General features: G+C 63.3%; 101 protein-coding genes and 3 pseudogenes (1 of these 104 cut by a window edge). 58 read left to right on the top strand and 46 right to left on the bottom strand.

Translation table 11 applies throughout. From position 1 onward, the window contains the following. The 5 genes from NKH49_RS08075 to NKH49_RS08055 form a co-directional block, all read right to left on the bottom strand. On the bottom strand, positions 1 to 386 hold a 386-nt coding region (locus tag NKH49_RS08075), incomplete at its 3' end, for a transposase (RefSeq protein WP_352925863.1). Between the two features lie 88 nt (positions 387 to 474). Further along, positions 475 to 1,569 (bottom strand): tetratricopeptide repeat protein, encoded by a 1,095-nt coding sequence (locus NKH49_RS08070; protein ID WP_352925861.1) that lies wholly within the window; start codon positions 1,567 to 1,569, stop codon positions 475 to 477. Next, positions 1,566 to 2,480 (bottom strand): non-homologous end joining protein Ku, encoded by a 915-nt coding sequence (gene ku, locus NKH49_RS08065; RefSeq protein WP_352773121.1) that lies wholly within the window; start codon positions 2,478 to 2,480, stop codon positions 1,566 to 1,568. Before ku ends, NKH49_RS08070 begins: the two co-directional genes overlap by 4 nt. Positions 2,481 to 2,698: 218 nt before the next feature. Further along, positions 2,699 to 5,197, bottom strand: a complete 2,499-nt coding sequence (gene ligD, locus NKH49_RS08060) for a DNA ligase D (RefSeq protein WP_352501210.1) — start codon at positions 5,195 to 5,197, stop codon at positions 2,699 to 2,701. An 87-nt stretch (positions 5,198 to 5,284) separates the two neighbouring features. Further along, on the bottom strand, positions 5,285 to 5,509 hold the full coding sequence (locus NKH49_RS08055) for a hypothetical protein (RefSeq protein ID WP_352472112.1): 225 nt from the start codon (positions 5,507 to 5,509) through the stop codon (positions 5,285 to 5,287). 317 nt (positions 5,510 to 5,826) lie between these two features. Here NKH49_RS08055 and NKH49_RS08050 point away from each other — a divergent pair, with 317 nt between their 5' ends. The 5 genes from NKH49_RS08050 (at position 5,827) to NKH49_RS08030 (ending at position 10,778) form a co-directional block, all read left to right on the top strand. Next, positions 5,827 to 6,777 (top strand): substrate-binding domain-containing protein, encoded by a 951-nt coding sequence (locus tag NKH49_RS08050; RefSeq protein WP_352925879.1) that lies wholly within the window; start codon positions 5,827 to 5,829, stop codon positions 6,775 to 6,777. A gap of 221 nt (positions 6,778 to 6,998) precedes the next feature. Continuing rightward, positions 6,999 to 8,567: a sugar ABC transporter ATP-binding protein gene (locus tag NKH49_RS08045; protein WP_502907850.1), complete on the top strand. Its 1,569-nt coding sequence runs from the start codon at positions 6,999 to 7,001 to the stop codon at positions 8,565 to 8,567. Then, positions 8,564 to 9,580 (top strand): ABC transporter permease, encoded by a 1,017-nt coding sequence (locus NKH49_RS08040; RefSeq protein WP_352816977.1) that lies wholly within the window; start codon positions 8,564 to 8,566, stop codon positions 9,578 to 9,580. The genes NKH49_RS08045 and NKH49_RS08040 overlap by 4 nt, the downstream gene beginning before the upstream one ends. A gap of 241 nt (positions 9,581 to 9,821) precedes the next feature. Continuing rightward, positions 9,822 to 10,190: an endonuclease domain-containing protein gene (locus NKH49_RS08035; RefSeq protein ID WP_352472114.1), complete on the top strand. Its 369-nt coding sequence runs from the start codon at positions 9,822 to 9,824 to the stop codon at positions 10,188 to 10,190. Between the two features lie 90 nt (positions 10,191 to 10,280). Continuing rightward, positions 10,281 to 10,778, top strand: coding sequence for a GNAT family N-acetyltransferase (locus NKH49_RS08030; RefSeq protein ID WP_352925856.1), 498 nt, complete (start codon positions 10,281 to 10,283; stop codon positions 10,776 to 10,778). 179 nt (positions 10,779 to 10,957) lie between these two features. Here NKH49_RS08030 and NKH49_RS34910 read toward each other — a convergent pair whose 3' ends face one another. The 4 genes from NKH49_RS34910 to NKH49_RS08010 form a co-directional block, all read right to left on the bottom strand. After that, positions 10,958 to 11,587 (bottom strand): DUF982 domain-containing protein, encoded by a 630-nt coding sequence (locus NKH49_RS34910; protein WP_502907849.1) that lies wholly within the window; start codon positions 11,585 to 11,587, stop codon positions 10,958 to 10,960. Beyond that, positions 11,584 to 11,799 (bottom strand): hypothetical protein, encoded by a 216-nt coding sequence (locus NKH49_RS08020; RefSeq protein WP_254819654.1) that lies wholly within the window; start codon positions 11,797 to 11,799, stop codon positions 11,584 to 11,586. Before NKH49_RS08020 ends, NKH49_RS34910 begins: the two co-directional genes overlap by 4 nt. Before the next feature lie 103 nt (positions 11,800 to 11,902). Beyond that, the gene (gene groL / locus NKH49_RS08015) at positions 11,903 to 13,534 is read right to left on the bottom strand and encodes a chaperonin GroEL (RefSeq protein WP_352472117.1); all 1,632 of its coding nucleotides are present in this window, start codon (positions 13,532 to 13,534) and stop codon (positions 11,903 to 11,905) included. 57 nt (positions 13,535 to 13,591) lie between these two features. Further along, positions 13,592 to 13,906, bottom strand: a complete 315-nt coding sequence (locus NKH49_RS08010) for a co-chaperone GroES (RefSeq protein WP_352925854.1) — start codon at positions 13,904 to 13,906, stop codon at positions 13,592 to 13,594. 339 nt (positions 13,907 to 14,245) lie between these two features. On the opposite strand from NKH49_RS08010, the gene NKH49_RS08005 reads away from it, so the two are divergent. After that, entirely contained in the window at positions 14,246 to 14,515 is a 270-nt protein-coding gene (locus tag NKH49_RS08005) for an usg protein (protein WP_352457304.1), read from the top strand. A gap of 114 nt (positions 14,516 to 14,629) precedes the next feature. Here NKH49_RS08005 and NKH49_RS08000 read toward each other — a convergent pair whose 3' ends face one another. Further along, positions 14,630 to 14,893, bottom strand: a complete 264-nt coding sequence (locus NKH49_RS08000) for a DUF982 domain-containing protein (RefSeq protein ID WP_352501214.1) — start codon at positions 14,891 to 14,893, stop codon at positions 14,630 to 14,632. Between the two features lie 137 nt (positions 14,894 to 15,030). After that, on the bottom strand, positions 15,031 to 15,243 hold the full coding sequence (locus tag NKH49_RS07995; RefSeq protein WP_245274651.1) for a hypothetical protein: 213 nt from the start codon (positions 15,241 to 15,243) through the stop codon (positions 15,031 to 15,033). 344 nt (positions 15,244 to 15,587) lie between these two features. Here NKH49_RS07995 and NKH49_RS07990 point away from each other — a divergent pair, with 344 nt between their 5' ends. From NKH49_RS07990 to NKH49_RS07950, 9 genes are all read left to right on the top strand, one after another. Further along, the gene (locus NKH49_RS07990) at positions 15,588 to 16,064 is read left to right on the top strand and encodes an Hsp20 family protein (protein WP_352453511.1); all 477 of its coding nucleotides are present in this window, start codon (positions 15,588 to 15,590) and stop codon (positions 16,062 to 16,064) included. 29 nt (positions 16,065 to 16,093) lie between these two features. Beyond that, positions 16,094 to 16,615, top strand: a complete 522-nt coding sequence (locus NKH49_RS07985; RefSeq protein ID WP_352472123.1) for an Hsp20/alpha crystallin family protein — start codon at positions 16,094 to 16,096, stop codon at positions 16,613 to 16,615. Positions 16,616 to 16,678: 63 nt separating this feature from the next. Then, the gene (locus NKH49_RS07980) at positions 16,679 to 17,356 is read left to right on the top strand and encodes a hypothetical protein (RefSeq protein WP_352775650.1); all 678 of its coding nucleotides are present in this window, start codon (positions 16,679 to 16,681) and stop codon (positions 17,354 to 17,356) included. A gap of 109 nt (positions 17,357 to 17,465) precedes the next feature. Beyond that, positions 17,466 to 18,068, top strand: coding sequence for a CDP-alcohol phosphatidyltransferase family protein (locus NKH49_RS07975; RefSeq protein WP_352925852.1), 603 nt, complete (start codon positions 17,466 to 17,468; stop codon positions 18,066 to 18,068). A 26-nt stretch (positions 18,069 to 18,094) separates the two neighbouring features. Further along, on the top strand, positions 18,095 to 19,882 hold the full coding sequence (locus NKH49_RS07970; protein WP_352925850.1) for a bifunctional alpha/beta hydrolase/class I SAM-dependent methyltransferase: 1,788 nt from the start codon (positions 18,095 to 18,097) through the stop codon (positions 19,880 to 19,882). Between the two features lie 2 nt (positions 19,883 to 19,884). Continuing rightward, entirely contained in the window at positions 19,885 to 21,228 is a 1,344-nt protein-coding gene (locus NKH49_RS07965; protein ID WP_352925848.1) for a phosphatase PAP2/dual specificity phosphatase family protein, read from the top strand. Beyond that, the gene (locus NKH49_RS07960; protein ID WP_352501219.1) at positions 21,225 to 21,653 is read left to right on the top strand and encodes a hypothetical protein; all 429 of its coding nucleotides are present in this window, start codon (positions 21,225 to 21,227) and stop codon (positions 21,651 to 21,653) included. Before NKH49_RS07965 ends, NKH49_RS07960 begins: the two co-directional genes overlap by 4 nt. Positions 21,654 to 21,661: 8 nt before the next feature. Beyond that, complete coding sequence (locus NKH49_RS07955; RefSeq protein ID WP_352925846.1) at positions 21,662 to 22,324, top strand: lysophospholipid acyltransferase family protein; 663 nt, start codon at positions 21,662 to 21,664, stop codon at positions 22,322 to 22,324. A 22-nt stretch (positions 22,325 to 22,346) separates the two neighbouring features. Continuing rightward, positions 22,347 to 23,282, top strand: a complete 936-nt coding sequence (locus NKH49_RS07950; protein WP_023675663.1) for a phosphatidate cytidylyltransferase — start codon at positions 22,347 to 22,349, stop codon at positions 23,280 to 23,282. Positions 23,283 to 23,406: 124 nt separating this feature from the next. On the opposite strand, the gene NKH49_RS07945 is transcribed toward NKH49_RS07950, so the two are convergent. Next, positions 23,407 to 25,404: an AI-2E family transporter gene (locus NKH49_RS07945; protein ID WP_352925844.1), complete on the bottom strand. Its 1,998-nt coding sequence runs from the start codon at positions 25,402 to 25,404 to the stop codon at positions 23,407 to 23,409. Positions 25,405 to 25,664: 260 nt separating this feature from the next. On the opposite strand from NKH49_RS07945, the gene NKH49_RS07940 reads away from it, so the two are divergent. The 3 genes from NKH49_RS07940 to NKH49_RS07930 all read left to right on the top strand — a co-directional run bounded on the left by NKH49_RS07940 (position 25,665) and on the right by NKH49_RS07930 (position 28,649). Then, positions 25,665 to 25,952 (top strand): hypothetical protein, encoded by a 288-nt coding sequence (locus tag NKH49_RS07940; protein WP_352501220.1) that lies wholly within the window; start codon positions 25,665 to 25,667, stop codon positions 25,950 to 25,952. Between the two features lie 312 nt (positions 25,953 to 26,264). Next, positions 26,265 to 26,486 (top strand): alkylphosphonate utilization protein, encoded by a 222-nt coding sequence (locus tag NKH49_RS07935; RefSeq protein WP_023675660.1) that lies wholly within the window; start codon positions 26,265 to 26,267, stop codon positions 26,484 to 26,486. Positions 26,487 to 26,678: 192 nt separating this feature from the next. Further along, positions 26,679 to 28,649, top strand: a complete 1,971-nt coding sequence (locus tag NKH49_RS07930) for an acyltransferase family protein (protein WP_352925842.1) — start codon at positions 26,679 to 26,681, stop codon at positions 28,647 to 28,649. Between the two features lie 255 nt (positions 28,650 to 28,904). Here the strand turns inward: NKH49_RS07930 and NKH49_RS07925 are convergent, their stop codons facing one another. Further along, positions 28,905 to 29,084, bottom strand: a complete 180-nt coding sequence (locus NKH49_RS07925; protein ID WP_502907848.1) for a hypothetical protein — start codon at positions 29,082 to 29,084, stop codon at positions 28,905 to 28,907. 298 nt (positions 29,085 to 29,382) lie between these two features. Here NKH49_RS07925 and NKH49_RS07920 point away from each other — a divergent pair, with 298 nt between their 5' ends. Together NKH49_RS07920 and NKH49_RS07915 are read left to right on the top strand one after the other, a co-directional pair. Then, positions 29,383 to 29,700, top strand: coding sequence for a hypothetical protein (locus tag NKH49_RS07920; protein WP_352501222.1), 318 nt, complete (start codon positions 29,383 to 29,385; stop codon positions 29,698 to 29,700). 223 nt (positions 29,701 to 29,923) lie between these two features. Further along, positions 29,924 to 30,232, top strand: coding sequence for a hypothetical protein (locus tag NKH49_RS07915; protein ID WP_292664589.1), 309 nt, complete (start codon positions 29,924 to 29,926; stop codon positions 30,230 to 30,232). Between the two features lie 44 nt (positions 30,233 to 30,276). Here the strand turns inward: NKH49_RS07915 and NKH49_RS07910 are convergent, their stop codons facing one another. The 3 genes from NKH49_RS07910 to NKH49_RS07900 all read right to left on the bottom strand — a co-directional run bounded on the left by NKH49_RS07910 (position 30,277) and on the right by NKH49_RS07900 (position 32,040). Further along, positions 30,277 to 30,882, bottom strand: a complete 606-nt coding sequence (locus NKH49_RS07910) for a DUF6456 domain-containing protein (protein ID WP_352834145.1) — start codon at positions 30,880 to 30,882, stop codon at positions 30,277 to 30,279. 65 nt (positions 30,883 to 30,947) lie between these two features. Beyond that, the gene (locus NKH49_RS07905; protein WP_352925838.1) at positions 30,948 to 31,571 is read right to left on the bottom strand and encodes a high mobility group family protein; all 624 of its coding nucleotides are present in this window, start codon (positions 31,569 to 31,571) and stop codon (positions 30,948 to 30,950) included. 52 nt (positions 31,572 to 31,623) lie between these two features. After that, positions 31,624 to 32,040, bottom strand: coding sequence for a hypothetical protein (locus NKH49_RS07900; RefSeq protein ID WP_352925836.1), 417 nt, complete (start codon positions 32,038 to 32,040; stop codon positions 31,624 to 31,626). A gap of 82 nt (positions 32,041 to 32,122) precedes the next feature. Between NKH49_RS07900 and NKH49_RS07895 the strand changes: the two genes are divergently transcribed. Then, on the top strand, positions 32,123 to 32,818 hold the full coding sequence (locus NKH49_RS07895) for an XRE family transcriptional regulator (protein WP_352457320.1): 696 nt from the start codon (positions 32,123 to 32,125) through the stop codon (positions 32,816 to 32,818). A 225-nt stretch (positions 32,819 to 33,043) separates the two neighbouring features. On the opposite strand, the gene NKH49_RS07890 is transcribed toward NKH49_RS07895, so the two are convergent. After that, positions 33,044 to 33,343 (bottom strand): hypothetical protein, encoded by a 300-nt coding sequence (locus NKH49_RS07890; protein ID WP_352541175.1) that lies wholly within the window; start codon positions 33,341 to 33,343, stop codon positions 33,044 to 33,046. Positions 33,344 to 33,520: 177 nt separating this feature from the next. Here NKH49_RS07890 and NKH49_RS07885 point away from each other — a divergent pair, with 177 nt between their 5' ends. From NKH49_RS07885 to NKH49_RS07860, 6 genes are all read left to right on the top strand, one after another. Continuing rightward, on the top strand, positions 33,521 to 33,889 hold the full coding sequence (locus NKH49_RS07885; protein ID WP_352920236.1) for a hypothetical protein: 369 nt from the start codon (positions 33,521 to 33,523) through the stop codon (positions 33,887 to 33,889). A gap of 73 nt (positions 33,890 to 33,962) precedes the next feature. After that, entirely contained in the window at positions 33,963 to 34,421 is a 459-nt protein-coding gene (locus tag NKH49_RS07880; protein WP_352453497.1) for a GNAT family N-acetyltransferase, read from the top strand. Between the two features lie 98 nt (positions 34,422 to 34,519). After that, positions 34,520 to 35,068, top strand: a complete 549-nt coding sequence (gene ybiA / locus NKH49_RS07875) for a riboflavin biosynthesis intermediates N-glycosidase (RefSeq protein ID WP_352925834.1) — start codon at positions 34,520 to 34,522, stop codon at positions 35,066 to 35,068. A gap of 131 nt (positions 35,069 to 35,199) precedes the next feature. Then, entirely contained in the window at positions 35,200 to 36,441 is a 1,242-nt protein-coding gene (gene dinB, locus NKH49_RS07870) for a DNA polymerase IV (protein ID WP_352925832.1), read from the top strand. Between the two features lie 168 nt (positions 36,442 to 36,609). Continuing rightward, entirely contained in the window at positions 36,610 to 37,254 is a 645-nt protein-coding gene (locus NKH49_RS07865) for a hypothetical protein (protein WP_352820043.1), read from the top strand. A gap of 593 nt (positions 37,255 to 37,847) precedes the next feature. After that, complete coding sequence (locus NKH49_RS07860; RefSeq protein WP_352817019.1) at positions 37,848 to 39,005, top strand: sulfite oxidase; 1,158 nt, start codon at positions 37,848 to 37,850, stop codon at positions 39,003 to 39,005. Positions 39,006 to 39,193: 188 nt separating this feature from the next. Here the strand turns inward: NKH49_RS07860 and NKH49_RS07855 are convergent, their stop codons facing one another. Both NKH49_RS07855 and NKH49_RS07850 read right to left on the bottom strand, forming a co-directional pair. Then, positions 39,194 to 40,105: a sigma-70 family RNA polymerase sigma factor gene (locus NKH49_RS07855; protein WP_352925829.1), complete on the bottom strand. Its 912-nt coding sequence runs from the start codon at positions 40,103 to 40,105 to the stop codon at positions 39,194 to 39,196. Between the two features lie 8 nt (positions 40,106 to 40,113). Beyond that, positions 40,114 to 40,425 (bottom strand): hypothetical protein, encoded by a 312-nt coding sequence (locus NKH49_RS07850; protein ID WP_352925827.1) that lies wholly within the window; start codon positions 40,423 to 40,425, stop codon positions 40,114 to 40,116. 144 nt (positions 40,426 to 40,569) lie between these two features. Here NKH49_RS07850 and NKH49_RS07845 point away from each other — a divergent pair, with 144 nt between their 5' ends. Continuing rightward, positions 40,570 to 40,935, top strand: a complete 366-nt coding sequence (locus tag NKH49_RS07845) for a VOC family protein (RefSeq protein ID WP_023680367.1) — start codon at positions 40,570 to 40,572, stop codon at positions 40,933 to 40,935. 230 nt (positions 40,936 to 41,165) lie between these two features. After that, complete coding sequence (locus tag NKH49_RS07840) at positions 41,166 to 41,390, top strand: hypothetical protein (RefSeq protein ID WP_031213090.1); 225 nt, start codon at positions 41,166 to 41,168, stop codon at positions 41,388 to 41,390. Positions 41,391 to 41,414: 24 nt separating this feature from the next. Here NKH49_RS07840 and NKH49_RS07835 read toward each other — a convergent pair whose 3' ends face one another. The 5 genes from NKH49_RS07835 to NKH49_RS07815 all read right to left on the bottom strand — a co-directional run bounded on the left by NKH49_RS07835 (position 41,415) and on the right by NKH49_RS07815 (position 46,372). Then, complete coding sequence (locus tag NKH49_RS07835) at positions 41,415 to 42,638, bottom strand: MFS transporter (protein ID WP_352925825.1); 1,224 nt, start codon at positions 42,636 to 42,638, stop codon at positions 41,415 to 41,417. Further along, entirely contained in the window at positions 42,635 to 44,011 is a 1,377-nt protein-coding gene (locus tag NKH49_RS07830; protein ID WP_502907852.1) for an NAD(P)-binding domain-containing protein, read from the bottom strand. Before NKH49_RS07830 ends, NKH49_RS07835 begins: the two co-directional genes overlap by 4 nt. Positions 44,012 to 44,061: 50 nt before the next feature. After that, positions 44,062 to 44,394, bottom strand: a complete 333-nt coding sequence (locus NKH49_RS07825; protein ID WP_352490030.1) for an ArsR/SmtB family transcription factor — start codon at positions 44,392 to 44,394, stop codon at positions 44,062 to 44,064. Positions 44,395 to 44,463: 69 nt separating this feature from the next. Then, positions 44,464 to 44,886, bottom strand: coding sequence for an arsenate reductase (glutaredoxin) (arsC, locus tag NKH49_RS07820; RefSeq protein ID WP_352472164.1), 423 nt, complete (start codon positions 44,884 to 44,886; stop codon positions 44,464 to 44,466). Between the two features lie 862 nt (positions 44,887 to 45,748). Further along, positions 45,749 to 46,372, bottom strand: a complete 624-nt coding sequence (locus NKH49_RS07815) for an NAD(P)H-dependent oxidoreductase (RefSeq protein WP_352472165.1) — start codon at positions 46,370 to 46,372, stop codon at positions 45,749 to 45,751. A gap of 283 nt (positions 46,373 to 46,655) precedes the next feature. Here NKH49_RS07815 and NKH49_RS07810 point away from each other — a divergent pair, with 283 nt between their 5' ends. Beyond that, complete coding sequence (locus tag NKH49_RS07810) at positions 46,656 to 47,399, top strand: SDR family oxidoreductase (RefSeq protein ID WP_352925821.1); 744 nt, start codon at positions 46,656 to 46,658, stop codon at positions 47,397 to 47,399. Between the two features lie 46 nt (positions 47,400 to 47,445). Here NKH49_RS07810 and NKH49_RS07805 read toward each other — a convergent pair whose 3' ends face one another. Beyond that, a complete protein-coding gene (locus tag NKH49_RS07805) occupies positions 47,446 to 48,036 on the bottom strand; it encodes a DUF922 domain-containing Zn-dependent protease (protein ID WP_352541186.1) in 591 nt (196 codons plus the stop codon). A gap of 115 nt (positions 48,037 to 48,151) precedes the next feature. On the opposite strand from NKH49_RS07805, the gene NKH49_RS07800 reads away from it, so the two are divergent. Then, on the top strand, positions 48,152 to 48,916 hold the full coding sequence (locus NKH49_RS07800) for a pseudouridine synthase (RefSeq protein WP_352925819.1): 765 nt from the start codon (positions 48,152 to 48,154) through the stop codon (positions 48,914 to 48,916). 154 nt (positions 48,917 to 49,070) lie between these two features. Here NKH49_RS07800 and NKH49_RS07795 read toward each other — a convergent pair whose 3' ends face one another. The 3 genes from NKH49_RS07795 to NKH49_RS07785 are packed head-to-tail and all read right to left on the bottom strand — an operon-like array spanning position 49,071 to position 51,628. Then, positions 49,071 to 49,790 carry a hypothetical protein gene (locus NKH49_RS07795; protein WP_352834103.1) on the bottom strand — a complete coding sequence of 240 codons (720 nt, stop codon included), beginning with the start codon at positions 49,788 to 49,790 and terminating at the stop codon, positions 49,071 to 49,073. Positions 49,791 to 49,800: 10 nt separating this feature from the next. Beyond that, positions 49,801 to 51,129 (bottom strand): tetratricopeptide repeat protein, encoded by a 1,329-nt coding sequence (locus tag NKH49_RS07790; RefSeq protein ID WP_352925817.1) that lies wholly within the window; start codon positions 51,127 to 51,129, stop codon positions 49,801 to 49,803. Next, complete coding sequence (locus tag NKH49_RS07785) at positions 51,119 to 51,628, bottom strand: hypothetical protein (protein ID WP_352564192.1); 510 nt, start codon at positions 51,626 to 51,628, stop codon at positions 51,119 to 51,121. The genes NKH49_RS07790 and NKH49_RS07785 overlap by 11 nt, the downstream gene beginning before the upstream one ends. Before the next feature lie 137 nt (positions 51,629 to 51,765). Between NKH49_RS07785 and NKH49_RS07780 the strand changes: the two are divergent. The 4 genes and pseudogenes from NKH49_RS07780 to NKH49_RS07765 all read left to right on the top strand — a co-directional run. Further along, positions 51,766 to 51,964 (top strand): annotated as a pseudogene (locus NKH49_RS07780) (pseudouridine synthase); the annotation flags it as partial. A gap of 146 nt (positions 51,965 to 52,110) precedes the next feature. Beyond that, the gene (locus NKH49_RS07775) at positions 52,111 to 52,458 is read left to right on the top strand and encodes an antitoxin Xre/MbcA/ParS toxin-binding domain-containing protein (protein ID WP_023680350.1); all 348 of its coding nucleotides are present in this window, start codon (positions 52,111 to 52,113) and stop codon (positions 52,456 to 52,458) included. After that, a complete protein-coding gene (locus NKH49_RS07770; protein ID WP_352925815.1) occupies positions 52,459 to 53,049 on the top strand; it encodes an RES family NAD+ phosphorylase in 591 nt (196 codons plus the stop codon). Positions 53,050 to 53,119: 70 nt separating this feature from the next. Beyond that, positions 53,120 to 53,407, top strand: coding sequence for a hypothetical protein (locus NKH49_RS07765; RefSeq protein ID WP_352564190.1), 288 nt, complete (start codon positions 53,120 to 53,122; stop codon positions 53,405 to 53,407). A gap of 73 nt (positions 53,408 to 53,480) precedes the next feature. Here the strand turns inward: NKH49_RS07765 and NKH49_RS07760 are convergent. Next, positions 53,481 to 53,608 (bottom strand): annotated as a pseudogene (locus NKH49_RS07760) (HAD family hydrolase); the annotation flags it as partial. Positions 53,609 to 53,696: 88 nt separating this feature from the next. Here NKH49_RS07760 and NKH49_RS07755 point away from each other — a divergent pair. Beyond that, complete coding sequence (locus NKH49_RS07755; protein ID WP_352564189.1) at positions 53,697 to 55,088, top strand: NfeD family protein; 1,392 nt, start codon at positions 53,697 to 53,699, stop codon at positions 55,086 to 55,088. Further along, a complete protein-coding gene (locus NKH49_RS07750; RefSeq protein ID WP_023680344.1) occupies positions 55,085 to 55,855 on the top strand; it encodes a slipin family protein in 771 nt (256 codons plus the stop codon). The genes NKH49_RS07755 and NKH49_RS07750 overlap by 4 nt, the downstream gene beginning before the upstream one ends. A gap of 38 nt (positions 55,856 to 55,893) precedes the next feature. Here NKH49_RS07750 and NKH49_RS07745 read toward each other — a convergent pair whose 3' ends face one another. Further along, positions 55,894 to 56,823, bottom strand: coding sequence for a LysR family transcriptional regulator (locus NKH49_RS07745; RefSeq protein ID WP_352501246.1), 930 nt, complete (start codon positions 56,821 to 56,823; stop codon positions 55,894 to 55,896). Positions 56,824 to 56,928: 105 nt separating this feature from the next. Between NKH49_RS07745 and NKH49_RS07740 the strand changes: the two genes are divergently transcribed. Continuing rightward, on the top strand, positions 56,929 to 57,939 hold the full coding sequence (locus tag NKH49_RS07740) for a zinc-dependent alcohol dehydrogenase family protein (protein WP_352564187.1): 1,011 nt from the start codon (positions 56,929 to 56,931) through the stop codon (positions 57,937 to 57,939). Between the two features lie 109 nt (positions 57,940 to 58,048). On the opposite strand, the gene NKH49_RS07735 is transcribed toward NKH49_RS07740, so the two are convergent. The 3 genes from NKH49_RS07735 to NKH49_RS07725 are packed head-to-tail and all read right to left on the bottom strand — an operon-like array spanning position 58,049 to position 61,832. Continuing rightward, positions 58,049 to 60,370: a xanthine dehydrogenase family protein molybdopterin-binding subunit gene (locus tag NKH49_RS07735; protein ID WP_352925812.1), complete on the bottom strand. Its 2,322-nt coding sequence runs from the start codon at positions 60,368 to 60,370 to the stop codon at positions 58,049 to 58,051. Beyond that, positions 60,367 to 61,350 carry an FAD binding domain-containing protein gene (locus tag NKH49_RS07730; protein ID WP_352925810.1) on the bottom strand — a complete coding sequence of 328 codons (984 nt, stop codon included), beginning with the start codon at positions 61,348 to 61,350 and terminating at the stop codon, positions 60,367 to 60,369. Before NKH49_RS07730 ends, NKH49_RS07735 begins: the two co-directional genes overlap by 4 nt. After that, positions 61,347 to 61,832 carry a (2Fe-2S)-binding protein gene (locus NKH49_RS07725; protein ID WP_352579463.1) on the bottom strand — a complete coding sequence of 162 codons (486 nt, stop codon included), beginning with the start codon at positions 61,830 to 61,832 and terminating at the stop codon, positions 61,347 to 61,349. Before NKH49_RS07725 ends, NKH49_RS07730 begins: the two co-directional genes overlap by 4 nt. Positions 61,833 to 62,550: 718 nt before the next feature. Between NKH49_RS07725 and NKH49_RS07720 the strand changes: the two genes are divergently transcribed. Then, positions 62,551 to 63,183: a TetR/AcrR family transcriptional regulator gene (locus NKH49_RS07720; RefSeq protein ID WP_352925808.1), complete on the top strand. Its 633-nt coding sequence runs from the start codon at positions 62,551 to 62,553 to the stop codon at positions 63,181 to 63,183. Positions 63,184 to 63,201: 18 nt separating this feature from the next. On the opposite strand, the gene NKH49_RS07715 is transcribed toward NKH49_RS07720, so the two are convergent. Next, positions 63,202 to 63,642, bottom strand: a complete 441-nt coding sequence (locus NKH49_RS07715; RefSeq protein WP_352451439.1) for a lipid-binding SYLF domain-containing protein — start codon at positions 63,640 to 63,642, stop codon at positions 63,202 to 63,204. Positions 63,643 to 63,907: 265 nt separating this feature from the next. Between NKH49_RS07715 and NKH49_RS07710 the strand changes: the two genes are divergently transcribed. Further along, entirely contained in the window at positions 63,908 to 64,849 is a 942-nt protein-coding gene (locus NKH49_RS07710) for a hypothetical protein (protein WP_352925806.1), read from the top strand. Between the two features lie 624 nt (positions 64,850 to 65,473). Here the strand turns inward: NKH49_RS07710 and NKH49_RS07705 are convergent. Together NKH49_RS07705 and NKH49_RS07700 are read right to left on the bottom strand one after the other, a co-directional pair. Beyond that, a pseudogene (locus NKH49_RS07705) lies at positions 65,474 to 67,035 on the bottom strand (serine hydrolase). Positions 67,036 to 67,163: 128 nt separating this feature from the next. After that, positions 67,164 to 68,597: a coiled-coil domain-containing protein gene (locus NKH49_RS07700; RefSeq protein WP_352925804.1), complete on the bottom strand. Its 1,434-nt coding sequence runs from the start codon at positions 68,595 to 68,597 to the stop codon at positions 67,164 to 67,166. Positions 68,598 to 69,066: 469 nt separating this feature from the next. Here NKH49_RS07700 and NKH49_RS07695 point away from each other — a divergent pair, with 469 nt between their 5' ends. The 6 genes from NKH49_RS07695 (at position 69,067) to NKH49_RS07670 (ending at position 74,834) form a co-directional block, all read left to right on the top strand. Further along, complete coding sequence (locus NKH49_RS07695; RefSeq protein WP_254819718.1) at positions 69,067 to 69,807, top strand: ATP-binding cassette domain-containing protein; 741 nt, start codon at positions 69,067 to 69,069, stop codon at positions 69,805 to 69,807. Between the two features lie 55 nt (positions 69,808 to 69,862). After that, positions 69,863 to 70,924, top strand: coding sequence for an ABC transporter permease (locus tag NKH49_RS07690; protein ID WP_352489990.1), 1,062 nt, complete (start codon positions 69,863 to 69,865; stop codon positions 70,922 to 70,924). A 53-nt stretch (positions 70,925 to 70,977) separates the two neighbouring features. Then, positions 70,978 to 71,982 carry a sugar-binding protein gene (locus NKH49_RS07685; RefSeq protein ID WP_352489989.1) on the top strand — a complete coding sequence of 335 codons (1,005 nt, stop codon included), beginning with the start codon at positions 70,978 to 70,980 and terminating at the stop codon, positions 71,980 to 71,982. Between the two features lie 47 nt (positions 71,983 to 72,029). Then, positions 72,030 to 72,779 (top strand): glucose 1-dehydrogenase, encoded by a 750-nt coding sequence (locus NKH49_RS07680; RefSeq protein WP_352489988.1) that lies wholly within the window; start codon positions 72,030 to 72,032, stop codon positions 72,777 to 72,779. A 183-nt stretch (positions 72,780 to 72,962) separates the two neighbouring features. Further along, positions 72,963 to 73,874: a DUF930 domain-containing protein gene (locus tag NKH49_RS07675; RefSeq protein ID WP_352541197.1), complete on the top strand. Its 912-nt coding sequence runs from the start codon at positions 72,963 to 72,965 to the stop codon at positions 73,872 to 73,874. 159 nt (positions 73,875 to 74,033) lie between these two features. After that, positions 74,034 to 74,834, top strand: coding sequence for a class I SAM-dependent methyltransferase (locus NKH49_RS07670; protein ID WP_352501257.1), 801 nt, complete (start codon positions 74,034 to 74,036; stop codon positions 74,832 to 74,834). Positions 74,835 to 74,898: 64 nt separating this feature from the next. Here the strand turns inward: NKH49_RS07670 and NKH49_RS07665 are convergent, their stop codons facing one another. From NKH49_RS07665 to NKH49_RS07650, 4 genes are all read right to left on the bottom strand, one after another. Continuing rightward, on the bottom strand, positions 74,899 to 75,474 hold the full coding sequence (locus NKH49_RS07665) for a dihydrofolate reductase family protein (protein ID WP_352501258.1): 576 nt from the start codon (positions 75,472 to 75,474) through the stop codon (positions 74,899 to 74,901). Positions 75,475 to 75,575: 101 nt separating this feature from the next. Next, a complete protein-coding gene (locus NKH49_RS07660) occupies positions 75,576 to 76,109 on the bottom strand; it encodes an SRPBCC family protein (protein WP_352501259.1) in 534 nt (177 codons plus the stop codon). Further along, on the bottom strand, positions 76,106 to 76,495 hold the full coding sequence (locus NKH49_RS07655; protein ID WP_352501433.1) for an ArsR/SmtB family transcription factor: 390 nt from the start codon (positions 76,493 to 76,495) through the stop codon (positions 76,106 to 76,108). The genes NKH49_RS07660 and NKH49_RS07655 overlap by 4 nt, the downstream gene beginning before the upstream one ends. Positions 76,496 to 76,640: 145 nt before the next feature. Further along, positions 76,641 to 77,276, bottom strand: a complete 636-nt coding sequence (locus NKH49_RS07650; RefSeq protein WP_352925800.1) for an ankyrin repeat domain-containing protein — start codon at positions 77,274 to 77,276, stop codon at positions 76,641 to 76,643. 229 nt (positions 77,277 to 77,505) lie between these two features. On the opposite strand from NKH49_RS07650, the gene NKH49_RS07645 reads away from it, so the two are divergent. Next, positions 77,506 to 78,360, top strand: a complete 855-nt coding sequence (locus tag NKH49_RS07645) for an aldo/keto reductase (RefSeq protein ID WP_352501260.1) — start codon at positions 77,506 to 77,508, stop codon at positions 78,358 to 78,360. Between the two features lie 230 nt (positions 78,361 to 78,590). On the opposite strand, the gene NKH49_RS07640 is transcribed toward NKH49_RS07645, so the two are convergent. Further along, positions 78,591 to 78,896, bottom strand: coding sequence for a hypothetical protein (locus NKH49_RS07640; protein WP_352925798.1), 306 nt, complete (start codon positions 78,894 to 78,896; stop codon positions 78,591 to 78,593). A gap of 236 nt (positions 78,897 to 79,132) precedes the next feature. On the opposite strand from NKH49_RS07640, the gene NKH49_RS07635 reads away from it, so the two are divergent. Continuing rightward, positions 79,133 to 80,425, top strand: a complete 1,293-nt coding sequence (locus NKH49_RS07635; protein WP_352925796.1) for an Nramp family divalent metal transporter — start codon at positions 79,133 to 79,135, stop codon at positions 80,423 to 80,425. 33 nt (positions 80,426 to 80,458) lie between these two features. Here NKH49_RS07635 and NKH49_RS07630 read toward each other — a convergent pair whose 3' ends face one another. Continuing rightward, entirely contained in the window at positions 80,459 to 80,668 is a 210-nt protein-coding gene (locus NKH49_RS07630; protein ID WP_352817076.1) for a hypothetical protein, read from the bottom strand. A 333-nt stretch (positions 80,669 to 81,001) separates the two neighbouring features. Here NKH49_RS07630 and msuE point away from each other — a divergent pair, with 333 nt between their 5' ends. The 10 genes from msuE (at position 81,002) to NKH49_RS07580 (ending at position 87,727) form a co-directional block, all read left to right on the top strand. Continuing rightward, entirely contained in the window at positions 81,002 to 81,559 is a 558-nt protein-coding gene (gene msuE, locus NKH49_RS07625) for an FMN reductase (RefSeq protein WP_352501262.1), read from the top strand. 52 nt (positions 81,560 to 81,611) lie between these two features. Next, positions 81,612 to 82,976 carry an LLM class flavin-dependent oxidoreductase gene (locus NKH49_RS07620; RefSeq protein ID WP_352501263.1) on the top strand — a complete coding sequence of 455 codons (1,365 nt, stop codon included), beginning with the start codon at positions 81,612 to 81,614 and terminating at the stop codon, positions 82,974 to 82,976. 40 nt (positions 82,977 to 83,016) lie between these two features. Beyond that, positions 83,017 to 83,865 (top strand): ABC transporter permease, encoded by an 849-nt coding sequence (locus NKH49_RS07615; RefSeq protein ID WP_352501264.1) that lies wholly within the window; start codon positions 83,017 to 83,019, stop codon positions 83,863 to 83,865. Between the two features lie 58 nt (positions 83,866 to 83,923). Then, positions 83,924 to 84,922, top strand: coding sequence for an ABC transporter substrate-binding protein (locus NKH49_RS07610; RefSeq protein WP_352501265.1), 999 nt, complete (start codon positions 83,924 to 83,926; stop codon positions 84,920 to 84,922). Between the two features lie 37 nt (positions 84,923 to 84,959). Next, positions 84,960 to 85,721, top strand: coding sequence for an ABC transporter ATP-binding protein (locus NKH49_RS07605; protein ID WP_352472198.1), 762 nt, complete (start codon positions 84,960 to 84,962; stop codon positions 85,719 to 85,721). Between the two features lie 88 nt (positions 85,722 to 85,809). After that, positions 85,810 to 86,445 carry a BA14K family protein gene (locus NKH49_RS07600; RefSeq protein WP_352817082.1) on the top strand — a complete coding sequence of 212 codons (636 nt, stop codon included), beginning with the start codon at positions 85,810 to 85,812 and terminating at the stop codon, positions 86,443 to 86,445. Positions 86,446 to 86,573: 128 nt separating this feature from the next. Beyond that, entirely contained in the window at positions 86,574 to 86,903 is a 330-nt protein-coding gene (locus tag NKH49_RS07595) for a DUF2934 domain-containing protein (RefSeq protein ID WP_287286361.1), read from the top strand. A 3-nt stretch (positions 86,904 to 86,906) separates the two neighbouring features. Beyond that, positions 86,907 to 87,056: a hypothetical protein gene (locus NKH49_RS07590; RefSeq protein ID WP_352925792.1), complete on the top strand. Its 150-nt coding sequence runs from the start codon at positions 86,907 to 86,909 to the stop codon at positions 87,054 to 87,056. A gap of 146 nt (positions 87,057 to 87,202) precedes the next feature. After that, positions 87,203 to 87,463 carry a hypothetical protein gene (locus tag NKH49_RS07585; RefSeq protein WP_352501268.1) on the top strand — a complete coding sequence of 87 codons (261 nt, stop codon included), beginning with the start codon at positions 87,203 to 87,205 and terminating at the stop codon, positions 87,461 to 87,463. Between the two features lie 3 nt (positions 87,464 to 87,466). Further along, positions 87,467 to 87,727 carry a hypothetical protein gene (locus tag NKH49_RS07580; RefSeq protein ID WP_352451464.1) on the top strand — a complete coding sequence of 87 codons (261 nt, stop codon included), beginning with the start codon at positions 87,467 to 87,469 and terminating at the stop codon, positions 87,725 to 87,727. On the opposite strand, the gene NKH49_RS07575 is transcribed toward NKH49_RS07580, so the two are convergent. From NKH49_RS07575 to NKH49_RS07560, 4 genes are all read right to left on the bottom strand, one after another. After that, positions 87,724 to 88,428, bottom strand: coding sequence for an SOS response-associated peptidase (locus NKH49_RS07575; RefSeq protein WP_352817085.1), 705 nt, complete (start codon positions 88,426 to 88,428; stop codon positions 87,724 to 87,726). The genes NKH49_RS07580 and NKH49_RS07575 overlap by 4 nt on opposite strands. Before the next feature lie 113 nt (positions 88,429 to 88,541). After that, a complete protein-coding gene (locus tag NKH49_RS07570; RefSeq protein WP_292659780.1) occupies positions 88,542 to 88,760 on the bottom strand; it encodes a hypothetical protein in 219 nt (72 codons plus the stop codon). A 1,082-nt stretch (positions 88,761 to 89,842) separates the two neighbouring features. Then, positions 89,843 to 91,630 (bottom strand): ABC transporter ATP-binding protein, encoded by a 1,788-nt coding sequence (locus NKH49_RS07565; protein ID WP_352501269.1) that lies wholly within the window; start codon positions 91,628 to 91,630, stop codon positions 89,843 to 89,845. Positions 91,631 to 91,639: 9 nt separating this feature from the next. Next, positions 91,640 to 91,789, bottom strand: partial view of a glycosyltransferase family 2 protein gene (locus NKH49_RS07560; RefSeq protein ID WP_502893753.1) — the 3' portion only. 879 nt of this gene lie beyond the right edge of the window; 150 of the gene's 1,029 nt are visible here — the last part of the coding sequence; the start codon falls outside the window, past its right edge; the stop codon is at positions 91,640 to 91,642.

The raw sequence follows: 91,789 nt of genomic DNA, 5'->3' as shown, positions 1-91,789 counted from the left end.
TTCGTCTCCAGCTGCCGGTTGATCTCCTCAAACACCTTGTCGATCAGCCGCTCACGCGTCAGCTCGTCGCGAAAGCGCCATAGGGTCGAATGATCGGGCGTACGGTCCGAGAGGCTGAAGCCAACGAAGCGGCGAAACGACAGCCGGTCACGGATCTGCGCCTCAAGCGCTGGATCGCTCAGCCCATGCCACACACCCAGCAGAAGGCAGCGCACCAGCAACATTGCCGGGTAGCTGGCGCTACCCGGGCCGCTGCTGCTGCGCGGGCCAAGCAGCTTGCTGATCGGCTCCCAGTCCAGCTCTTTCGCAATCAGGTCGAAGATCGTCTCATCCGACACCGCAAGACCGTCCGCCAGACTCAACTGACCCAGAACACGATCCATCATCGCGAATCTCCCTGCTCCAACCTCACAACAGAATCACTGATCGGCTTCTGTGCAAAGATCTCACAAGGGGAGAAGGAGGCGCTACCACCTATCCCGCCGACATCCGCGCCAGCTGCAAATCCACGAACTGTATCCCCTTGCCCGCCGTGCGCGCCCATTCGGAATTGGCGTCGAGCTCGAGGTAGCGCACCCAGCGACGCCGCGCCTCGGCGAGATTGCCGGCGTCGAACTCCAGCCTGGCAAGGTTGAACACCGAGTCGGCATAATTGGGATCGAGTGCGATCGCCTTCAGCAAATGGCGGCGCGCCGAGGCTACCCGCCCCTCTTCGCTCATCAGCCCGGCGAGATTGAACCAGGCCTCGACGAAGCCGGGATCGAGCTTTATGGCGCGGGCATAGTCGTGCGCCGCCTCGGCCGCGTGGCCGGCGGCGCGCAGGCAGTTGGCGCGGTTGAAGGCGGCGATGGCATCGCTTGGGTCGATGGCCAGGCAGCGCTGGTAGAGCGCCGCCGCCTGCTCGTGGTCTTCAGCCCCTTCCGCCGCCTCGGCATCGGCGAACAGCTCTTCCAGCGTGTCGTCATCCTGCGTTCCCAGATCGAACAGCAGCTGGCCGTCGAGTTCGCTCTGGCCTCCCTCGAGATAGATCGCGTCGGCCCGCCCGTGCTGCGAGCCGACGGCGAGCGACTTGGCGGTGAGCGAGGCGACCGGGCCCGAGCGGTGCACCGAGCGCGCAATCGCCCCCCACGAGGCGCCGCCGGCAACCAGCCCGGCATATTTGCGGGCGAGGATCAGGTCGCGAAAGGAATACGGTTCGCAATCATGCTCGAAGGCATCGAACAGCGACAAAAGGTCGAGATCCTCGCCGGTCAGCCGCGACTGGTCGATCAGCGACTGCCGCGACAGCGCCGAAGCCTCCGGCGCTTTCATCAGGCCGAGCAGGCGCAGGAAGCCGTTCTCGCTGACCAGCTTGCGCCCGGCCGCGCGCTCCGCAGCAGCGCGACGCTCGATCTCGCCATCGCCGGCTTTGGCGAGCAACTTGCGGCCCAACACGACATGTGTGGTGCGCCGAGTGACGCCGCGCCGCAACTGGCCGTACTGGCGCTCGACCTCGCGCGCCGCCAGCCTGAGCGGAAAGGCCGCCAGCGCGCCGACGATGCCGAAGACCGTGCCGGCGAGAGCCGTCACGCCTTGCTCTTGCCGACGGCTTTGAGAAGGTTCGCCTTGAGCGGGTTTTCCTTGACCGCGGCGGCGCTGGCCTTGGCGGATTTCGCCGCGGGCTTGGCCGTTTCATCGGCCTTGCTCTTCGACTTGGCCGGCGGCTTGGCCGATTGCGACAGGCTCGCCTTCAGCGCATCCATGAGATTGATGACATTGCCGCGCTCGGGGGCCGCCGCGATGATCGGCTTATGGCCCTTCAGCTTCTCGCGGATCATCGCCATCAGCGCGATCTCGTAGCGGTCCTCGTAATTCTTCGGATCGAAGGTGGTTTCCTTTTGCTTGATCAGCGCCTCGGCCAATTGCAGCATTTCGGGATCGGGGTTTCCGGCCGGGATATTGCCGAAATACTCAGCCGTGCCACGCACTTCGTTCGGATTCCTCAAGGTGCAGACGAACATGCCGTTCTCGCGCGCGCCGATCGTCACCACGCGCTCGCGGCTGGACAGCACCAGGCGGGCGATCGCCAGCTTGCCGGATTTGCGCATCGCTTCGCGCAACACGGCAAAGGTCTCCTCGGCCATTGCGCCGTCCGGCGCCAGGTAATAGGGCGCGTCCTGATAGATGACGTCGACCGAATGCTCGTCGACAAAAGCCTCGATGTTCATCGTATGGTTGGATTCGATGCGCACCGCATCGAGATCGGAGTCCTCGATGATGATGTACTGCTTGTCCTCGTATTCGTAGCCCTTGACCAGGTCCGAACGCTCGACCAGCCCGAGCTCGGGGTCGACCGGCTTCATGTTGATGCGGTTGTGCGTCTTCTTGTGCAGCTGGTTGAAGCTGATGCGCTCGCTGGCGCTCGTCGCCGGATAGAGCCGGACCGGACAGCTGACCAGACTGAGCTTGAGGTAACCTTTCCAACTTGCCCTGGGCGCCATGAAATACTCCTACGCGGCCTTGTGCTGTCGAACTGTTCGCAGCGTTCATTCGTCCGGAGGACGAATGCGGCTGCCGAAATCCTACATTGCCCTTACAATACCGGCAAATCCCTAGCGAAATCTTCCTCCGCCGGAGCCCCTGCAGGTAAGAGGTCCGTGGCGAAGAATAATTCAAATTTTCCGGAGCGTCGATGGAGTCTGGGGCCGCGCCCGCGGGACTATCTCGCAGTGCCCATCACCGGCAAATCCCGGGCGAAATCTTCCATGTCGGCCCAAGGGTCGCCTGACGTCGCCAGCAGGCCCGGCAGTGACGAATAATTCAGATCCTGCGGGGCATCGATGGTCGCCAGGTCGCTCCAGCTCACCGGTGTCGAGGCCGGCAAATTGGTGCGGGCGCGCAGCGAATAGGGAGCCGCCGAGGTGTGGCCGCGCGCATTGCGGTGATAATCGATGAAGATGCGCCGCTTGCGGTTATCCTTGCCCATGGTGGTGGTGAAAGTGTCGGGCGCGGTGGCGGCAAGATGCGTCGAGATGGCGCTGGTCGCCTGGTGCAATTTCTTCCAGTTCTGCTTTTGCGTCACCGGTACTGATATGTGGATGCCGTGGCCGCCGGACGTCTTGGCGAACGGCACCAGCCCTAGCGCTTCCAGCTCGCCCTTAATGTGCACCGCCGCCTCAACCACCTCGCGCCAGGCGATCCCCTCGCCCGGGTCGAGGTCGAAAACGACCAGGTCCGGCTTGTCGAGCCGCGTGCGATGGGTGCCCCAGGTGTGGAACTCGACGACACCGAACTGCGCCAGGGCCAGATAGCCCTTGGCGTCTTCCACCGAGAGATAGGATTTGGTCTCGCCCTCCGAATTGGTCGCTTCGAAAGTCGCCACGGATGACGGCATGCCGGTGAAGGCGTGGCGCTGGAAGAAACAGTCCTGCGGCCTGCCGGTCGGGCAGCGCACCAGCGACACCGGCCGGCCGAGAATGTGCGGCAGCATGAAATCGCCGACCAGCGCATAATAGACGGCAATGTCGAGCTTGGTCGGGCCGGTCTTGCCGAACAGCCGCCGCGTCGGGTTGGTCACCCAGATGGTGGCGAGGTCGGCCTCGGCGATCAGCCGCTTGCGCTTGGCCGAAACCGGCGTCGACAGGCCGACGTCGCGCAGGCCGCGGAACACGGCATGGCGCAGCGCATTGTCGGTGGTCCGGTTGGCGTAGTGGATATGCGCCGAAAGCAGCGGCCGCACCCATTTCATCTCGCGCATGATTTCGCGCGGAACGCCTTCTGGCGCGGATGCACCCGCCCTTAGCGGCTCCAGCCTGGCCAGCAATTCGCCGGCGGTTCCCGCATCGAAGCCGGTGCCGACCTTGCCGCGATAGTGCAGCTCGCCGTCCTCGAATTCGCCGAGGCCGAGTGCGGCCAGCCCCTCGGCCGCATCGGAGACTGTGTAGCCGGCGATGACGAAGTCGCCGGTCTGAAGCGCCTTGGTCTTGGTCCAGGTCTTGGTACGGCCGCTCTGGTAGATTGCCGTGGCGCGCTTGGAGACGACACCCTCGAGCCCCATCTCGGACGCCTGGTCATAAAGTGCCTGGCCGTCTCCTTCGACATGATCGCTGAGCTGGATGGCCGAATTGGCGCCGAGACCGGACAGCAATTGAGAAAGCAGCGCCTTGCGCCGGCGGAGCGGCGCTTGTCTCAGGTCCCAGCCGTCGAGATACAGAAGATCGAAGGCGTAGAAGTGGAGTTTGTTGCCGGCGCCTTCGGCCAGCGCATTCTGCAAAAGGGCAAAGCGGCTGATGCCCTTGGCGTCGAGCGCGACGACCTCGCCGTCGATGATCGCCTCGCGGCACGGCAGCCTGGCGAAGGCAAGCGGCAGGTCGCCATAGCGCTTCGTCCAGTCGAGGCCGGCGCGGGTGATCAGCCTGACTGCGCCGTTAGCGAGATGCGCCATGGTGCGGTAGCCATCGAATTTGATCTCGTGCAGCCAGACTTCGCCCGTTCGGGCCGCTGGGTCATCGCCGCCCGGCGGTTTCGAAACCTGCGTCGCCAGTTGCGGCTCGATGCGGGTGGGCAGCGGCGCCTTGACGGCGCCCGGCAAAGCACCTGGCTTCAGCACCACCGGCCTGGCAGGCTTGGCGGCCGGCTTCGGCGTTGCCGCCAGTTCCTCGATGCGGCGTCCGGATTTGACGCTTTCCGGCCGGGCTTCCAGTATGTCGAGCTTGGCGTCGGCGGCGAGATCGCGCTCCTTGAACAGCAGCCAGTTCTTCTTGCCCGCATCCTCGCCGGGCTTTGGTTTCAGCCGCGTCAGCATCCAGCCGCCATTCAGCTTTTCGCCCGCGAGGCGGAACTTGAAGGAACCGGTGCGCAGGCTCTTCTCGACATCGTCCATCGGCGCCCAGACGCCGGTGTCCCAGACGATCATCGGCCCGCCGCCATATTCGCCTTCGGGAATGACACCTTCGAAGTCGATATACTCGAGCGGATGGTCCTCGGTCTCGACCGCCAGCCGTTTGTCGGCGGGGTTGAGCGACGGGCCGCGCGGCACCGCCCAGCTCTTCAGCACGTCGCCGACCTGCAGGCGAAGGTCGTAGTGGTCGGCGGTGGCGTGGTGCTTGTGAACGACGAAGCGGTTACCTTCCCCGGCAACCAGCCCGCCGGCGGGTTCCGGCGTCCTCGTGAACTCGCGCTTGGCGCGATAGGCCTTGAGCTTTGGCGGGGCGGTCACGGCCACATGCTCTTGCGCAAAAACAACGGCTTGATGCGCATGTCTTGAATCATTTTGTCAGCATGCGGCAGGTCGGCGTCATGCCGCTCAATCGTCGGTGGCCGGCGTCAATTCGAGCTCGGCCGGCGACAGGCCCTGCTGCAGCTGGCTGAGCCGGAATTCGTCGACCCAATAGGCCTCGCCGTTGACCAGCACCCGCGCGCTGTAGCTGCCGGCCGAAAAACGCTGCGCGGTGATGTACACCTTGTGGCGGTCGAGCGCGTTCCGCACCGCGGCGCGCTTGGATTTCTGACTGGCGACGGAACTGGCCATGCTGGTTACTCACGCACAAGCCGCAAGGCGGCGTGCCTTAAGGATGGCCGAGAGCGTGTCGGCTGTCAATTTGGCGGTCGCTGCGAGCCGCGCGCGGTAGCGCGTTCTTGCGCAAAGCTCCGGCCTTGGCTAGCATCCGCCGGCAGGCACCGAGCGGAGGAGAACGTCGCGGTGGACCGGCTGGAGCGCCGTTGCGTCCCTTCAAACACGAGTTGGGCGCTCGAAGGACACTCCATTTTTGAATCGACGCAAGGAACCTTCCGGAAAACCCATTCCGGTTTCGGGGTCGTGCGCTCATCTGGGAGGAGACTAAATTGATCAACAGACGTGAATTCCTGCTGTCGACCGCGGCGATGGGCGCTTTGGCGCTGGCCGCTCCGCAACTGGCTTTTGCCCAGGACAAGCTGACCATCCTGGGTTCGGTGCCGAGCCTCGGCTTTCCGTTCTTCGTGCACATGCTGAACCAGATCAAGGCGGAAGCCCAGGCGCAGGGCGTCAACCTGGTCGAAAGCGACGGCCAGAATTCGGCGCCCAAGCAGACCGCCGATATCGAAGCGGCGCTCGTGCAGAAGGTCAACGCCATCGTCATCTCGCCGCTCGACGTCAATGCGCTGGCCCCAGCCATCGAGGAAGCGGTCAAGGCCGGCGTTCCCGTCGTCACCATCGACCGCCGTGTCGAAGGCGTCGAGGGCATCCTTGCCCATGTCGGCGCCGACAACGTCAAGGGCGGCGAGGCCGAAGCGAAGGCCATGGTGGCGGCATTCCCGAACGGCGCCAAGATCTTCCATCTGCAGGGCCAGCCCGGTGCCGGCCCGGCGATCGACCGCAACAAGGGTGTGCACAACGTCCTCGATCCGATGAAGGACAAGTACCAGATCATCTTCGAGCAGACCGCCAACTTCGCCCGCGCCGAGGCGCTGTCCGTCACCGAGGCCGGCCTTGCCGCCAACGGCAAGCCCGACGCGATCATCTGCGCCAATGACGACATGGCGCTTGGCGCGGTTGAAGCCTGCGCGGCGCGCAACTTCATCGACGTCAAGATCTACGGCTTCGACGCGCTTCCCGAAGCGCTGGTCGCCGTGCGCGACGGCAAGCTGGCCGGAACGGTCGAGCAATTCCCCGGCGAACAATCGCGCACTGCGGTGCAGATCGCGGTCGCTTACGCCAGGGACAAGACCGAGCCGAAGGAAAAGCTGGTGCTTTTGACGCCGATCGTCATCGGCAAGGACAATCTCGACAAGGCGGAGAGGCTGGGCGAGACGAAGTAGGCGAAGCCGACGGGACAGCACCCCCTCTGGCCTGCCGGCCATCTCCCCCTCAAGGGGGGAGATTGGATGTCACGTCGGCTTTCGCTAGTTTTCGATCTTGCAGAAGAGGCGAAGCCAATGAAGCTGCAATCTCCCCACTTGAGGGGGAGATGGCCGGCAGGCCAGAGGGGGGCGCTGCCCCGCCAGCCTTGCGTGACAACCGAATGATCCAGGAGCAAACTTTGCCCAAGGCAGCCGCCATCGCGCCCTCTCCCGCCCTGCTCACCGTCGAGGGCGTGACCAAGCGCTTTGCCGGCGTCACCGCGCTGAACGACGTATCGCTTGAAGTCCGCCCCGGCGAGATCCTCGGCCTGCTCGGCGAGAACGGCGCCGGCAAATCGACACTGCTCAAGATACTCTCCGGCGTGATGCCGCCGTCCAGCGGCCGCATCGTCTTCGACGGCGTCGAATTCAGCCCGCACAATCCGCAGGATGCCAAGCGCCACGGCATCGTAACAATCTACCAGGAACTGAGCCTGATCCCGACGCTGACGGTAGCGGAGAACATCTTCATCGGTCGCGCGCCGCTCGGCCGGTTCGGGCTGGTCAGCTGGCGAAAGATGGTGGAAGACTCACGCGCGATCATCGCTCGCGTCGGCCTCGACCTCGACCCGGCGACGCCGGTGTCGGCGCTGTCGGTGGCCGAGCAGCAGCTGGTCGAGATCGCCCGCGCGCTGTCGCTGAAGAGCCGCTTGATTATCATGGACGAGCCGACCTCGGCGCTGACCGAAACCGAAGTGCACAGGCTGATGTCGATCATGGACCGGCTGCGCAAGGATGGCGTCGCCATCATGTTCGTCACCCACCGGCTGGAGGAGGCCTCGGCGATCTGCGATCGCATGACGGTGCTGCGCGACGGCAGGCTGGCCGGCCATCTCGACCGCGAAGGCGGGCCGATCAAACTGCCGAAGATCATCGAGAAGATGGTCGGCCGCGCCGCTTCCGAGCTCTATGCCAGGCCGACGCAGCGCGACGTCGCCGGCGACGTCCGGCTCTCGGTGCGCGGCCTGCGCACGGTGCGCGATCCGCAGGCGCCGCACGCCATCGTGCTCGAAGGCGTCGATCTCGACCTCAAGGCGGGCGAAATCCTCGGCGTCGCCGGCCTCGTCGGCTCCGGCCGCACCGAGCTCGCCCGCGCCATCTTCGGCGCCGACCGCATTGCAGCCGGCACCATCAGGCTCGACGGCAAGCCGATCGCGCCCGCCTCACCCGCCGACGCCATCGAACTCGGCATCGGGCTGGTTCCGGAAGACCGCAAGCACCAGGCAATCTTCGCAGCACTCGCCATCCTCACCAATTTCTCGATCGCCGCGCTCGACCGCTACTCCAGTGTCGGCTTCATGGCCGAGCGGCGCGAACGCGAGGCGCTGGCGAACTACAGGAAGATGCTGTCGATCCGCATGGCTTCGCCCGAGCAGGCGATCGAGGGCCTGTCCGGCGGCAACCAGCAGAAGGTGATCCTCGCCCGCTGGCTGGCGCGCGATCCCAAGGTGCTGATCGTCGATGAACCGACGCGCGGCGTCGATGTCGGCGCCAAGGCGGAAGTGCACCAGATCCTGGTGGAGCTCGCCGCGCGCGGCATCGCCATCATGATGATCTCGTCCGAGCTGCCCGAAGTGCTTGCGGTGTCGGACAGGATCGTCACCATGCGGCGCGGGCGCATTACCGGCGAGATGGCCGGCGTCGAGGCGACCGAGGAGAAACTGATGGAACTGATGGCGCTCGACCAGAAGCAGGAAGCAACGCAATGACCAGCACGACCGAACGGAGCCAGCGCGGCGGCGTCAATATTGCGCGCCTGCTGATGAGCTTCGGCCCGCTGATGTTCCTGGGGTTGCTGATCGTCGTCTTCACCGTGCTGAAGCCGAGCTTCATCGACCCGATCAACCTGTTCAACATCATGCGCCAGATCTCGATCACCGGCCTGATCGCGCTCGGCATGACCTTCGTCATCCTCACCGCCGGCATCGACCTGTCGGTCGGCTCGCTGCTCGCCTTCTGCGGCATGGTCGCGGCGGTGGTGGCCAAGGGCGGCACCGCCAACACGCTGTCGCTGTCGACAACGGGCACGCAGGGCTATGGCTGGTTCGCCGCCCTTCTCGCGGCCGTCGTCGTCGGTGCCGTGGCCGGCGGCGTCCAGGGCTTTGCCATCACCAGGCTGAAAGTGCCGCCCTTCGTCGTCACGCTTGGCGGCCTCACCGTGTTTCGCGGCCTGACCTTGACGATTTCCAATGGCGGCCCGATCTCCGGCTTCGACGCCTCGATGCGCTGGTTCGGTACCGGCCTGATCGGCCCGGTTCCGGTGCCGGCGATCATCTTCGCGATTGCCGCGATCCTTTGCCATATCGTGCTGCGCTACACACGTTACGGCCGCGCGGTCTATGCCGTCGGCGGCAATGCCGAGGCGGCACGACTCTCCGGCCTGCGTGTCGACCGCATCCTGATCTCGGTCTACATCATCGTCGGCTTCTTCGCCGGCCTTGCCGCCTTCGTTTTGTCGGCGCGGCTCAACTCCTCCGAAGCCGTCGCCGGCATCGGCTACGAGCTGACAGTGATCTCGGCTGTCGTCATCGGCGGCACCTCGCTGTTCGGCGGCATCGGCAGCGTCGGCGGCACGGTGGTCGGTGCAGGGCTGATCGGCGTGCTGCAGAACGGGCTGCAGTTCAACAATGTCTCGTCCTACACGCAAAGCATTGTCATCGGCCTGATCCTCATCCTCGCCGTGGCCTTCGACCGCTGGCTGAAATCGCGGGTAAGGCGGTGATACAGGTGCCATGCCTATCCAGGTCGGCGGGCCAGCACCCCCCTCTGTCCTGCCGGACATCTCCCCCTCAAGGGGGGAGATTGGACGTCGCTCCAGCTTTCGCCAATCTCTAAAGAAGGGAGAATTTTCGGCGAAGCTGCCAATCTCCCCCCTTGAGGGGGAGATGTCCGGCAGGACAGAGGGGGGTGTTCAAGCGCAGCATAGAGAAGATGGGCAAGGTTCGCGCTGAGGAATAGAAGTAGTGAATCACTATCCCGTACCTCCCCGTAACCGCGGCAATGCGCGCAAGATGCGCAAGGCCATGACGGATGCCGAGCTGAAGCTCTGGAATGAGGTCAGGGCGCATCGACTCATGGGGCTGGCATTTCGGCGGCAGATGCCAATTGCAGGCCATATTGTCGATTTTGCCTGCCCGGACAAAAAGCTGATTGTCGAACTGGATGGCTCCCAGCATGCCCGGGCCGATGCCTCAATATCGGACGCTACCAGAAGCGCACGGCTTGAAGCGCTGGGCTGGACTATCCTGCGGTTCTGGAACGACGACGTCATTCGCGATATCGACAATGTCTGCCAGCACATAGTCATGGTGGCCGGCGCGGATGTGCGCTGAACTCAGCCGTGCAGGGCCGGCGGGACAGCACCTCTCTGTCTTGCCGGACATCTCCGCTCAAAAGGGGCAGGTTTCTGAGGCGAGGTGCCAATGACCCAAATAAGAACCATGACCGAACAGGACGTTCCGGCGGTGTCGCGGCTGCTTGGAGGGTCCTGGCGACACACCTATTCGCCAATCCTGGGTGCCGAGACGACGGCACGGCTGTCGGATGACAAGCATGCGCCGGAGCGGCTAACGGAAGAGCTTGGGGACGACAGCAAGATGTCGTTCGTGGCCGAAAGGCCGGACGGCTCGCTCGCCGGTTATGCGATGGCAGCGATGGACGACAAGGGCGAGGTCATGCTCGAGCGGCTCCATATAGACAAAAGCGAGTACGGCACCGGCCTTGCCGCCGACCTGCTGCATGCCGTTCTTGCCGCGCATGCGGGTATTCCCAGCATCGCCCTGGAAGTCACCGAGGGCAACGACCGCGCAATCGCCTTCTATCGCAAGCACGGCTTCGAGGTCGTCGAGCGCCGGCCGGCTGCACACGGGGTGGGCGGCCATGCCTCGCTGATCATGCGCCGGCTGCTACCGATGGCTTAGTAGGCGAAAGCGGCTGAGCGCGTAATCTCCCCCCCTCGAGGGGGAGATGGCCTGCAGGCCAGAGGCGCCAGCTTTCTCTTTCGTCCAACATGGCGTCGCGCCAGGACGTACCGACCCCCTCTGTCGCCTTCGGCGACATTTCCCCCTCAAGGGGGGAGATTGGCGACTTCTCCAACTGCTCAGGCCGGGGCGTTGACGCGCTGTGCGCGCGTTGCCCAGTCGGCAACCGTGGCGCCAGCAACGCTCTCGCCGGCAACCATCCCGTTCGTCTGCGGCGCAAGCAGGTCGTTGCGGCGGGCGAAGGCAACGAAGGTGGCGCGCGCCGTCTCGGCGTCGATCTCTCCTTCCAGTGCTGCACGGCACGCTTTTGCGGCGATGTCATGCGCGGCCGTCCGGCTCGTTGCCGGCCACTCAGCCAAAAGCGCATAGGCCTCAGCCGCGCTTTCTATCTTCGTCGGCGTACCGAGGCCGGTGAGGATGGTAACCGGCTTGTCGAACGAAGCACGATCCATGACACTCTCCTTTCCTGGCTCAATCGGCTGCTTGCGGAACTCAACCGCGCGGGCGCTTCGATCCGCCTGCAGGACGGCGTCGATCGGTGAATGCAATACGGCTTGCATGCCCGGCCGCGGCAGCAGCCGATGCCCCTTGACCAGCGCCTCGAGCCAGGCCGCCACGCCCAGCGGCGGATGTTCGCGCCCGTAGAGCCACGCCTTTGCCTTGGCGAGCGGGTAACCCGCCTCTTCGGCGAAATCGGTTTCCGACCAACGCAGCAGGCGCAGGCATTCGCGCATCCGCGCCGCGATCATTTGCGCTCCTCCGTGCCGGCCCCCACGCGTTGAGCCGACAGAAACATCAGCGTGTAGGCCGCCTTGCGGCGGTCCCAGCCGGCCGACTCGGCCATATCCAGCAAGCCGTCGACCAAAGGCGCCAGCGCCGCCCTGCAGTCGGCTTCATAGTTGAAATCGTTTTTCGGGCGGGTCGGCGCCGCGATCTTTCCAAAACTGTCCATCATATCCATGGCAACACCTGCTCAGCATTAGTCCCGGACCGGCAAGACCGTGCCCGCTTTTGGCGGGCACGGTCCATCTGCCGTTTCGAAGTCGCGCTTTGGAAGCCTGGCCTTAGAAGTCCATGCCGCCACCGCCGGGCATGGCCGGTGCGGCAGCTTCCTTCTTCGGCTTCTCGGCCACCATCGCCTCGGTCGTCACCAGCAGGCCGGCAACAGAGGCGGCACCCTGGAGAGCAGTGCGCACGACCTTGGCCGGGTCGATGACGCCTTGACTGTAGAGGTCGCCGAACTCGTTGGTCTGCGCGTTCCAGCCATAGCCGAACTCGCCCGTCTCGCGCAGCTTGCCGACGATGATCGAACCTTCGGCGCCGGCATTCTCGGCGATCTGGCGCACCGGCGCTTCGATGGCGCGACGCACGATGTCGACACCGGTCTTCTGATCGGGATTGTCGACGACGACATTATCGAGCGCCTTCGCCGCTCTCAGCAGCGCCACGCCGCCGCCGGGCAGGATGCCCTCCTCAACCGCCGCGCGTGTGGCGTGCATGGCGTCGTCGACGCGATCCTTGCGCTCCTTGACCTCGATCTCGGTCGAGCCGCCGACACGGATGACGGCGACGCCGCCGGCGAGCTTGGCCAGCCGCTCCTGCAGCTTTTCGCGGTCGTAGTCGGAGGTGGTTTCCTCGATCTGCGCCTTGATCTGGCTGATGCGCGCATGGATTTCATCCTTGCGGCCGGCGCCGTCGACGATGGTGGTGTTCTCCTTCTCGATCAGCACCTTCTTGGCGCGGCCGAGCATCTCCAGTGTGACGTTCTCGAGCTTGATGCCGAGGTCCTCCGAGATCGCCGTGCCGCCGGTCAGGATGGCAATATCCTCCAGCATGGCCTTGCGGCGATCGCCGAAGCCCGGTGCCTTGACGGCCGCGACCTTCAGGCCGCCGCGCAGCTTGTTGACGACCAGCGTCGCCAGCGCCTCGCCCTCGACGTCCTCGGCGATGATCAACAGCGGCTTGCCGGATTGCACGGCGGCTTCGAGCACAGGAAGCATGGCCTGCAGGTTGGACAGCTTCTTCTCGTGGATCAGCACATAGGGTTCTTCGAGTTCGACGCGCATCTTATCCTGATTGGTGATGAAATAGGGCGAGAGGTACCCACGGTCGAACTGCATGCCTTCGACCACTTCCAACTCGGTCTCAGCGGTCTTCGCTTCCTCGACAGTGATGACACCCTCATTGCCAACCTTTTCCATCGCCTCTGCGAGGAAGCGGCCGATCTCGGCATCGCCATTGGCAGAGATGGCGCCGACCTGAGCGATTTCGTCGTTCCTGGTCACCTTGCGGGCATTGGATTTCAGGTCGGCGACCACGGCGTCGACCGCCTTGTCGATGCCGCGCTTCAAATCCATCGGGTTCATGCCGGCAGCGACCGCCTTGGCCCCTTCCCTGACAATGGCCTGAGCAAGAATCGTCGCGGTCGTGGTGCCATCGCCTGCGGTGTCGCTGGTCTTCGAAGCAACTTCGCGGACCATCTGAGCGCCCATGTTCTCGAACTTGTCCTCGAGCTCGATCTCTTTTGCCACCGTCACGCCGTCCTTGGTGATGCGCGGCGCGCCGAACGATTTGTCGAAGACAACGTTGCGGCCCTTGGGACCGAGCGTCACCTTCACCGCATTGGCAAGCATATCGACACCGCGTAACATCTTCTCGCGGGCTTCGGTATGAAATTTCACATCTTTGGCAGCCATTGGAACACTCCTCGATAGGCAGCTTTTCGTTGACTGGAATGCTTGTTCAGGCCCCGCTCAGGCAGCCTTCTTCATTTCGCCCGTGGCTTCGATCACGCCCAGCACGTCGCTCTCTTTCATGATGAGCAGATCCTCGCCATTGAGCTTGATCTCGGTGCCGGACCATTTGCCGAACAAAATGCGGTCGCCGACCTTGACGTCGAGCGGCTGCAATTGGCCGCTGTCGTCGCGCCCGCCCGGACCGGCGGCAATGACCTCGCCCTCCTGCGGCTTCTCCTTGGCGGTGTCGGGGATGATGATGCCGCCCGCGGTCTTTTCGTCGACCTCGATGCGGCGGACCAGGATGCGGTCATGCAATGGACGGAACGCCATGTCGTTCTCCTCTCGGGACAAACAGATTTTCGAACATCCTCCTGACCGGACCGGCAATATCGGCCCGGCACGGGGTGCGCGATCTCTTCTTCAGGCATCGCGCGCATACGAACTAGTCGCGCTTTTTTCAGCTTTCAAGAGGATCATGCAAAAATTTTAGCACTCGACGCCTGAGAGTGCCAATACGCTGTAATTGTTCGCACATTCGCCGTTTCCGGCGCGATGACCCGGCCGGATTTCCAAATCTGTCCGTCTCCTGAGCCGCTTGCCGGCGGCTGGAACCTATGTGGAAGGCGAGGCGTTTTGCAGACCGAGGTTCATTGGGAAAGGAAGGATTGCATGACCAGCAGGGACTTTCAGCTCCAGATGCAAGGGTTTGGCCTCACCACGGCGGAGATCCACTACCGTCTGCCCGATCATCGAAGCCTGCTTCAGCTCTATATCTGGCAGGAATACGATATCGCCCCTGATTTCCCGACGCTGAAGCATTTCCTCGATTTCTGGGAGCGCGAGATCGAAGGCCCGCTGCATTCGGTGCGCGTGGCTCATCACCGTCTGATCCAACCGTCCGAATGGCGGGCCGTAAACGGCATTATCACCGTCCACTGAGGAGCAAGCCGATCTGCCGCCAGACAGCAAACAAAGTGCCTCCGAAGCGGGGGAAAGAGGTAGCTGACTCTCCCCCACTTGTTTTGGATCTCACAATATCGGAGGGCGTCCGGACTAGCCGGCGTGGTCGACAGGCTTGCGGGCGAGCAATCCAGCCTTGCGCGCCGCCCTGACGAAGGCCTTGCGCGCATCACGCGCGGTGCGCCAGCCGTCGAGCGCGTCGCGGCAGGTCCGATAGGCGGCGCGCCAGCTCCGGCCGCGTGCACGGTCCGGCCACTGTTGGCGCATGCATTCGATGGCTTCCCAACTGCTGGCGACCTTGCGCTCGCTCGATTGGAATTTCAACGTGATCGGCTCGGCGAAGCGGACGTCGTCCATCACTTCCTCCTTGTTTTCTGATCGTCTTCTTGTTTGAGCAAGCAACGTTATGCTGGCGGCACCGGCGGCCGGCCGGCGCCGCTGAAGGACATGGTTCGTCCCTTTGCGCGGTTCAAGAGCATCGCGGCAACAGCCGGTTATTCCTCCTCGTCCGGCCCTTGCAGCAGTTCGATCAGCGTCGCTACCCTTGCCGTCGGCAGCGGTCGGCCCTCGTTCACCAGCGCCTCGTCGGCGGCGATCCAGGCCAGGGCCTCGCGCAATTCCTGGACCGTCCCGTCCGTCGCCGCAATGTCGGCGATCACGGCTTCGTCGACCGGGCCCAGCACAGAAATGATCTCGTCGCGTGTCATGGTCAGCTCCATCTGCGAGTGCGGGAACGGGCCCGGCAACACAAGAAATCTGGGTCTTGACCTGCTGCAGACAATAACCGGCCGGGGAAGTCAGCGTTGGCAATTGAAACCAGACAGGCAATCTCGTGCCGGACATCTCCCCACTTGTGGCGAGATTGGCAGCCCCGCCGAACCGACCGAAAACCGGCCCAAAAACCGGCAACGCGAGAGCCACCGGGGTCTTGACTTGCGGCGGACAATAACCAGATCGAAGGCACCGGTCGCCGAAATGGGGCCGGCGGAACCAGGGAGCGCCAGCTCTTTGGCGCCCCTCGTATCTATGTTGCTCGATGGAGGATGTAGCTATGAGAACCGCATTCGACTTTTCCCCGCTCTATCGGTCGAGCATCGGCTTCGACCGCGTCTTCAACCTGCTGGAAAATGCTCCGCAGGCCTTCGACGCCTGGCCGCCCTATGACATCGCGCGCAGCGGCGAGAACAACTACCGCGTCACCATCGCCGTAGCCGGGTTTTCCGAGGACGACCTCGAAATCACCCATGAACCCAACCTCCTGATTGTCTCCGGCCAGCACAAGGAGCCGGACAACGCGGAGTATCTGCATCATGGCCTCGCCACACGGCCCTTTACCCGCCGTTTCGAGCTTGCCGATCACGTCAAGGTCGCAGGCGCCTCGCTCGACAACGGCCTGCTCAGCATCGATCTGGTACGTGAGGTGCCAGAGGAGATGAAGCCTCGGCGCATCGCCATCGCGACCGATGTCGCCTCGCCGAAGACCGGGCCGAAGGTCGCGCAGGGCGAAGCAAACAAGCAGGCTGCCTGAATGCACCAGTCGAGAAAGGAGACTATGCAATGGCTATTCGTGATCTCATTCCGTGGGGCCGGGAGAACAATCAGCCCCCCAGCCTGTTCCGCAACGGCGACGGCGATCCCTTCCTGACGCTGCATCGCGAAATGAACCGCCTGTTCGACGAGGCGTTCCGCGGCTTCGACGCGAGGCTGCCGTCGCTCGGCGGCTTCTCCGCTGCCCGCGCCAGCTGGCCGAGTGTCGAAATCTCCGATAGCGAAAAGGAGATCCGCGTCACCGCCGAGATCCCCGGCATGGACGAGAAAGACGTCGAGTTGCTGCTCGATGACGGCGTGCTGACGCTGCGCGGCGAGAAGCGCGAAGAGACCGAGGACAAGGACAGGCAGTTCTCCGAACGCTTCTATGGCCGTTTCGAGCGGCGTATCCCGCTCGGCTACGAAGTCGACGAAGACAAGGTGAACGCCGCGTTCCGGAACGGTGTGCTCAGCGTGACGCTGCCCAAGACGGAGCGCGCCCAGGCAAAGGCCAAGCGTATCGCCATCACCGGCGGCGACGGCAAGTCCTGACGGCTCGTAGGACGACGTCCCTTCTGCCTGCCGGTTCCGGCGGGCAGAAGCGGGCAAATGTCGATGACCCGTTCTCCCGACGCTCCGGTTCCGCCTGACCAGGCGCAGCACGCCCTGCAGTGCCTGACGACCGAGCATTTCGTGCTGCAAAACGCTCGCGCCGCGACCATTCAGGAAGCGAACCAGAGAGCCGATCTGTTCCTGACCTCGGTCTCAAGCGCAACGATTGCCTTGTCCTTCGTCGCGCAGGTCACGGAGATGGGCAGGCCGTTCGTGTTGTTCAGCCTGATCTTGCTGCCTTGCCTTTTCTTCATCGGACTGGTCACCTTTGTGCGCGCGGTGCAGGTTGCCATCGAGGACATGGTGCATGCCCGCGGCATGGCCAGGATCCGCCACTATTTCGTCGAACTGGCGCCGGTCCTGCAAAGATACCTCGTCAATTCCACGCATGACGACCCCTCGGCGGTGCTGGTCGACAAGGGCCTCAGACCCTCGCCGCTGCAATATTTCATGACCACCGCGGGGATGGTGGGCACGATCAACGGCGCCATTGCCGGCGTCTTCACCGGCATCGTTGTTAAGTCCGCTTTCGGCGGGGGCATGTCGCCCGGCGTGATTTGCGGGCTGGCGGTCTTCGCGACATGCATTCTCATCCTGCGGCGCTATCATAGTCGCGCCTGGGCGGCGGCCGAAGAAAGCTTGCCCGCACGGTTCCCGGGCGACAATGGCAGGGAAAGCTAGCGCCGACATATCCGGATGTCGAAAAGTGGCAGGGCGCCGCCCTTGCGTCTTGCGCGCCAATTGACCATCCTCGCCAACATCATTTGCACCGCGGCCGGGGGGTTCGCATATGCCGACGCTTTATGCGCTGAAACCGGCCTTCCAGGCCAGGCTGCGGCCGCTTGCCGATGGCCTGGCCAGGGCCGGCGTCACCGCCAACCAGATCACACTGCTGGCCGCTGCCCTCTCGCTCGCCGCCGGCCTTGCGGTGGCAGTCCTTGCAGGCCATCGCGCGGTCTTTCTGCTGATGCCGCTCGTGCTGTTTGCGCGAATGGCGCTGAATGCGATCGACGGCATGCTCGCAAGGGAACATGGCCAGGCCTCGAAGCTCGGCATGTATCTCAACGAGCTTTGTGATGTCGTCTCCGATCTCGCTTTGATCCTGGCCTTTGCCGTCATTTTTCCTGCCTGGGGCGTCGTTGCATTCGCGATCGCGGCTATGATCACGGAGTTCGCCGGCGTGCTCGGCATCGCCGCCGGAACCGGGCGCAACTATGCCGGCCCGTTCGGCAAAAGCGACCGGGCGCTGGCGCTTGGCATCCTCGCCGTGCTTATCGCGTCCGGCCTGTGGGTCCCGGCGCTCACGCCGCTCGTGTTTCCGGCCATGGCTACACTCTCGCTGGCGACCGCCATCAACCGGATACGCAGCGGCCTTAACGGGAGCGGCAGCTGAATTCCGGTCTCGCCAGGGAGAATAACATGCTTCACCAACAGACGGTTGCCGCGGTGGCTCCAGCCAATATCGAGCGGGTGGCGCAGGAGCGCAGCTTCAAGAGCCATGACGGCACCGAGATCTTCTACCGCTATTGGCCGGCGCTGTCGGAAAACCGCAAGGGCGCCATCCTGCTGTTCCATCGCGGCCACGAGCATGGCGGCCGCATGGCGCATCTGGTCGACGAGCTCCAGATGCCCGATCACGCCTTCTATGCCTGGGACGCGCGCGGCAATGGCCGCTCCGCCGGCGAACGCGGCTATGCGCCGTCGTTTGCGGTGCTGGTGCGCGACATCGATTGCTTCGTGCGCGAGATCGGCAGCGACGGCTTTGCCCGGCGCGACATCGCGCTGATCGCGCAATCCTTCGGCGCCGTGCTTGCCGCCGCCTGGGTGCATGACTATGCGCCTGACATTCGCGCCCTGGTGCTGGCCTCGCCGGCCTTCTCGGTCAAGCTCTACGTACCCTTCGCCAAGCAGGGCATTGCGTTGTGGCAGAAGCTGAAGGGCCGCTTCTTCGTCAATTCCTACGTCAAGGCGAAATTCCTGACGCATGATCCCGAGCGCATCGCCTCCTTCGACGCCGACCCGCTGATCACCCGGCCGATCGCCTCCAACATCCTGGTCGAGCTCTACGATCATGCCGCGCGCATCGTCGCCGATGCCCGCGCAATCACCGTGCCGACACAGCTTCTGATCTCCGGCAGCGACTGGGTGGTGCGGCATGGACCGCAGCACGAATTCTTCGTCAATCTGGCGAGCCCGGCCAAGGAGCGGCACGTGCTGCCCGGCTTCTTCCACGACACGCTGGGCGAGCGCGACCGCCACAAGGCACTCGACCTGATCAGGCCCTTCCTCGAAAAGCAGTTCGCGGCGCCGGAAGAGCCGGTCGACCTGACCGGGGCCGACCGTGCCGGCTACACACGCGACGAGGCCGACCGGCTGGCCTCGCCGCTGCCGCTGCTGTCTCCCAGGGGGCTCTACTGGGCAATGAGCCGCGCCTCGATCCGCATGGGCGCCTGGCTGTCGTCCGGCATGAAGACGGGGATTGCCACCGGCTTCGATTCCGGCTCGACGCTCGACTATGTCTATGAGAACGAGGCGCGCGGCATCAGCCCCATTGGCCGCATGATCGACCGCACCTTTCTCGATGCCATCGGCTGGCGCGGCATCCGCCAGCGCAAGCTGCATCTGGAGGAGCTGATCGGCAGCGCAGTTGAGACGCTGAAGGCCGCCGGCCGGCCGGTCCATATCGTCGATATCGCCGCCGGCCATGGCCGCTACGTGCTCGATGCCGTGCAGAAAGGCGCGGCGCCGCCGGCAAGCGTGCGGCTGCAGGATTTCTCCGAGCTCAACGTCTCGCTCGGCCGCAAGCTGATCGCCGAGCGCCAGCTGCCGGCGACCGTCTCGTTCCATCGAGGTGACGCCTTCGACGCCACGCTGCTGGCCGGGCTCGACCCGGCGCCGGATCTCGCCATCGTCTCGGGGCTCTACGAATTGTTTTCCGACAATGCCATGATCGCCCGCTCGCTCGGTGGACTGGCCAGCGCCATGCAGCCCGGAAGCCTGCTGGTCTACACCAACCAGCCTTGGCATCCGCAGCTCGAGATGATCGCGCGCAGCCTGACCTCGCACCGCGGCGGCCAGGCATGGGTGATGCGCCGCCGCACGCAGACCGAGATGGACCAGTTGGTGGCGGCCGCCGGCTTCGAGAAGCTCGACCAGCGCATCGACCAGTGGGGCATCTTCACCGTTTCGGTCGCGCGGCGCGTCTGAGCATGGACCTGCCTGCCTGTGCCTCACCTCGCGATGCCGCTGCCCTTCCGGCCTTGCCGCGCGAGCCGTATGCCGGAATAGTCCTGCGCGCCGCATTGTGGCTGGCATTTCTGGCGCCGTTCTTCTACGCCACCTACGGCTTCGCCAATTGGCTGGCGTCGCGGCGCGACGACGTCGGCAGCATCGTCTTTGGCTGGGAGCATGGCATCCCGTTCCTTGCCTGGACGATCGTGCCCTACTGGTCGATCAACCTGTTCTACGGCTTGTCGCTGCTGTTGAACAATTCGAAGAGCGGCGTCGACCGCCTCGCCGGCCGCTATCTGACGGCACAGATCGTCGCCGTCGCCTGCTTCATCCTGTTCCCGCTGACTGCCACGTTCGTGCGCCTGCAGACGAGCGGTCTGCCCGGCTTCATGTTCGCCGTACTCGGCGGCTTCGACAAACCCTTCAACCAGGCGCCGTCGCTGCATATCGCGCTGCTGGTCATCATCTGGGACCATTGGCGTCACAGATTGGCCGGCATCGCCGGCTTCGCCTGGCATGTCTGGTGTTTCCTGATCGGCGCCTCGGTGCTGACGACGTGGCAGCACCATTTCATCGACATACCGACCGGCGCGCTGCTCGGCCTTTTCGCGCTGTGGCTGTTTCCGCGCGACGGCGCCTTGCCTTTCGCCGGCTTCCGCCTGACCGCGGACCCGAAAGCGCGGCTCCTGGCGCTGTTCTATGCGCTTGGCGCAGCCTTTGCGCTGGCCGGCGCTGCCGCCGGCGCATTGGTCTCGGCGCTGTGGCTCATCCTGTTGTGGCCGGCACTGGCGCTGGCCATAGTCGCTTTCGCCTATGCCGGCGCCGGCGCCAAGGTGTTCCAGAAAACAGCCGATGGCCGCGTGTCGCTGGCCAGCCGTCTTCTGCTGTGGCCCTACCGGGTTGCCGCCAAGGTCAATGTGTGGGCATGGACGCGAAAGCTCCCGGCGCAGATCGTCATTGCCGACGGTGTTTCCCTTGGCCGTTTTCCGACCGCCGCCGAGGCCGACGCCTTCGGCACGGTGATCGACCTTGCCGGCGAATTGGAACGGCCGCGTGGCGCCTCGATCCGATGGTTGAGCCTGCCCATGGTCGACCTTTTGCCGCCGTCTCGCGAGGCGCGTGCGCAAGCGGTGGCGGCGATCGAGACGGCGCAGAGCCAGGGCACGGTGCTGGTCTGCTGTGCGCTCGGCTTCCAGCGCAGCGCCGCCGTCGTCGCCGAATGGCTGGTCGCCAGCGGCCGGGCCGCCACGCCGGATCAGGCGCGAGGCCAGCTCGCCGCCGCGGGCCGACCTGTGCATCTTGGCATGGACGCGGCGACATGACCGCCTTTCGAGATAAGGCCGAGACGTTCGCCGCCGGACTGATGGTGCAGGTGGCGTGGCCGCTGCTGTTGATTGCTGCTGCCTTGCTGGCGGCGCCGGTCATCGGCCTGGCGACTGCGCCGCAAACATCGTCGCTGTCCGCGGCGGCCTGGCTGATCGCCGCCGCGGGTGCCATAGCCACAATTATTCTCTCGGCCCTGCTTTTGTTCGACGCGCTGCTGTTCCGGCTGATGGCCAGCCACGCCAGCGAGGCAGGCGGCGCTGCGGCGATCGACGACGTGCTGGCGCGCATGCGGCTGAAACCCACGGCGGCCGGTGGCCGCTCGCTCGACCAGCGGATGGCCGGCACGCGCCGTCTGCTCGCCAAGCAGCGTATCGCCTTCAGCCTGTTCGCGGCGGCCTCGGTCGTCGCGGCATTCTTTTGAGCCCGTCCATGACAAAGCTTCGCGTCAGCACCTATACCCTGCTGCAGACGGCGACCTCGATCGGCCTGTCGGCACTGGCCTGGGTGGTCACCGGCGTGCGGCCGATCTGGAACGGCAGCCAGCCGTCGGACCGGCAGCGCATCTACTTCGCCAACCATGCCAGCCACGGCGATTTCATCCTGCTGTCGGCCTGCCTCAGCGAGAAGGAACGCGCCCGTACCCATGCGGTGGCGGCCGCCGATTATTGGAGCAAGTCGCAGCTGCGCCGTTTCATTGCCGAGGACATGCTGTCTTCCGTGCTGATCCACCGGCAGTGGACGGATGAAACGCAGCACCCGATCTCGATCATGCTGTCGGTGCTCGACCAGGGCCATTCGCTGATCCTGTTTCCCGAAGGCACGCGCAACATGACCGACGAACCGCTGCTGCCGTTCCGTTCCGGCCTCTACAATCTGTCGATGGCGCGGCCCGATGTCGAGCTCATCCCGTGCTGGATCGAGAACATGTCGCGGGTGCTGCCCAAGGGCCAATTCGTGCCGGTGCCGCTGCTTTGCCGCGTCGTCTTCGGCGCGCCGATCGCCATTCAACCGGGTGAGGAACGCCGCGCCTTTCTCGACCGCGCCCGCGAAACGCTGCTGGCGCTCAACCCCCGGCCGCAGCTAGACGATTGAGGACCAAGGCAAAATGCTGCCGATGATGCACGAAACCCTCATTCTGATTGTCGGCCTGCTGGCGGTGCTGATCAGCGCCAGCGTCGTCGCCGGCGTCTTGTCATGGCGCGCGCCAAAGCCGTTGTCGCCGACGCTGGTCAACCTCACCCAGCGCATCAATGCCTGGTGGGTGATGGTGGTGGCGATCACCGTCGCCTTCTTCTTCGGCCGCCCCGGCATGACCATCCTGTTCGCGCTGATTTCGTTCGCCGCGCTGCGCGAATTCGTGACGCTGACGCACAGCCGCCGCAGCGACCACTGGGTGCTGCTCGGCATGTTCGGCATCGTCATCCCGTTCCAGTACTGGTTGGTGTGGACCGCCTGGTATGGCCTGTTCACCATCTTCATCCCGGTCTACTGCTTCCTGCTGATGCCGGCGATCACCGCGCTGCACGGCGACACCGAACGCTTTCTCGAGCGCGTCTCGGCGCAGCAATGGGCGGTGATGATTTCGGTCTACTGCGTCAGCCACGTGCCGGCGCTGCTGACGCTCGAGGTGCCAGGCTTCGAAGGCCGCAACCTGTTGCTGATCGCTTTCCTGATCATCACCGTGCAAGGCAGCGACGTGCTGCAATATATTTTCGGCAAGCTGTTCGGCCGGCATCTCCTGGCGCCGACGGTCTCGCCGTCGAAGACCTGGGAGGGGCTGGTCGGCGGGCTGGCGGCATCGAGCCTGCTCGGCGCGCTGCTGTCGTTCCTGACGCCGTTCTCGCCGCTGCAGGCAGCCGGCGTGGCCTTCATCGCCTGCCTGATGGGCTTCCTTGGCGGGCTGGTCGCCTCGGCCATCAAGCGCGATCAGGGCGTCAAGGACTGGGGCCATCTGATCGAAGGCCATGGCGGCATGATGGACCGCGCCGACAGCCTGGTCTTCGCCGCCCCGGTCTTCTTCCATACGGTGCGCTATTTCTGGACTGTATGAAGGTTGGCGCCGTTTGCCGCGGCGGATGGTTCAGCGCGATCTTGCGAAGATAACCTGATCCGTTTCGTTATTACCACTTTCGCGAAAGCGGTAATAACCCGACCTGCCGCGGTCTTCGCCGCGCTCATTTTGCCGCGGCGAGCGGCTCTTTCTTGCGCGCCGGCGTCAGGCGGCGCATGCGGCGTTTGGCGGTGGTCTTCAGCGCCACCGGCGGAGCGCTGGACAACGCACCGAGCACCGCGCCTACCATGCCACGTGCGACGAAATCGGCGTTGATCTCGTTGGCCAATCTGGCATCTGCCTCCTGGTTGTCGCTGTCGGCTTCCGACCACAACACGATGCCCACTCGCAACCTTGGTTTGGTGCGTTTCAGCCGACGGACCAGGAACCGCCCGTGCTTGACGGAATCCCGGTTCAAAAATCCGATGACGACACTATCGACGGCGTCGAGCTCAAGGCGGCGAATGCTCCCCGGTTCCATCTCGGCGAAGCTCGCTCTCAACACCGTCGCGCCCTGGACTTCGAGCACCTGGGCCAGCATGGCGGCCGCCGCGTCGTCGAGTTCGCCGCGCCCGCCGCCGCACAGCACCGACATGCCCGTGCCATCCGGCAGTTCGGTGTACTCCTCGCCCTGAACCTCCCCCTGAACGTGCCTGTCCTCGCGTGAGCCGTTGTCCTCGGCCGCGGCCGTGTCGTCCGCTTCCGCCTCCTCCTGCGCGCTGTCGTCGAGGTTCGCCACCATCGTCAGCGCGCTGCCCGCGACCTGCTGTCTTTGCTCGTCGCTCAGCACACCACGCACCCGGTCCTGCTCGCCGAGCAGAAGTGCGGGGATCGCGACCTTGTCGTAGAACTCGACCAGATATTCTTCGTCCAGCATCTCCTCGGCATGGTCCGTCGCTTCCTCGGGATCGCCGGCCAACAGCCGCTGGTAAAGCCGGGCGTGCGGTTCGAGCACGGGTTCGTTGCCGAACAGAACGTCGAGGAATTCGAACTGCGGCACATGGCGGCCGAGCACGACGAGGCAGACCGTGAGCGGCGTCGACAGAACCAGGCCCAATGGCCCCCAGAGCCAGGTCCAGAATATCGCCGCAACGATGATGGCCAATGGCGACAGCCCGGTGCGCGAGCCGTAGAGCCAGGGTTCGATCACGTTGCCGGTGATCAGTTCGACCACGACGAAAAGCCCTGCGGTCCAGAGCACGAGCGACCAGCCGGGCGCCACGGCAAGCGCCAGGAACAGAGGCAACAGCGTCGCGATGACCGGGCCGATATAGGGAACGAAGCGCAGCGCCAGCGCCAGCAAACCCCACAGCAATGGATTGGGTATGCCCAGCAGCCAAAGTCCGATTGCAATCGGGACGGCATAGACGATGTTCACGACCAGTTGCATGAGCAGATAGCGGCCGACGCGCTTGCCGGCATCCTGCAGCGCCTCGGTGGTTCGATGCAGATCGCCATAGCCGACGAGGCGTATGAAGCGATCGCGCAGGTCCTCCCGCTCGAGCAGCATGAATATGACGACCACGACGATCAGTCCGGCCGATGCCAGCGGGCTCAGCAGCGGGCCGATCAGATTCTGGAGAACCTCGAGCGGTCGTTCGCGCGCGACGATTTCGACCGGGATCGGTTCCCGCGGAGGCTGATCGGCGGCGGGTTGCACGGGCTCGGGTCTGTCGAGTTCCTGGCCGACGCGTTCGATCACCCGGCTCAATCTGGAAACGATGCCGCCGCCGACGCCGGTTTCCTTGAGCGACCGGACCTTGGTCAGGATATTCGCCTGGTAGAGCGGAATGTTCTGCGCCAGTTCACTGACCTGCGTGGCGACGATGAAGGAGAACAGCGCCAGCACGGTGAATGCGCCGAGCACACTGGCGATCACGGCCGGAAGACGCGGAATGCCGGCTCGCTTGAGTGCCGACACCATGGGCACGAGCGCAAAGGTAAGCAGCAGCGCGATTGCGATCGGCAGAAAGACCTCGCGCCCGAAATAGAGCGCCGCGACGGCCGTCACGACCGACGCTACGCTGGGCAACGATGTGCGCGGAAGCGCCCTGGCCGCGGAAACGATGCCCGCCCGCCGGGGCTCCGACAGGTGCGCGTCGTTTCGACGATTTGCCGCCACTTGATACCTCCGCTCCGCCGTCGCCATGATCGGGCATATTGAGCCGGCCTGCAACTTCGCAGCGTCTCACCCAGCTGGACGCCGATTGCCCTGGTCGGCAGCGCGGCAAATTCAGTCATGGTAGAATTTTTTGCATTAATGACGTTACGGGCAATCCTGTTCCATGTCTGCGCCAGAACGTGGAACTTTTGGGTCAAAACACCGTTCCTTCGTAGATCGCTGATGGACAACCTCAAAGCAGCAGCTCAGGAGGAATGATCATGAACTTCAAGACGCTTTGCATGGGCGCGATGGCCCTTTCGATGATGACCGGCGCAGCGCTTGCCGCCGGTGCCACTGGCACTTCGGCGCTCGACGATCCGCAGAAAATGACGCCCTTCTTCACCGACGCCGGCATGAAGACCATGAAGTCGGAAGCCGAATTCAAGGCGGCATGGATGGCCATGTCCACGAGCGACCGGGCCATGATGTTGAAGGAATGCAGCGACGCAGGCATTGCCAAGATGCATGCCGACTTCTGCAAGATGGCCAAGCAGCTCAACAAGTAACCGTCGGCTTCTTGCCAAGCGAAATGGGGGCCAAGCGAAAGGGCGGGCGGCCCTTTCGCGACCTTCCAGTCCGCACTCATACCGGCGGGTGCCTAGCCATTTGAAATCGCGACGCCGGCCGGAGCGGCAATGACATTATGGTCCAGGGGCACCGTCTGCTTGCAACCTGGGTTTTCCGGTCGGCCGTTCCCGCATAGTATTGGCGGACGGCCCGCTTGACGCTTGACCCCGCTTGACGCTTGACCTTGTCGCCGAGCGTGGGATAGGCCGGGGCCCGACCACCTCCCACCGGAGTCCCACGAAAGACCTGCCATGACCGACGCGATCATAAGAGACAGCAATGGCACGGCCCTGCACGAGGGCGACTCCGTGACCCTGATCAAGGATCTCAAGGTCAAAGGCACGTCGGAGACGATCAAGCGCGGCACGCTGGTGAAGAATATTCGCCTCACCGGCAATCCCGGCGAGATCGAATGCAGCACCAGGCAGGTGAAGGGCCTGGTGCTGAAGACCGAGTTTTTGAAAAAGGCGTGATCGCCTCGGCACCCTTCGCTTCGCTTCCATATCAGTGGCTCTCGAATCGCTCATGTGAGTGAACCGCCCACGCGAGGAACTGGAGGAGCCGCGCCCTCCCCCTATGTTGCACTGCGTTAGATTTGTTGCATTGCAATATCGTCGCATCGGGTCGAGCCTCTGCGAGGTGGGCATTCCTTGCATGAGGTGATTGTGTCGGCATCATTTCGGCCTGACATCGAAGGGCTGCGCGCGCTGGCGGTGGCGGGTGTCATCGCCTTCCATTTTGGTCTGTCCGGCCTGCCCGGCGGCTTTGCCGGCGTCGACATCTTCTTCGTCATCTCCGGCTATCTGATCACCCGCCACCTGGTTACGGAAATCACCGAGACCGGGCGGCTGAACCTCTGGCGCTTCTACGCCCGGCGCGCCCGGCGCCTGTTGCCGGCGGCACTGTTCGTCATCCTCGCCACGCTGTTCGCGGGTTACTTCATCCTGTCGCCGGAGGAACAGGCGCTTTACTCGAAAGGCGCCATGTTCGCCTCCGCCTACATGATCAACCTTTGGCTGATCCGCTGGTCGTTCGACTATTTCGCCGCCGACGCCACCAACAACCCGTTCATCCACTTCTGGTCGCTCTCGGTCGAGGAACAGTTCTATTTGGCATGGCCGGCGCTGCTTCTTGCCGCCGCCTGGCTGCGTCCCGGCAAGCGCGCCGCTATAATCGTCATCGGCGTCGCCGGCGCGGCCTCCTTCGCGGCCTGCGCCTGGCTGACGGAAGTGTCGCAGCCCTGGGCCTTCTATTTCTCGCCGCTCAGGGCCTGGGAATTCGCCGCCGGCGGCCTCGCGACCATGGCGCCGGCAAAGATCTGGCGCGACCGGCCGCTGCTGGCCACGCTCCAGGCATGCCTCGGTCTGGCGCTGATCGCCTGGGCCTATCTGATGCTGGACGAAGACTCGCCGTTTCCCGGGGTGAATGCGCTGGCGCCTGTTGTCGGCACCGTGCTGCTGCTGCTCAGCGGCAGCGGCGGCCGCAATCTGCCGAGCGCCCTGCTGGCGCTGCCGCCCATGCAATGGTTGGGCCGGCTGTCCTATTCGCTCTATCTCTGGCACTGGCCGGTCATCGTCTATGCGGCGATGGTGGTTCCCAGCCTGTCCATCCTGGACCGCCTTGCCTGCGCGGCGCTGACGCTGCTTCTGTCGATGTTCACCTATCATTTCATCGAGAACCCGATCCGCCGCAACGGCTGGCTGATGGCCGGAGCAGCGCGGGCGCTGGTGCCCGCCGTCGCGCTGACCGGCGCCGGCGTGGTCGCGGCCTATGGCAATGCGCGCTTTGCCGAGCACAATCTCAGCCCCGAACAGCACGTCATCGCCGACAGCGCCGCGCAGCTCTCTACTGTGCGCGCGAGCAATGGCGGCTGCGTGCTCGATTTCGAGACCGTCAAGCCAAAACCCTGCATGTTCGGCCGCAAGGATGCCCAGCGCTCGGTCGTGCTGTTCGGCGACTCGCATGCCGACCATTGGTCGACGCCGCTGATCAAGGCGGCCGAGAAGAACAATTTTCGCGTCGTCACCTTTCTCAAATCCTCCTGCCGGGCTTCGCGGGTGACGACCTGGAACTGGCGGCTGAAGCGCGACTACACCGAATGCGACCAATGGCGCGAGCAGTCGGTCAAGGACATCATCGCGCTCCACCCGCAACTGGTGGTGATCTCGGAGTTCTCGATCGGCAATGTGATGAAAGAATCGCCCGAGGAGTTGAGGCACGCCGATTGGCAAGCGCAGTGGCGGACGGGCCTCACCTGGACGCTTCAGGCCTTCAGCCAGGCCGGCATCAAGGTCGCGGTCATCAGGGACGTTCCCTACAATGCAAGCTACGCCGACAAATGCGTGGCGCGGGCGCTGTGGCGGGGCCAGACGCCCGCGACATGCGACACGCCGAGGATCATGGCGGCAAACGACGACATCGCCACCATCGAGCGCGATATCGTGCGCTCGACACCGAACGCTGCTTACATCGACATGACCGACCGCTTTTGCGACCAGACCACCTGCCACGTCTTCATCGACGGCAAGCTAGCCTTCCGCGACCGCCACCACCTGGCGACGCCCTTCGCCGAAACGCTGGAACCGGCGGTGGAGCGGGCGCTGTTTTCGGATGTGATGGCGGCGGCTGTAAAGTAACGGTTCCGGATGTTATCGGATCACGACCCAGCCCCTCGGCAAGCAACCATGCGGGGGTCAGCTAAGGATGAGACCCGCCAGGAAAACGGTAAGGAGAAGCGACAGCGGAACTGCAAGAAGGCAGCACAGCTCGAAAGTATTGGCTCGCCAAGAAGTCATTGGGCGCTTTTCCATGTTGGCCTTCTCCCTCAACGGCCAGACCGAAACGGCAGTTCCGCTTAAATGTCAGGGTGCTCGTCCGCACCGCTCTTTATGCTACTGGCGCAACTCGTTCCGCTTCCTAGTCATCCATCGTGCACGCGCCAGATGTGTCGCCCACGCCCGGAAAGCCCTCTCCGGCTCCCGCTCCGGATCAAGATGCAGGACGATGCGGGCGACCTCGCGCCAGTCCGTTCCTTCCGCCGAAGCGTCGAGCAGCCGGATATAAGTAAGCATGCGATCTTCGTCATAACCGGTCGGCACCGAAGACGTCGGCGCTGCGTTCGCGATATGAGAGTTTGGCTGCTTTGGCATTGCGACCTACCAGCAATGGCGCACCGTAGCAGCCTATAAAGAAGCCCGCGCCGTTTGATCGGAGGATGCGCCGATCGAGATTCGCCTCGACGGTCGGCAAATGGGGGCCTCAGGCGGAGTTCCCCGCCCAACTGGGCTCACGCCTCACCACGTCGTGATCGGGTCGAGGCAATCTATCTATTTTAGTGGAACCTAATTTAGTCGACGCAATTATGCGTGCGTGAGAAAGCGTGAAATCCAGACCGTCACTGAAAGCCGGCTATCGCGGGATCAGTTGGCCGATGATCCAGTGATTGCAGTCGATTTGACGGAACGGATATTACAGGCGGCCGACAACGACAGAATTGTTTGCCTCGTCGTGGCAACGGAGGAGCTGGAAACCGACCGCATCGAGAAAACGGAGCCTAAGGAGACCAGGATTGCCGCAAGCTTCGTCCGGGACTTTGAGGTAATGCTGCTTGTTCTTTATGCGGCCTACGCCCTCGCTGTGCTGGGTGCGACCGCGTTCGTTTTGCTTGAATTGGGCCATGTTCTGTAGGCAGACGTCGGCAAAAGACGGGACTGACGCGCGATTGCCGCTGTTTGATGAGAGGAGCGGCCACGCTGCGTCGACGATCCGACCCCGGCGCAGCCAGCGGCGTTTTCGCGCCAGCAGGCGCTAAACTTCGGGCTCGTCCGTTCGTTACATCTTGCCAATCTATGGAACGAGGCTGCCCCTCGGGGGTTTTTCTATTAGAGGGACGTTAAAGAAGGAGGTAGCTATGAAGAAGCTCCTGCTTGCCTCGGTGATCGCCATCGCATCGGCGGCTTCCGTGATCGGCCCGGCGAATGCCGGCGGCAGCGTCACGATCGGCATCGGCAACGGCTATGACGACGACTATTATTATCGCCACCATCGGTATTCCGATTACGACGATGAGTACGTCCCCCGTTACCGCTATGATGTCTATAACGAGGACTACGCGCCGCGCTACCGGTACCGGTACCACCGGCGCTGCCACACCGAAGTCATCAGGCACTGGCGTCATCACCACCGGATTATCGAAAGAATCCGTGTCTGCCGTCGTTGACGGATCGATCCGGCCGGTAGTGCCGGCCGGATCGGCGGGGCTTCTCACCTCGGCTTGCGCATCAGCATCATGCCGTAATGCACGGCCAATATGTCGAGCCCGATCTTGAGTAGTTTCACCACCACGTCGCGCGGCTCGCCGGCCTGTTCGGCCAGGCTCTTGACCGTTGCGTCGGCACAGCAGACCTTTTGCACGATGCCGGCGATCTCCCAGTGGGCAAGCGCCCTGGTGGCCTCGGCATGGTCGCGGCCGGCGGACAGGATGTGTTCGGCGACGCCGCTGCCGGTGCGGCCGCCGTCGACGCGCTCGGCCCAGGCCATCGGCTTGGCGGTTGCCTCGGACGAGTTGCGGAAATCCTGGCGGTAGCGCATGCCCGCCTCGCGCTGCTGGCGCGACAGCGAGGTGAGGCCGCTCAGCGGGTCGACGTTGCGCACCCGCACGATGCCGCCGGCCGCTGTGTGGCCGTCATTGGAGACCTCATAGAGGCGCGCTCCTTCCTGCGTCCCCTTCGCCAGCCGCTTGCGGCCGAACCGATCGTCCTTCAGTGCGAAATCATGGCCGATCTCCTTGCGGATGCGCACCTGCTCGGCCTCGCCTTTCGGCAATCTCGGTGGCCTGGCTTTGACCTTTTGGGCGGTTTTGGTGCTCATCGGCTCGGTCCTCCTGGGTTTTGGTCGTCGGGCTCTGGCTAACTTCCAGCCTCATTGCAGCGGGCTCAAATCGCTTCGGCCGGCAGCGTGCGCAGGAAGCGCGCCGCGTGATAGGCGCAGTAGCTTTTCGATGGATTCGTGCGCATTCCGCAGCACAGCATGTCCAAACCTGGCCGGCTGCCGGGAGCGTCGTTTTCCGCATCCTCCTGCGGCGTCGTGTCGAGCGGCGCGCGGCAGCGCTCGAACAGGCAATCGATGAAGCGCATGGCGGCGAAATGCGGCTGGCGGCCGCTGGCGGCGATCGGGCGCGGCGCCGGCATTTCGAGCGGTGCGCCATCGGTCCCGGTGATCCGAGCCGGACCCGGCTGCCAGGCCGGCGGCGCCAGCCTGGCCGACAGCCTTGCCGGGCGGCAGCGTGGCTCGGCCTTCGGAGCCGACTCCGCCTGATCAGCAGTGCTTGATGGCTCAGGCGCCGAATTTCCGAGCCGGCCGCCATACCAGCCCTTGGATTTCGCAAGGCCGATGGTGCGCAAACGGGCGGTGCGGTCGACGATGCCGATGATGGCTGCACGCGAGGCCGGGCGGCCGCGCAGCGCGGTCAACCGGGTGGCGATCTTCGCGGCCGACAGTCCGCTCATCAGCCAGTTCTCGATTTGTTCAAGTTCCGAGGCGGAATAGCGGGCGGCCATGATGTTTCATTCCCTGCAAAAATGGTTGTGTGCGGCGCCGGCTTCGCCGGCCTCAGGCTCGAAAGCCGGTCAGCCTTCGCGTGGTCTGCTGCGATCGAGCTTCATCTCGGCCGCCTGCCTTTGTTGCGCCGGACACTGCCTTGCCCGTCCGCTCGTCGAAGGCGATGACCGTGCCGTCTTCGGTGCGGATGCAGGAAACCGCGGCTTCCGCATTGCCGGCCGGCAGGCAATTCGTGGCCGGAGTCGTGAGGGGAACGGCTCCGGCCGTTCCGGCCGCTTGCGCTGCCGGATCCGAGGCGCGAGCCTCGGGCATCGTCCCGGCCGGGGAGGAGGACAGCCGCGACGAAGGGGAAAGGGTTGGCACATGCATGGCCTCGGCGATCGGTTGCGCTACCGCCTCCAGGCGAGCGCTGCCGGCGCGCTGAACGGCGGATTCAAGGACCGAAAGCTGGCGAAGCGACTTGTGCATGCCTACATAAGAGCATAACTCAAATCGTAATGCAAGCGATTCTTGCATAGACTAAACCGAATCTTATGCCTCAGATGGAGCCATGGCGAAAACTGCACTGTCGATCAAGGTCGGAGCGGCGATCCGCCGGGCGCGCAAGCAGCGCGGCCTGGTGATGCGTCACATTGCCGAGCACAACGACACCGACGTCGCTGCCGTCGGCAATTGGGAGACCGGGCGCAACCTGCCCAAGACCGAGAACCTTTTGAAGACCGCCGCTTTCCTGCGCGTCGACCCGGTGGCGCTCGGCAAGGGCGAGGTCGTTTTCCTCGAAGATGCCGGACCGGTCGCCGATGCCGAGATCGTCACCGATCCCGGCCCCCTGCCCGCCGGGCCGATGGACATCCAGCTTCTCGGCACCGCCGTCGGCGGCGACGATGGCGACTTCACCTTCAACGGCCAGCCGGCCGGCTATGTCCAGCGGCCGCCGGGAATCCGGCATCTGCGCAATGTGTTTGCGCTGCACGTGCTGAGCGATTCGATGGTGCCGCGCTACGAGCCCGGCGAGATGATCTATTGCGGCGGCCGCGAAGCGTTGCCCGGCGACCATGTGGTGATCGAGACCCTGCCCGAGGAAAACGAGCAAAACGGCAAAGCCTTCATCAAGAAGCTGGTCAAGCGCACCGCCGCCGAGCTGATCGTCGAACAGTACAACCCGCCCAAGACGCTGTCCTTCAACCGCTACGCCATCAAGAACGTCTTCCGCGTCATCCCGCTCAAGGAACTGCTGGGGTATTGAGGCTTGTTGCCTTCTCGCCTTGTGGGAGAAGGTGGATCGGCGCACAGCGCCGAGCCGGATGAGGGGTGCTGGAAGGAACGCGGCGTTTAAAAATATTTGGATGATTCTAGTCTAAATCCCTACGTCTTCAACTCCGCGATCCGTCCAACACCCCTCATCCGACCGAGCTTCGCTCGGCCACCTTCTCCCACAAGGGGAGAAGGAAGAACACCGTCCCCGTCCCCCTCAAGCCCGCCTCGACTGCAGCTCTCGACCATTGAGCAGGCGCGCCTCGGCGCGGGTCCGTTGCCGGTCGTCGATGAAGGCGGCCTGGATCGAGACGGCGGCGCCCGGCAGGCCGTCGGCCCGGCAGGCCTTGCAGATCAGGCGCCCCGAAAGTGCGGCCAGCGGTGTCTCCGGCATCACCCCATGCCGCTTGAGCTCGGCCGGCTTCCACCACCTGTTGCGGCCGCAGTCGATGCATTCGACGGCAATCGAGACAACATCGGCGATCGTCGCTTCCTTGCCTGCCAATGCCATGGTCATCCCCATCATTGTTCCTGCTTTGTTCGCAACATTATCGGATTTCGGGGCGGAGTCGAGTCGGTTCCGCTTACATCAACGTGAAAGTTTCACTTGTTCAATTATTTGAGTTATGCTTATACGTGGTGCGGACTGGAATCGGCGCGAGCAACAGAACCGCGGCCGGCCGGCAGCAAGGGAATGACGATGGACCCAGCCCAGTTCGCCCATGCCTGCGGCTATAGCGGCGACAGCCCGGCCATGCTTGCCGCTTTCGCGGCCATCCGCCAGGACGGCATCCGCAAGGCACGCCAGGGTCATCGCCACCGCAAGGCGGCGATTGACCAGATGAAGCCGAGCCGCGCTCTGTTCCTGGCGGCGATCCGCCCGGCGCAGTCGGCCGAGGAGGCACTCGAGGATGCCGCCCGCTTCCTGTCGATGTTCCGCAACATGCCGCACTGGCGACAGGAAAGGCGCGCCGCCGACCTCACCCGCGCCAGGCAGCAGCGCCTCTTCGCCCGCTTCTTCCGCCGCTACGGCCACCGCCTCTGGGCGCTCGAGGCCACCTGAAGGCGCGCGGGCCTCCCTTGCAAGTCAAAACGGATATTGCGATCGCCGACACCGCGCCGTATGTCTCCGCGCGATGAGCGAGATCAAGTTCCGTCGCGCGCAGGCGCCCGACCTGCCGGCAATTGTTGCAATGCTTGCCGACGACGTGCTCGGCGCGAACCGGGAAGACCCGTCCACGCCGCTCGCGCCATCCTACCTCGATGCCTTCAGCGCAATCGATACCGATCCCAACCAGTTGCTGGCCGTCGCCGTCAACGCCGGGCAAGTGGTCGGAACGCTGCAGCTCAGCTTCCTTCCAGGCATTTCGAGAAAAGGCGCCTGGCGCGGCCAGATCGAAGGCGTTCGCGTCGCCCGGCAATGGCGCTCGCGCGGCGTCGGCAAGCTGATGATCGAATGGGCGATTGAAACATGCCGTTCGCGCAATTGCAGCTTCGTCCAGCTCACCACGGACAAAGGTCGACGGGAGGCGCACGCTTTTTACGAGCGCCTCGGCTTCACCGCCAGTCATCTCGGCTACAAGATGGCGCTGTAGATCAGCATTTCATCGCATTCAGCGCCGACCGCTCATCTTCGCTACCCACTCTGGATGGAGCATTGACAAGCCGGCCTTTCGCCCTGCCCCATCCGCCCATGATTTACGACCGAACCTGGCTTGAGAAAACCTTTCGCGCAAAGCCCCGGCAGAAGTTCCTGTTCTTCTGGGGCCATCAGCCGTCTAAGGACGGCCGCATAACCACGTCGTGCTTCAGCCAGTGGTGGCATGCGCCCTTTACCGTCGATGGCCTGAGCTATCCGACTGCCGAACACTGGATGATGGCCGGGAAGGCACGACTGTTCGGTGATGCTCCGACGGCAACACAAATCCTCAGGGCGGCGAGCCCCAAGCAGGCAAAGCAGCTTGGCCGCCAGGTGAGCGGCTTCGATGGCACCAAATGGGATGCAGACAAATATCGCATCGTGACTGAAGGGAGCTTTCAGAAGTTCCGTCAGAACGCGGCGCTGCGCGAATATCTGTTGTCGACGCATGACCGGGTGCTGGTCGAGGCGAGCCCTGTCGACCGGGTGTGGGGTATCGGCCTTGCGGCGGATGACGAGAGGGCGGTGAACCCGCTGCTGTGGCGCGGCGAGAACCTGTTGGGATTCGCGCTGATGCAGGCCCGCGATCGGCTGCGCGGCTGAACATTTGCCGCGCGCTCGTCATCTGCGGCGGCCTCCGCGCTGCTTGACAATCCACCCAAAATGTTCTCTTTATGTTCTCATCACAACTCGAGACAATGCGGCGTTCGAACCGCCGCGGGCGAACGGGCCGGATGGAAGCCAACATCCTCCACGCGGATCTGGATGCCTTCTATGCCTCGGTCGAACAGTTGCTCGACCCGGCCTTGCGCGGCAAGCCGATTGCCGTCGGCGGCGGGGTAGTGCTTGCCGCATCCTATGAAGCCAAGGCGTTCGGCGTGCGCGGCGGTATGCCGGGACGGCGGGCGCGGGAACTCTGCCCGCAACTCGTCTTCGTCGGCGGCCGTTTCAAGGACTATCAGCGGCTGGGCGATGCGGCAATCAAGGTGCTTGGCGATTTCACGCCGGTGGTCGAGCGCATTTCGATCGACGAGGCCTTTGCCGACGTCGCCGGCTGCACCCATTTGTTCGGCTCGCCGGCCGAGATCGCCGGCAAGATCCGCCGCCGCGTGCGGGCCGAGCTCGGCCTGCCGATCTCGGTCGGCGTAGCCCGCACCAAGCATCTGGCCAAGATTGCCTCACAGGTCGCAAAACCGGACGGGCTGGTGGTGGTCGATCCGCGCCACGAGCTGGAGTTCCTGCACCACCTGCCGGTCGAGCTGATGTGGGGCGTCGGCCCGGTCACCAGGCAGCGGCTGGCCGGCATCGGCGTCAACACCATCGGCGAGCTGGCGAAGACCAATGGTGGGGCGCTTGAGCGCCTGCTCGGGTCGGCGGCGGGAGAGAAACTCAACGCGCTGGCGTGGAACCGCGATCCGCGCAAGCTCGAGACGCAGCGCCGGGCGCGCTCGGCGGGTGCGCAGTCGGCGCTTGGCCGAAAACCGGCCGACGAGGAAGTCTTCGTGCCGGCTTTGCTGCATCTGGCCGACAGGGTCGCCACAAGATTGCGGGCGAAATCCCGGCCCGGCCGCACGGTGACGGTTCGCGTCCGCTTTGCCGATTTGCGCTCGGTGACGCGCTCGATCACGCTCGACCAGCCGATATCGGCAACCGCCATGCTGGCCGAGATCGCCGAGGCGCTGGTGCGCAAGGTGCTCATCGACCATCCGCACGAAAAGACAATCTCGCTGCTGGCGATCGCCGTATCGCATCTGGAGCAGCATGCCGGCCTGCAACTGGAACTGCCGCTCGGGCTCGACGACGATCGCCGCCGCCCCGGCACCAGCAAGGGCGCGGCGCGCTGGACCGCGGATCGCGCCGTCGACAAGATCCGCGACCGCTTCGGCTGGGAGGCGGTCGGCTACGCCTCGGTCGCCCTCGGACTGCGGCGATCGGTTCCCGACGCGTTTCGCGAGCTGGCCGAAAAGGAATTGTGAGCCTCGATTACACTTTGGTTGCCAAGTCGCCGGAATGAGGTTGAAGGCTGCGGACTTGTGAATTTATCTTCGGTCCAGTTGGTCGTGCACCGGTTTGGGTATCAGCCAGACAGGGTAGCACCCGCTCGCAAATCCTTCCGCCTTCACCTCGAACGACAGGAGATCGGCATGGGACAGAACGCCGGATATTTCGCACTCATCGTTGCCGGACTGGTGACCAATGCAACGACGCTGGCCAAGCCGCTCAACCCGGATCGGGCGATTCCATCCCTGGGCGATATCAACTCGCCGCTGGCCAGCCCGCTATTCAAGCAGGTCAAAGCTGGGCCGCTGGAGATAAAGCTTGAGGAAACCACGCTTGCCGATGTCGAAAAAGCCTTCGGCGGAGCGATGCACGATGAAGGTGACGCCGGAGATTCACGCCACTGGCTTTGCTATGCCGGCCCCGACGCCGGCGGATCGCCGTCGATCTTCTGGTTCGTATCCGGCGAGATGGGTGGCTCCGACGACGGTGTCCTGTCCGTCGCCCTGCAGCCGAACACGGAAGGCAAGGTGCCGGAAGGATGCGCCGGCGCGCCTGCCAGCCTGACAGCTATTGAACTCGATACGCCCGGCGTCGGAGCGCCGCTGAGCGACGTGGCCGCGAAATTTGGCGCCGCCAAGCCCGATCGTTACGGCCATTTCGGCTTCGCCGCCTCTTATCCTGCTTCGTCTCCCGACCAGAAGGACGCCACGGTCACGCAGACGCTCACCTACACAGCCGGGAACGGCAGGATAACCGGCGTGGCGGTGACGCAAGTCACCACCAATTAGGGTGTCCCCGCTCGGTCGGCGAATGGTTCACGTGTGATTGATTCAGCCGCGCCCGAGCCGGGCGGCCTGCTTGCTGGCCACCTCGTTATGCAGATTGGTTCTGATGTGCCGCCCGGGCCCGCCTCCTCCTGCAAATGCGACATTCGAGGCGGCCCTGGTCGTCAGACCAAAAGCGTTGCGCCGCCCCAAGCGACCAGGGCGGTGCCGGCCGCACGGCCAACCCATGGGCCGGCAGGAAACACCGGTTCGACGAGAAACCTGCGAAAGTCCGGAAATGACCCAGAAGCGGGCGTTCGTCAGCGATCCGAGCAGCAACGATTTTGGCGGGACCGGAAATCGGTATGGAATGCTGCAATCATCATCATGTCCCGTCCAAGTTGTGGACAGTTCCTTCTCAAAGGCGCACTCTTAGCGTGCGAAACGCGAGCTGGCGTTTCGTGCAACGCTTCACATGCTTGACTTGCGTCGGTGATTATCTGACCTACCCGGATACTTCCGGGTGGGCAGACCTCACATTGTGTCGCCTATCCGTGATCAGGCTACGGCCTAAGGCACGTTGCAGCCCGTTCCGGATCAACTGGGAGGTAAACAACATGCCTGATTTTCAGCGCAGAGAACTTCTTGTTCAAGGAAGCGCGGCTCTTGCCGCAATTGCTGCTCTCTATACCTCGCGCCGGGCTTACGCTTTTCCAACACGGCCGAACGAGGAAGTTATTCGATGGCTGGATCAGCCGACCGAAAATCCCAATCCGGCGGGTATCCAGAAGCAGCTTGTCTGGGAGGATTTGGATAGCTGGATAACGCCAAACGACAAGTTCTTCAGCATCTCGCATTTCAACCGACCAACGATCGACGAGAAGACATGGTCGATGGAGATCGGAGGCCTGGTCAAGAAGCCCCTCGAGTTAACGCTCGCCGACATCAGGGCGCGACCGCGGCAGGAGGTCGTTTTCACGGTGGAATGCTCGGGCAACCACGGGTTTCCCTTTTTCACCGGCGGCATCGGCAATGCTCGCTGGGCAGGGACGCCGCTCGCCCCGATCCTCGAGGAAGCCGGCGTTCTGGAGAAGGGCATCGAGGTCGTCTTTTTCGGTACCGACACGGGCGAGATCCCGATACGCGACGTCAAGATGCAGCAGAACTTCGCTCGCAGCATGTCGCTCGCCGACGCGATGAACCCCGACAATCTCCTCTGCTATGAAATGAACGGGGCCGCCTTGCCGGCGCCCAATGGCTTCCCGGTACGGCTCATTGCGCCAGGCTGGTACGGGATTGCCAACGTCAAGTGGCTAAAGCGCATCGAGGTTCGCGATACGCGGTTCATGAGCCTTCTGATGGCCCGTGACTATGTCACCATCCGGGAGGAGGACCACAACGGCGAGACCGTATGGGCCGAGACGTCAGTCGGGCGGGCGCTGATAAAGTCCGCGCCTGCGAAGGTTACCCGGAAAGATTCAGATTACCGCATCGTTGGGGCAGCCTGGGGGGCGCCGATCGACCGGGTCGAAGTGCAAATCGATCAAGGGCCTTGGACACCAGCGACCATTGACCACAGTGAGGAGGCCGAACACGCCTGGAAAATTTGGTCCCTGGCTTGGGCAAATCCCTCTCCTGGAGAACACACGGTAACCTCGCGCGCGGTCAGCACCACGGGACAGATTCAACCGGCGATGGACGATCCCTTGATAGCCAAGAAACACACATACTGGGAAAGCAATGGCCAGGTGACGCGCCGCGTACGTATCGGCTAGAGGATTTTGCCGCCAAATGGAGTCATTTGGCGTCCGCATAAATGCGGCAAAACAGATAGTTAGAGCGAGTTACCGGTTCCAAGAGAACCGGAACCGCTCTAAGAACGTGCTGCCATGTGGCAATTGCGTTTGGGTCAAACGGCAGGAGGCTGCCTGATCGCCATCTCCGCACCATTCCAGCCCTCTACTCACCCGTCCACCGTTTCAATCTCCGCGTCGACCAAGCACCAGGGCGCGTAGCGGAAGTCGCGGATCTGGATGACCTGATCGTCCCGCCACTCGACCAGCATGAAGCCGCGGACGGCGCCGTCGGCCGCTTGCGGGTGGCGGATCAGGATCGCCGGCCTGCCGTCGACGAAGCCGAGCGACAATGTCCAGTCGCTGATACGGGCATAATTGCCGAAATAGGTCGACACCTCGGCCTTGCCGCGCAGGCGGACGCGGTTGACAACATCGAGCCGGACGTCCTCGGCGATCAGTGCCCTGACCGCGTCGAAGTCGCGCGCGTTGAACAGGTCGACATAGCGCCGCAGCCGGCGCTCGTCATCGGCGTCGAGCCTCGGCGCGAGCGCCTGTTCGGGCTGCAGCGCCAGCTGCTTGAGCTGCGCCCGCCCGCGATGCAGCGCGGCCTTGGTGGCGGCGAGCGTCGTGCCGGTCACCTCGCAGGTCTCATGCAGGCTGAGGCCGAGCACGTCGACCAGGATCACAGCGCTGCGCTGCGGCACCGAAAGCTGCATGAAGGAGCGCAGGCCGGTCTGGGCGGCGAGCCGGCTGTCGGCGCTGCCGGAGGGATCCTCGATGACGCTCATGTCGGCCTCGGTCATGCGCGATCTTTCCCGATTGCGCCGCCGCAGATGATCCTGCGCGGCATTGTGGGCGATGCGAAACAGCCATTGCTCCGGCCGTTCGACCATCGCACCGCCGTCGATCGCCTGCAGCGCCTTGATCAGCACCTCCTGGACGATGTCCTCGCCATCGATCACCGAGCCGGCCATGCGTGCGCAGTAGCGATGCAGCCTTGGCCGCAACCCGACGAGCATCGCCTCCAAAGTCGCCCTGTTCATTTTCGGCGTAGCGTCCCATTTCTGCGCGAGCGGCATGGCGGGCGCTACCCGGCTTTCTGATCCGCCAGCATACGATAGTTGCCGATGACTTTGACAGGCGATCGCATTGCCGGGGTCGAACGGCGCTGGGCGTGGTTTTCCGCAAATGCCTTGAAGGCGGCAAGCCCGGTCAGCGCCAACGAATCGCCGTCCTGGCCGACGATGTGGACGAACGAGCCGTCGTCCAGCTCGAGCACAAGATAGCACACCGTCGGCGGTGCCGCCTCGCCCAGCGCTTCAAATACTTTTTCGACCAGCACGCGGTTATCTGCCAGGTCGGCTTGGTTCACACCGTACCGAATGAGCGCGTAGTCCATCGTCGTCTCCTGACTGGTTGGTATGAACGAAGGACGACCGGCTGCGCTGAAAAGATTCTCCTTGCCGAAGAATCTTTTCGGTTGCCCGCATCGTCTTTCCCGCGTGGGCGGCTGCGCGGCAGCCATCAAGCAGGAGAGACGATCATGCATATCCAGTTTGCCGAGCTTCCGGTGTTCGAGCAGGACCGCGCCAAGGCGTTCTACACCAGGCATCTCGCCTGCCAGGTCATGGCCGACCAGAAGATGGGTGATGGCGGCTGGCGCTGGATCGAGCTGGCATTTCCGCATGCCGTGACGAACCTGCATTTTGTCAGGCGCGCCGACGACGCTCCCGGCGCGGAGCCGGTATTGGTGCTGGTCGACGAAAATGTCGGGGCAATGATCGCGGCCATGAAAGCGGGCGGCGTCGAGATCATCACCGAAGCGCACGAGGCGCCGTGGCAGCCGGGGCGCACGGTGGCGGAGTTTCGCGACAGCGAAGGCAACCGCATGGTCCTCGCCAGCCGCTAAGCCACCAGAGCCCTCTGTCCGGCGGGGCGTCGTACCTAAGTCCTACCTCCGGCCGGACCATCGGCCGTGCTTCCTACCTATTATTATTTCGTGACCGCTGCGCGCCGGAACCTTCCCTTGCATCGGGCGTTCGGGCGCTGTATCGCGATGCCTCATATTTAGGCAGGCGGAGGAAATACGAATAAGGGCGGGTGGCAAAACAAACATGGGCCGGGGAGGAGCATCTTACCATGTCGAACCGTAAAATCGGAATGTCCCACAGTTTGGGGCTGCGCGTCGCTGACCTCAAATCCAGAATGCAAAGTGCCCAGATTACCGAGCATGAGATCAAGACGTTTCAAAAGGTTGCCGCCATTATGGGCGGCGCCAAAGGCTCACTGCGCCTCGATGCGGACGATCTGATCGCCGCGTCTTTCCTTGTCGATCCCTTGGAAGATCTCCCGCTCTCCAGTTGAAGGCGCCGAACGCAGGTCGAAATCCTATCGGGTTTGAACCTGCGATTGCCGCCGGCGGAGCATCCGCCAGCCCAAGCCGCATGCGAGGATGACGTTGGCCAGCGCCAGGCCGGAAAGCGCGGCCAACGTCCCGTGCGGGCCGAAGCGCTCCAGCAGCAATGCGCCGGCCGAGGGTGCCGCCGCCTGGGCGATCAGGCTCGGCATGGCGAGGCGGCCCATCAGCTTCGCGTAGCCGTTAGAGCCGAACAGCGCGAGCGGCAGCGTTCCCCGGGCGATGGATTCGAGACCGATGCCCGCGCCGTAGAAACCGAGCGCCAGCGGGATGATCGGCATGCCGGCCCAGAGCGTCGAAACGCCGATCGCCACAAACGTAACCGAGGCAAACTTGGTGAAAATCGGATGGTGGTAGCGCGCGATCATCATCTCGATCGCGCGCGCCGCCACCTGTGATGGACCAACCAGCACGCCGAGCCCGACGGCTGCGGCAAGCGCCATGCCGCTGCCTTGCAGGATTGTGAGCAGATGCACCGATAGTGTCGACGAGATCACCGCTGCGAGTGTCAGGGTCGCGGCCAGAACGATCATGATCGACGGATCGGCTTGGTTGTCGAGAATGGGTGCCGCCTTCTTCACTCCCGGTTTGACTGCCGGTTGCGGCGGCTCCCGGGGCAGGATCACCAGATAGAGCGGCAGCGCAATTGCCAGCTGAAAGGCGGCGTAAACCAGGCAGGTGCCGCGCCAGCCGACCTCCCCCAGCAGCAAGGCTGAGATCGGCCAGCAGATGGTGCTCGCAAGGCCGCCGAACAGCGTCAGCATGGTGATGGCGGAGCGCGCGCCCTGGCCGTAGTGGCGGCCAAGCGTCGCGAAAGCGGCATCGTAGAGCCCTGCCCCCATGCCCAGGCCGATGACCAGCCAGGCCGCGATATAGGCCGCAAGATTAGGGGCAAGAGCCAGCCCGATCTGGCCGAGCCCGATGCATCCGGCGCTGAACGCCAGAACGTTGCGGCCGCCATGCCGCTCGATCGACGAGCCGACGCGCGGAGAGATCAATCCTGCCGTGAGCAAGCCGAGAGACAGGCCGCCGACAACCCATGCCAGCGGCCAGCCGGTATCGGAGGAGACTGCCGGCGCGATGACCGCGGGAAGATAGTAGGAAGACCCCCACGCCATGATCTGCGTCAGGCCAAGCGCGGTGATGATCGCGCCGCGGCTGCGCACGATGGCCGGCGAAGGCGGCGAAAGACTCATGCCGCGACGCTGCAGCCACAGCCGCCTTTGCCGATCGCCTTTGCCTTGGCGTCGGCGACACAGCACGCATCCACCACTGCCGGCGCCGGACCGCCGCAGCAACCCTTGTCGGCAATGCCGATCCGCGGCACGGTGCAGACGCCGGTCTCGGGCAGCACAAGCTGGACATTGTCGGCCGCCACCATGTCTCCTGCGATCGCCGCCGCGACCGAGCGGACCTGCTCATAGCCGGTCAGCAGCAGGAAGGTCGGCGCGCGGCCATAGCTCTTGATGCCGACTGTGTAGAACCCTTGCTCTGGATGGCTGAGCTCACGGTGGCCGTGCGGCGGCACGTCGCCGCAGGAGTGCTCGTTGGGATCTATCAACGGTCCCAGTGCCTTGACGCTTTCCAGCCATGGATCGAGCTCGAGCCGAAGCTCACGGGTCAGCGACAGATCCGGGCGTTGTCCGGTCGCGGCGATGATGCGGTCGACCGGGCCAAGCGCCTGCAAACCGTCCCCGGTCTGGCCTTCGACGACCAGCCGGCCGTTGGCATCGCGGATCGAAACAGCCGCAAAGCCCTTCACCAGCCTGACGCCGCCGCTCTCGGCGAGTTCGCGCACTTCGGCGCCGAGTTCGCCGCGCGCCGGCAATTGGTCGGCATCGCCGCCGCCATAGATGCGCACCAGGTCGGTGCCGCGCGTTGTCCAGATGAAAGCGGTGCCGGCCTCCACATTTGCCAGGCTGGCGAGATCCAGCACCGCATTGGCGGCCGAATGGCCGGAGCCGGCGACCAGCGTCGTCTTCCCCGCATAAAGGCTGCGGTCGCGGCCGAGAATATCGGGGATGCCGTAGGCGATGCGGTCGGCAAATTCGGCCTCGCGTTCTGCAGGAATTCCGCCGGCGCCGAGCGGGTTCGGCATCTGCCAGGTTCCCGAAGCATCGATGACGGCACGTGCGCTGTCGCGTCTTGTACCATCGGCAGTCTCGACCGCCAGCATGAACGGCCGGTTCTCGCGTCCCTTGCTCAGCACCTTGTCGGCGCCCCAGCGCGAAATGCCGACGACCCGGGCGCCGGTTTCGATCGACGGCGACAATTGCGGAAGCTTTGCAAGCGGCTCGAGATAATCCGCGACGAGGTCGTCCGCGGTTGGGAATGCCTCGGGCTCAGGCATCCGCCAGCCATGCGCCTCGAGCAGGTTTCTGGCCGCCTGATCGACGCAATAGCGCCAGGGCGTGAACACACGGACATGGCCCCAATCCCTGAGATTGGATGCAACCGCATTGCCGGCTTCGTAGACTTTGACAGGAATGCCCCGCGCGATCAGGTGGACCGCTGCCGCCAGGCCGACCGGCCCGGCGCCGATCACCGCAACGGGGAGTTTTTCAATCATCTCCATGTCTTCCATCCTTCCGGTAATTTCGAATTATAATGGCAAAAAAATCATGCCGCCGTTTTGGCGGCCGCTTCCGCCGATGCCGGCGCACAGGTGGCGTCGGCGCAGCATTCGTCTGCGAGGTATCCGATGAGCCCATTCATGGCGGGATAATTGGCCCGGCAGATCAGCGTGGTCGCCTGGCGCTCCTGTGTCACCAGGCCGGTGTCGACCAGCCGCTTGAGGTGATGCGACAGCGTCGAGGCAGCGATGCCCAATCTGTCCTGGATACGCCCGACCGGCAGCCCCTCATCGCCCGCCCGCACCAGCGTCCGATAGAGCTGCAACCGCGTCGGGCTGCCGAGGGCTTCAAGTTGCGAGGCTGCTTTTTCGAGTTTCATGGAAATAAGCTATTTCCAGAATCGCTGCACGTCAAGAAAATTTCGACAAAGATCGAAATAAGACGATATCTAGCCGACGCGCTTGCCGCTGGCGTCGATGACGACCTCGCCGTCCTCCTTGGTGAACGGGCCGATATCCGGATTGGGCAGGATATCGAGCACGGCTTCGGAGGGTCGGGCGAGCATGGTGCCGAGCGGCGTCACCACGATCGGCCGGTTGATCAGGATCGGATGCGCCAGCATGAAATCGAGGATCTCGTCGTCGCTCCACTTCGGCTCGCCCAGGCCAAGTTCGGCATAGGGCGTGCCCTTTTCGCGCAGCAATTGGCGCGGCGTCATGCCCATCGCTGCGATCAGCTCGACGAGCTTTTCGCGCGACGGCGGATTTTTTAGATATTCGACCACCTCAGGCTCCTCGCCGGCCTGCCTGATCATGGCCAGCGTGTTGCGCGAGGTGCCGCAATCGGGGTTGTGATAGATGGTGATGGTCATTGCGCAGCTTTCATTGTCCGGCTGGTTTCGGTTGGGCGAGCAGCCACCCTGCAAAGGCCATGGCGAGCAATCGCTTTAGACTTAAATTTGAATCAGCCCCTTACTTCACGGGTTTGCGCCGCCCCATGCCTGCTTGCTGGCGTCGTTGTAGACGGAGCGAGGGACGCTGACAATTTCGCAAAGCGCCAACGTTGCAAGCATAGCGCCAGCGTTGCGGCCGGGTCTATCTCCCCGTTTATGGCAGGGCTATCGCAGATGGAAAGCGGAGGCTTTCGCTCTACGCTTTCGCTCTACGAAGGACCCCCACCCTAACCCCTCCCCACAAGGGGGAGGGAGACTTCCGTCGGCGCCGACCTCGGCAAATTGCCTGCTTTTCGGCGCCAAGGGGAAGTAAAGGCGTTCCCTCCCCCTTGTGGGGAGGGGTTAGGGGTGGGGTCCCTTCTTCGTAAGAATCCACATGCGATTTGCCCTGCCCCTGCGGGAGATGCCAAGTGGGGCGAAGGAATACGAGTTTGCAATCGTTCTGAGCAGCGACCTCGGACGAGCAGGAATTCGGATTTTCTATCGCCACGGCGTATTTTGTTCTTGCTTTGTGCCGGCAGCTATGCTATTAATTTGGGTATAGTGCTAATTGGCTCCCAACGATCCGCCTCCGAGGCGGGTTTTTCGTTTCAGGCGTTGCAGCGTTCGGTAGGTGGGTCCGTCAAGTCCATATTCGATTGCCCTGCCGTTTACGGGGAGAAACGCCCGGCAGGGCCAGAGGGGCGGCGCCTACTTCGATAATTGGCCGTCTCCAACACCAACCTGGCGCAATCGCCCGTCCAAAGCGATTGCCCGCGCCGGCGACGGCCCACCCGGCTGATCAGCCAGGCACCGTGGCGGCGACCGCATCAGCGCGGCCAAGGCCGGCAACCGCTTTTCTGACCCGCTGCAAATGCGCCTGGCGTCCGGCGGCCGAGACGCTGTCCATCCGGTAGAGCGCCAGGAATTTGGTCCGGCATAGCGGATGGCAGACGGAGCGGAAGCCGCGCAGCAGGGTCCGCCGGCCGGGCTGTCCCATGATCCACGACATCAGCGGCGTGGCGCCACATGTGGTCATTGCCATCACCCGGCGTATGTGCCGCAATTTGGGCCGCGGGCCGCGTCGTGCCGTCGGCATCTCGAAAGCGAAGCCCGGCACCAGCACACGCTCCAGCCAGCCTTTCAGCATCGCCGGAAGGCCATACCACCAGGTCGGATAGATGAAGACGACCGCCTCCGCCCAGAGCAGCTCCTGCGCATGTTCGTGCACCGGTTGCAGGTTCGCCGCCTTGTCGTGGTAACCGCGCCATTCCTGCGTGCGCATGACCGGATCGAAGCCGGCCGCATAGAGGTCGAGCAGGTGGACCTGGTGGCCGCTTTCGGCAAGCGTCTCCAGCACTGTGTCGCGCACGGCGCCGTTGAAGCTGTCGGCGCAGGGATGGCAATGGACGACGAGGACCTTCATCTGGCGCTCAGACCTGTCGGTCGCGAGAGGATCGCGGAGGTGCATGCAAGCGTCGCATGCAAACAAGCCACCCGCAGACGTAGTCGATCAGCTGTTTTCATGCGAAGCCCCGCAGCCCCCATATCAAGACGCAACACCTCCGGTCGCGTCAAGGCCCGTTCGTGCGCAGACGTGGGCTTGCTGGGGCCAAAACCCTAACGGTGGATTCGGTTTTTCGATCAGCATTGTTCCAGAAAGCCGGCGCCCTAGCTTCACGGCGGGTCCAAAGCGTCAGGAGAAAAAGATGCAGACAGGAAAACTGAGCGACAAGATCGCCTTGGTGACGGGCGCCTCTTCCGGCATTGGCGAGGCCACCGCCCTGGCGCTGGCGGCCGAGGGCGCCACGCTGGTGATTGCCGCGCGGCGCGCCGAGCGGCTGGACGATCTGGCGAGGCGGATCCGTGAAACCGGCAGCGCGGCACTGCCGATGACGGTCGACGTCACCGACGAGGCGCAGGCCTCGGCCATGGTCGAACGGGTCGCGCGTGAATACGGCCGGCTCGACATGCTGCTCGCCATTGCCGGCGTTGGCGTCGCGGCGCCGTTCCGCAACACGACGCCGGAAGAATACCGCCGGATGGTCGACGTCAACATCCTGGGCCTGCTTTATCCGATCCATGCGGCACTGCCGTCGATGCAGCGGCAAGGCGCCGGCCACATCGTCGTGGTCTCGTCGGGCACCGGCCGTTATATCCACCCTTCGGTGGTTTATTCCGGCACCAAGCACGCGGTGAGCGCGGTGGCGGAATCGCTGCGCCGCGAGATCGGCAAGGATGGCATCCGCGTCACCTGCATCGAGCCTGGCGCCGTCAAGACCGAGTTCACCCAGAATATGCGTGCCGATGTGCGCCAGGCGGTCGAGCAAAGGCTGGGCGACATGGAGCAGCTGGAAAGCGAGGACATCGCCGCCGCCATCCTGTATGCGGTGAGCCAGCCGCCACGGGTCAACGTCAACATCCTGACGCTCTATCCGACCGAGCAGGCGTGAGGGCCGCAAAGGTGGTGCCCTGCGCCGCCCCCGCAGCCCTGCAGCGTCATCCGCCGGTCATCAGCGTGAACACAAGCTGCCGCAGCTTGCCGCCTGGGCCGAATTCGACCCGGTCGAAATCGCGGCTCGCCTGCCGTTGTGCCTGGGAGATTCCGGCGAGCCGTCTCGTCACTTCGATCCTGATCTTGCTGCAGCCACGGTCATCGGCGACGGTCAGGCCAATGGTGGCCGCCTCGATCTTGTGCACCATGTCGACGATGCTGGCGCCGTGCACCTTCTCGTGGGCGGCGAGGCCGGCTGCGAAAACCTCCCAGTTCTTCTGGATTGCGCCCGGCAGCCGCGCGGCCGGCTTCGGCAAGGTGTAGGTAATGATCAGCTTCGGTCGCGCCGACACCAGCACGCAGGCGTCGCCTTGCGGCTGGTAGTCCCTCACCCAGGTCAGCTTGAAATTGGTATGCGCGATGACGCGGCGTTCGCCGAGCAGCGGTCCGCGCCCGCCGATCGAGGCATAGAGCTCCGGGCCGGATTGCCCTGAGATGGCATAGGTCTCGACCTTTTCGACTGCCTGCCAGCCGGCATGCGCCGGCGATGTCGGCAACAAGGCGAGCAGCAGGCAAAGGCGAATGGCTGTTTTCATGCAAGTCCTCGCAGCCGCTGCGCACGACGCAAACGATATGCAGTTCCCTTCCGTGGACATAGCCGGCGGCCGGCTATAGTGGGATGCTCGTATACAAGAATCCACAGGCAACATCATGTCGCCGCGACCGAACATTGCCCGGCAACGCCCTGCCCCCGGGGCCCAGCCTCCCGGCGTCAGCCTCTGTCGCGCGCTGTCGAAGCTTGGCCTGTGCTCGCGCAAGCAGGCCGAGCTTCTGGTTTCCGAGGGGCGCGTGCGGGTCGCCGGCAAGATCGTGCGCAACGGCTCGATGCGCGTCGATCCAGGCCGCGATCGCATCGAGGTCGACGGCCGCCGCGTCGCCGCCGAGCGTAAGGTCTATCTGATGCTCAACAAGCCGCGCGGGCTGGTCACCACCCGTGACGACCCGCAGGACCGCGGCACCGTCTATGATTGCCTGGCAGGCCTCGACCTGCCTTTCGTCTCGCCCGTCGGCCGCCTCGACAAGGCCAGCGAAGGCCTGCTGTTGATGACCAACGACACGCGCTTCGCGCAGCGCCTGCTCGATCCCGCCTCGCATGTCGCCAAGACCTATCACGTGCAGATCGGCGCGCTGCCCGACGAGGCCATGCTGGCGCGGTTGCGCGCCGGCGCGACCGTCGACGGAGAATTGCTGGCGGCCCGCTCGATCGAGTTGCTGCGCGGCGGCACCAGCACCGCCTGGCTGGAAATCGTGCTCGACGAGGGCCGCAACCGCCATATCCGCCGGCTGCTCGCCGCCCATGATATCGAGGTGCTGCGCTTGGTGCGGATCGCGATCGGATCTCTGCAACTCGGCGACCTTGCCAAAGGCAAGGCACGCCATCTGAGCGCGGAAGAGCAGGCGCTGCTTCAGGCCTGAACTGCTGGCGGCGACTCGACAGTCAGCCAACTGCCAGTCGAAGCCCACGTGACGCAGCAAGCGGGGCGCGCGGACAAGGGTCGCTTTCGACTCCTGGCGGATATTCCTAACTGACCGCTCACACCGGTTCGACCGATATCAATCTCTGTCGGTATTACATTCCGTCAGCACACAACAGATCGCAGCCGGCGACATTGATTTCCTGCATAAATATCTTGAGCGATTCTTGGGCAGGCATGGGAAGCTGGCCAACCGACGGGACAAACAAATCGATCAGAGCCCGGCGATGGTCTGGAGAGATGCTCTGCGCGAGATAGGGACCATCTGCTCTCAGCGATTCAACAAGAACTATCTTGTTTCCCTCCTTCAGAGCCGGGTCAGCCAGAAAAATCGAGGCGCCACGAAACATTTTCTCTATGCCTCCTCGAGCTTTGGCTCCGTTGGCGCGCAACATTTCGGCAGCGTTAGGTTGGTGCGCTAGGAAATCATTGAAAGCTATCTGCGAAGCGGCAGCAGCCCGAATCAAAAGCGCGAATGTCTGCGTAGCTTCATCCTGCAGAGGCAATGGGCTATTTTGGCTATAGAGCGCGAGTAGCGACCCACTTCTGTCCATTACGAAAGACAGTGCTTCCAGGTCGCCCTCATCGTATGGCGGCGAACCTATCAAAGCCTCGCCGTCCCAAATCTTGTGCAGTAGATCCCAGTCCGTTGGATCTTCAAGATTTGGCAATTTGCCTTCAATCCGGCGCTGCTGCAAAAGTTCATCGAACTTGGCGAACAAATCCTTCGCATAAGCCGGGCCTGTTGGCGGAACATGGGCGTGCGCCCATGTGGCAAATAGGATTGCAAAAATCGAGCACGCCGAACGTTTCACGGCCGTTCCTTTACTTGACTACCTTCAGAGGGCGACGGCGTTGTGCAATCAAGGCCAGGCGATAGTCGATATTGTCGATCGGAGCGCCACGCTCCTTTGCTTCGAGCAGAAATTTGCGAGCCTCCTCGAACCTCAGCAAGCGCTTCTCATACAGAACCGCCAACGCCAACCGATGGCACCAGTCTGCTGGCTCCATTTCAATTGCGTGCAACAAGGCCTTTTCTGACTCGTCGTACCGGTCTGTCAATTCGCGAAGAAAAATACCGTATTGATTATAGGTCCAAGCTGAAACACCCGAGAGTCCGAACACCTTGTCGAACACCTTTTGAGCCTCTATGGGCGCGTCTGTTTCGAACGCCATCAGAGCGGCCAGATTCTCCCACACCTTAACATAGTCCGGCTTGAGTTTGATCGCGCGCTGATACGCCGTTTTGGCGTCGGCGAAACGGGCCAGATGATGATGATAAACAAAGCCGAGATTGAACCACGACCATGCGTGCTCCGGATCGATTTCAACGCACCGCAGCGCAAGTTTCTCAGCTTCATGGTAGCGGGCGAACCGGCGACGGAGCAGTCCCGACAATTTCCCTGTCGCCCAGCGGTAGCGTGGATCGATTTCTATTGCCCGGCGATAGGCCTTTTCAGCCGACAAATAGTTGCCGATTTCATCGAGCATTAGCCCAAACGATGCCCAGGCGAGGCAGGCATCTTCTGTGGTTGCATCGAGGCGGCATTGCTTGAATGACTGATAGCTGGATTCCGCTATCTCGCGCGCCGAGTTACCAATGCGATGCGTGTCGGCGACGCAATCCCAGATGATCGCGTTGCGCGGGTGCGCGGCTATTCCCCGTTGCAAGGCGGCCAAAGCCAGCTGCGGCGTTTCCATTTTGTCGCGCAGGAACAAGGCAAGCAGGATATAGTCCCGCCCGGTGTGCACCTCGCCCTCTGCGCGCGTAACGTTCTCGGCACATAAGTCAGGGAGATTGAGCTTCTTGAACTGCTGAGCGAAGAAAAGGCTCGTCTGCGCGCTACGGTGCGTATCGATTTTCCACCGCTCGTAGAAGGCATGGACGCTCGCTTCGCTCAAAGCCATAGTCGGCCCTTCGGCAACTCCGCAAAACCAGACAAAATTGTCGACAAATCGCCAAAGCTGTTCCCTGTCGGATACAGCATCAATTGCCCGCAAGAGAACCGACACCGCGGTGTCCAGGCTGCTTTCCTCGGCCTCCAGTTCGACAAGCCCTGTCCAGGGATCGAGGTTAGCGGGATCACGCTCTATCTTCGCAACCAACGTCTCGCGCGATTCAAATTGAAATGTAAGGGGTTCATCAATCTTCATTGTCGGAAGAAGCCTTGGCTTTGCCGCACTGGGCCAGCACCTTGCCGATGGCGGCGGATGAGCCGGCAAGCGGAAAGCTGTTCTCGCCATATTTGCCCGAGGCGACCGTGACCTCGCCCTTGGAGCGCAGCAGGGCCAACAGCGGGTCGGTGCTGCTCAATTCCACGGTGAAGGTGTTGTACATTTCTTCGAGTTGAAGCGTCTTGGTCACCGCTTTGCCGCCGGCCTTGAACGCGAACGAAGCGATGCCGGGTTCCAGTTGCGGACCGCTGTCGCCCAAATCATAGCTCAGCGTCGGCTTGCCGAAACAGGCCAGCGTCAGCTGGGCGCCGCCATTCGATCCGCCGCAGACCGACGCCATCAGCACTTTGCCGCCCTCCTCTTCCTCCAGTTTCGCCGTCCAGCCGCACGGCGCGGCAAACGCCGGCTGCGCCGCTTGCAGGACGACCTGAGCGGCGACGCAACCCGCCACGACGAATTTCGCCAATGCGCTTCGCATGATCTTCCCTTCCCAAGTCATCGAACCATCGTCGGCCACGTGGCATCAAGGACTATACAAAACAAATTGTCCCGTGGCATTACCGGCGACACCAGGGCGCTGTAGCAATTCAGGCGATTGATTTTCGATCGAGTGGAAGCGGCACCAGCACCGCCTGGCTGGAGATCGTGCTCGACGAGGGCCGCAACCGCCACATCCGCCGGCTGCTTGGCGCCTACGATATCGTAGGTGCTGCGCCTGGTGCGGGTGGCGATCGGCCAATTGCAGCTCGGCGAGCTTGCCAAAGGCAAGGCACGCCATCTGAGCGCGGAAGAGCTGGCGCTACTTCAGGCCTGAAGTGCTGGCTCCAGGGGCCTTCGCACCGAACGGGTGATTGACATTAACATTCCTGTTTCATATTTTCCTTTTATGAAACCGAAATGCGACAGCGCAATTGAAGGGCTGGTCCGACGCGAAGTGGCTCGGCAGCCGGAGAGAAAAGCATGAGCACGGCGTTGCGGGCGGTCCCCAGATTCCTGGACGAATTGGGCACGTTTGGCGGTCTCAAGGGAACCGATATTGCAAATATCACCGACGTGTCCAAGGCCACGGTTTCGAGGTGGAAGGCCGGCGACATCAAGCCCCAGCCGCGCAGCGAGCTCATTCTATCAGACCTGCACTATATCGTCGGCCGACTGCAGGAATTCTACGAGCCAAGCGATATCCGCACCTGGCTTTACGCTCGCCACCCGCAATTGAACGGCGAAAGAGCAATCGATCTCATTCACGACGACCGTGCTCTCGACGTGCTCAAAGTCATCGACCGGCTTGAGAACGAGGTCTTTCTCTAGTTGGCGATCGCCGGGCGGAAACGACGCGATAGCCGGCTCATCGACGCTATCGAGGCAATAGTTCCGGTCGAATACTCCGGAACGGTTTGGCGTGTGGTGCGCCAGGGCCGCAGCCCGATCCAGTGCTCGAACTCCGGCGGCCGTTGGGACGATGGGACGTTCGACGTGCTCTACACCTCGCAAGAGCGCGAAGGTGCCTTGAGCGAGATGAGATTCCACTTGACGCGGGGGCAGCCAGTGATCCCTTCGCGCGTCAGATACAATCTCTTCGAGATCGATCTTGCTTTGGACCGGACGCTCAGACTGCTCGACCTGGCAGCCTTGCAGACCCTTGGCCTCGACACCGCGCGCTACGGGCAGCTTTCGTATCAGGAAAAGCACGCCGAATATCCGAGGTCGCAAGACATCGGCGAGGCCGCGCATTTCCTCGATTATGACGGTCTGATCGTGCCCAGCGCGCGATATGACTGCCTGAACGTCGTCGCGTTTTGTGATCGGCTGCCGGCCGGCGCGATGACGAGCAGAACCGATCACGGGGAAATTGCCTGGGCTAGCGGCGGCCCAGCTGCCGTCCATCCCCCGCTCGGGTGATGCGGCCAGCCGAAGTGGCGCGCTAACATTGCCTCCAAGTGTAGAGCGTCTAACGCGCAAGGGAGGATCCATGCGTATGCTCCGACTGATACCGACGCTGCTGGCGCTGCTGGCCGTGATGCCATTGAACGCTGAAGCGACGACGAAGAAGTACCCCAAGGGCCACGGCACGAATTGCGCCGAGAAGGACCAGGCGTGCCAGAAGAAATGCCAGGCTGTGCCGATCGACTACAATAGCGTCAGATCCATCAAGGGACGCAACGAATGTCTGAATAATTGCACCATCGGCTACGATCAGTGTCTCGGGGCACCCGCCCGAATCCAGGAACAGACAACCCAGGAGGACGTCGCGCAATAGAAGCCCGCTAGATGGCTCCAATGCGCAAGAGACATAGGTGTGATCGAATGACGGCGACAGCCCGCCGTCGCCTTCATGTGCGGCCGCCGACTTCGTCGACATGGCGCGCAGCGTGTCGTCTGGATCTTCATAGACGCGAAACGCGCCCGATTGGCGGAGCTCCTCGGTGCCATAGCCGCCGCTGAGCAGGCCGACGCCCAGCAGGACGGTGCGATGCGTCACCCGCCGCGCGCCGCGTCATGGATTTCGGCAAAATCCAGCCCATATTCCTAGATGTGGAGCTTTGAGCGTGAAACTCGCGCGTGCGGTCCTGCTTGCCGCGGCTTTCGTGGCTGTTGCGGCCGTTTGTCCCTCTTCCGCAACCGGAGAGGCGGACGGCCGGCAGAAAATTGTGCTGCGCGTCGAGATAGACGGCGCCATCGGTCCGGCGAGTGCCAGGCAGCTCGAGGAAGCGCTGGCGGTGGCCGCGGACCGAAATGCCCAGGCTCTCATCCTGCAGATGGACACGCCCGGCGGGCTGGTCACCAGCATGCGCGAGATGATCGCCGGCATTCTCGCCTCGCCGGTTCCCGTCATCGGCTATGTCGCGCCCGCCGGCGGGCACGCGGCGAGCGCCGGAACCTACATCCTCTACGCCACCCATCTGGCGGCGATGGCGCCCGGCACCAATCTGGGCGCGGCAACGCCGATCGAGATGGGCGGGCCGCTGCCATCGTTTCCCGGCGGCAAGAACGATGGCCCGGAGGCGGACAAGGACAAGAAGAACGCACCCGCGGGCGATGCGATGATCGCCAAGGCGACGAACGATGCCGTTGCCCTGATCCGCAGCCTGGCTGAATTGCGCGGGCGCAATGCCGAATGGGGAGAAAAGGCCGTGCGCGAGGCGGCCAGCCTGTCGGCCGGCGCGGCGCTGCAGCAGCATGTCATCGACTTCGTCGCCCGCGACACCACCGAACTGCTTCAACTGGCCGACGGCCGGACCGTCGAGATCGCCGGCAAAAAAGAGGCATTGGCGACGAAGGGGCTGCCGGTCGAAACGCTCGAGCCAGGCTGGCTCATCCGGCTTCTCGCCGTCATCACGGACCCGAATATTGCCGTCATCCTGATGCTGGTCGGCGTCTATGGCCTCGTCTTCGAATTCACGAGCCCGGGCGCGGTCGCGCCCGGCGTGATCGGCACGATTTGCCTTCTGCTCGGACTCTATGCGCTCAATCTCCTGCCGATCAGCTATGCCGGCCTTGCCTTGATGCTGCTTGGCATCATCTTCCTGGTCGTCGAAGCCTTGAACCCGACTGTGGTCCTTGGGCTGGGAGGCGTGGCTGCGTTTCTGCTGGGCGCAGCCATGCTGCTCAGGATCGAGGGGCCCGGCTTCGAGATGTCGTGGGCCGTTATCGGCACCGCCGCCGTCCTGACGCTCGGCCTGGCGCTGTTGACCGGCAGCTATCTGTGGGCGGCCCGCAAGAACGTTCCGCGTGTTGGCGCACAGGCCATGCATGGGCTGCCGGCGAAGGTTCTCGACTGGCAGGGCAGTGAGGGCCACGTGCTCGCCCGGGGCGAGCGCTGGCGGGCAAAAGCCGACGAACCGCTTGCAGTGGGCGACAGCGTCGAGGTGGCCGATGTCAGGGATCTTGTGCTGACGATACGGCGCCGCAATGTGAGAAGCGATGGAGCAAGGCAATGATCATCGGTTATGTGGCCTATCTGGCAGCAGCGCTCGTCGTGGTCATGTTCCTATCCGCGGCCATTCGCATCCTGCGGGAATATGAGCGCGGCGTGGTCTTCACGCTCGGCCGCTTCACCGGGGTCAAGGGCCCCGGCCTTATCATCCTCATCCCCTTCGTGCAGCAGATGGTGAAGGTCGACTTGCGAGTGGTGGTCCAGGACGTCCCGCCGCAGGACGTGATCTCGCGCGACAACGTCTCGGTGAAGGTCAACGCGGTGCTGTATTTTCGTATCGTCGACGCCGAGCGGGCGGTGATCCAGGTTGAAGACTTCATGACCGCCACCAACCAGCTGGCACAGACCACGTTGCGCTCGGTGCTCGGCAAGCATGAGCTCGATGAAATGCTGGCCGAACGTGACAAGCTCAACAGCGATATCCAGGAGATTCTCGACCAGCGCACCGATGCCTGGGGCATCAAGGTCTCCGATGTCGAGATCAAGCATGTCGACCTCAACGAGAACATGGTCCGCGCCATCGCCAAGCAGGCCGAGGCGGAACGGCTGCGGCGTGCGAAAGTGATCAATGCCGACGGCGAACAGCAGGCGGCGGCAAAGCTCGTCGAGGCCGGCAAGATGCTTGCCGAAGCACCGCAGGCTATGCAGCTACGCTATTTCGAGGCTCTCCATGACATCGCCGGTGAGCGCTCGTCGACGGTCGTGTTTCCGGTGCCGATGGATCTGCTCGGTCATTTCATCAAGCAGGGTGGTGGAGGCGGAGGCGGCTGAGCGCATAATCTCCCCCCTCGAGGGGGAGATCAGCACCCTCACCTCCGCCACGGCGGGACCGGCGCAAAGCGTTTGCCGATCCAGTCGGCGAAGGCACGTGTCTTGGCGGCTTGCCCCTTGGCCGAAGGCATGACGACATAGACAGCGCCCTCGTCGGCAAGCGTCCAGTCCTCCAGCACTGGCACCAGACGGCCGTCGGCGAGCTCGCGTCCGACCAGCCAATCCGTGCTCATCATCAGTCCGACGCCTTGCACGGCGGCTTCGACCAGTACCTCGGCATCATCGGTGACCAGCGGCCCGGAGACCTCGATACTGACGCGACGGCCCGAACTGTCGGTCATCTCCCAGGCCGGAAAGGTCTGGAAGCCTGAGAAGCCCAGGCAACTGTGTTCCAGCAGTGCTTCAGGTTCAGTCGGCGTGCCCCGGCGGGCGAGGTAGGACGGCGCGGCGCACAGCAGCCGCCGCCGTGTAGCGACCTTGCGCGCCACCAGCCGCGAATCCTCCAGCGCGCCGAGACGCACGGCGACATCGAAATTCTCGGCGACGAGATCTACGAAGCGGTTGGAGAACTCGGCCTCGATACGGACATCGGGAAATTCGGCGAGAAACTGCGGCAGCAGCGGGCCGATCCACATGCGCCCGAACGAGCCGGGCAGCGCCAGCCGCAGCACGCCGCGCGGCCCGCCGCCGGCATGCGCCGACGCGGCAGCCTCGGCCTCGTCGACCGCAGCCAGGATGGCGCGGACGCGAACGAGAAATTCCGAACCCGCCTCGGTCAGCGACACGCTTCGTGTCGTCCGGTGCAGCAGGCGCACGCCCAACCGCTCTTCCAGCGAGGCAAGGCGCCGCGACAGGATCGTCGCGTCGCGGCCGATGCGAGCAGCCGCCTTGGTGAAGGAGCGTGCTTCGGCGATGGCCGCGAAGGCGGCCATTTCGACCAATGCTGCCGGTTCGTGCGATTGCTGCATCAGGCGCAGAGCTCAAATGTAAAACACAAGGATTATATACCAATAGCGCAGCAGCTAGTTTCACTCAATCCCGGCCCGTCAATCGGCCATCAACCGGAGTGAGACATGAAAGCGATCGAACTGACTGCCCCGAGACTGGACGCGTTTCGCGCGGCCACCGTTCCCACGCCTGAACCGCAGCGCGGCGAAGTGCTGATCCGCCTGCGCGCCGCAAGCCTCAATTTTGTCGATGTCGCGATAGCGAGCGGCAACTATCCAGGTCCGAGCTTTCCGCTCATTCCCGTCGTCGACGGCGCCGGCGAGATCGTCGGCATCGGCGAGGGCGTGTCGAGGCTCGCCATCAACGACCGCGTCATCGCCCATGCAAAACCGCGCTGGATCGGCGGCCGTCCGCGGCCTTACGAGACCAGAGAGATGCGCGGGCTGACACTGCCCGGCTCGCTCGCCGAATACGTCGCGCTGCCGGCCGATGCCGTCGTGCCGATGCCGGCGCATCTGTCCTTCGAAGCGGCAGCGACGCTGCCGATCGCCGGCACCACCGCGTGGAATGCGCTTCGCGCCGCCGATGCCGGGCCGGGGTCGGTCGTCGTCCTGCTCGGTACCGGCGGTGTCTCGATCCTGACCCTGCAGCTGGCCAAGGCAGCCGGCGCCACGGTCATCATCACCTCGTCGTCTGACGAAAAGCTGGCCCGCGCCAAGGCCTTGGGTGCGGATCATCTCATTAATTATCGTGAGACGCCGGACTGGGACGCCAAGGTGCTCGAGTTGACCGACGGGCTCGGCGCCGATCTGATCGTCGAAACCGGCGGCGCGGCGACCTTCGCCCGCTCCATCAATGCCGCGGCGCCCGGCGGCACGGTGTTCGCCATCGGCTTCGTCACCGGCGCCGAGGCCACCACGAACCTGCTGCCGATCATCATCAAGGCACTCAAGGTGGTGGGCAACAACACCGGTTCGGTATCCGACCTGCGCGACGCGGCGCGGGCCATCGGCGCCGCCCGTATCGATCCGGTCATCGACACGGTCTACAGCCAGCATCAGGCGACCGAGGCCTACGCCCATATGGCGGCCGGCGGCCGGCATTTCGGCAAGCTTGCATTCAGTCTGTCGTGGTGAGCCTGAAAAAGGCAAAGCGTTGAAGCTGCCGATCTCCCCTCTCGTGGGGAGATCGGTCGTCACCTCGGCTTTTGACAATCGCCAATGCGCCGACAGTCCCAACCTCCGCCTAAATCAGCTTCTCCAGCGTGATCGGCAGGTCCCGCACCCTTTTCCCGGTGGCGTGGAATACCGCGTTGGCGATCGCCGGCGCCACGCCGACAATGCCCAGCTCGCCGACCCCCTTACCGCCAAGCGCCGAGGAATGCGGATCGGGAATACCGACCGAGATCACCTCGATGTCGGGAATGTCGGCATTGGTGGCGATGAGATAGTCGGCGAAATTGTCGTTGACGATGCGCCCATGCCGGCGGTCGACGATGCCCTCCTCGAGCAGCGCCTGGCCGATGCCCATGATGATGCCGCCCTTCCATTGGCTTTCGGCGAGCTTGGGATTGTAGAGCCGGCCCGAATCCAGCGCCGACACCACGCGGGAAACGCGAACCGTGCCAAAGTCCTCGTCGACGCGGACTTCGATGAAATGCGCGCACCAGCTGTGGCGGGAATAGTCGCCCTCGGTGTGTGGCAGCGCCATGGCTATGGTGGTGTAGTTCTTGTAGCGGTCCTCGACCGTCGAATTGGCCGGCATGGTGTCGCCCTTCGCCTCGATATGCTCGCGCCCGACGCTGCTGAGCAGTTCGGCGATCGAAACCTCAGGGCCGTTGCCGCGCGGCGAGGCGATGCGGCCATTGGCGACGACGAGCGTGTTGGCCTGCAGCGCATGGAACGGCGAAGCCGGATCGCTGATGGCGAGCCCGATCAGCTGGTCGAGCGCGGCACTCGCCGCCTTGTGGACGGCGCCGGTCATCACCCCGGCCAGCCGCGAACCGCCGGTGACGCCGGCACGGGCATAGCGGGAATCGCCAAGTTTGACGACGACGTTTTCCGCCGGCACGCCCACCACCTCGGCGGCGGTCTGCGCCAGGATCGTGTAGGTGCCCTGCCCCATGTCGATCGATGAGCTTTCGACCTCGACCGAGCCGTCGGCGAGAATACGCACGACCGCCTCGCCATAGGCGCGCCGCACCGGATAGGTACCTGCCGCGACACCCCAGCCGATCAGCTGGTTGCCGTCGCGCATCGAACGCGGCCGGAGGTTCCGCTTCGACCAGCCAAAGGCTTCGGCGCCGGCCGCAAAGGCCTCACGCAGCTGCCGTGTCGACCACGGCTTCTTCGCATGCGGGTCCTGCTCGGCATAGTTCCTGAGCCGGATTTCCAGCGGATCGATACCGACCTCATAGGCGAGCTCGTCGATGGCGCTTTCGATGCCGAAGGCGCTCGGGTTCTCGCCCGGCGCGCGCAATGCCCCCGGCACCACCGTGTTGACCCGCACGACGTTCTGCCGCGACGAGAAATTCGGCGTCGCGTACATGACCGAGGTGACCGAGCCGAGCGGCTCGACCCACATGCCGTCGACCGAGGTCTCGTTGACGCCGCGATGCACGATCGACTGGATCTGGCCCTCCGCGTTGGCGCCGAGCGCCACGGTCTGGCGCGTCGCCGCCCGTCCGCCATAGGCGGTGAAGGTCTGCGGCCTGGTGACCGCCAGCTTCACCGGCCGTCCCAGCATTTTCGCGGCGACTGCCGCTACAGCGCCGTAGCCATAGGCAAACGCCTTGGAGCCGAAGCCGCCGCCAATATAGGGCGAGACCAGTCGTACATTCTCGAACGGCACGCCGAACCATTCGGCATAGGTCCGCGCCATGCCGTCGAGCCATTGGCTCGGCTCCCAGACCGTCAACTGGTCGCCCTGCCACTTTGCGATCAGGCCATGCGGCTCCATCGGCGCCTGGTATTCGCGCGGCGTGTTGTAGGCGTTGCAGATCCTGACCGGAGCCGAGGCGAACGCTGTCTCCGCTTCGCCCCATTCCTTGGTCATCGCATCGACGGGGATGCCGTCGCCGGCCTTTGGATCGCTGAGGTCGACGATCGCCGGCGCCTCGTCATAGGCGATCTTGACCAGCGCCGCGGCGGCGACCGCCTGCTCGAAACTCTCGGCCACCACCGCCGCGACATGCTGGCCGCTGAAGGTGACGTCGCGCGCCAGCGGGCAATAGGCGACGTCCGGCGGCGGCGTGCCCAGCCAGTCCGTTGCGGTTCTCAGCGGCAGGATATTGTCGGGCGTCAGCACCAGCAGCACGCCGGGCGACGCCTTGGCCGCGGCCGTGTCGATCGAACGCACCCGGCCGGCGGCAATGGTGCTCTCGACCAGCACCGCATGGGTAAGCCCCTCGAGCTGCTGCTCGACGGCGTATTTGGCGGCACCGGTGATCTTGGCCGGGCCGTCGACGCGCGACAGCCGGCCGCCGACCTGGTCGGCGAGGACGGCACCGTCCGAAGCGTCGCCGCGTTTGGCATCGCCGGGTCTTGTTCTCAACTCGTGAACGGTCATGCCGTTTCTCCCATTTTGAGGATGGCGCGGGCGACGACGCGCGGCGCCAGTTCGATCTTGTAGTGGTTGGCGCCATGGTCGACGGTGCCCTCGACGGCGAGCAGGCTGGCTTGCCTGACGACCTCCGGCTCGAGCACTTTGCCTTTCAGCGCCTCTTCGACGGCAAGGGCGCGCCATGGCTTGGTGGCGACACCGCCAAGCGCGACGCGCAGATCGCGGATCATCCTTCCGTCGGCCTCGAATTCGATGCCGACCGCGGCACTTGCCGCGGCGAATTCATAGGACTGGCGGTCGCGGACCTTGAGATAGGTCGAGCGGCGGGCGGCCGCCGAAGCGGGAATGCCGATCGCGGTGATCATCTCGCCGGGCTCGATCGCATGTTCCCTTTCGGGCGTGCTGCCCGGCAACAGGAAAAAATCATCGACGGCGATCTGACGGTCGCCGAGATGGACGATCGCGTCGAAGGCGACGAGTGCAACCGCCAGGTCGCCGGGATAGGTGGCGACGCAGGCCTCGCTGGTGCCGAGCACGGCATGGCCGCGGGTGACCCCGCCGGTCGCCGAGCAGCCGCTGCCGGGCGAGCGCTTGTTGCAAGCGGGGAAATTTGCCGGATCGCGGAAATAGGGGCAGCGTGTACGCTGCATCAGATTGCCGCCGATCGTCGCCATGTTGCGCAGCTGAGCCGACGCCGCCTGCCACAATGCTTCCGAGACTGCGGGGAACCGACTCTTGATATCGGCATGGTCGGCGACGCGGCTCATCCTGGCCAGCGCGCCGATCGTGGCGCCCCGCTCATCAACGGCAATCGTGTCCAGTCCCTTGAGATGGGTGATGTCGACCACGGTCTCGGGTTCGGCAACGCCGCATTTCGCGAGATCGACAAGCGTCGTGCCGCCGGCCAAAAGCATGGCACCGGGAAGTGCTGCTGCCTCACGGGCTGCATCGACGGAGCCGGCGCGGAGATACGAAAAGTCCCTCATGACGCGGCCTCCACGGCCGCCTGGCGCACGGCGGCGATGATATGCGGATAGGCGCCGCAGCGGCAGAGATTGCCGGCCATGTATTCGCGGATCTCCTCATCCGAGCCGGCATGGCCTTCGCGAATGCAGGCGACCGCCGACATGATCTGGCCCGGCGTGCAATAGCCGCACTGGAAGGCATCCTGTTCGAGGAAGGCGGCCTGCACCGCATGCAGCGTGCCATCCTCCCCGGCAAGCCCTTCGATGGTGGTGATGTCCCTGCTTTCAGCCTGAGTGGCAAGCGTCAGGCAGGCCAGCACGCGCTGGCCGTCGATATGAACGGTGCAGGCGCCGCACTGGCCCTGGTCGCAGCCCTTCTTGGTGCCGGTCAGGCCGAGATGGTCGCGCAAGGCGTCGAGCAGGGTAACGCGCGGTTCGACCTCCAGCTCATGTCGATGTCCGTTGATTCGAAGTTGGATTGGAGTTCGGGTTTTGCTTGTCATGGGGCGTCTGGCTCCAGTTGCTTGACGCGGGAGGGGATGATCTGGTGCCCGGCCGGCGAGTGGCAAGGTCAGCTTATGGCTAGGTGAAGGCTATCTACCCCTTGGGGGAAATGCCCGGCAGGGCAGAGGGGGGTCTGCCTGACTTGGTGCGACCTCAGGGAGGGCTGCGGCTTGCGAGGTCGAAAGACGTGACATACCCGATCCCGTGATTACATGAGAAAGGCGCTCCACAATCGGAGGCGCCTCCGTTTATTACCTAAGGGCCTGCCCTGCCCTGTTCAAGCCCCGGATCGAAATTGATCGAAATTGGAGAAAATTGGCAGGGCAGCCAGCCGTCATGCCTGGAGACAAAAAAGCACCACCGGCCCAAGCCGGTGGTGCTCTCTGAACTGTCTGTAGGGGCAGGACAGTCCAATGATCCTGAGGGGATCGTGCTCAACGTGGGCTCATTTTTGCCCCACGGCATCGGCCGAACAGATGAGGAGTGCCGGCCGCGAGGAAATATCCTCCGTCGTCATCCACCGGACGTCATCCACGGGCCGTGCACCGGGGGCGGGCAAGATGCCTCGCCTGCCGGAACGCCGGCCCAGATTCGATCCTGTGATTATGTTTACTTGCGATTATATTTGCCGGAGACGTAACGAAGGTGGAAGCGTCTGCGTTCTTGAAACGGGGCCTGCCTATCCGGGTATGCTTCGGATCAGCACTGGAGAAAAAATTGGCCGCGGAGCCGCCCGTCATTTCTGGAGACAAAACCGAAGCCGCCGTTGCAAAGCCGCTGCGCGCCGACGCGCAGCGCAACCGCGATGCGCTGGTCGAGGTCGCGGCAAAAGCCTTTGCCGCGCAAGGCGGCGATGCCTCGCTGGAGGAGATTGCGCGCCAGGCGGGCGTCGGCATCGGCACGCTTTACCGGCATTTCCCAACCCGCGAGCACCTGGTCGAGGTGGTTTATCGGCGCGAAGTGGAAGGACTGTGCCAGGCGGCCGACGAACTCGCCCACGATCATGCGCCCGACATGGCGCTCGAACAATGGATGCAGCGCTTCGTCGATTACATCGCCACCAAGCGCGGGCTGTCGACAAGCCTGCGCATCCTGCTCACGACCAACTCAACCCTGTTCTCCGACGTTTCCGGCAAGGTGACGCTCGCCTTGCGGCGGCTGATCGATGCCGCGGTCGCCGACGGCTCGATCCGCGGCGATGTCGATGCCTCCGACGTGCTGCATGCGCTGGGCGGCATCTATTCGGCCCCTGACACCAAGGACTGGCGCGACCGCTCGCGCCGATTGGTGTCGCTGCTGATGGATGGGCTGCGGTTTGGAGCGGCCAAATCCGGCCCATCCAAGGAATAACGAATGCAGTGACTGTCCCTATTTCAGCGAGATGCTCATACCGCTGAGATCGGCATTGACTTGCAGGCCTACCTGCCTGCCCGTGAGTTCGAGTTGGGCACCCTTGTCATTGGTCATGACGATCACCTGGGCTCCTTTGCCGAGCGCGCCGCCACCGCCCGCTGCACCGTACACCCCCGTCACATCCCGGGCGCGGCGTATGTGGCGCACGGTACCTTTGAAATAGGTCTTGGAGGCGCCGAAGGCGAGGCCGCCCGAGATGCCGCCGACCGAGATCGGATATCGGCGACCATGGAAGGTCAGTGTGCCCTCGCCTCCGGAGCCGCCGATGAAGAAGGCCGCCTTGTAGACGGCGAAGCGGATCGTACCGCTGTCGGCATGCGCGACGCTGGCAAAGCTAACTGCCGCCGCAGCGATGACGGCAACTGCGACTGAACGAAATCTGGACGAAATCTTCATGATGAGAACTCCTCAAGATCGCCGCATGCCCAGCCGGCCGGGCACGTCGGCGTCGTATCAAAGTCATAGCTGAACAGTCTCGCCGGTCATTGGTTCCAAGCACGCGGCCTGAATCCGGCTGCGAGAAGACCGCCACGAAACGAGGCGGATGGCGAGCGTAGTCCTGGCTGTAAGAACAGTGGCCGAATGGTGGGGATGATCGTAGGTGTTGAGGCGGAATGGTATTAGTCTGCGCTGTCTGGGGTTTCGGGAGCGCGGCAAAGCAATGGACTTCAACTCACGCCATGGCTACCTGCTGATCGGCGGCCTGATCCTGGTCGGCGCCGGGCTCCTGGTCGTTTCGCTGATCGTCAATCTTCGCGTGGCGCACAGCGTGCGTGACGACGTACGCCATCGTGAAAAGCTGCTGGAATATTATCGCAATATCTTTTCGCAGCTGGGCGTGATCCTGATCGGGATTGGCGTGTCCCTGTTCATCTTCTTTTTCCAGCAGAATTATCAGGACCAGCGCAAACGCGAAGCGGAGCTCCAGCAGGTTCTCGCCAAACTGGCGGCGCGTGTTGCCCGCGGCAGCGCTGTCGTGGAGGCCCTCGGCGAATTCGACGCGCTGCTGGATGATGGCGGTGCCTATGTCAGTCCGGAACACGGCGGTGACAACGCCGCTGTCAGCGCCCACGGAACGGGGCTTGCCAAGCAGGTTTCGCAGATCCTTCTGGTCGAGCGCGACGTCGATGTTCAGGGGTTCGATATTCTCAATCTGTCACGCGATTTCGAAGCATCGTTCGTCGTCAACGAGCTCAACCCAATGCTTTGGTTCAACATCGTCCGGGACGAGAGCGACATCAAATATGCCACTACCCAGATCGCTCTGGATTACAAGGACCTGCAGGATGCAATCGGCGGCGAGCCGATCGAGGTTGCGATCGCCAATCCCGAAAAGGAACGGAAGATCAAGCAGGAGGTGCTCGACGTCTTTTATGATGCCGACCTCCTGCGCCAGCGCAGCAGGCGGTTTCTCGCCCGCGCGTGCTGGCTTTTCAGCACGGGGCGCGGCTTCGTCAAGCTTGCACCGGCCAATGAAATCGAAGCCGATGCCAGATCGCACCAGGAATGGCTCGACCGGTCGAAACCCTTCCTGACGCAGTTGAAGTCAGGAAGCGGCGATTGCTTCAAATTGCTCCAGTTCGGCCCGGCGCCTTTGAGTTGAGAACGAGCCAAACACTCAACGACCAGGTTCGACCCCATTGCGGACGATCAGTCAAGCGCCACAAACGCGTATGACTTCATCAGATCAAGTGTTGTCTCGGCGCGTACAGAAAGGTTGTCTGGCACCTCGATCCGAACGAGTAAAAATGTCTGTTCCTTGATCAATTCCGAACAAAGCGGCAATCGGTCGGGGACCATCGAAATGGCACGATGCCCATCGCTGTGGAGATGCATCTGTATCGGTTTCTTTGAGCTCGTCTTCGAGAATCCTACGCAATCCGACATCAAGGGCCTCGCCAGCCATGTGACCGAGTTCATCGATCAGCGGGTTCCAATTAACTAGCCAGACCCAATTCTGCACCCAGGCCACCTGCTGGTCTCCAATTTGGGACGAAAGCCGACTGGTCTCGTTAGTCGGTCTTTGCATGATTTGTCGAATCCGCTATCGGCGATTCCTACCATAATAAGCTTGACTGCTTTTTGACCATCTCGGCTGTTGGCGGCAGCCAGCTGATTGAATTTTGACCTAAAGCGGTTCAGCTTTTGATAGTCGCTAACCCGCTCCAAATATCTGTTTTTACGCAATTATGGACGGAAAGCCGCTCCGGACTTTCCTGGAAGTGCTCTAATCTCCCACGCGTTGCAGCGTGCCGAGATGATTGTCGTCGAGAAATTCGACGATGATGGCCGACGCCTTGCCGTCGGGGCCGACGGCAAAGCTGACGGCCGAGGGCCTGTCCGGCATCTCGGCATCGGGGAAGGTCACGAAGAGGTCGCGGTCGAAATGCTTCAGCGAATAGGACCGCGCGCCGGCAGGCCCGACCTTGAGGACAAGAGTGTCTCCTTCGCCCGATACAATAGCATCGCCGAAGAAGTCGTTGAAGTAACGGCCTGCATAGGCACTGGCCGGCTCGGCCGGACTTGCTGGAGAGGGCGGCGCGGCATAGGTGGCCTTGGCCGCCGCAATCACCGGGCCGAACATGCTCGCATAGATATTATTCCATGCCTTTACCTTATCCTTCCCCAGCGTTCCGTCGAAGACGAGATCGGCGAAGTTGTCGGACAGCCCCTCCGGCACGCCTGTCGGAAAGGCGTTGGCGACGACGACGATGCCAAGCTTCTCCTCGGGGAAGAGCATCACCAGGCTGCGTGCGCCGGTGCTGAAGGCGCCCGCATGACCCCAGATCAGCCCGTGCCGGCCGAATTCGATATTCCAGCCGAGGCCGTAGAAGGCCTCGCCTCCTGAGACGGGACTCTTGCCGCGAGCCGTCAAGGGAATATGTGTCTGGTCCAGCGCATCGGCGGCAATGAGTCTCTTGCCGGCATAGACCCGTTGCCGAGGACAAGGCGCATCCATTGCGAGAGGTCGCGTGCGGTGGAACTGACGCCGCCTGCTGGCGCCTGCGCATCCGGATAGCGCTGGACTTTCGCGGTCCAGGCGCCATCAATTTTGGCGTGGAGCTCGGCGCGGTTGGCGTGCTTGATGAAGTCCGAATGACGGGAGCTAGTCGAGGCCATTCCAAGCGGACGGTAGAGCTTCTCTTCGGCGACCTCTTCCCATGATTTACCCGTCGGCTTCGCGGCCGCGACGGCACCCTCGGTCAGTCCGAAATTGCTGTAGGAATAGCCCGCACGAAAGCTCGATGACGGCGACACGAACCGCAGCCGGCGCAGGATCTCCGCGCGGTCATAGCCGATATCCTCGAGGTCGTCGCCGGCGGTGCCGGGAAGCCCGCTGCGGTGCGCAAACAGGTCGCGGACCGTGAGTTCGCTGGTCGGATAGGGCTGAGCGAGCCGGAAAGCCGGATCGAGGTCGGCGATCTTGGAATCCCACGAAGCGATCCCGTCGCTGACCAGCGCCGCCACGACGGTGGCGGAGACCGGCTTGGAGAGCGAGGCAATCTGGAAAACCGTGTCAGCATCGACGGTCTCCGGTTTTCCGGCTTCGCGATGCCCGAACCCCTTGAGGAAGATCACCTCGTCGCCATGCACGACGCCGATGGCCAGACCAGGCACGCTACCATCCGCGACGACGCCTTCGGCCAGTAATTCGAGCTTCGCAATGGCCGCGGCGATCCGGTCGGGCGTAATGGTGTCGGCCGACGCCGCTTTCGGCGAAAGCATAATGAGGGCGATGAAGGCCAACATCCTCCACCGGAGGTGATTCCAGTTTGTGAACAGCCGCATGCTCAGCCCCCTCCGCCTCACCGGCGTCCACTATTGCAGCCTGACGCGGGGGAGGCCAGCCCCAACGATCGCTTCCATCGGCGGATGTTCGCTTCGCACCAGTCGAACTTCAGACAGCCGCGCCTGAGCTAGGATGCAGCGCGCAGGCGGAGGCGCCGCCTGCTGGCGCGGGCCTTCTCCGCCACCGCGGCGGTGATCTCGACCACGCCGTCTTCACGCGGTCTGGCGTTGGTGACCTTGTGGAGCCGCTCATAGGGCAATAGTTCCTTGACCCGGGCTTGAAGCGACGCGACTTCGGCTCGCAGATCCTCGCATTCCTGCCGCTGGACGTCGAACTGTATCTGTTCGGATGCCTGCTGCAGGGAAAGCTGCGAAAAATTCGCGCTGATTGCGGAAAGGTTCATCTTGTCGTTTTCGCTCTCCTTCGTGAGGGCGGACAATTTTTGCTCGACAATTTGCTTTTCCGCCACCGCGTCGCTCGCTTGGGCTTTGAGCCTGGCGATCTCGCTGGCGGCTTCGCTGTTGTGGTTGGAGGCGGCCTCCAGTCGCGATCGAAGATCCTCGATTTCAGAACGCAAGCCGGTCATCTCCGCGACACTGCGTGCAAGTTCGGCTTCCCTGTCACCGTCCCTGATGCGGGCCGCTTCCGTTATTTCCGATAGCTTTGCCTGCGCCATATCGAGCGATTTCTGCAGCCGCATCTCCTCTTTCTCGCTCTTGCCAAGCGCGGCCAGCAGTTCCGAAAGCTGCGCGGCATCATTGGCATGGACAGTCGAGAGTTCGTCCAGCCTGTGCCGGGCCTCGGCCTCCCGTTTCAGCGCCTTGTCGAGGTCGATCGACAGGCTGACATGTTTCTCCCGCAGCATCTCGTTCTCGCGCGAGCGTCTGTTGGCCTCGACGGCTCTGGCCGAGAGTGTTTTGACAAGCTCGCCGAACTCGGCCTCGCGTTTTGCGCTCGCATTGCCTGCGACGACGAGTTCCAGCCTTGCCGCAGCCAGCGCGCCGCGGAGTGCTTCCTTGTCCTCGACCAGGCTCGCCTCGTGCTGCTGCAGGGCCTCGATAGCGCTGTCGCGCTCGCGCTGCTTTCTGGTTGCATCGTGGAGCTGTTCGGACAGCACCCTTTGCTGCGCGGTCAGGCCGGTATTTGCCAGCTCCAATTCGTTGGCGCGAAGAATGTCGCCGTGAAGCAGTTTCAGGAATTCGCCCGTCAGATGATGCGAGGTCGCGATCTCCGACAGTTTCGCATTGATCTCCCCCAGATACTCCTGCGCGTCGTGAAAGAGCCCATCGACCGCATTTAAGGCAGCCAGCCGGGTTTGCGTATGGGGGGACAGCCGTCGTGCGGTCTCGAAGGCGTCCGCATTGGCTTCGAGCTGCGAGCTGTCATCCGTTGTCGCGAGATTCTCATCCGATACCGTCTCATCCGGCACAGTGACGTCGTTCAACGGCGACTGATCGTCCACATTGAGACATTCGCTAAACGCATCCGCCAAATCGGTTTCGAGCTCCTTGAACGCTCTCTCCACTGTCTCGGCACGCTTGATCAAACCTTTGAAATTCATGACCGAATATCCCTCTCGTGCAGCGCCGGCAAGGAGCGGATTTTCAATACTTGACCCTCGCCTCCCCCGAATGCGGGTTCATCTCCTGACGTGCGCTCTGGCCGACGCACGCTAGGGACAGGCTTGGCCACTGTCCTCGTGTGTTTGAATGACGCAAACCGTGTTCTGCCGCGCTCCATACCCGAGGCGTTGGCACCGCTCGCAAAACGCCTACTCATTTCACCCGAAACGGATATGAAGCGGCGCAAGCCTGAGGATCGCCTGGTGATTGTCTTAAGGACCGGCCGAGCCCTCGGTGTTCTGCAGCAGCTACAAGGTCACGGCCTAAGACGACGCGTGTCACTGCCGGGAGGCCTGACCTAATAGATGCCTGACCTAATAAATGATTGTGTTGAATACGTTTCGCTGATTAGCTGCTGTGCATAGACCAGGGACAAGACCGATAAAATGTTGTCCCGGGAGGACCGCGATGCCGGTGCTTGAGGTTCGCCACGTCTCCAAGAATTTCGGGGCTATCCAGGCCCTGACCGACGTTAGCTTCCAGGTGGAGCGAGGCGAAGTCGTTGGTCTGATGGGGGACAACGGCGCCGGCAAGTCGACGATAGTCAAGACTGTGGCCGGGAATTTTCCTCCGAGCGACGGCGAAATTGTAGTCGAGGGCGAGGTGTGCCACTTCCACCAGCCCGTGCAGGCCCGCGCCAAGGGGATCGAAGTTGTTTATCAGGACCTGGCGCTCGCCGATAATCTGACGGCCGCGCAGAACGTCTTTCTGGGGCGCGAGATCAAGAAGGGCTTCTGGCCGATCAGGATTCTTGACAAGCAGGCGATGATCGATCGCTCGGCAGCGCTGTTCAAGGAACTCAAATCGGAAACCCGGCCGCGCGACCTCGTCAGGAAGATGTCGGGTGGGCAGCGCCAGGCGGTCGCCATCGCGCGGACCCGGCTTTCAAATGCCAAGCTGGTGCTGATGGACGAACCAACGGCCGCCATCTCGGTGCGCCAGGTGGCGGAAGTACTCGAACTGATCCGACGCCTCAAAGCACAAGGAGTCGGCGTCATGCTGATCAGTCACCGAATGCCTGACGTGTTCGCCGTGGCAGATCGCATTATCGTCCTCAGGCGGGGCTCGAAAGTTGCCGACAAGCCAGCCGACAAAACATCGCCCGAGGAAATCACCGGACTGATAACGGGGGCCATCCGTGGCGAATAGTGTTCAGGAGTCAGTTGGCGTTCAGGGCTCAGTCGAAGAACATGGCAGGCCGGCCATGTCGGATTTCGTCCCGACCAAGGAAAAAACAGTTCTCCAACGTGTGATTTCAAGTCAGCCCTTCTGGGTGATGATCGCGCTCATCGCGCTCGTCATGTTGATGACTGCGATGGAGCCGAGCTTCGGCACCTCTGAAAACGTCGCCAATGTGACGCGCAACTTCGCACCTTTCGGCATCATGGCACTTGGCATGACGATCGTCATCATCACCGGCGGTATCGATCTGTCGGTCGGCTCCGTCATGGGTCTCGTGGTCATCGTCGCCGGCCTGTTCCTCACCTGGCATTATCCCTGGTACGTCGCCTTCGCCATGGGCCTTTTCTCCGGTCTGGCCTGTGGCGCGGTCAACGGATTCTTTGTCGCCTATGTCGGGATGCCGTCCTTTGTGGTCACCCTCGGCATGCTGTCCGTCGCGCGCTCGCTGGCGGTCGTATTCTCGGCCAACCAGATGCTCTACCAGTTCGGGCCCGATGCTCCGATCGTGAAGGCAATCGGTCAGTGGAAATGGCCGCGGCATGGTCCGAACGACTGGGCACCGCATTGGATACCAGAACTGTCGTCACAGTTCTGGACCATGGTGATCCTGGCCCTGATTGTCGGCTTCGTATTCAACTTCACAGCCTGGGCCCGGCATCTCTTCGCCATCGGCGGCAATGAGGAGGCGGCACGGCTCACCGGCGTTCCGGTCAACTGGATTAAATTCGAGGCCTATGTCTTCTCGGCTTTCACCGCCGCGCTCGCCTCGCTCCTGCTCCTCGGCTATAACGGTTCGGCTATAAATGCCATGGGCCAGGGCTACGAACTGCGCGTTATCGCCGCGACAGTCATTGGCGGCGCCAGCCTCATGGGCGGCGCCGGCACGGCCTTCGGTGCGATCATCGGTTCGGCCTTCCTCGAGGTGATCAGGAATGCGCTGCTGATGGCCGGCATCGATTCAAACTGGCAGGGTGCCTTCGTCGGCGCCTTCATCGTTCTTGCGGTTCTCTTGGGCATGCAAACGGGCGGCAAATCGATTCTCGCCGCGTCGCTGGCAGTCTTGATGCCCAAAAAACGCCGCTAGAAACCCGCCGGCGGGAGGCTTGCGGGACATCACACCAAGGAGGAGAACGTCACATGAAAAAACATCTGCTGACGGCCGCCGTCGCGCTTGGCGCAATGGTGCTTGCCGTTTCCGGCGCCCAGGCGAAATACACCTTCGCCCTGGTGCCGAAGAACATGAACAATCCTTTCTTCGACCAGGCACGCGACGGCTGCAAGAAAGCCGAGGCCGAATCCAATGGCGCCGTGGAGTGCATGTATATCGGCCCCGGCGAGCATGGTGGTGGCGACGAGCAGGTGCAGATCGTGCAGGATCTCGTGGCCAAGAAGGTGGACGGCATCGCCGTGTCGCCATCGAACGCCGCCGCGATGGCGGTTGCGCTGCAGGCCGCCAAGGAAGCCGGCATCCCGGTCCTCACCTGGGACTCCGATCTCCTGCCCGAAAACAAGGATCTGCGCGTTGCCTATATCGGCACGCACAATTATGAGATCGGCGAGAACCTCGCCAAGCTTGTCATGCAGATCAAGCCCAAAGGCGGCACGATCTGCATCCAGTCCGGCGGCGCCGCGGCGGCCAACCACAACGAGCGCATGCAGGGCATTCGCGATACGCTTTCGGGCACCAAATCGGCGGCCTCGCCCGGGGATCGGCTGACGGGCCAGAACGGCTGGACCGAAATCGAAGGCTGTCCGCTCTACACCAACGATGATTTCCCGCTTTCGGTGCAACAGTTCGAGGATATCATGGCGAAAAACCCGAACCTCGACGCATTCGTCCCAACCGGTGGCTTCCCGCAGTTCATTCCCGACGCCAACCGCGCCGCGGTCGCACCGTACAAGGACAAGATCGCCTCGAAAGCCCTGGCCCTTGTCGTTGCCGACACGCTTCCGGTACAGATCGACCAGATGAAGGAAGGTTTCTCCCTTGGCCAGGTCGGTCAGCGGCCGTTCGAGATGGGCTACAAGACGATGATGGCGCTGAAGGACATGAAGGAGGGCAAGGCTCCGCCGGCCGACCCGACCTACACGGGCCTCGATGTCTGCACTCCGGAGACAGCCGACACCTGCGTCGCCAAATAGCGCTTTTGGGCGGGAGGAAACTCCCGCCCTTTTCATAGGGGATCTCAATGCCGGAATTGTTCTCGCTCAAGGGCCGTGTCGCATTGGTCACGGGTGCCTCGCGTGGTCTTGGTTTTGCCATGGCCAAGGCACTTGCCGAAAACGGTGCGACGGTGATCGTCAATGCCCGCGACGTGGCCGCCCTTTCCGTGGCGGCCGAAAGGATCGGTGCAGAAGCCCTGCCGTTCGATGTCACCGACGCGGCGATCTCAAGGGCGTCGCTCGAAGGAATCGTCGAACGCCACGGCCGCCTCGATATTCTGGTCAACAACGCCGGCATCCAGCATCGGAAACCGCTGGTCGAATGGCAGGACGAGGATTTCAACCATGTGGTTGCCGTCAATCTGTCGGCTTGCTTCCGCATGATGCGCGACGCGGTGCGCCTGATGCTGCCAAACAAGTTCGGGCGCATAATAAACACCGGATCGGTCGCAGCGATCCTTGGCCGCCCCACCATTCACGCCTATGTGGCGGCAAAGGCGGGCCTGCACGGGCTGACACGCTCCACTGCCGCTGAGCTGGGCCGTCACGGCATCACCGTCAACGCCATCGCCCCCGGCTATTTCGCCACCGAGCTCAACACCGCACTTATGCACGACGAGGCCTTCACCAAATGGGTCGAGGCACGAACCCCCGCGGGCCGCTGGGCCCAGCCTGAGGAGCTCGGCGGAGCCGTGGTGTTTCTCGCCTCCGACGCTGCCGCTTACGTCAACGGGCACGTGCTGGCGGTTGACGGCGGGCTATCGGTTTCCCTGTGATTTCAACCGGCGACACCGTGCCGGGAGGGCGTGCCTGCTAGCCGCCTGAAATGACGACTTGATGCATGCGCTGCTGGCCCGGTCCCCTGCGCGGACGCCGACGCCACACGATTGGATGCCGCGCCGCATTGCAGCCGCCGACTTTCGATTCGCAACAGGTTATTTCGACGTCTGGCGGCATCGATGCTTGATGCCGCCAATATTTCATTCCACACACCGGTCACGATGAGAGACGACATACGGGATCAGCGCCGGGTATTCGGGTGGGCCTTGCCTGCCTCCGCGGTCGTGCATTTGCTCGCCGCCGCGCTTCTTTTGTCCGCACTGCCGCTGTCGTCCCCGCAGCCGCAGAAGGAGCAGCCCATCGCAGTTGATATCGTGCCGCCGCCTAAACCGCCGGAAAAAACCAAACCTCCGTCCCCCGCTGAACCGCCCAAGCCGGAAAAGCAGCCGGAAGCCAAGGTCGAGACGCCGACGAGCCGTGAGGTCACCGCGCAGAGACCTGTCTTCCAATTCGGTGAGAAGGACGCCGGTCCTCGCAAGTCTCTGGACGGCAACAGTGCGGAGGATGGTTCGGAACAACCGCCAGCGCGGCAAGATCCCAATAAACAGGACCCTGCACAGGCGCCGGACGTGACCGCGGTCGACGGCAGAGACTCGGCTCCGTCGCCTGGCGCATCCGCGCCGCCTAAGCCCAAGCCAGCGAACGTCGCCAAGGAGCAAAAACCCTTGAAGCTTCAGCAAGCCAAGACGTTGTTCTCGGAAGCAGCAACCGGTGATCCGATAGCGACAATCGCAATGGCTGCTTTGCCGCGCGGCGAACGGGTCGGGCAGCTCTGCGCCACGGAACTCGGCGGGCAGTTGCTCCACGCCTCGCCCCCCTATTTTTTTGACAGCATTCCCAAGTATCGGTTGAAGGAGGGCACGGTCCTTGACGTCGCCAGTGCACCCTTTCCCGTCAACGGGCAGTGGTACGACCTGAGCTTTCGTTGCGAGGTCGATCCGGACGCGACGAAAGTCATTTCCTTCGGCTTCCGTGTCGGAGATCCGGTGCCGCGCAGCGAATTGAAGCGTCGCGGGCTGCCGGCCGAATAACTCGCTGAGGCTAATCGAGGCCGACGCGGGGACATCAATCCGCGAAGCAACCCGGCATCCATAAGTTAGCTTTCGCCAACGGCTCCCCGAGGTGGACGAATGCTCGCCCGCCTTGGCAATCGCTGTGTCGAGGTTTAGCTTATGCTAAGGGAGGGTTCGATGACTTCAAGTTTCAACGTTCACCATGCTGCCGGCTATGAGCAGCTCATGGGCCGCTGGAGCCAAAAGCTCGCGCCGCTGTTCATCGGTTTCGCGGGCCTCAAGGACGGCGAAAAGATCCTCGACGTCGGTTGCGGCACCGGCAGTCTGACCTTCGCGCTCGCCAAGGCCGCTGACCTCGGTGAGGTCGCGGCGATCGACTTTTCGGCCGTTTTCGTGGAGGAGGCAATCCGGCGCAACACCGATCCGCGGATAAAAATCCGTCAGGCGGATGCCTGCGCCCTGCCCTTTGAGGACGGCGCGTTCGACCGTGCCCTGGCCCTGCTCGTGCTCCATTTCGTGCCCGAAGCCGGCAAGGCAGTCGCCGAGATGCGCCGCGTCGTGCGGCCGGGCGGCGTCGTCGCGGCGACGGTATGGGACCATCTCGGCGGCATGCCGGGGATGCGCATGATGATCGACACGGTGGCGGTGCTCAGTGAAGGCGGACGCCAGCTGCGTGCCCGCTATTGCACGCAGCCGATGATGCAGCCGGGTGAAATGAAACGGACCTTTGTCGAACAGGGTCTCCGCGACGTTACGGAAACCCAGTTGATGATCCGCATGGACTACCAAAACTTCGATGATTACTGGGCGCCGATTGCCGCCGGCGAAGGGCCGCTCGGCAAGTATGTGGCCGCGCTCGACCCGGAAGAGCGGGCGCGCACCGACGCCGCCATGCGCGACGCCTACGAGGCCGGCCGGCCCGATGGCCCGAGGTCCTTTGCCAATGTCGCCTGGGCCTGCCGCGGCGTCGTTGCCTGACCTTGGCGCTAATGCATGCCGCGAAAAAAGCGCGTCGCATGAGGCCGATCGAACGCGACGCGCTTTAGCCGATCCCATAGACCAGCCCGACGCGGCCGTCCGAAAGCTGTTCGACCTTGCGCAGTTCGAGCCCACGACGATTTTTCGCCGTCCCAAACAGCGCCTTTCCGTCACCGGCGAGCAGCGGATAGACGATCAGCCTGAGTTCATCGACCAGCCCGGCATCGATAAGGCTCGCGGTAATTCGGGCGCCGCCCATAAGGTAGATGTCCTTGCCGGGCTGCTGTTTCAGCGCAGCGATATCCTCGAAATTCCGCACGAAGCGCGTCTTTGGCCAGGCCGCCGAAGTCATTGTGTTCGACAGCACATAATGCGGCGTCTGCGCGGCGAAGCGGGCCCATTCTAGCTCGGCCGGCTTCGGCAATTTGCCGGTCATCGGCAGCGGCTTGTCGGGCTCGTTCTGGATGGCGCTCCAGTAGCGCTCGTAGCCGGCATACATGACGCTGCCAAGCAGGCAGGCATCGATTTGCGGCGTCAGGCCGTATTCGTCCGACCACGCGTCGACCCAATCGGCGTAACCCTCGGGCCCCTCCATCTTGCCATCGACGGAAATCTTCATTCCAGCGATCAATTTGCGCATGACTTCCTCCATCAGGCTTGCGGGATGCAAGCACGTTTCATCGGTTCAGCGTTGCTTCGTGTTGCTGGCGGCGACCTCAGGGATAGCCGCCGCGAGTTACATCAGGCCGGCAGACGGCGGTCGTATTCTTCCCGCAGGTGGCTCCAGCCGTCCCAGAACGAGGTCGGCGTCTTGCCCGCCAGGCGGGCGGCCAGCAGGTCGAGGTGGATGTGCCAGCCGGCGGTGATGTTGAGCTGGATTGCACGTTCCGGCAGGCGGCGATGAACGACGGTGAGCAGCACATCGCTACCCTTCGCCTCCAGCAAGAAGGAGACGCCGCCGGTGTTTCCCCAAGTGATGGAAAGCTTGGACGGCGGATCGAGTTCGGTGATCCGGCCCTCCATACGATGCTCTTCGGGAAAGCCCGCGGGGCGCTGGCCAGGCGGGTCCGTCAGCTCGTCGTTACGCCAGACCAATTCGAACGAGCTGCCGGCCTTCAGTTCCATCTGGCCCGCGGCCATCCATTGCCGGCGCAAGTCACTCTCGGTGAGATAGGCCCAGACGCGCTCGATGGGGCCGGGCAAGAGGCGCTGGATGGTGAACGTGGCGGGCTCGCTCAGCTCGCCATAGGCGTCGATGCTTCTCATCTGGTTCATTGCTCGTCTCCTTCATTCGGGTTGGGCGATTTCCTGGACTCATCCTGGGCTTTGCGTGCGTCCTCTTCGCGAAGAAGGCGTTCGAGAACATCGAGACGACCGGTCCAGAAGCGCTCGTAGAAGCTGAGCCACTGATGGGCGCTGGCCAGCGGTCCAGGGGCTAGTCGGCACAGATGCGTGCGGCCCCTCACCTCTCGACGAATAAGCCCTGCGTTCTCCAGCGCCTTGATGTGCTTGGAGGCCGCCGCGAGCGACATCGCGAAGGGTTCCGCCAGCTGGCTTACCGTTTTCTCGCCATCAGCGAGATCGCGAAGCATGTGCCGCCGGGTGGCGTCGCCAAGGGCGTGAAAAACCGCGTCCATCTGGGGTGTCTCTAATTCAACCATGTAGTTGAATATAGACGCGCGCTTTGAGATAGTCAACCATTTGGTTGAATAATTTATGCGAAGCGCCGCGGGGCCGCTTGCGCCACCGAGCGCGTCGACGTGACGGGAGATAGGGACGCGCCCCGCGACAGTAAGGGCGAGGCCCTTATTTGCCGTCGAAGAAACTGTGGATCGCGGCTTCCAGCTTTTCGATAAGCTGAGGGTTGTGGCAGCTGCCAGCCCAGATCAGGGCGTTTAGCCTCATCTCTTTGTTGATAAAGCTCACTTTCCCAGAATCCAGCAGGTATTCCGCGATCTCGTAGTGCCGCCCCTTGATAGCCTCGATGAGCGCGTTGTTTCTCCCCGTCTTGTCGGTCAGATTTACTTCCGCGCCATTCTCCACGAGCAACTTGACGACTTCGAGATGCCCGTTCTTCGCCGCCTCGATAAGAGCCGTTCTGCCGTAGTAGTCAGCTCGCGCGTTGATCTCTATTTGGGGGTGTCTCACGAGGACTGAGATACACGCGTAATGTCCCTTGGCCGACGCAAGGCTCAAGGGCGTGCTCTTCCACTTGTTTCTGGCATTCACGTCGATTTCCGGGTCTTCGATCAGCGCCTCCACCACAGCTGTGCGGCCATTGAGGGCTGAAAGGTGAAGTGCAGACCAGCCGCCGTCGTCCGACTGATTGATGTCGGCGCCAGCCGCCAATTCCGATCGAACCGCCTCCGCATCGCCTTGTTCTGCCGCGACCAGCAGGGGCGACCAGTCTCTTGCCCCTTCGGCTTCCAAGCTGTTGGTCAACGCAGTCGCCTCCTCGGATCGTCCACAGAATACCACAGAATCCGCGATAGTGGGGTCGTCCTGTATAGAGTTCCCTGGAGTCCGTGGGTCGCAGAGAGCTGTCGGCCCGAAGCGGAGGATCAGCGCTTCACGTCCGTCTCCTCACATTCTCCTGATATCGACTGGCTTTGGCGGCCATTCAGACTAGATAGAGCCTGCGCCGGGCGGAACGATGCAGAAGGACCTGAACATGCCTGAACAGATTACACTGAATAGACCTGAACAAATCAGATTGAACGACGGCTCCGCCATTCCGCAAATCGGCCTCGGCGTGTGGCAGGTCGATCCAGCCATCACCGCCAAGGTGGTGCGCTGGGGAATCGAGGCCGGCTACAGGCTGATCGACACCGCCGAAGGCTATCAGAACGAGGAAGGTGTCGGGCAGGCGATCCGCTCGGCCGGCGTCCCAGGAAGCGAGTTGTTCATCACCTCGAAACTGCGCAATGGCGCGCATCAGCGCGACGCCGCCTTGCGCGCCTTCGACGAGACGATGAGCAAGCTCGGCATCGAACAGATCGACCTGTTCCTGATCCATTGGCCGGTGCCCAGCCAGGACAGATATGTCGAGGCCTGGAAGACGCTGATCGAACTCAGGCAATCAGGCCGGATCAAGTCGATCGGCGTTTCGAATTTCAACCAGGACCACCTCGAACGGATCATCGGCGAGACCGGCGTCACGCCGACCGTCAACCAGATCGAGCTCCACCCCCGCTTCCAGCAGCGTGACAAACGTGAATTCCACGACAGGCACAACATCCGCATTGAGAGCTGGAGCCCGCTGGGCAGCGGCCGGCTGTTGAGCGATCCGACGCTTGAAAGTATCGCCAGGAAACACGGCAAGTCGGTGGCGCAGACGATCGTCAGGTGGCACCTTCAGGAAGGGCTGATCGTCATTCCAAAGTCGATCCACCAGGACCGCATCGCCGCCAATTTCGATGTCTTCGATTTCGAGTTGGAAGCGAAGGACCTCGAGCTTATCCGGGGCATGGATTCGCCCGACGGCCGCACCGGCCCGAACCCCGCCACGGCCGCATTCCTGTTCTAACGAGGCGGGCCAACCGGGACGTTGGCATTCCTTCACACCCCCTCTGTCCTGCCGGACATCTCCCCTTCAAGGGGGGAGATCGGCAGCTTCAATAGCCGCGCCCTTCTTGCAGCGTCGGAGATTAGCGAAGGCCGCGATGAGGGCCAATCTCCCCCCTTGTGGAGGAGATGTCCGGCAGGCCAGAGGGGGGCGCTGTCCCGCCAGCGATCAAAACTACCCTTCCCGCTCGCTCATATCCCGGAGCCATCCACCAGCGGCACATCTTCGCCCTCCCAGGGGCTAGGCATCGATCCCTTGCTGAGATTGGCCGACGGCAGCGGCATCCAGCACTTCAGTTCGGGTTCGGCATATTCGACGATGCGTCCTGGAGACGAGTCGGAGGCGCGCCAGCCTTCGCTGCCGAACTGATCGGCGCGGGCCCAGTAAGCCATGTCGACCTCGGCCGGACCCTGTTCGGACGGCCGAACCGTGACAAGCATTCTGCTGCCGTCCCTTGGCGCGCTCGACATGTGGCGCCACTGACCGGGCTCGTCCATTGCAGTTCCTCCTGCGATCTTCGCCTCGAACGGATAGTCGCTTCGCGTTCGGAAGCGGTCAACCCGAACTTTTTTGCCTGAGACAAAACCCCTGTCCCGTCGTCGCGGAACAAGTCATGGCACGCCGGGTTTGGGCAAGTTGTTGAAGGAAGCAAAATGAGACCAGCGCCGCGACCGATCCTTACCATTATTGCATGGCAGGCCGCGTCTTTCGTTCGCAACCCGGTCCCGTCGCAATGAGGCAGGCCGGTTCCGATCATTCCATCCCACCGAAGGTGGGCAAAGGCGGCATAGGACGAGCGCTCGGCCTCGGCCTGATAACAGGGGCGGCCGACGACGATTGTTCCGCAATAGGCACCTATGCCAGTGCCGGCGCCCGTTTCGGACCCGACCTGCTCTGGACGGCTCCGGTGACGTTGCCGATGATGTACGCGGTCGTCTACCTGTCGTCGAAGCTCGGCCAGGTGTCGGGTCGCGGATTGTTCCACGTCATCAAGGACTTCTACCCGCGGTGGCTGCTCTGGTCGGTGCTGTTGGGTGTGCTCATCGGAAACACGATCGAGGCAGCGGCCGATCTCGGCGGAATGGCCGCGGCGATCAACATATTCGTGCCGCTTCCCATTCCGCTGATCGTGCTGTTCGTCGCCGCCCTCATCTTCGCCCTCCAGGTTTTCGGCTCCTATACTTTGATCCGTAACATCTTTCGCTGGCTGGCGCTGGCGCTGCTCGCCTATGTCGGTGCCGCCATTCTGGCCAAGCCGGACGCCGCGGCGGTGCTGCGCGGGACGCTGCTCCCCAGGATCGAATTCAATCGCGAGTTCCTGTCGATCCTGGTCGCCATCATCGGCACGACGCTGTCCGCCTATCTCTATACGTGGCAGTCCAATGAGGAGGTGGAGGAGGAGATTGCCCAGGGGCGCACAACGCTCAGCCAAAGGAAGGGCGCTACCGACAGCGAACTCCGCCGCTCGCGCCGGGACATCCTCATCGGCATGATGTTTTCAAATCTCATCATGTATTTCATCATCCTGTCGACGGGGGCGACGCTCTACAAGGCGGGGCATCACGATATCGACACGGCCGCGCAAGCCGCGGAGGCGCTGCGACCGCTCGCCGGCCAGGCCGCAAGCGTTCTGTTCGCCGCAGGTGTGATCGGCGTCGGTTTCCTAGCGGTTCCTGTCATGACCACCGGCGCTGCCTATGACGTGGCACAAGCCATCGGCTGGAAAAACAGCCTGCACGCCCGGGCTCGAGAGGCGCCCAAATTTTACCTCGCCATCGGATTTTTTACGGCGATCGCCGCTGGCCTGAACTTTCTCGGCTTCAATCCGATGAAGGCGCTGGTCTGGTCCGGCATCGTTCAGGGCTTCTCGACACCGCCCTTGCTGCTGCTCATCATGCTGATGACGAACAGCCGCAGGATCATGGGCGATCAGGTGAACAGCCGCAGCACCAACATACTCGGCTGGGCAACGACCGTCGCCATCTTCTCGGCGACGATCGGCCTGGTGGCAACCTGGTTCATGTGATCAGGCGGAAGCAAAGGGACGCCGCCGGTTGGATTACCCGTTCCCGCTTGCGGATTGCCCCAGCTTTGCCGGCCTTGGAAACTCCACAACATCTCCCACCGGCCGCTTGTATTGCGCTGCGACAATTGCATCGATCAGGATATCCAGTGCCGCACGAGCCGTGCGGCTCGTCTCGTCCTCGCCGCTCAGATAATGGCAGGCTCGTTCGAGATGGAGGTGTGCGGCGGCAAAGTCGCTTGTCATCGGCTTCTCCCTGTTGCCCGCCGGCCGGCAAGATGACCGCCTCGATTTACCCAAAAGCAAATATCCACAGCCGGATTTGAATCAAATTGGCCTGACTCACCGTAGCCCGCGGGACAAGGTGCTGGCAGGCTTTTGCATCGCTGGTCGATGCACTGCGACGGCACAGTACGCCGCATTGAATGAACCAATTGTGGGCGATGTGCCGCAAACTCCGTTCGCCCAATGCGCTACTTTTGAAATTTTCTCACTCTCTTAATTCTACAAACTCTCTAGATTTAACCTAGATCGCTAGACCCAAGATCTTAAAATAGAGCGCTTGAGAGGGAGCCAGGAATGTCGAAAAAGCTCGTGGTGGGGCTGTCGGGCAATTTGACCCGGCCCTCGAAGACCAAGGCGTTCGTCAGCCACATCGTCGGGCAGGCCGCCGAAAGCATCGGCGCGGCCTCGGCCGTCTTCGATATCGAGGATCTCGGCGCTTCCCTGCCGCAGGCAAGGCGCCTCGGCGACCTCGACCCGGCGGCGCGCAACATTGTCGAACGGCTGCTGGGCGCCGACATCCTGGTGGCCGGCTCGCCGACTTTCAAAGGCAGCTATACCGGGCTTTTCAAGCATTTCTTCGACCTGCTCGATCCGTCGTCGCTGAGGGGCAAGCCCGTCATTCTCGCCGCGACCGGCGGCGGCGAGCGCCATTCGCTGATCGTCGAGCACCAGTTGCGGCCGCTGTTCGGCTTCTTCGAGGCGCTGACCATGCCGACCGCGATCTACGCCTCCGACAAGGATTTTGCCAATGGCGTGCTGGTGTCGGAAGCCATCCACGCCCGCGCCCGGCAGGCGGTCGCCGAGGCATGCCGTGTAACCGGGGTGCCCTACGGCGTCGGCCTTGCCGCCTGAACGCACCACTGACCCGAGATCCCCTTTCCGATCCGTCCAGGAGCACGCCGCGATGACCAGATCCACCAAATCCGGGCAAATCAAACTGGGCGCTTTCCTGCCCGGCGGCGGACAGCATATCGCCGCCTGGCGCCACCCCGAGGCGCCGGCCGACGGCGCCACCAATTTCGAGTTCCACAAGCAGCTCGCCCTGACCGCCGAGCGCGGCCTGTTCGATGCCTATTTCCTCGCCGACAATCTGACGGTCGGGCTCGGCGCCCGCGAAGGCGGCAATGCCAAGATCGCCGGCTTCGAGCCAGTGACGCTGTTTGCAGCGCTGGCGCCGCTCACCACGCATCTCGGCTTCATCGCTACCGCCTCGACCACCTACGAGGAGCCCTACACGCTCGCCCGCAAATTCGCCTCGCTCGATCATCTGTCGAATGGCCGCGCCGGCTGGAACGTCGTCACCTCGGCCGGCGACGAAACCGCGCGCAACTTCAATCGCGAGACGCAGCCTGCCCACGCCGAGCGCTATGCCCGCGCGCATGAGCACGTCGAGACGGTCAAGGCCCTGTGGGACAGCTGGGAGGACGATGCCTTCATCCGCGACAAGAAATCGGGGCGCTTCTACGACAAGGACAAGCTTCACGACATCGACCACAAGGGAGCGCATTTCAGCGTGAAAGGGCCGCTCAACGTGCCGCGCCCGGTGCAGGGGCACCCGGTCGTGGTGCAGGCGGGGCAATCGGAAGACGGTCGCAAGCTCGCCGCCCACTCGGCGGAAGTCATCTTCACCGCCCATCAGAACTTGGCGTCGGCGCAGGAATTCTATCGCGATATCAAGGCGCGCGTGGCGGCCGTCGGCCGCGATCCCGAGCAGGTGCTGATCATGCCGGGCGTGGCACCCTTCGTCGGCCGCACCGAAGAAGAAGCGCGCGCCAAGTACCAGCAACTGAACGATCTCATCCTGCCCGAAGACGGCGTCGCCCTGCTCAACGGGCTGGCCGGCCAGACGCTCGACATCACCGGCTATCCGCTCGATGGACCGCTGCCGCCGAGCAAGGAGACCGAAGGCATGAAGAGCCGCCAGGCGCTGATCCGCCAGATTGCCGACGAGCACAACTTCACCATCCGACAGCTTTACCAATGGGTGGCAACGGCCCGCGGCCATTATACCGTCATCGGCAGCGCCACGCAGGTCGCCGATCAGCTGGAGGAATGGTTCGGCAACGAAGCCGCCGACGGCTTCAACATCCTGCCGCCCTGGCTGCCCGGCGGGCTCGACGACTTCGTCGAGCTGGTGATCCCCGAACTGCAGCGCCGCGGCCTGTTCCGCACCGCCTATGAAGGCAGGACCCTGCGCGAGAACCTCGGCCTCAGGCGGCCGGAAAACCCCTGGACCGCCGCCCGCTCGGCGGTGCTGGCCGCCGAATAATCCCGAGAAACCCGATACTTTCCAAGCAGGAGGCAACCCGATGACCTTGCAGCACATCGAACAGGCCGCCAGCCTCGGCACGCCTGACAGCACGACAAGCCTCGGCACGGACTTCCTGCGCCTCGGTGGCCGGGCGGGCATCCGCTTCCTGTCGCGCTACGGCGTCCTCATCGCTTTCCTCGCAATCTGGCAAGTGTCGAGCAGCGCGGGCTGGGTCAACGCGGCCGTGCTGCCGCCGATCGACATGATTGTCGCGGCACTTTGGAAGGGGCTGGTCGGCGGCACTCTGCTCGGCGACATCGCCATCAGCCTGCAGCGCGCCGGTCTCGCTTTCGCGGCCGCCGTGCTGGTCGCCATCCCACTTGGCCTGTTCATGGGTCAGGTGCGCACGGTCGAAACCGCGCTCGATCCCATCCTGCAGGTTTTCCGCCAGACCTCGGCGCTGGCGCTCTATCCCGTCTTTATCCTGCTGCTTGGGCTCGGCGAAGCGTCCAAGGTATTCGTCATCTTCTGGGCGACGCTGTTCCCGCTGCTGCTCAACACCATCGGCGGCGTCAAGCAAGTCGATCCGAAACTGCTGGAGATGGCCCGCGTCTATGGTGCCAGGCAGCTCACCGTCTTCCGTCGGGTCGTGCTGCCCGGCGCCGTGCCGTCGATCTTCGTCGGACTGAGGCTCAGCGCCACCACGGCGCTGCTGCTGTTGATCGCTTCCGAAATGATCGGCGCCAACAAGGGCATCGGCTTCCAGGTGATGAACGCGCAATACAATTTCCAGATCCCGCTGATGTTTGCGGCAATCGTCATCCTCGCCGGCCTCGGCCTGATTGCAAACCAGGCGCTGGTCAGCCTGCAGCGCCGGCTCTGCCGCTGGAGCAATTCCGTCGACTGACCACCCGCCCTTACCAATCTCAACCAGGCCAGAACTCAAATCAGGAAAGACCCGGACCATGAAAATCTCCCGCCGTTCCCTGCTTGCCGGCGCGCCCTTCGCCGCCGGCCTTCTCGCCGCGGGCCTGCCGCGCTTCGCCTTTGCCGAAGCGGAACCAGTGAAGTTCCGCTCCCTCGCCAGCCGTGGCAGCATCTCTCCGCATGAGTTGGCCGCCGAGCTCGGCTATTTCAAAGGCCTCGGTATCGAGGTCGAGAATGTCGGCTATTCCGGCGGCGGCCCGGAATCATTGTTTGCGCTGGCCTCCGGCAGCGTCGATATCGGCTCGGCTGCAACCGCAGCCGTGATCAACTCGATCTCCGGCGGCAACGACTTCGTCGCCGCCTATCCGAGCAACGGCATCAACAGCAAGGTGCGTAGCGTCTTCTACGTGCTGGACGACAGCCCGATCAAATCGATCGCCGATATCGCCGGCAAGACCATCGCCGTCAACACGCTCGGCGCCCATCTCGACTACACCGTGCGCGAGGCGCTGCACAGCGTCGGCCTGCCGCCGGATGCCGCCAATCTCGTCGTCGTGCCCGGACCGCAGCTCGAACAGACCTTGCGCTCCCGCCAGGTCGACATCGCGGCGCTCGGCTACTGGCAGGCGACGTTTGCCGGCGCCCTCGTCGACAACGGCGGCGTGCGTGGCGTGTTCAATGACACCGACGTGCTGGGCGAGCTGGCCGGCGGCTTCGTCGTGCTCAGGCGCGACTTCATCGCCGCGCATCCCGACGCCGCCCGCAACTTCGTCGAGCAATCGGCGCGCGCCTCCGACTGGTCGCTGCAGAACCCCGACGAAGCGCGCAAGGTGCTCGCCACAATCCTCGACAAGCGCGGCGAAAACGGCGAGCTGGCGCGTTACTGGACCGGCTTCGGCCTGCGCCAGGGCGCCAAGGCGACGGACCGCGACATCGACTTCTGGGTCAGCGTGCTCGAGCGCGACGGCCGCCTGCCAAAGGGCAAGCTGAAGGCAACAGACATCCTCTACCGGCCGGGCGAAACCAAGACCAACTGACAAAGGCAACCGACCAACCAGTTGGGAGACGAGCGCGATGAGCAGCACAAGCGGCGGTCAGGTCAGCATACGCGACCTGTCCAAATCGTTCAGCATCAGTGGGCGCTCGCTCGCCGTGTTGAGGACCCTCAACCTCGACATCCGCTCGGGCGAATGCCTTGTCATCGTCGGCGCCAGCGGATCGGGCAAGACCACGCTGCTGCGCATCCTTGCCGGGCTGGAGGCTGCCGACAGCGGCGGCGTCGCCATCGACGGCAAGCCGGTGCACGGCGTCGGTGCCGAACGTGCGGTGATCTTCCAGGAACCGCGCCTGCTGCCCTGGTTGACCGTGCTCGGCAATGTCGCCTTCGGTCTCGAAGTGCGCGGCGTGCCAAAGGCCGAGGCCGAGGAACGGGCGCGCTTCTATATCGCGCTCGTCGGCCTCGCCGAATTCAGCGATGCCTTTCCCCGGCAGCTGTCGGGCGGCATGGCGCAGCGCGTCGGCATCGCCCGCGCCTTGACCGTGCAGCCCGAAATCCTGCTGCTCGACGAGCCGCTGGGCGCGCTCGACGCGATGACCAAGATCGGCATGCAGGAGGAACTGGCGCGCATCTGGAGCGAGGAGAACGTCACCATGGTGATGGTGACGCACGACCTCGAGGAAGCAATCTACCTCGCCGACCGGGTGCTGATCCTGCCCAAGGAGAAAGGCGGCGCGGCGCGGCTGATCGACATCGACCTGCCCCGCCCGCGCGAGCGCAGCGAAAGCCGCTTCGTGCGCTACCGCGAAGAATTGCTGCGCGAATTCGGCCTGCACTGAAAGCCGCCTAAGACCCCTGCCCCGCTCTTTCCTGGAACCGGATTCCCCGCCCCCGCATTTCCTTAACCGGGAGGCGAAGGAGCGCGGCATGAAAGCCTTGTTCGCAATCTTTGGCGGCTTCGTGCTGACGCTCGCCGTATTCGCCAGCGGTCTCGCCTTCGCCACCTGGCTTCTAATAGCCAAGCCGGTACGGCCGGCCGCCCCGGTCTCCAGCGTCGCCGAACTGTGGGCCAAGGACCCGCGACCGGTGAACCCGGCCTCGCAGCGCCTCGAACGCCTCCCGGCCCGCCCGGTCCCCGTTCGCACCTCGGAAGTCGGTCGCAGCTCGAAACCCACCGATGCCGCCGCAGCGTCGACAACCGACATTACCGCGACCGGCTCTATCCAGCCACCAGCGGAAGAGCAGCAGACGCTGCCTGCCGCCCACGTGGAATGGTGCGCCAGCCGCTACCGCTCCTACAGGCCGGACGACAACCACTACACATCCTACAGCGGACAACAGCGCCCCTGCATCTCGCCCTATCTCGGCGCCGCCGATGACGGCAGCTATTTCGAGGCGAGCGATACGTCGTCGGTGGAGGGCTACGCGCCATCGGATGAACCCGGCGCCGCCGAGCTCTCATTCGACCACGTGCAATACTGCTTCAGCCGCTACCGGTCATATCGACCGGAGGACAACAGCTATCAGCCGTATTCGGGCGGGCCGCGCAGGCAGTGCGAGTAGGCAGGCCGTGGGGTGGCTGGCGGCCGCAGTGCATGGCGCCTTGTGCGACCCCACCCAACGATCACGCAGATTTCTTGGATCGTTCGGGTTGGCGCGGCGTTCATCCGATACCCAAAGGAGAAATCAACATGGGCGACGACCGGGAAGACAAGATTCGTGAGCGCGCATACCAGATCTGGGAACGCGAAGGCGGGATCCATGGCGATCCCGAGCGGCACTGGCACCGGGCCGAGGCCGAGATCGACAGGGAGGCGGCTCTGCCACTGACGGCAGGCGATGCCCTGCCGGAAACCCGCGAGGTCGCGAGCTCCGACGTTTTGACGGTGGAGGCCCTGGCGGTGCGCACCGGCATATCGGGCGAACAGGCGCAGGAGCTGATCGACAGGCTGGGAAACGACAGGGCGGCTATCGAACAAGCCGCGCGCAACCTTAAGGGGAAGCAGCGGCTCGGGGAGTGACAGATGATCAGAAAACTCAAAGACGGAAAATACCGCCTCAATTCGCGCAAGAAGGACGAAAAGACCGGCAAGCGCCGCAATCTCGGCACCTTCGATACCCGCGAGGCCGCCGAAAAGCACGAACGTGAGGTGCAGTATTTCAAGAGGCATTGAGGCGGCGTGCTGTCGCTTCGGTGCCTCCATTAGTTGATATTGAACAAAACGGGAACAAAAATGTCAAGAGCGAATTGACTCTGCGAGGAATGCCTTCCTATTTGTCAGCAGGCGGGGCGGTTGCTCACAAATCGAGGAGAGCCGCGATGGGCAGACGAAAAAGCCGGTTCGACAGGCTGTCGGCGAGGGATGCGGAGGCGATCATCAGGGACACTTTGAGCCTGCGCAAGACGGTGCTGTCGTCGCAACTGCATCTGAAGGCGCATGGCGAGCTGTTCTGGCAGCTTTGCGGGCTTGTCGAGAAATTGCACGAGGTGCTGGCCAGCGTCGCGGAGAAGGAGCCCGATTACCGGATGGCGGAGCTTGGCCTGCTTCCGCTGCCCGAGGATTACTCGACCCGGAATTGAGCCATGGCCGGGCCGATGGACAGCGTTGGGCGTGCCGCCAAGGCCAACATGCTGCTCATCGTGGAGTGCGGCCATTGCTACCATGTCGGACGCTTCAGGGCGAATGACGTGGCCCAGGTGGTGGGCTGGAGCAAGCCGCTGGAAGCGATCAGGTTCAGGTGCAAACGATGCAGCCGCAAGGACACGACGGTGAAGACGCAGTTCATCGACCAGGACCATCCGCCCAAGGGCTACATCTGGGTGCTGCAGAAATTCAAGCGCTAAAACAACGAGCCTTGCGCCGGCGCCTGCTGCGGAAACTTGATCTGTGTCGCCGGCTTGTCGACGATCACCAGCGCATCATCGGGCGCCGTGCGCTGCAGGTGCCTTGCCTCCGACCATGGCGCCGTCAGCCAGGTCTCGGTTTCTTTCGGCGTGGTCAGGATCACCGGCATTGCCTTTTCGTGGATCGGCGCGATCAGCGCGTTGGGCTGGGTCGTCATGAAGCCATAGACCTGGTGATCGGCGGGGCCGTCCTTGACCTTGCGAAGGCCATGCCAGCGCGTCCACAGGCCGGCAAAGAAGAACAGCGGGCGGTCCTCGCCGAGTGCAAACCAGTAGTTGCGCTGGATGCCGGTCTCGTGGTCCTTGTCGCCGGGCGTCGGGCTGGGCTCGGCGAAGCTGGTGACAGGCACCACGCAGCGGTTCTCGATGCCGAGATATTGCTGCCAGTGGCCGTATTGCGGATTGCGGATATTAGTGGTGCCGTAGTCGGTCTTGCCCTTGACCCGCTCCAGTGGCGTCGGCATGCCCCACAGCAGATTGGCCAATTCGCGTTCGCCGTCCGGCGCGTTGCGCACCACCGGGCCGGGCTGGTTGGGATAGATGTCGATGGAGGGTTCGAGATTGCCGAGGATGTCGCGCAAGGCGCGGGTCCACTGGCGGATGGCCTCCTGGCTGGTCGTGATGTTGTAGAGATTGCACATTTTCAGGCCGTTCCCGGATGCTCAGGCATCTTGTTGGAAACGGCCTGGAATTTCCAGCGCTGTCCGTTGGGTTGCTGACACGGCAGGCCGTGTCAGCAATGGCTTTGTGAGACCTACCGCGCCGATTGTCTCATAGCTTGTGCGGCTACCGCCGCGAGAAAAGCCCTCGCCGCGGCATCGCAGGCCGCTCGAGACGGGCCTTTGGCGAAAAGAAGAAGCTCGGCGGCTCGAATGTTGAGCCCGTGCTTCCTTGCGAATGTGGCTAGATCATAAGGCTTGTTGTCGTAAGGTTCGTCGTCGTAGTCGATCGTCAGATCGTAGTTTTCTTTCATTTTCTTCCTCCCTTTAGCGATCTCCCCCCTCCTATCGCTAACGCAAAATTAACGTCGATGGCGGCGGGCGAGTCCACCAATCAGAGATTGTGTAAAAAACGTACGAGCTCGCATGCTCGCCCTCGCAACGGGCCTGCGAGCAATTGCCGCCGACCGGACCGGTCGAAAGAGCCGATTATGATGGCAATGTTGGAAAGGCTGCCACAGCCTGGTGCTACGGGTGTCCGCGACGCCTAGCGTGCCTAAATAGCAGGCATTTTCATCTTCCAGGCCCCGGTCCGCAGCCGGCCTCGTTGGGTCCGGCTAAAGGATAAGTCCGGCTAATAACACCGTAAGGAGCAGCGACAGCGGAACGGCCGCAAGACACCAGATCTCCAACGTGTTGTTTTGCAGCGGGTCCATCATCAGCCTCACTTTTTGGTTTGTCATTGTGACACTAACGGTTGGTCGGAGGTAGCGGTTCCAAGCGACGCCGTTCATAGAGCGCTGCCTGTGCTGCATATTAGCAACAGCTTGACGACCGCTGAGCCGGTACCGCTTGGACAACTTCACTGGCGCCGGTGGATGCGTATTCCGCAGGACTGCAAGCGCCCCTCGGCATCAGTCGTGCGGGGATCGATCGCCGCCCATGATCAGCGCCGAGCCGGTCATGCCCCGGAACCCAATGGCTGCATCTATCTCCGGCCGAAGTTTCGCTACCACCGAGCCGATCCGATGTTCACTCCAGCCAGCGATGCGCGTTTACAGGGACCTAAGTCTGACCTGCCTGCGCAATGGTCTTGTGTACGGCCGGCATCGGGAACAACTGCGCCCGTCTTCAGTTGATGGCGTCACCTCCTCGAGGAGACATCGGCGCAGAATCAGTCCCTTCATGCGCTGATTAGGGTCCGCCTGCCATTGCTGGATTTGGCAGGCGGACCCTTGGTTCTGTACGCTCCAGATGGAAAGCGGGTAAGCTCGGGATCACTCATCATCCCAGAAATCCCGTAGAGACGTAGGCGGAGGTCTTCCTCGCCCCTGAGATGCTTGACCTGGCTTGACATCCGAGACGACCTCCCAGCGCGCACGCAGCGGGGTCGCCCTCAGCCTTCCAGCGCCTCGTGCTGGTAAAGCTCGTCCATGCTGAGCGCCGCCAGGGCCGCGAACGGCGCCTGCTTCTTCACGCGGCCGTGGCTCAGGATCACGACGTCGTCGCAGAACGAAACGGTGCTGCGATGATGGCTGATGACAATGGTGGTGCGGCGGCCGGCGCGCGACTTGAGCGTCTCGACGATTGCAGCTTCCGACAGGCCGTCCACCGCATTGGTGGCTTCGTCGAGGATGAGGATATTGGGATCGCGCACCAGGGCTCTGGCCAGCGCGATCCGCTGCCGCTGTCCCGCCGAGAGATTGACGCCACGATAGCCGACGACCGTCCGGTAGCCCTGCGGCAGTTGCTCGATGAAGCCATGCGCTTCGGCCAGTTTTGCCGCGCGCTCGGCGTCATCGGCCGAGGCCGCGTCCTGGCCGTAGATGATGTTGTCGAAAATCGTGCCGTCGACCAGCTCCAGCTCCTGGCTGGCGAGCGCGATGTGCTTTCGCCATTGGCTGGGGTCGATGCGGTCCAGAGGCGATCCATCAACGAGAATCCTGCCGCTATCCGGTTCGACGAAGCGGCACAAAAGATTGACGATCGTCGTCTTGCCGGCGCCCGACGGGCCGATCAGCGCGGTCGAGCGGCCGCTGCGGAGGTCGAAGCTCGCCGCATGCAGCACCACCGCGCGCTGTTCCGAACCGGAATAGGTAAAGGTGACGTCTTCGAACTTGATGCCTTGGCTGAGCCCGGGGAATGGGCTGTTGCCTTGCGGCGGCTGGGGCTTGTCGGACGGGTCCAGCATCCACGTCACCTCTTCAAGCGATCCACTCAGGCCCTGCAGCTGGCTCCAGGCCATTTGCAGCGACCGCATATAGGGCTGCAGCCTGTAGAGCAGGATGACGAAGGCGACGATCAGCGGGAAGGAAACATTGGCGAACCAGGCGCCGATCACCACCGCCAGGAACAGCATGGCGTGCAGAACCTCGGTCAGCGGCGGCAAAGCTCCCTGACGCGTCAAAAGCACGAAGGCCGCCCGGCGCACCGCATCCGATGCCTGGTCGAATGCCGCCTTCTCGCGTTGCTCCTGGCCAAAAATGCGGATCAGCCGCCCGGCATGCACCAGATGCAGCATCTGCGATGCGAGCTGGCTGTTGCGGGAGGCGACGCTGCGGCTCGGCGCCTTCAAATTGGCCGACAGCACGGCGTGCGCGACCTGGACCAGCGCCAGCCCCAGCGTGACCAGCAGCGTCATCTGCCACGACAGAAGCAGCAGGAAGGCCAATAGGATGATTGCGGCCGATGCATTGACGATTGCCCCCAACGTGATCTGGATGGCATCCGAGGCCCGCCAGGATTCGTTGGAGATGATGTTGAGCAGCCGTCCCGGGCTTTGCTGCAGGAAGAATGGGTAGCCCACCCGCAGCAGCTGCTCCGACAGCGCGCTGCGGATCGAATGGCTCGCCTTGCCGTAGATGAAGGTGGTCAGCAGCGTGTTGGCGAAAGCGAACAGGTTCTTCAGCACGATCGAGCCGAGGATGGCGACCGATATGACGATCAGCCGGTCGCGCTCGCTCAGGCTCGATCCGACATGCTGGAAGACGGCGGAAAAGCCGGCCATGCCGGTCTGCCCCTGCTGCCCCATGATTATGTTCAGCAACGGGATGATCAGGCCGATGCCGAAGCCTTCAAGCGCGGCGCTGAGCAGCCCGAGCACCACCACGGCAGGAAGCAGGCGCAACTGCTTTCTCCCCAGCGCGCGGCGCAGCATCGGCAAGCTGGGCGGCATCAATCGCATGGTGGCGGATCACCTCGCCTCGGCATTTGCCTGTTGCTCCTGTCGCATTTGCGCCGGCTGCGGCGATTTCGCCAGCAAAAGCACCGCGAACTTGGCCGCGCCGAGCAAATTCATGCCGACGATCGGCCAGTGCGACAGCTTGAGTTCACGGTCGAACAG

Source organism: Mesorhizobium sp. M1088, from assembly GCF_040318575.1.
Lineage (GTDB): Bacteria > Pseudomonadota > Alphaproteobacteria > Rhizobiales > Rhizobiaceae > Mesorhizobium.
The sequence above is the reverse complement of the archived record's forward strand: the minus strand, read 5'-3'. Positions and strand labels throughout refer to the sequence as shown.

Excerpts from the sequence above, each read along its gene's own strand:
- ku (WP_352773121.1), bottom strand. The coding sequence starts at position 2,480 with ATGGCGCCCAGGGCAAGTTGGAAAGGTTACCTCAAGCTCAGTCTGGTC.
- NKH49_RS08055 (WP_352472112.1), bottom strand. The coding sequence starts at position 5,509 with ATGGCCAGTTCCGTCGCCAGTCAGAAATCCAAGCGCGCCGCGGTGCGG.
- NKH49_RS08040 (WP_352816977.1), top strand. The coding sequence starts at position 8,564 with ATGACCAGCACGACCGAACGGAGCCAGCGCGGCGGCGTCAATATTGCG.
- NKH49_RS08030 (WP_352925856.1), top strand. The coding sequence starts at position 10,281 with ATGACCCAAATAAGAACCATGACCGAACAGGACGTTCCGGCGGTGTCG.
- NKH49_RS34910 (WP_502907849.1), bottom strand. The coding sequence starts at position 11,587 with ATGATCGCGGCGCGGATGCGCGAATGCCTGCGCCTGCTGCGTTGGTCG.
- NKH49_RS08020 (WP_254819654.1), bottom strand. The coding sequence starts at position 11,799 with ATGGATATGATGGACAGTTTTGGAAAGATCGCGGCGCCGACCCGCCCG.
- groL (WP_352472117.1), bottom strand. The coding sequence starts at position 13,534 with ATGGCTGCCAAAGATGTGAAATTTCATACCGAAGCCCGCGAGAAGATG.
- NKH49_RS08010 (WP_352925854.1), bottom strand. The coding sequence starts at position 13,906 with ATGGCGTTCCGTCCATTGCATGACCGCATCCTGGTCCGCCGCATCGAG.
- NKH49_RS08005 (WP_352457304.1), top strand. The coding sequence starts at position 14,246 with ATGACCAGCAGGGACTTTCAGCTCCAGATGCAAGGGTTTGGCCTCACC.
- NKH49_RS08000 (WP_352501214.1), bottom strand. The coding sequence starts at position 14,893 with ATGGACGACGTCCGCTTCGCCGAGCCGATCACGTTGAAATTCCAATCG.
- NKH49_RS07995 (WP_245274651.1), bottom strand. The coding sequence starts at position 15,243 with ATGACACGCGACGAGATCATTTCTGTGCTGGGCCCGGTCGACGAAGCC.
- NKH49_RS07990 (WP_352453511.1), top strand. The coding sequence starts at position 15,588 with ATGAGAACCGCATTCGACTTTTCCCCGCTCTATCGGTCGAGCATCGGC.
- NKH49_RS07985 (WP_352472123.1), top strand. The coding sequence starts at position 16,094 with ATGGCTATTCGTGATCTCATTCCGTGGGGCCGGGAGAACAATCAGCCC.
- NKH49_RS07980 (WP_352775650.1), top strand. The coding sequence starts at position 16,679 with ATGACCCGTTCTCCCGACGCTCCGGTTCCGCCTGACCAGGCGCAGCAC.
- NKH49_RS07975 (WP_352925852.1), top strand. The coding sequence starts at position 17,466 with ATGCCGACGCTTTATGCGCTGAAACCGGCCTTCCAGGCCAGGCTGCGG.
- NKH49_RS07970 (WP_352925850.1), top strand. The coding sequence starts at position 18,095 with ATGCTTCACCAACAGACGGTTGCCGCGGTGGCTCCAGCCAATATCGAG.
- NKH49_RS07965 (WP_352925848.1), top strand. The coding sequence starts at position 19,885 with ATGGACCTGCCTGCCTGTGCCTCACCTCGCGATGCCGCTGCCCTTCCG.
- NKH49_RS07960 (WP_352501219.1), top strand. The coding sequence starts at position 21,225 with ATGACCGCCTTTCGAGATAAGGCCGAGACGTTCGCCGCCGGACTGATG.
- NKH49_RS07955 (WP_352925846.1), top strand. The coding sequence starts at position 21,662 with ATGACAAAGCTTCGCGTCAGCACCTATACCCTGCTGCAGACGGCGACC.
- NKH49_RS07950 (WP_023675663.1), top strand. The coding sequence starts at position 22,347 with ATGATGCACGAAACCCTCATTCTGATTGTCGGCCTGCTGGCGGTGCTG.
- NKH49_RS07940 (WP_352501220.1), top strand. The coding sequence starts at position 25,665 with ATGAACTTCAAGACGCTTTGCATGGGCGCGATGGCCCTTTCGATGATG.
- NKH49_RS07935 (WP_023675660.1), top strand. The coding sequence starts at position 26,265 with ATGACCGACGCGATCATAAGAGACAGCAATGGCACGGCCCTGCACGAG.
- NKH49_RS07925 (WP_502907848.1), bottom strand. The coding sequence starts at position 29,084 with ATGCTTACTTATATCCGGCTGCTCGACGCTTCGGCGGAAGGAACGGAC.
- NKH49_RS07915 (WP_292664589.1), top strand. The coding sequence starts at position 29,924 with ATGAAGAAGCTCCTGCTTGCCTCGGTGATCGCCATCGCATCGGCGGCT.
- NKH49_RS07910 (WP_352834145.1), bottom strand. The coding sequence starts at position 30,882 with ATGAGCACCAAAACCGCCCAAAAGGTCAAAGCCAGGCCACCGAGATTG.
- NKH49_RS07905 (WP_352925838.1), bottom strand. The coding sequence starts at position 31,571 with ATGGCCGCCCGCTATTCCGCCTCGGAACTTGAACAAATCGAGAACTGG.
- NKH49_RS07900 (WP_352925836.1), bottom strand. The coding sequence starts at position 32,040 with ATGCACAAGTCGCTTCGCCAGCTTTCGGTCCTTGAATCCGCCGTTCAG.
- NKH49_RS07895 (WP_352457320.1), top strand. The coding sequence starts at position 32,123 with ATGGCGAAAACTGCACTGTCGATCAAGGTCGGAGCGGCGATCCGCCGG.
- NKH49_RS07890 (WP_352541175.1), bottom strand. The coding sequence starts at position 33,343 with ATGACCATGGCATTGGCAGGCAAGGAAGCGACGATCGCCGATGTTGTC.
- NKH49_RS07885 (WP_352920236.1), top strand. The coding sequence starts at position 33,521 with ATGACGATGGACCCAGCCCAGTTCGCCCATGCCTGCGGCTATAGCGGC.
- NKH49_RS07880 (WP_352453497.1), top strand. The coding sequence starts at position 33,963 with ATGAGCGAGATCAAGTTCCGTCGCGCGCAGGCGCCCGACCTGCCGGCA.
- ybiA (WP_352925834.1), top strand. The coding sequence starts at position 34,520 with ATGATTTACGACCGAACCTGGCTTGAGAAAACCTTTCGCGCAAAGCCC.
- dinB (WP_352925832.1), top strand. The coding sequence starts at position 35,200 with ATGGAAGCCAACATCCTCCACGCGGATCTGGATGCCTTCTATGCCTCG.
- NKH49_RS07865 (WP_352820043.1), top strand. The coding sequence starts at position 36,610 with ATGGGACAGAACGCCGGATATTTCGCACTCATCGTTGCCGGACTGGTG.
- NKH49_RS07860 (WP_352817019.1), top strand. The coding sequence starts at position 37,848 with ATGCCTGATTTTCAGCGCAGAGAACTTCTTGTTCAAGGAAGCGCGGCT.
- NKH49_RS07855 (WP_352925829.1), bottom strand. The coding sequence starts at position 40,105 with ATGCCGCTCGCGCAGAAATGGGACGCTACGCCGAAAATGAACAGGGCG.
- NKH49_RS07850 (WP_352925827.1), bottom strand. The coding sequence starts at position 40,425 with ATGGACTACGCGCTCATTCGGTACGGTGTGAACCAAGCCGACCTGGCA.
- NKH49_RS07845 (WP_023680367.1), top strand. The coding sequence starts at position 40,570 with ATGCATATCCAGTTTGCCGAGCTTCCGGTGTTCGAGCAGGACCGCGCC.
- NKH49_RS07840 (WP_031213090.1), top strand. The coding sequence starts at position 41,166 with ATGTCGAACCGTAAAATCGGAATGTCCCACAGTTTGGGGCTGCGCGTC.
- NKH49_RS07835 (WP_352925825.1), bottom strand. The coding sequence starts at position 42,638 with ATGAGTCTTTCGCCGCCTTCGCCGGCCATCGTGCGCAGCCGCGGCGCG.
- NKH49_RS07830 (WP_502907852.1), bottom strand. The coding sequence starts at position 44,011 with ATGATTGAAAAACTCCCCGTTGCGGTGATCGGCGCCGGGCCGGTCGGC.
- NKH49_RS07825 (WP_352490030.1), bottom strand. The coding sequence starts at position 44,394 with ATGAAACTCGAAAAAGCAGCCTCGCAACTTGAAGCCCTCGGCAGCCCG.
- arsC (WP_352472164.1), bottom strand. The coding sequence starts at position 44,886 with ATGACCATCACCATCTATCACAACCCCGATTGCGGCACCTCGCGCAAC.
- NKH49_RS07815 (WP_352472165.1), bottom strand. The coding sequence starts at position 46,372 with ATGAAGGTCCTCGTCGTCCATTGCCATCCCTGCGCCGACAGCTTCAAC.
- NKH49_RS07810 (WP_352925821.1), top strand. The coding sequence starts at position 46,656 with ATGCAGACAGGAAAACTGAGCGACAAGATCGCCTTGGTGACGGGCGCC.
- NKH49_RS07805 (WP_352541186.1), bottom strand. The coding sequence starts at position 48,036 with ATGAAAACAGCCATTCGCCTTTGCCTGCTGCTCGCCTTGTTGCCGACA.
- NKH49_RS07800 (WP_352925819.1), top strand. The coding sequence starts at position 48,152 with ATGTCGCCGCGACCGAACATTGCCCGGCAACGCCCTGCCCCCGGGGCC.
- NKH49_RS07790 (WP_352925817.1), bottom strand. The coding sequence starts at position 51,129 with ATGAAGATTGATGAACCCCTTACATTTCAATTTGAATCGCGCGAGACG.
- NKH49_RS07785 (WP_352564192.1), bottom strand. The coding sequence starts at position 51,628 with ATGCGAAGCGCATTGGCGAAATTCGTCGTGGCGGGTTGCGTCGCCGCT.
- NKH49_RS07775 (WP_023680350.1), top strand. The coding sequence starts at position 52,111 with ATGAGCACGGCGTTGCGGGCGGTCCCCAGATTCCTGGACGAATTGGGC.
- NKH49_RS07765 (WP_352564190.1), top strand. The coding sequence starts at position 53,120 with ATGCGTATGCTCCGACTGATACCGACGCTGCTGGCGCTGCTGGCCGTG.
- NKH49_RS07750 (WP_023680344.1), top strand. The coding sequence starts at position 55,085 with ATGATCATCGGTTATGTGGCCTATCTGGCAGCAGCGCTCGTCGTGGTC.
- NKH49_RS07745 (WP_352501246.1), bottom strand. The coding sequence starts at position 56,823 with ATGCAGCAATCGCACGAACCGGCAGCATTGGTCGAAATGGCCGCCTTC.
- NKH49_RS07740 (WP_352564187.1), top strand. The coding sequence starts at position 56,929 with ATGAAAGCGATCGAACTGACTGCCCCGAGACTGGACGCGTTTCGCGCG.
- NKH49_RS07735 (WP_352925812.1), bottom strand. The coding sequence starts at position 60,370 with ATGACCGTTCACGAGTTGAGAACAAGACCCGGCGATGCCAAACGCGGC.
- NKH49_RS07730 (WP_352925810.1), bottom strand. The coding sequence starts at position 61,350 with ATGAGGGACTTTTCGTATCTCCGCGCCGGCTCCGTCGATGCAGCCCGT.
- NKH49_RS07725 (WP_352579463.1), bottom strand. The coding sequence starts at position 61,832 with ATGACAAGCAAAACCCGAACTCCAATCCAACTTCGAATCAACGGACAT.
- NKH49_RS07715 (WP_352451439.1), bottom strand. The coding sequence starts at position 63,642 with ATGAAGATTTCGTCCAGATTTCGTTCAGTCGCAGTTGCCGTCATCGCT.
- NKH49_RS07710 (WP_352925806.1), top strand. The coding sequence starts at position 63,908 with ATGGACTTCAACTCACGCCATGGCTACCTGCTGATCGGCGGCCTGATC.
- NKH49_RS07700 (WP_352925804.1), bottom strand. The coding sequence starts at position 68,597 with ATGAATTTCAAAGGTTTGATCAAGCGTGCCGAGACAGTGGAGAGAGCG.
- NKH49_RS07695 (WP_254819718.1), top strand. The coding sequence starts at position 69,067 with ATGCCGGTGCTTGAGGTTCGCCACGTCTCCAAGAATTTCGGGGCTATC.
- NKH49_RS07690 (WP_352489990.1), top strand. The coding sequence starts at position 69,863 with ATGTCGGATTTCGTCCCGACCAAGGAAAAAACAGTTCTCCAACGTGTG.
- NKH49_RS07685 (WP_352489989.1), top strand. The coding sequence starts at position 70,978 with ATGAAAAAACATCTGCTGACGGCCGCCGTCGCGCTTGGCGCAATGGTG.
- NKH49_RS07680 (WP_352489988.1), top strand. The coding sequence starts at position 72,030 with ATGCCGGAATTGTTCTCGCTCAAGGGCCGTGTCGCATTGGTCACGGGT.
- NKH49_RS07675 (WP_352541197.1), top strand. The coding sequence starts at position 72,963 with ATGCTTGATGCCGCCAATATTTCATTCCACACACCGGTCACGATGAGA.
- NKH49_RS07670 (WP_352501257.1), top strand. The coding sequence starts at position 74,034 with ATGACTTCAAGTTTCAACGTTCACCATGCTGCCGGCTATGAGCAGCTC.
- NKH49_RS07665 (WP_352501258.1), bottom strand. The coding sequence starts at position 75,474 with ATGCGCAAATTGATCGCTGGAATGAAGATTTCCGTCGATGGCAAGATG.
- NKH49_RS07660 (WP_352501259.1), bottom strand. The coding sequence starts at position 76,109 with ATGAACCAGATGAGAAGCATCGACGCCTATGGCGAGCTGAGCGAGCCC.
- NKH49_RS07655 (WP_352501433.1), bottom strand. The coding sequence starts at position 76,495 with ATGGTTGAATTAGAGACACCCCAGATGGACGCGGTTTTTCACGCCCTT.
- NKH49_RS07645 (WP_352501260.1), top strand. The coding sequence starts at position 77,506 with ATGCCTGAACAGATTACACTGAATAGACCTGAACAAATCAGATTGAAC.
- NKH49_RS07640 (WP_352925798.1), bottom strand. The coding sequence starts at position 78,896 with ATGGACGAGCCCGGTCAGTGGCGCCACATGTCGAGCGCGCCAAGGGAC.
- NKH49_RS07635 (WP_352925796.1), top strand. The coding sequence starts at position 79,133 with ATGAGGCAGGCCGGTTCCGATCATTCCATCCCACCGAAGGTGGGCAAA.
- NKH49_RS07630 (WP_352817076.1), bottom strand. The coding sequence starts at position 80,668 with ATGACAAGCGACTTTGCCGCCGCACACCTCCATCTCGAACGAGCCTGC.
- msuE (WP_352501262.1), top strand. The coding sequence starts at position 81,002 with ATGTCGAAAAAGCTCGTGGTGGGGCTGTCGGGCAATTTGACCCGGCCC.
- NKH49_RS07620 (WP_352501263.1), top strand. The coding sequence starts at position 81,612 with ATGACCAGATCCACCAAATCCGGGCAAATCAAACTGGGCGCTTTCCTG.
- NKH49_RS07615 (WP_352501264.1), top strand. The coding sequence starts at position 83,017 with ATGACCTTGCAGCACATCGAACAGGCCGCCAGCCTCGGCACGCCTGAC.
- NKH49_RS07610 (WP_352501265.1), top strand. The coding sequence starts at position 83,924 with ATGAAAATCTCCCGCCGTTCCCTGCTTGCCGGCGCGCCCTTCGCCGCC.
- NKH49_RS07605 (WP_352472198.1), top strand. The coding sequence starts at position 84,960 with ATGAGCAGCACAAGCGGCGGTCAGGTCAGCATACGCGACCTGTCCAAA.
- NKH49_RS07600 (WP_352817082.1), top strand. The coding sequence starts at position 85,810 with ATGAAAGCCTTGTTCGCAATCTTTGGCGGCTTCGTGCTGACGCTCGCC.
- NKH49_RS07595 (WP_287286361.1), top strand. The coding sequence starts at position 86,574 with ATGGGCGACGACCGGGAAGACAAGATTCGTGAGCGCGCATACCAGATC.
- NKH49_RS07590 (WP_352925792.1), top strand. The coding sequence starts at position 86,907 with ATGATCAGAAAACTCAAAGACGGAAAATACCGCCTCAATTCGCGCAAG.
- NKH49_RS07585 (WP_352501268.1), top strand. The coding sequence starts at position 87,203 with ATGGGCAGACGAAAAAGCCGGTTCGACAGGCTGTCGGCGAGGGATGCG.
- NKH49_RS07580 (WP_352451464.1), top strand. The coding sequence starts at position 87,467 with ATGGCCGGGCCGATGGACAGCGTTGGGCGTGCCGCCAAGGCCAACATG.
- NKH49_RS07575 (WP_352817085.1), bottom strand. The coding sequence starts at position 88,428 with ATGTGCAATCTCTACAACATCACGACCAGCCAGGAGGCCATCCGCCAG.
- NKH49_RS07570 (WP_292659780.1), bottom strand. The coding sequence starts at position 88,760 with ATGAAAGAAAACTACGATCTGACGATCGACTACGACGACGAACCTTAC.
- NKH49_RS07565 (WP_352501269.1), bottom strand. The coding sequence starts at position 91,630 with ATGCGATTGATGCCGCCCAGCTTGCCGATGCTGCGCCGCGCGCTGGGG.